At 57.6% G+C, this 115,343-nt stretch carries 112 protein-coding genes, 2 tRNA genes and 5 pseudogenes (2 of these 119 cut by a window edge); 68 read left to right on the top strand and 51 right to left on the bottom strand.

Translation table 11 applies throughout. The features are described from left to right. The 13 genes and pseudogenes from ORD17_RS11855 to ORD17_RS11785 all read left to right on the top strand — a co-directional run. Positions 1–774 carry the 3' portion of an efflux transporter outer membrane subunit gene (locus tag ORD17_RS11855; protein ID WP_374693373.1) on the top strand. The gene continues 690 nt to the left of window position 1, outside the view, so 774 of the gene's 1,464 nt are visible here — the last part of the coding sequence; its start codon lies beyond the left edge, outside the window; it ends in the stop codon at positions 772–774. After that, the gene (locus ORD17_RS11850; protein WP_308388703.1) at positions 767–2,950 is read left to right on the top strand and encodes an FUSC family protein; all 2,184 of its coding nucleotides are present in this window, start codon (positions 767–769) and stop codon (positions 2,948–2,950) included. Before ORD17_RS11855 ends, ORD17_RS11850 begins: the two co-directional genes overlap by 8 nt. Next, positions 2,940–3,140: a DUF1656 domain-containing protein gene (locus ORD17_RS11845; protein ID WP_308388702.1), complete on the top strand. Its 201-nt coding sequence runs from the start codon at positions 2,940–2,942 to the stop codon at positions 3,138–3,140. Before ORD17_RS11850 ends, ORD17_RS11845 begins: the two co-directional genes overlap by 11 nt. Beyond that, a complete protein-coding gene (locus ORD17_RS11840; RefSeq protein WP_308388701.1) occupies positions 3,137–4,006 on the top strand; it encodes an HlyD family secretion protein in 870 nt (289 codons plus the stop codon). Before ORD17_RS11845 ends, ORD17_RS11840 begins: the two co-directional genes overlap by 4 nt. Positions 4,007–4,059: 53 nt before the next feature. After that, positions 4,060–4,755: a ribonuclease III gene (rnc, locus tag ORD17_RS11835; protein WP_308388700.1), complete on the top strand. Its 696-nt coding sequence runs from the start codon at positions 4,060–4,062 to the stop codon at positions 4,753–4,755. After that, positions 4,745–5,653 carry a GTPase Era gene (gene era, locus ORD17_RS11830; RefSeq protein WP_308388699.1) on the top strand — a complete coding sequence of 303 codons (909 nt, stop codon included), beginning with the start codon at positions 4,745–4,747 and terminating at the stop codon, positions 5,651–5,653. Before rnc ends, era begins: the two co-directional genes overlap by 11 nt. Continuing rightward, the gene (gene recO, locus ORD17_RS11825) at positions 5,643–6,377 is read left to right on the top strand and encodes a DNA repair protein RecO (protein WP_308388698.1); all 735 of its coding nucleotides are present in this window, start codon (positions 5,643–5,645) and stop codon (positions 6,375–6,377) included. The genes era and recO overlap by 11 nt, the downstream gene beginning before the upstream one ends. Beyond that, entirely contained in the window at positions 6,374–7,099 is a 726-nt protein-coding gene (gene pdxJ, locus ORD17_RS11820) for a pyridoxine 5'-phosphate synthase (RefSeq protein ID WP_308388697.1), read from the top strand. Before recO ends, pdxJ begins: the two co-directional genes overlap by 4 nt. Continuing rightward, positions 7,096–7,509 carry a holo-ACP synthase gene (acpS, locus tag ORD17_RS11815; protein ID WP_308388696.1) on the top strand — a complete coding sequence of 138 codons (414 nt, stop codon included), beginning with the start codon at positions 7,096–7,098 and terminating at the stop codon, positions 7,507–7,509. The genes pdxJ and acpS overlap by 4 nt, the downstream gene beginning before the upstream one ends. Then, positions 7,500–8,821, top strand: a pseudogene (locus ORD17_RS11800) (UDP-glucose/GDP-mannose dehydrogenase family protein). Before acpS ends, ORD17_RS11800 begins: the two are co-directional and overlap by 10 nt. Beyond that, a complete protein-coding gene (gene rfaE1, locus ORD17_RS11795) occupies positions 8,802–9,764 on the top strand; it encodes a D-glycero-beta-D-manno-heptose-7-phosphate kinase (protein ID WP_308388694.1) in 963 nt (320 codons plus the stop codon). Before ORD17_RS11800 ends, rfaE1 begins: the two are co-directional and overlap by 20 nt. Before the next feature lie 177 nt (positions 9,765–9,941). Then, on the top strand, positions 9,942–10,529 hold the full coding sequence (locus ORD17_RS11790; RefSeq protein WP_308388693.1) for an ATP-binding protein: 588 nt from the start codon (positions 9,942–9,944) through the stop codon (positions 10,527–10,529). Further along, positions 10,526–11,383, top strand: coding sequence for an Hsp33 family molecular chaperone HslO (locus ORD17_RS11785; protein WP_308388692.1), 858 nt, complete (start codon positions 10,526–10,528; stop codon positions 11,381–11,383). Before ORD17_RS11790 ends, ORD17_RS11785 begins: the two co-directional genes overlap by 4 nt. A gap of 3 nt (positions 11,384–11,386) precedes the next feature. Here ORD17_RS11785 and ORD17_RS11780 read toward each other — a convergent pair whose 3' ends face one another. After that, on the bottom strand, positions 11,387–12,112 hold the full coding sequence (locus tag ORD17_RS11780; RefSeq protein WP_308388691.1) for a DUF2249 domain-containing protein: 726 nt from the start codon (positions 12,110–12,112) through the stop codon (positions 11,387–11,389). A 74-nt stretch (positions 12,113–12,186) separates the two neighbouring features. Then, positions 12,187–13,500, bottom strand: coding sequence for a TolC family outer membrane protein (locus tag ORD17_RS11775; RefSeq protein ID WP_308388690.1), 1,314 nt, complete (start codon positions 13,498–13,500; stop codon positions 12,187–12,189). 113 nt (positions 13,501–13,613) lie between these two features. On the opposite strand from ORD17_RS11775, the gene pabB reads away from it, so the two are divergent. Together pabB and ORD17_RS11765 are read left to right on the top strand one after the other, a co-directional pair. Next, on the top strand, positions 13,614–15,044 hold the full coding sequence (gene pabB, locus ORD17_RS11770) for an aminodeoxychorismate synthase component I (protein WP_308388689.1): 1,431 nt from the start codon (positions 13,614–13,616) through the stop codon (positions 15,042–15,044). Positions 15,045–15,062: 18 nt separating this feature from the next. Beyond that, entirely contained in the window at positions 15,063–16,061 is a 999-nt protein-coding gene (locus ORD17_RS11765; RefSeq protein ID WP_308388688.1) for a lysylphosphatidylglycerol synthase transmembrane domain-containing protein, read from the top strand. A gap of 74 nt (positions 16,062–16,135) precedes the next feature. On the opposite strand, the pseudogene ORD17_RS11760 reads toward ORD17_RS11765, so the two are convergent. Further along, positions 16,136–17,440, bottom strand: a pseudogene (locus ORD17_RS11760) (glutamate decarboxylase); the annotation flags it as partial. Positions 17,441–17,576: 136 nt separating this feature from the next. Here ORD17_RS11760 and ORD17_RS11755 point away from each other — a divergent pair. The 4 genes from ORD17_RS11755 to ORD17_RS11740 are packed head-to-tail and all read left to right on the top strand — an operon-like array spanning position 17,577 to position 20,495. Further along, positions 17,577–17,957 carry a hypothetical protein gene (locus ORD17_RS11755; protein WP_308388687.1) on the top strand — a complete coding sequence of 127 codons (381 nt, stop codon included), beginning with the start codon at positions 17,577–17,579 and terminating at the stop codon, positions 17,955–17,957. A gap of 10 nt (positions 17,958–17,967) precedes the next feature. Then, a complete protein-coding gene (locus ORD17_RS11750) occupies positions 17,968–18,936 on the top strand; it encodes a heavy metal-binding domain-containing protein (protein WP_308390098.1) in 969 nt (322 codons plus the stop codon). Further along, a complete protein-coding gene (locus tag ORD17_RS11745) occupies positions 18,933–19,751 on the top strand; it encodes a heavy metal-binding domain-containing protein (RefSeq protein WP_308388686.1) in 819 nt (272 codons plus the stop codon). Before ORD17_RS11750 ends, ORD17_RS11745 begins: the two co-directional genes overlap by 4 nt. An 18-nt stretch (positions 19,752–19,769) precedes the next feature. Then, positions 19,770–20,495 (top strand): PspA/IM30 family protein, encoded by a 726-nt coding sequence (locus tag ORD17_RS11740; RefSeq protein ID WP_308388685.1) that lies wholly within the window; start codon positions 19,770–19,772, stop codon positions 20,493–20,495. Here ORD17_RS11740 and ORD17_RS11735 read toward each other — a convergent pair. From ORD17_RS11735 to ORD17_RS11685, 11 genes are all read right to left on the bottom strand, one after another. Then, positions 20,446–21,234, bottom strand: coding sequence for a putative DNA-binding domain-containing protein (locus tag ORD17_RS11735; RefSeq protein ID WP_308388684.1), 789 nt, complete (start codon positions 21,232–21,234; stop codon positions 20,446–20,448). The two genes, ORD17_RS11740 and ORD17_RS11735, sit on opposite strands and share 50 nt — an antisense overlap. Further along, positions 21,191–21,985: a DUF692 domain-containing protein gene (locus ORD17_RS11730; RefSeq protein WP_308388683.1), complete on the bottom strand. Its 795-nt coding sequence runs from the start codon at positions 21,983–21,985 to the stop codon at positions 21,191–21,193. Before ORD17_RS11730 ends, ORD17_RS11735 begins: the two co-directional genes overlap by 44 nt. 29 nt (positions 21,986–22,014) lie before the next feature. Further along, complete coding sequence (locus ORD17_RS11725) at positions 22,015–22,308, bottom strand: hypothetical protein (RefSeq protein WP_308388682.1); 294 nt, start codon at positions 22,306–22,308, stop codon at positions 22,015–22,017. Between the two features lie 186 nt (positions 22,309–22,494). Then, a complete protein-coding gene (locus tag ORD17_RS11720; RefSeq protein ID WP_308388681.1) occupies positions 22,495–23,847 on the bottom strand; it encodes a sigma 54-interacting transcriptional regulator in 1,353 nt (450 codons plus the stop codon). Positions 23,848–23,849: 2 nt separating this feature from the next. Next, positions 23,850–24,374, bottom strand: coding sequence for a DUF948 domain-containing protein (locus tag ORD17_RS11715; protein ID WP_308388680.1), 525 nt, complete (start codon positions 24,372–24,374; stop codon positions 23,850–23,852). Beyond that, complete coding sequence (locus ORD17_RS11710; protein WP_308388679.1) at positions 24,374–24,952, bottom strand: hypothetical protein; 579 nt, start codon at positions 24,950–24,952, stop codon at positions 24,374–24,376. Before ORD17_RS11710 ends, ORD17_RS11715 begins: the two co-directional genes overlap by 1 nt. Next, positions 24,949–25,554: a hypothetical protein gene (locus ORD17_RS11705; protein WP_308388678.1), complete on the bottom strand. Its 606-nt coding sequence runs from the start codon at positions 25,552–25,554 to the stop codon at positions 24,949–24,951. The genes ORD17_RS11710 and ORD17_RS11705 overlap by 4 nt, the downstream gene beginning before the upstream one ends. A gap of 27 nt (positions 25,555–25,581) precedes the next feature. Beyond that, positions 25,582–26,040, bottom strand: coding sequence for a hypothetical protein (locus ORD17_RS11700; protein WP_308388677.1), 459 nt, complete (start codon positions 26,038–26,040; stop codon positions 25,582–25,584). A gap of 17 nt (positions 26,041–26,057) precedes the next feature. Continuing rightward, the gene (locus ORD17_RS11695; RefSeq protein WP_308388676.1) at positions 26,058–26,462 is read right to left on the bottom strand and encodes a hypothetical protein; all 405 of its coding nucleotides are present in this window, start codon (positions 26,460–26,462) and stop codon (positions 26,058–26,060) included. Between the two features lie 1,078 nt (positions 26,463–27,540). Further along, positions 27,541–31,047: an efflux RND transporter permease subunit gene (locus ORD17_RS11690; RefSeq protein ID WP_308388675.1), complete on the bottom strand. Its 3,507-nt coding sequence runs from the start codon at positions 31,045–31,047 to the stop codon at positions 27,541–27,543. Next, positions 31,044–32,189, bottom strand: a complete 1,146-nt coding sequence (locus ORD17_RS11685; RefSeq protein WP_308388674.1) for an efflux RND transporter periplasmic adaptor subunit — start codon at positions 32,187–32,189, stop codon at positions 31,044–31,046. Before ORD17_RS11685 ends, ORD17_RS11690 begins: the two co-directional genes overlap by 4 nt. A 516-nt stretch (positions 32,190–32,705) precedes the next feature. Here ORD17_RS11685 and ORD17_RS11680 point away from each other — a divergent pair. Both ORD17_RS11680 and ORD17_RS11675 read left to right on the top strand, forming a co-directional pair. Beyond that, entirely contained in the window at positions 32,706–33,233 is a 528-nt protein-coding gene (locus ORD17_RS11680; RefSeq protein WP_308388673.1) for a hypothetical protein, read from the top strand. Positions 33,234–33,300: 67 nt separating this feature from the next. Then, the gene (locus ORD17_RS11675) at positions 33,301–34,164 is read left to right on the top strand and encodes a hypothetical protein (protein WP_308388672.1); all 864 of its coding nucleotides are present in this window, start codon (positions 33,301–33,303) and stop codon (positions 34,162–34,164) included. Between the two features lie 57 nt (positions 34,165–34,221). On the opposite strand, the gene ORD17_RS11670 is transcribed toward ORD17_RS11675, so the two are convergent. Then, a complete protein-coding gene (locus ORD17_RS11670; RefSeq protein WP_308388671.1) occupies positions 34,222–34,617 on the bottom strand; it encodes an SCP-2 sterol transfer family protein in 396 nt (131 codons plus the stop codon). Positions 34,618–34,890: 273 nt separating this feature from the next. On the opposite strand from ORD17_RS11670, the gene ORD17_RS11665 reads away from it, so the two are divergent. Further along, positions 34,891–37,629 carry an EAL domain-containing protein gene (locus tag ORD17_RS11665; RefSeq protein WP_308388670.1) on the top strand — a complete coding sequence of 913 codons (2,739 nt, stop codon included), beginning with the start codon at positions 34,891–34,893 and terminating at the stop codon, positions 37,627–37,629. A 20-nt stretch (positions 37,630–37,649) separates the two neighbouring features. On the opposite strand, the gene ORD17_RS11660 is transcribed toward ORD17_RS11665, so the two are convergent. From ORD17_RS11660 to ORD17_RS11640, 5 genes are all read right to left on the bottom strand, one after another. Next, positions 37,650–40,742, bottom strand: a complete 3,093-nt coding sequence (locus tag ORD17_RS11660; protein ID WP_308388669.1) for an efflux RND transporter permease subunit — start codon at positions 40,740–40,742, stop codon at positions 37,650–37,652. Continuing rightward, positions 40,739–41,827 (bottom strand): efflux RND transporter periplasmic adaptor subunit, encoded by a 1,089-nt coding sequence (locus ORD17_RS11655; RefSeq protein WP_308388668.1) that lies wholly within the window; start codon positions 41,825–41,827, stop codon positions 40,739–40,741. The genes ORD17_RS11660 and ORD17_RS11655 overlap by 4 nt, the downstream gene beginning before the upstream one ends. Positions 41,828–41,829: 2 nt before the next feature. Then, a complete protein-coding gene (locus ORD17_RS11650) occupies positions 41,830–43,317 on the bottom strand; it encodes a TolC family protein (RefSeq protein WP_308388667.1) in 1,488 nt (495 codons plus the stop codon). 57 nt (positions 43,318–43,374) lie between these two features. Then, a complete protein-coding gene (locus tag ORD17_RS11645) occupies positions 43,375–44,562 on the bottom strand; it encodes a pyridoxal phosphate-dependent aminotransferase (RefSeq protein WP_308388666.1) in 1,188 nt (395 codons plus the stop codon). A 69-nt stretch (positions 44,563–44,631) separates the two neighbouring features. Then, positions 44,632–45,189 (bottom strand): LON peptidase substrate-binding domain-containing protein, encoded by a 558-nt coding sequence (locus ORD17_RS11640; RefSeq protein ID WP_308388665.1) that lies wholly within the window; start codon positions 45,187–45,189, stop codon positions 44,632–44,634. Between the two features lie 22 nt (positions 45,190–45,211). On the opposite strand from ORD17_RS11640, the gene hemW reads away from it, so the two are divergent. Beyond that, positions 45,212–46,408: a radical SAM family heme chaperone HemW gene (gene hemW / locus ORD17_RS11635; protein ID WP_308388664.1), complete on the top strand. Its 1,197-nt coding sequence runs from the start codon at positions 45,212–45,214 to the stop codon at positions 46,406–46,408. Here hemW and ORD17_RS11630 read toward each other — a convergent pair. Next, on the bottom strand, positions 46,378–46,689 hold the full coding sequence (locus tag ORD17_RS11630) for a ferritin-like domain-containing protein (protein ID WP_308388663.1): 312 nt from the start codon (positions 46,687–46,689) through the stop codon (positions 46,378–46,380). The two genes, hemW and ORD17_RS11630, sit on opposite strands and share 31 nt — an antisense overlap. Positions 46,690–46,745: 56 nt before the next feature. Between ORD17_RS11630 and ORD17_RS11625 the strand changes: the two genes are divergently transcribed. Next, positions 46,746–47,501, top strand: coding sequence for a pseudouridine synthase (locus tag ORD17_RS11625; RefSeq protein WP_308388662.1), 756 nt, complete (start codon positions 46,746–46,748; stop codon positions 47,499–47,501). Between the two features lie 24 nt (positions 47,502–47,525). Continuing rightward, positions 47,526–47,602: transfer RNA gene (locus tag ORD17_RS11620), tRNA-Arg, on the top strand. A gap of 67 nt (positions 47,603–47,669) precedes the next feature. On the opposite strand, the gene ORD17_RS11615 is transcribed toward ORD17_RS11620, so the two are convergent. Then, complete coding sequence (locus ORD17_RS11615; protein ID WP_308388661.1) at positions 47,670–48,329, bottom strand: transposase; 660 nt, start codon at positions 48,327–48,329, stop codon at positions 47,670–47,672. Between the two features lie 143 nt (positions 48,330–48,472). On the opposite strand from ORD17_RS11615, the gene tnpB reads away from it, so the two are divergent. Further along, positions 48,473–49,099 (top strand): IS66 family insertion sequence element accessory protein TnpB, encoded by a 627-nt coding sequence (tnpB, locus tag ORD17_RS11610; RefSeq protein WP_308388660.1) that lies wholly within the window; start codon positions 48,473–48,475, stop codon positions 49,097–49,099. 442 nt (positions 49,100–49,541) lie between these two features. Here the strand turns inward: tnpB and ORD17_RS11605 are convergent, their stop codons facing one another. The 10 genes from ORD17_RS11605 to ORD17_RS11565 form a co-directional block, all read right to left on the bottom strand. Further along, positions 49,542–53,102 carry a PilC/PilY family type IV pilus protein gene (locus ORD17_RS11605; RefSeq protein WP_308388659.1) on the bottom strand — a complete coding sequence of 1,187 codons (3,561 nt, stop codon included), beginning with the start codon at positions 53,100–53,102 and terminating at the stop codon, positions 49,542–49,544. A 602-nt stretch (positions 53,103–53,704) separates the two neighbouring features. Continuing rightward, positions 53,705–54,010, bottom strand: a complete 306-nt coding sequence (locus ORD17_RS13515) for a hypothetical protein (RefSeq protein WP_374693411.1) — start codon at positions 54,008–54,010, stop codon at positions 53,705–53,707. Continuing rightward, positions 53,914–54,813 (bottom strand): prepilin-type N-terminal cleavage/methylation domain-containing protein, encoded by a 900-nt coding sequence (locus ORD17_RS11600; RefSeq protein WP_308388658.1) that lies wholly within the window; start codon positions 54,811–54,813, stop codon positions 53,914–53,916. The genes ORD17_RS13515 and ORD17_RS11600 overlap by 97 nt, the downstream gene beginning before the upstream one ends. Further along, on the bottom strand, positions 54,782–55,435 hold the full coding sequence (locus ORD17_RS11595) for a prepilin-type N-terminal cleavage/methylation domain-containing protein (protein WP_308388657.1): 654 nt from the start codon (positions 55,433–55,435) through the stop codon (positions 54,782–54,784). The genes ORD17_RS11600 and ORD17_RS11595 overlap by 32 nt, the downstream gene beginning before the upstream one ends. An 11-nt stretch (positions 55,436–55,446) precedes the next feature. Next, the gene (locus tag ORD17_RS11590) at positions 55,447–56,160 is read right to left on the bottom strand and encodes a type II secretion system F family protein (RefSeq protein ID WP_308388656.1); all 714 of its coding nucleotides are present in this window, start codon (positions 56,158–56,160) and stop codon (positions 55,447–55,449) included. After that, positions 56,136–56,420: a hypothetical protein gene (locus tag ORD17_RS11585; RefSeq protein WP_308388655.1), complete on the bottom strand. Its 285-nt coding sequence runs from the start codon at positions 56,418–56,420 to the stop codon at positions 56,136–56,138. Before ORD17_RS11585 ends, ORD17_RS11590 begins: the two co-directional genes overlap by 25 nt. Positions 56,421–56,521: 101 nt before the next feature. Continuing rightward, positions 56,522–58,039: a diguanylate cyclase gene (locus ORD17_RS11580; RefSeq protein WP_308388654.1), complete on the bottom strand. Its 1,518-nt coding sequence runs from the start codon at positions 58,037–58,039 to the stop codon at positions 56,522–56,524. 18 nt (positions 58,040–58,057) lie between these two features. Continuing rightward, a complete protein-coding gene (locus ORD17_RS11575; protein WP_308388653.1) occupies positions 58,058–58,240 on the bottom strand; it encodes a hypothetical protein in 183 nt (60 codons plus the stop codon). 27 nt (positions 58,241–58,267) lie between these two features. After that, positions 58,268–59,032 carry a prepilin-type N-terminal cleavage/methylation domain-containing protein gene (locus ORD17_RS11570; protein WP_308388652.1) on the bottom strand — a complete coding sequence of 255 codons (765 nt, stop codon included), beginning with the start codon at positions 59,030–59,032 and terminating at the stop codon, positions 58,268–58,270. 406 nt (positions 59,033–59,438) lie between these two features. Next, positions 59,439–60,023: a prepilin-type N-terminal cleavage/methylation domain-containing protein gene (locus ORD17_RS11565; RefSeq protein WP_308388651.1), complete on the bottom strand. Its 585-nt coding sequence runs from the start codon at positions 60,021–60,023 to the stop codon at positions 59,439–59,441. A gap of 346 nt (positions 60,024–60,369) precedes the next feature. Here ORD17_RS11565 and ORD17_RS11560 point away from each other — a divergent pair, with 346 nt between their 5' ends. The 4 genes from ORD17_RS11560 to ORD17_RS11545 all read left to right on the top strand — a co-directional run bounded on the left by ORD17_RS11560 (position 60,370) and on the right by ORD17_RS11545 (position 64,721). After that, positions 60,370–60,843 carry a helix-turn-helix domain-containing protein gene (locus tag ORD17_RS11560; RefSeq protein WP_308388650.1) on the top strand — a complete coding sequence of 158 codons (474 nt, stop codon included), beginning with the start codon at positions 60,370–60,372 and terminating at the stop codon, positions 60,841–60,843. Positions 60,844–60,978: 135 nt separating this feature from the next. Beyond that, a complete protein-coding gene (locus ORD17_RS11555; RefSeq protein ID WP_308388649.1) occupies positions 60,979–61,653 on the top strand; it encodes a protein rep in 675 nt (224 codons plus the stop codon). A gap of 943 nt (positions 61,654–62,596) precedes the next feature. Next, the gene (locus ORD17_RS11550) at positions 62,597–63,550 is read left to right on the top strand and encodes a hypothetical protein (RefSeq protein WP_308388648.1); all 954 of its coding nucleotides are present in this window, start codon (positions 62,597–62,599) and stop codon (positions 63,548–63,550) included. A gap of 256 nt (positions 63,551–63,806) precedes the next feature. Beyond that, a complete protein-coding gene (locus ORD17_RS11545) occupies positions 63,807–64,721 on the top strand; it encodes a hypothetical protein (protein WP_308388647.1) in 915 nt (304 codons plus the stop codon). 331 nt (positions 64,722–65,052) lie between these two features. Here the strand turns inward: ORD17_RS11545 and ORD17_RS11540 are convergent, their stop codons facing one another. The 9 genes from ORD17_RS11540 to ORD17_RS11500 form a co-directional block, all read right to left on the bottom strand. Further along, a complete protein-coding gene (locus ORD17_RS11540) occupies positions 65,053–66,870 on the bottom strand; it encodes a DUF927 domain-containing protein (protein WP_308388646.1) in 1,818 nt (605 codons plus the stop codon). Continuing rightward, a complete protein-coding gene (locus ORD17_RS11535; protein ID WP_308388645.1) occupies positions 66,867–67,418 on the bottom strand; it encodes a hypothetical protein in 552 nt (183 codons plus the stop codon). Before ORD17_RS11535 ends, ORD17_RS11540 begins: the two co-directional genes overlap by 4 nt. 495 nt (positions 67,419–67,913) lie before the next feature. Then, on the bottom strand, positions 67,914–68,171 hold the full coding sequence (locus tag ORD17_RS11530; RefSeq protein ID WP_308388644.1) for a helix-turn-helix domain-containing protein: 258 nt from the start codon (positions 68,169–68,171) through the stop codon (positions 67,914–67,916). 77 nt (positions 68,172–68,248) lie between these two features. Beyond that, positions 68,249–68,965 carry a hypothetical protein gene (locus ORD17_RS11525; protein WP_308388643.1) on the bottom strand — a complete coding sequence of 239 codons (717 nt, stop codon included), beginning with the start codon at positions 68,963–68,965 and terminating at the stop codon, positions 68,249–68,251. 103 nt (positions 68,966–69,068) lie between these two features. Then, the gene (locus tag ORD17_RS11520; protein ID WP_308388642.1) at positions 69,069–69,371 is read right to left on the bottom strand and encodes a DUF2442 domain-containing protein; all 303 of its coding nucleotides are present in this window, start codon (positions 69,369–69,371) and stop codon (positions 69,069–69,071) included. Next, positions 69,368–69,655, bottom strand: coding sequence for a DUF2442 domain-containing protein (locus ORD17_RS11515; RefSeq protein WP_308388641.1), 288 nt, complete (start codon positions 69,653–69,655; stop codon positions 69,368–69,370). The genes ORD17_RS11520 and ORD17_RS11515 overlap by 4 nt, the downstream gene beginning before the upstream one ends. After that, entirely contained in the window at positions 69,628–69,816 is a 189-nt protein-coding gene (locus ORD17_RS11510) for a DUF2283 domain-containing protein (RefSeq protein WP_308388640.1), read from the bottom strand. Before ORD17_RS11510 ends, ORD17_RS11515 begins: the two co-directional genes overlap by 28 nt. After that, a complete protein-coding gene (locus tag ORD17_RS11505) occupies positions 69,813–70,067 on the bottom strand; it encodes a DUF4258 domain-containing protein (RefSeq protein WP_308388639.1) in 255 nt (84 codons plus the stop codon). Before ORD17_RS11505 ends, ORD17_RS11510 begins: the two co-directional genes overlap by 4 nt. Further along, a complete protein-coding gene (locus ORD17_RS11500; protein ID WP_308388638.1) occupies positions 70,060–71,268 on the bottom strand; it encodes a tyrosine-type recombinase/integrase in 1,209 nt (402 codons plus the stop codon). Before ORD17_RS11500 ends, ORD17_RS11505 begins: the two co-directional genes overlap by 8 nt. A 495-nt stretch (positions 71,269–71,763) precedes the next feature. Between ORD17_RS11500 and ORD17_RS11495 the strand changes: the two genes are divergently transcribed. Further along, positions 71,764–71,931, top strand: a complete 168-nt coding sequence (locus tag ORD17_RS11495) for a hypothetical protein (protein ID WP_308388637.1) — start codon at positions 71,764–71,766, stop codon at positions 71,929–71,931. A gap of 103 nt (positions 71,932–72,034) precedes the next feature. Here ORD17_RS11495 and ORD17_RS11490 read toward each other — a convergent pair whose 3' ends face one another. The 5 genes and pseudogenes from ORD17_RS11490 to ORD17_RS11470 all read right to left on the bottom strand — a co-directional run. Further along, a complete protein-coding gene (locus ORD17_RS11490) occupies positions 72,035–72,469 on the bottom strand; it encodes a Fur family transcriptional regulator (protein ID WP_308388636.1) in 435 nt (144 codons plus the stop codon). Between the two features lie 54 nt (positions 72,470–72,523). Then, a complete protein-coding gene (gene thiO / locus ORD17_RS11485; RefSeq protein ID WP_308388635.1) occupies positions 72,524–73,624 on the bottom strand; it encodes a glycine oxidase ThiO in 1,101 nt (366 codons plus the stop codon). Between the two features lie 7 nt (positions 73,625–73,631). Next, entirely contained in the window at positions 73,632–76,547 is a 2,916-nt protein-coding gene (locus ORD17_RS11480) for a translocation/assembly module TamB domain-containing protein (protein WP_308388634.1), read from the bottom strand. A gap of 644 nt (positions 76,548–77,191) precedes the next feature. After that, a complete protein-coding gene (locus ORD17_RS11475) occupies positions 77,192–77,617 on the bottom strand; it encodes a BamA/TamA family outer membrane protein (protein ID WP_308388633.1) in 426 nt (141 codons plus the stop codon). Between the two features lie 608 nt (positions 77,618–78,225). Beyond that, positions 78,226–78,819, bottom strand: a pseudogene (locus ORD17_RS11470) (POTRA domain-containing protein); the annotation flags it as partial. A 319-nt stretch (positions 78,820–79,138) separates the two neighbouring features. Between ORD17_RS11470 and ORD17_RS11465 the strand changes: the two are divergent. From ORD17_RS11465 to ORD17_RS11430, 8 genes are all read left to right on the top strand, one after another. Next, positions 79,139–79,213: transfer RNA gene (locus ORD17_RS11465), tRNA-Val, on the top strand. A 608-nt stretch (positions 79,214–79,821) separates the two neighbouring features. Continuing rightward, positions 79,822–80,148: a thioredoxin TrxA gene (gene trxA / locus ORD17_RS11460; RefSeq protein ID WP_308388632.1), complete on the top strand. Its 327-nt coding sequence runs from the start codon at positions 79,822–79,824 to the stop codon at positions 80,146–80,148. Positions 80,149–80,234: 86 nt separating this feature from the next. Then, positions 80,235–81,515 (top strand): transcription termination factor Rho, encoded by a 1,281-nt coding sequence (rho, locus tag ORD17_RS11455; RefSeq protein ID WP_308390097.1) that lies wholly within the window; start codon positions 80,235–80,237, stop codon positions 81,513–81,515. Positions 81,516–81,583: 68 nt separating this feature from the next. Further along, positions 81,584–81,784: a 50S ribosomal protein L31 gene (rpmE, locus tag ORD17_RS11450; protein ID WP_308388631.1), complete on the top strand. Its 201-nt coding sequence runs from the start codon at positions 81,584–81,586 to the stop codon at positions 81,782–81,784. Between the two features lie 9 nt (positions 81,785–81,793). Beyond that, on the top strand, positions 81,794–83,017 hold the full coding sequence (locus ORD17_RS11445) for a malic enzyme-like NAD(P)-binding protein (RefSeq protein ID WP_308388630.1): 1,224 nt from the start codon (positions 81,794–81,796) through the stop codon (positions 83,015–83,017). A 4-nt stretch (positions 83,018–83,021) separates the two neighbouring features. Next, positions 83,022–84,080, top strand: a complete 1,059-nt coding sequence (locus ORD17_RS11440) for an AI-2E family transporter (protein ID WP_308388629.1) — start codon at positions 83,022–83,024, stop codon at positions 84,078–84,080. Positions 84,081–84,188: 108 nt separating this feature from the next. Beyond that, complete coding sequence (ilvD, locus tag ORD17_RS11435) at positions 84,189–85,865, top strand: dihydroxy-acid dehydratase (protein WP_308388628.1); 1,677 nt, start codon at positions 84,189–84,191, stop codon at positions 85,863–85,865. A 1-nt stretch (position 85,866) separates the two neighbouring features. Continuing rightward, the gene (locus tag ORD17_RS11430; RefSeq protein ID WP_308388627.1) at positions 85,867–86,793 is read left to right on the top strand and encodes an NYN domain-containing protein; all 927 of its coding nucleotides are present in this window, start codon (positions 85,867–85,869) and stop codon (positions 86,791–86,793) included. A 51-nt stretch (positions 86,794–86,844) separates the two neighbouring features. Here the strand turns inward: ORD17_RS11430 and argA are convergent, their stop codons facing one another. The 4 genes from argA to ORD17_RS11410 are packed head-to-tail and all read right to left on the bottom strand — an operon-like array spanning position 86,845 to position 89,377. Further along, a complete protein-coding gene (gene argA, locus ORD17_RS11425; RefSeq protein ID WP_308388626.1) occupies positions 86,845–88,158 on the bottom strand; it encodes an amino-acid N-acetyltransferase in 1,314 nt (437 codons plus the stop codon). Between the two features lie 10 nt (positions 88,159–88,168). Continuing rightward, positions 88,169–88,480, bottom strand: coding sequence for a BolA family protein (locus ORD17_RS11420; RefSeq protein WP_308388625.1), 312 nt, complete (start codon positions 88,478–88,480; stop codon positions 88,169–88,171). Next, positions 88,480–88,776, bottom strand: coding sequence for a YciI family protein (locus ORD17_RS11415; protein WP_308388624.1), 297 nt, complete (start codon positions 88,774–88,776; stop codon positions 88,480–88,482). The genes ORD17_RS11420 and ORD17_RS11415 overlap by 1 nt, the downstream gene beginning before the upstream one ends. 43 nt (positions 88,777–88,819) lie before the next feature. Continuing rightward, a complete protein-coding gene (locus tag ORD17_RS11410; RefSeq protein ID WP_308388623.1) occupies positions 88,820–89,377 on the bottom strand; it encodes a septation protein A in 558 nt (185 codons plus the stop codon). Positions 89,378–89,440: 63 nt separating this feature from the next. Here ORD17_RS11410 and ORD17_RS11405 point away from each other — a divergent pair, with 63 nt between their 5' ends. Continuing rightward, on the top strand, positions 89,441–90,307 hold the full coding sequence (locus ORD17_RS11405; protein ID WP_308388622.1) for an ATP-binding protein: 867 nt from the start codon (positions 89,441–89,443) through the stop codon (positions 90,305–90,307). Between the two features lie 3 nt (positions 90,308–90,310). On the opposite strand, the gene ORD17_RS11400 is transcribed toward ORD17_RS11405, so the two are convergent. Beyond that, positions 90,311–91,102: an inositol monophosphatase family protein gene (locus tag ORD17_RS11400; RefSeq protein ID WP_308388621.1), complete on the bottom strand. Its 792-nt coding sequence runs from the start codon at positions 91,100–91,102 to the stop codon at positions 90,311–90,313. Between the two features lie 25 nt (positions 91,103–91,127). Here ORD17_RS11400 and ORD17_RS11395 point away from each other — a divergent pair, with 25 nt between their 5' ends. The 28 genes and pseudogenes from ORD17_RS11395 to ORD17_RS13510 all read left to right on the top strand — a co-directional run. Beyond that, on the top strand, positions 91,128–91,910 hold the full coding sequence (locus ORD17_RS11395) for an RNA methyltransferase (RefSeq protein WP_308388620.1): 783 nt from the start codon (positions 91,128–91,130) through the stop codon (positions 91,908–91,910). Then, entirely contained in the window at positions 91,910–92,650 is a 741-nt protein-coding gene (cysE, locus tag ORD17_RS11390; RefSeq protein WP_308388619.1) for a serine O-acetyltransferase, read from the top strand. The genes ORD17_RS11395 and cysE overlap by 1 nt, the downstream gene beginning before the upstream one ends. Positions 92,651–92,702: 52 nt before the next feature. Next, positions 92,703–93,200: an Rrf2 family transcriptional regulator gene (locus tag ORD17_RS11385; RefSeq protein WP_308388618.1), complete on the top strand. Its 498-nt coding sequence runs from the start codon at positions 92,703–92,705 to the stop codon at positions 93,198–93,200. Positions 93,201–93,202: 2 nt separating this feature from the next. Continuing rightward, positions 93,203–94,456 (top strand): IscS subfamily cysteine desulfurase, encoded by a 1,254-nt coding sequence (locus ORD17_RS11380; protein ID WP_308390096.1) that lies wholly within the window; start codon positions 93,203–93,205, stop codon positions 94,454–94,456. A 24-nt stretch (positions 94,457–94,480) separates the two neighbouring features. Beyond that, complete coding sequence (iscU, locus tag ORD17_RS11375; RefSeq protein ID WP_308388617.1) at positions 94,481–94,882, top strand: Fe-S cluster assembly scaffold IscU; 402 nt, start codon at positions 94,481–94,483, stop codon at positions 94,880–94,882. Positions 94,883–94,891: 9 nt separating this feature from the next. Further along, complete coding sequence (iscA, locus tag ORD17_RS11370) at positions 94,892–95,215, top strand: iron-sulfur cluster assembly protein IscA (protein ID WP_308388616.1); 324 nt, start codon at positions 94,892–94,894, stop codon at positions 95,213–95,215. A gap of 1 nt (position 95,216) precedes the next feature. Further along, entirely contained in the window at positions 95,217–95,828 is a 612-nt protein-coding gene (gene hscB, locus ORD17_RS11365; protein WP_308388615.1) for a Fe-S protein assembly co-chaperone HscB, read from the top strand. 25 nt (positions 95,829–95,853) lie between these two features. After that, the gene (gene hscA / locus ORD17_RS11360; RefSeq protein ID WP_308388614.1) at positions 95,854–97,725 is read left to right on the top strand and encodes a Fe-S protein assembly chaperone HscA; all 1,872 of its coding nucleotides are present in this window, start codon (positions 95,854–95,856) and stop codon (positions 97,723–97,725) included. Then, positions 97,722–98,060, top strand: a complete 339-nt coding sequence (gene fdx, locus ORD17_RS11355) for an ISC system 2Fe-2S type ferredoxin (protein ID WP_308388613.1) — start codon at positions 97,722–97,724, stop codon at positions 98,058–98,060. The genes hscA and fdx overlap by 4 nt, the downstream gene beginning before the upstream one ends. Beyond that, positions 98,060–98,254, top strand: a complete 195-nt coding sequence (iscX, locus tag ORD17_RS11350) for a Fe-S cluster assembly protein IscX (RefSeq protein WP_308388612.1) — start codon at positions 98,060–98,062, stop codon at positions 98,252–98,254. The genes fdx and iscX overlap by 1 nt, the downstream gene beginning before the upstream one ends. 9 nt (positions 98,255–98,263) lie before the next feature. After that, positions 98,264–99,328: a tRNA 2-thiouridine(34) synthase MnmA gene (mnmA, locus tag ORD17_RS11345; RefSeq protein WP_308388611.1), complete on the top strand. Its 1,065-nt coding sequence runs from the start codon at positions 98,264–98,266 to the stop codon at positions 99,326–99,328. Between the two features lie 22 nt (positions 99,329–99,350). After that, positions 99,351–100,094, top strand: coding sequence for a phosphate regulon transcriptional regulator PhoB (gene phoB / locus ORD17_RS11340; RefSeq protein WP_308388610.1), 744 nt, complete (start codon positions 99,351–99,353; stop codon positions 100,092–100,094). Beyond that, positions 100,091–101,443: a phosphate regulon sensor histidine kinase PhoR gene (gene phoR / locus ORD17_RS11335; protein WP_308388609.1), complete on the top strand. Its 1,353-nt coding sequence runs from the start codon at positions 100,091–100,093 to the stop codon at positions 101,441–101,443. The genes phoB and phoR overlap by 4 nt, the downstream gene beginning before the upstream one ends. A gap of 45 nt (positions 101,444–101,488) precedes the next feature. Further along, positions 101,489–102,250 carry a phosphate ABC transporter ATP-binding protein PstB gene (pstB, locus tag ORD17_RS11330; protein ID WP_308388608.1) on the top strand — a complete coding sequence of 254 codons (762 nt, stop codon included), beginning with the start codon at positions 101,489–101,491 and terminating at the stop codon, positions 102,248–102,250. 11 nt (positions 102,251–102,261) lie between these two features. Further along, positions 102,262–102,975 (top strand): phosphate signaling complex protein PhoU, encoded by a 714-nt coding sequence (gene phoU / locus ORD17_RS11325; protein ID WP_308388607.1) that lies wholly within the window; start codon positions 102,262–102,264, stop codon positions 102,973–102,975. A 5-nt stretch (positions 102,976–102,980) separates the two neighbouring features. Then, complete coding sequence (locus tag ORD17_RS11320) at positions 102,981–104,489, top strand: Ppx/GppA phosphatase family protein (RefSeq protein WP_308388606.1); 1,509 nt, start codon at positions 102,981–102,983, stop codon at positions 104,487–104,489. A gap of 15 nt (positions 104,490–104,504) precedes the next feature. Further along, a complete protein-coding gene (locus ORD17_RS11315) occupies positions 104,505–105,119 on the top strand; it encodes a DedA family protein (protein ID WP_308388605.1) in 615 nt (204 codons plus the stop codon). A 195-nt stretch (positions 105,120–105,314) separates the two neighbouring features. Further along, entirely contained in the window at positions 105,315–106,070 is a 756-nt protein-coding gene (rpsB, locus tag ORD17_RS11310; protein ID WP_308388604.1) for a 30S ribosomal protein S2, read from the top strand. A gap of 31 nt (positions 106,071–106,101) precedes the next feature. Continuing rightward, positions 106,102–106,971 (top strand): translation elongation factor Ts, encoded by an 870-nt coding sequence (tsf, locus tag ORD17_RS11305; RefSeq protein ID WP_308388603.1) that lies wholly within the window; start codon positions 106,102–106,104, stop codon positions 106,969–106,971. Then, positions 106,971–107,699: a UMP kinase gene (gene pyrH / locus ORD17_RS11300; RefSeq protein WP_308388602.1), complete on the top strand. Its 729-nt coding sequence runs from the start codon at positions 106,971–106,973 to the stop codon at positions 107,697–107,699. Before tsf ends, pyrH begins: the two co-directional genes overlap by 1 nt. Continuing rightward, the gene (gene frr, locus ORD17_RS11295; protein ID WP_308388601.1) at positions 107,696–108,256 is read left to right on the top strand and encodes a ribosome recycling factor; all 561 of its coding nucleotides are present in this window, start codon (positions 107,696–107,698) and stop codon (positions 108,254–108,256) included. Before pyrH ends, frr begins: the two co-directional genes overlap by 4 nt. A 3-nt stretch (positions 108,257–108,259) precedes the next feature. Further along, positions 108,260–109,024 carry a polyprenyl diphosphate synthase gene (gene uppS / locus ORD17_RS11290; protein WP_308388600.1) on the top strand — a complete coding sequence of 255 codons (765 nt, stop codon included), beginning with the start codon at positions 108,260–108,262 and terminating at the stop codon, positions 109,022–109,024. Then, positions 109,009–109,809 carry a phosphatidate cytidylyltransferase gene (locus ORD17_RS11285; RefSeq protein WP_308388599.1) on the top strand — a complete coding sequence of 267 codons (801 nt, stop codon included), beginning with the start codon at positions 109,009–109,011 and terminating at the stop codon, positions 109,807–109,809. Before uppS ends, ORD17_RS11285 begins: the two co-directional genes overlap by 16 nt. After that, positions 109,806–110,968: pseudogene (gene ispC / locus ORD17_RS11280) on the top strand (1-deoxy-D-xylulose-5-phosphate reductoisomerase). Before ORD17_RS11285 ends, ispC begins: the two are co-directional and overlap by 4 nt. Positions 110,969–110,981: 13 nt before the next feature. Continuing rightward, positions 110,982–112,340, top strand: coding sequence for an RIP metalloprotease RseP (gene rseP / locus ORD17_RS11275; protein ID WP_308388598.1), 1,359 nt, complete (start codon positions 110,982–110,984; stop codon positions 112,338–112,340). A gap of 5 nt (positions 112,341–112,345) precedes the next feature. Then, on the top strand, positions 112,346–114,688 hold the full coding sequence (gene bamA / locus ORD17_RS11270) for an outer membrane protein assembly factor BamA (protein ID WP_308390095.1): 2,343 nt from the start codon (positions 112,346–112,348) through the stop codon (positions 114,686–114,688). After that, positions 114,688–115,221: an OmpH family outer membrane protein gene (locus ORD17_RS11265; RefSeq protein WP_308388597.1), complete on the top strand. Its 534-nt coding sequence runs from the start codon at positions 114,688–114,690 to the stop codon at positions 115,219–115,221. The genes bamA and ORD17_RS11265 overlap by 1 nt, the downstream gene beginning before the upstream one ends. Next, a pseudogene (locus ORD17_RS13510) lies at positions 115,218–115,343 on the top strand (LpxD N-terminal domain-containing protein) (its annotated part continues 288 nt past the right edge of the window); the annotation flags it as partial. The gene ORD17_RS11265 and the pseudogene ORD17_RS13510, both read left to right, overlap by 4 nt.

The following is a 115,343-nucleotide window of genomic DNA, read 5'->3' as shown; positions in this document are numbered from 1 at the left end:
CGGCTTTCGCGTCTACAACGAGAGATTGAAGCCGAAGGGGCACAGCGCGAGCAGAACCGCGAGGCCCTCGCCATACTCTGTGGGCAGGGAACTCGTCTGCCGACAGCGCTGCGGGATCCTGACCCACAGTCATTGATCCAGCCGCATTGGCGAAGTCCGACGCAGGTGCCGGCAGCGTGGGTGGGAGCGCGGCCGGATGTTGTGGCACAACGGAATGCGATCGAGGCCGCTGCAGCGGCCATTCAAGTGGCGCGCGATGCCTACTACCCCAACATCAATCTCGTCGCCTTTGCCGGGGGGCTGGCCGCCGCTGGTGGCTTGTTCACCTTTTTGCACCCTGGTTCCTTGCAGGCCGGAATCGGGCCAGCAATCAGCCTGCCGATTTTTTCGGGCGGACGCCTGCGCGGCAATTTTGACGCCAGCAAGGCAAACTACGATCTTACTCTGGCGCAGTATCGCAAGACCCTACTACAGGCCTTGCAACAGGTGGCCGGTGATTTGACGACTCTGCAGGCCGCGGCGCAGGAACGTGCCAGCCTGCAACACCGGGAAGCCATTCTGGAACATAGCGCACGATTGCAACAGCAGCGCTACCAGGCGGGGCTGAGCAATGCACTGCCAGCGCTGGAGGCACAGATCCCCCTGATTGAAAACCGACTGGAGCGTTTGCGCTTGGATACCCATGCCGAACAGACTCTCGTCGGTCTCTACGCTGCTTTGGGAGGGCGGGTGGTAATGCAGACTTGGCCTGGGACGTCGGCTGGCCATGGCTAGTTCTCTTGCTGCCCAGTACCGGTTCTGGCGAGATTTTTACCGCCAAGACCTGCAAAATTGGCTGTTTTTGGGCAAGACGGCACTGGCGGCTCTGCTAGCTCTGTGGCTAGCCTATCGCTTTCAGCTCGATTCACCGAGTACGGTGGTCATCACCGTTTTTATCGTCATGCAATCCCGCAATGGGATGGTGCTTGCCAAGAGTTTCTATCGCGCTATCGGGACCATCATCGGCAGTATCGTTGCACTGCTTCTAGTGGCGCTGTTCCCGGATGCGGGTATCGGTTTCCTCGCCGGCATGGCCCTGTGGATCGGCTTTTGTACGGCGGGCGCGCGCTATTTCCGCAATTTTCAGGCCTATGCCTTTGTACTCGCCGGCTACACCGCGGCCTTGGTCGGGATACCTGCCGCCCTCGACCCGGGGCACGCGGTGGAGATTGGCATTGCCCGTCTCAGCGATGTCATGTTGGGTATCCTGGTGGCATCGTCGGTGAGTGCAGTAGTCTTTCCCCAATCTTTGGGTGAGCTTTTGCAAAGCACTGCCCAAAGCAGATTGGAACATTTTCTCGGTAATTCCTTGCGGGTACTCAATGGGGGCGTCCCGCGCGCAGACTGGATTGTCCTCCACCTCGCTGCCATTCAGGAAACTCTGCAACTCGACAATTACCGCTCGGGTTCCTTCTTCGAGAGCGCGGCAGGACGCCGTCACAATGAGCGGGTCGGCGAGATGATTGCCGACATGATGTTCGCTTCAGGTACCCTCCATCTACTCAACAGTCATATCCGGCGTCTACGCCGCCCCGCTTTAACCCCGGTGCAGGAGGCCAGCCAAGAGCTGTTGGAGCAATTGCGCAGTAAACTGGAAGAGCTGCGACAGACCATTCAGGCTGGCAACAGTGCCCAGGCCCGCATTCACCTGCAAAGCGTGCAGGACAAAGTCATAGAACAGCTAACGGCACTGCGCGAGAGGCTGCACCCGCGCCTCGATGCCGCGCAGGCCTTGGCACTGGATAGTCTCATTCTACTGCTGACCCGCTATTTGGCGGAGTTTCGGCGTTATCTCGACAGTTATCATCGGTTGCTGCATCCACAGGAGCAGATGGCGCCGCTGCCGTTGCCAATGACCATCGATGAGGTGCGCGATAGGCGATGGCGGGCCTCCTTTAGTCGTCCGCCGACCGAGATCATACAACCTCTCAGTGGAGCGCTGCGCAGTATCTTGGTGGTCGCCATCGTTTCCTGTTTTTGGCTGTGGACGGCGTGGCCGTCGGGGCCATCGGCGTTGATCATCGCGGTGGTGCTGGTCGCACTTTTTTCCACCTTTCCCAATCCGGTAGCCTCAGCGCGGCAAATGGGGTTCGGGATTGTTCTTGCCTTTCTGGCGGCTCTGCTGTTTTCTCTGGAATTTCTGCCTCGTCTCCAGGGATTTCTCATGCTTGCGCTGGCGCTATTCCCATTTTTTCTGCTTTCACCGTGGCTGCTGACGTATGGTCGCTGGGCGGGTACCGCCGCCGGTTTTGGCATTTTCTTCCCACAATTGGCGGTCCCAGATAATCCTCATTCATTTTCCTACCTCAACATGCTCAATTCGGGCTTTGCCGAGCTGATAGCGGTGTTCCTAGTGGGCATCGCCTTCTTTCTGATCTTCCCGCCGGGAAATCACTGGGAACGTCGCCGTCTGCTCGAGCGCTTTCGGGCTCTGGTACGTGCCGTGGCGAAGGCACCTCTGGGCAATCTGCGGAATCGCTATGCCGCGGAAAGTCGGGAATATCTGCGTCTGCTCGCTGCTGCCTTGACACCCCAAGAACAGGGCGACGCCCAGGTGCTGCGCGAGGCCATGCGCCTGGACGAACTGGCAGAAGGTATCTTGCAGCTACGGATTTTGTTGCATGCGCGTAATGAAGATACAGAGGGGAATCCCTTGCAAATTTATGCGCGGGACTATGTGGAACTTCTTCTGCAAAGCATTCAGGAGCGGCGCTCTGGGGCCATGAGCGGGGAAGATCGACGGCGACTGCGCGCCACACTGGATGCGGTACAGCATCTTCCCGAGGAGAGGCTTGACCCTGCACTGCATCCGATCTTGCCTCCGGACGCGCTGTTTCGCGTCTATGTGCACGTGATCGCCAGCGTCTCCCGACGCCTTTCCCAGGCGCTAGAGCTGCAAGATGCCGGTTGAGATCACTGTTTTTGGCGCGGTTGTTCCCACCCTTCTGCCAATTTTTGCCGTTTCGGTCGTTTTCTATCTGATCGCCGATAAACTGACGAGTCGTTGGAATCTCGATCGCTGGGTTTGGCACCCGGCACTGTTCCGCCTTGCGCTATTTGTTTGTGTCTTTTCTCTTTTGGGCCTGGGAGTATATGGATGATGCGTCGCCTGTTGCGTGTCTTGGTGACCGTGGTGGTGCTGCTTCTAGCGGGATGGCTGGGTTGGCGCCTCTGGCACGCCTACATGGACGGTCCGTGGACCCGAGATGCCGTCGTGCAGGCGCAGATCGTGGAAGTCAATGCCGATGTCAGCGGCCGCGTGGTGGATCTTGCAGTTGCAGATAATGCGCCGGTTCGGGCCGGACAAGTTCTGTTTCGCATCGATCCGCGGCGCTACCAGCTTGCCTTGGCCAACGCGCGCGCAGCATTGGCGGAAGCCAGCGCCCAACTCGCTCTGCGCAAGGAACAGGCGGCGCGACGTGCCGACCTGCCGGCGGATGTCGTATCCGCAGAGGCGCGCGCCGATGCCCTGCTTGCGGTGCGTACCGCGCAGGCACAATTGGCGGCCGCCCGTGCGCGTCTGCACTTGGCCGAATATGACCTGTCGCGGACGACGGTGCGGGCGCCGGTAGCGGGAACCATTACCCATCTCCGTTTGCGGGTTGGAGACTATGCACAGACCGGCAAGCCGTTGCTCGCGCTGGTGGAGTCTGACGATTACTGGGTGGATGCCTATATGGAGCAGACCCGTCTGACTGGGGTCCATGTCGGCGACAAGGCAAGGGTCACCCTATTGGGGGCGCGACATAGTCTGCCAGGGGTAGTGGAGGGTATCGCGCCCGCCATCACCGATCGCGAAAGTCACACCGGCGAGCGTCTAGAGGCAGATGTGCGGGCGAGTTTCAATTGGGTGCGGCTGCCGGCGCGTATCCCAGTACGGATCCGCTTGCTCCAAAAGCCGCGGGATTTGCCGCTGACGGCAGGGATGATCTGTTCGGTCGTGGTGGAGAAAAGGCAGTCCACATGACGATATTGGATTCCCATCTCCCGCTTTTCTGAAGCTGCAGGTATACTTGGCACATGAATACGCTAGACCGACTGCAAGACCATATTGCCTATCGCTTCCAGAACCTCGCTCTATTGCGTCAGGCGCTAACGCATCGTAGTGCCGCCGCCACACACAACGAGCGGCTGGAGTTTTTGGGCGATGCCGCGCTCAATTTTATCGTTGCAGCGCGGCTCTACGAGCGTTTTGCCAAGGTGAGTGAGGGCGATCTCTCGCGCATGCGGGCGCGTCTGGTGCGGGAGGAAACCCTGGCGCAGATAGCGGAAACCATCAGTGTCGCTGATGTCCTGATTCTCGGGGCAGGAGAGATGCGTAGTGGTGGTGCGCGTCGCGCCTCCATTCGTGCCGACGCGGTAGAGGCCATCATTGGTGCTGCCTATCTGGATGGCGGTTTTGGCGCCGCGGAAGCCATTGTCGATCATCTCATCGTGCCCCTGATTACCGATGCGCTGGGAGCAGAGGAATTGCGTGATCCCAAGACGCGCCTGCAGGAACTGTTGCAGGGCAAGGGGCGGGCCTTACCCTTCTATGAACTGGTGGAAGAAAAAGGGCAGGCGCACGAGCGTCGTTTCGTCGCCCGCTGCACTGTCGAAGGGATGCCTTCCACGGAAGCCGAGGACAGCAGTCGGCGCAAGGCCGAACAGCAGGCGGCGCAGCTGATGCTAGAACAGCTGCAGAGCCGGTTTCATGAGCAGCGTCATGCCGTCTGAGGACCTCTCCATAGCGCATCGCTGTGGCAGCGTCGCGCTGATTGGCCGGCCGAACGTCGGCAAGTCCACCTTACTCAATCATTTGGTCGGCCAGAAAATCAGTATCACCGCCCCGCGCCCGCAGACTACCCGGGATCAGATCTTGGGCATCTACACCCGGCCCAACGGGCAGATTCTGTTCCTCGACACCCCCGGTGTGCATCAAGGATACCGCAGTCTCAATCGGCATATTCTGCGCGCCACCCGCTCGGCTCTGGATGCTGCGAACCTCGGAGTTCTGGTGGTCGAGGCGCCGCTGTGGACGGCGGGCGACGCCGAGGCCTTGCGCTGGCTGCAGCAACGGGATCTGCCGCTGGTTTTGGTTGCCAACAAGGTCGACCGGGTGCCGCAGAAGGAACGTCTGCTGCCTTATCTACAGGAGCTCAGCCGGCATGCGCGCTTTGCCCAGATCCTGCCGATGAGTGCGCGCCGGCCGGATGACGTCGAACGTTTGGCAGGGGTCATTCTTCCTCTCCTGCCGGAGGGGCCAGCCCAATATGACGAAGATGAGGTGACGGATCGGCAGATGCGTTTCCTGGCCGCCGAGGCGGTACGCGAACAGATTTTTCGCCAGCTCAGTGCTGAACTCCCTTACGAGACTGCGGTCGCCATCGAAAAATATGCGGTCAGCCCGCAGGGTAAGCACGAAATCGAGGCGACCATCTACTGTCGGCGGCCAGGGCAAAAGGCGATTCTGCTGGGGGAAAAGGGACAGCGCCTCAAACACATTGGCACGCGGGCGCGGGAAAGCATCGAGCAGCAGACCGGGGCGCGGGTGCGGCTGGGGCTATGGGTGAAGGAACGCGAAGACTGGGACCGGCAGCCGGGTATCCTGCGCGAAATGGGATATGGAGCGTAACCAGGGAGAGCGGGCCTGGGTACTGCATTCTCACCCGTTTGGCGATGGCAGTCTGGTACTCGAACTGTTTACGGAACACCATGGACGCCTGGGGGTTTTGGCGCGGGGTAAGCGGCGCCGTGGCCGCCTGGAAGCCGGGCGCCCCTATTGGGTGCGTTGGGCTGGCCAAGGTGAACTTCCGGTTCTCCAGAGCGCAGAAGAGCTCCCGGGCCGGCTCGTGCAGCACCCGGTGCCGGCGCTGCTGCTGTTCTATCTCAACGAGCTTCTCCTGCGCCTGACCGGGCGAGCGGATCCGCAGGACGAACTATTTGTCGAATATTCCCAGATCTTAGAAGCGCTCGCCGCCAGGCCGGAGGATTTTTGGCTGCTGCGACGTTTTGAACGGCGTTTGCTGGTAACCCTTGGCTGGGCCGCAGACGTCATACATTGCGCCCAATGCGGCGCTCTCCTAAAAGAAGCAAACGCCTACGCTCGGGCCGGAGAGGGGGTGTTCTGTGCCCGGCATGCCCCTGCCTTGGCGCAGCCCGTTTCCGCGGCGGCGTTGACCTGGCTAGGGGGGGATCTGCAGTTGCCACCGGAGCGCAGCGCGTGGGGTGAATTACGCAGCTATTTGGCCATGGAACTCGATCAGCTCCTCGGTGGGCGAACACTGGAGAGTCGGCGCCTTCTTGCGGCATACTTGCGGCGCAGGCGCAGCAGCAGGGGAGGCGCAGAAAGCAGATGATAGCTTTGGGTGTGAATATCGATCATGTCGCGACACTGCGGCAGGCACGTGGAACCCGCTATCCCGACCCCCTGGAAGCGGCTTTTGTTGCGGAACGCGCCGGTGCCGATGCCATTACCGCGCATTTGCGGGAGGATCGCCGCCATATCCAGGAACGTGATGTCGAGCTCTTGCAACAAACCCTACGCACGCGTCTGAATCTCGAAATGGCGGTCAATGAGGATGTGCTTGCGATTGCTGAGCGCCTGCGACCCAGTGATTGCTGTCTGGTGCCCGAGCGGCGCGCCGAGCTGACTACGGAAGGGGGGCTCGATGTCGCTGGCCAACGGGCGCGGGTGCAAGCAGCCTGCGAGCGTCTGGCAGGGGCGGGAGTACGGGTGTCGCTGTTCATCGACCCTGATCCGCGACAGATCGAGGCGGCGGCGGCCACCGGTGCGCCGGTTATCGAGCTGCACACGGGAAGCTATGCCAACGCCAAAGAGCGCACTGAGGTTCGGCAACAATTGGATCTTCTCCGCGAGGCAGGGCGTTTGGCCCAGAGTTGCGGCTTGCAGGTCAATGCCGGACATGGGCTCGATTACACGAATGTCCAAGCGGTCGCGGCGATTCCTGAAATTGCCGAACTCAATATCGGCCATGCCATCGTCGCGCATGCGATTTTTCATGGTCTCGATAGCGCCGTACGGGAAATGAAACGCTTGATGCGGCAGGCGCGTTCTTGATCGTGGGTCTGGGTACCGACCTGGTTTCCGTCCAGCGCATGAGTGGGCTTTTGCAGCGCTGGGGCGACAAGCTGCTGCAGCGGGTCTTGGGTGCGCAGGAATACGGGGAATTTCCCCTGGCTCAGGGTGCCGCCTTCCTCGCCCGCCGTTTTGCCGCCAAAGAGGCGACCCTGAAGGCGTTGGGCACTGGCCTGCGCTATGGCATCTCTTGGGGAGAGATCCAGGTGGGTCACGATCCGCTCGGACGCCCGCAGCTGATCTTGTGTGGCGCGGCGCAGCGACAGCTGGCGCGCTGTGCGCGGCAGCCGCGGCTGTGGTTGAGTCTGACGGATGAACATCGATATGCCATGGCCACCGTCGTGATCGAAGAACTGGCGCAGGAAGGGATGGGGTCGGAAGGATGCGGATAACGGTAGTGGGGACGGGGTATGTGGGGCTGGTCACCGGCGCCTGCCTGGCGCAGGTGGGGAATCAGGTGCTCTGCATCGATATCGATGCCGAAAAGGTGGCGCGTTTACAGGCTGGTGAAATCCCCATCCATGAGCCGGACCTGCCGGAGATCGTCCGCAGCGGTATCGATGGTGGACGATTGCATTTCAGTACCGACATTGCCGAGGGTGTGGCCCACGGCGAATTTCTCTTCATTGCCGTGGGTACCCCCCGGACGAGGACGGTTCTGCGGATTTACGCTACGTGCTGCAGGTGGCATCCGATATCGGCAGACATCTCGACGAGCCGCGTATCATCATCAACAAATCGACGGTCCCGGTGGGAACGGCGCAAAAGGTGCGGGCCACGATCCAGGCAGAACTGGCTGCCCGCGGGGTGCATGTCGCCTTTTCCGTGGTCTCCAATCCGGAATTTCTCAAGGAGGGTGCGGCGGTCAGCGATTTCATGAAGCCGGATCGCATCATCGTCGGTACTGACGACGAAACCGTGGCGCAGCGCATGCGTGATCTGTACGCGCCCTTCAACCGCAATCACGACCGGGTTCTGGTCATGGACATTCCCTCGGCCGAGCTGACCAAATACGCCGCCAACGTCCTCTTGGCGACCAAGATTTCCTTCATGAACGAGTTGGCCGGCTTGGCGGAGCGCCTGGGTGCAGATATCGAGCACGTACGTATCGGCATTGGCTCGGACCCCCGCATTGGCTTCGATTTCATCTATCCTGGTTGTGGCTATGGCGGTTCCTGTTTTCCCAAGGATGTGCGGGCGCTGGAGCATACCGCCCGGGAGCTGGGCTATGACGCCCCCCTGATCCGCGCCGTGGAAAGCGTCAACAACGCGCAAAAGCAGGTGTTGGAGCGCAAGCTCATGGCCGAGTTTGGCGCGGATCTGCAGGGTAGACGCATCGCCATTTGGGGCCTCGCCTTCAAGCCGAATACCGACGACATGCGCGAGGCGCCAAGTCGCACCCTGATCGACGCGCTCCGGCGACGGGGGGCGAGCATTCGTGCATACGACCCGGTAGCCATGGTAGAAGCAAAGCGGATCTATGCCCAGATGCCGGAGATCTCCTTTTGCGACGAACCCTACGCGGCCTGCGATGGCGCCGATGCCCTGATGATTTGTACCGAATGGCAGATCTTCCGCAGCCCGGATTTTGCGGAGTTGAAGCGCCGCCTGCGCCATCCCTTGATCATCGATGGTCGTAACCTCTACGATCCCCGTTTACCCAAAGCTGCAGGACTGCAATACCGTGCCATCGGCCGACCCTGATTCCTTGGACCAATTGCGCCGGGCCCACGTTGCCGTGCTCGGCGACGTGATGCTCGACCGCTACTGGTTTGGCCGGGTCGAGCGTATCTCGCCCGAGGCGCCGGTGCCCGTCGTGCAGGTTGGGCGCGAAGAAGAAAGACCCGGAGGCGCTGCCAATGTAGCCCTGAATATCGCTGCCCTGGGTGCGCGCTGTCGTCTGCGGGCGGCGGTTGGCCGGGACGCCGCAGCGGACAGTCTCGCCACTTTGCTGCGTCGGGCGGGGGTAGATACCCATTTTGTGGCGCTCGAAGGCCTTCCCACCACGGTCAAGTTGCGGGTGATTGGACACCAGCAGCAGTTGCTCCGTCTCGATTTTGAGGAGCGCCCTGATGAGCAGCGTTTACAGGGCCTGTTGCTCGGCGACGAAGATTTTTTTTCCGGGATGGCAGCCTTGCTGTTGTCGGATTATGGCAAAGGCGCGGTGCAGAACCCGCAGGCCTGGATTCGGCTGGCGCGCGAACGCCAGATTCCCGTTCTCGTCGATCCCAAGGGGCGCGATTTTGCCCGCTATGCCGGGGCGACGCTCTTGACGCCCAATAAAAGTGAATTCCAGACTGTCGCAGGCAGCTGGAAGACGGAAGAGGAATTTCGCGCACTGGGTCGGCACTGGCGCGAGGCGTGGCAACTGACGGCCTTGTTGGTGACCCGTGGAGAGGAGGGAATGACCCTTTTTCTTGCCGATGGGATACATCATCACCCGGCCCAGGCGCGCGAGGTGTTCGACGTGACCGGCGCCGGAGATACGGTGATTGCCACCATTGCCACGGCGGTGGCGGCCGGCTGGCCTCTGGACCGGGCAGTGGAGCTGGGCAATCGGGCTGCCGGCATTGTGGTCGGCAAACTTGGGGCGGCAACCGTATCCGCGGCGGAGCTCGCCTCCAGTCTGGAGTCGGTGCATGGCTGAATTGGCAAGCGTAGCTGGCGAAGAGACGCAGGAGCACCGCTTGCCGGTGCCCCGCCTCTTGGCGCGGCGCATGGGCAAGGCCATCCAGGATTTCCGTATGATCCGACCGGGAGATCGCGTACTGCTTGCGCTCTCGGGGGCAAGGACTCCCTCAGCCTGCTGGCGCTGCTCGCCGAAATGCAACGGTACAGCCCACTATCCTTCGCACTGGGAGTGGCAACCGTCGATCCCCAGAGTCCGGACTTTGATCCCGAACCACTCGGCGCCCATGTCCATGCACTTGGACTACCGTGGTTCTGGGAGCGGCAGGATATCTTTGCTCGTGCCCAGAAACACCTGGGGCGGCCATCGTATTGCAGCTTCTGTGCGCGAATGCGGCGGGGGGTCCTCTATGCCTGTGCACGCCGCGAAGGCTACAACGTCATCGCCCTTGGGCAGCACCTCGACGATTTTGCGGAAAGTTTTTTCATGTCGATGTTTTATAATGGGGAACTCCGTACCATGAAGGCCCATTACGCGGTACGCGAAGGAGACCTGCGCGTCATCCGTCCACTGGTCTACTGTCGCGAGCGACAGACTCGCGCCTATGCCGAAGCTGAGGGCTTGCCGATCATCATCGAGAACTGCCCAGCCTGCTTTCGCCATCCCACCGAGCGTCAGCGTATGAAGGAGTTACTGGCCGCTCAGGAGGAGCGGGATCCGCGTCTGTTCAAACAGCTATTGCGCGCCTTGGCGCCATTGATGGCGCGAGAGATGCCGGCATGAGCAGCGATTCCGGGGATTTTTTGCAGAGTTTTTACTGGGAGAGCCTGCCGCTGCGCGGCGCCCGCTGCCGCGTGGACGGTATCTTTGCACGCGTAATTCAGGGTCTGGAGGGACCGGCAGAGCTCCGCCAGTTGCTCGGCGAAATTCTCGTTGGTCTGGCTCTGATCTCCAGCACCCAGAAACATTTCGAGCGATTGATTCTCCAGGCCCAGAGCCAGGGCAACCTGCAACTCCTCGTGGCGGAGATGATCTCCGGCGGTGGCATGCGCGCCTATGCCCGTTGGCGTGGGACAGACGAAAATCTCGACCTAGCGGCGCTGCCAGAGGCTTTGCTCGCCCTCACCGTGGATATGGGTATGGACCGCGATCGCTATCAAGGGCTGATCCAGTTGCGTGATACGCTGACACAATCCCTGCAGGCCTATTTTGCCGAGTCAGTGCAGGCCCCAGCGTATTTCCGTCTGCTGGTGGACGCCGCCAGTGGCATCGCCGGAGGCTATTTTCTGCAACGTCTGCCAGGCGTTCTTACGGCGGAGGAATGGGATGTCGCCACCGGTTTTTTTGCGGTAGGCTCGGATCAATCGCTGTTGCTTGCCCGTCCGGAGCAGTTCCTCCCGGAAATCTTCCCCACTGTGGGCGTGCGCCTGCGCAAAGCGCAAGCGCTGCGCTTTCAATGCAGTTGCTCGCAGGAGCGGGTAGAGCACATGCTCGTCGCCCTGGGCGAGAAAGAAGTGGAAGAGACTCTGGCGGTAGAAGGCAGGGTGCAGGTCACCTGCGAGTACTGTCAAAAGGTCTACCTACTCAATTCCACCGACGTCGCGGCACTCTTTGCGAGGGGCAAATCGCTGCACTGAATCTCAGTCGGGAAAACGCTCCTTGACCGCGGCGTCGTCGGCGCCGGCCAACAGCGCCTTGGTCTGCAGCAAGAATTCCTCTGCCCGCAGCTTGTCCTGATTGTTGGCTGCTTGCCAAATCGGGAACAGGGTATTCTCCTCGCGGTTCTCATGCTTGGCGAGAGATCCGGAGAGCACCGCGCAGATAGCCGGCAACATGCCATAGTCCATTTCCCGGAAGGTTTCATCCACGATCCGGGACTGCTGAATGATGCTGTCGTGCTCAAACAGCATGTCCGCCAATGGCCCCTTTTTCTCGCCACCACCGAGTACGGGCCCGAGAATGTAGTTCTCCATATGCACGTGACGGCGCAGGCCAATCCAATAATCCTGAAAAATGCTCTCTGCCTCGTCTACCCGGTTCGCATTGGCAGCGGCGAGAACATCGGCAAATTGCCGGTCGAGACGGTAGTGATCCCAGGTGAGGAGGTCGACGACATCCTTCGCCTCGGCTTCTTTGCGCGGCCGTATTTCGGCGCTCCATTCGGGATCGGCACTCGCGACCGACCAAGAAATCGCGTCACGCAACTGGAAGGCCGTGGCGCGCAGCAGGGCATGGGGATCGCGATCGATCTGCACCGATATTTTCTGTCCGAGCCCCAGGCGCTGGGCCGCGCTGAACAGCAAAGGACCAGCCTTGGCATCGGGAAGCCCGCGCAGATCCAGCGACAGGTTGCTCAGTTCCGCCATCGTCATCTCCTCATTCGTCATCTGCACTGCAGGCGAACACTATACGCCGAACGAGCAGGTCGCGCAGCCCGCCATTACGGTTGCAGGAGAGCGTTGATCGAGGTGAGATCACCGATGTTCAACTGCCCTGCGGCGGCCTTGAGGGCCACGCGCGCGGTGACCTGACGGTAGAGAGCGACGTTATACTGTTGTTCCGCACGAATATAGTCGGTAGCGGTTTGCAGGAGATCGATGATGGAACGGGTGCCAACCTCGTAGCCTTTGCGGGTGCCTTCCAGCGATACCTTGGCCGACTGCGCCGATTCCTTCGCTGCCTGCAGTTGCGCGACGCTGTTTTGGAGATCGAGAAAGGCACTCTCGACATCCAGTTTTACGGCATCACGCACGCTCCCCAGATGATCGCTCGATGCCATGCTCTGCGCCTCGGCCTTCTGTACCTGGCTGGAGATTTGCCCACCCTCGAAGAGGGGCATGGATAGGTTCAAGCTCACTCCAGCCTGATTCTCGGTAAAGCCAGGGAAGGGATTGCCATGCACATGCTGCGCGATACCTTGCAAGTCCAGCTTTGGCCAGCGCGCACGCCGTTGTACCTCTACCGCATCCTGGGCGCTCTGTGTTTGCGCCTCGGCTTGCAGGATCTGTGGCGAGGATTTCATGGCAGTTGCCACCCAGTCCTGCATATTGTCTGGTTGCGGTCCAAGCGCTTGGAACTCATGGAGCGGCGCCAATGGGCCGAGCGGCTGATGCGTCAAGCGCTCCAGCCGCTGGCGCGCGATCTGCGTGGCATTTTCCGCCTGAATCAGGTCGGCCTTGGCGGCGTCCAGTCGCGCCCGCGCTTCGCGTACCGAGATGATGTCACCAGTGCCGATCTGCAGCTGCGCTTGCGTTTGTTTATAGATGCTCTCGAGCAACTTGGTTTGCTTACCTGCGATGGCCTGCTGCGCCTGCGCCTCGAGCACCGCAAAGTACGCCTTGGCGACCCGCAACGCCAGATCCTGCTCGGTGTAGGCAAGGCCCGCAGCGGCTGCTTGGATTTGACTTCCAGCCTCCTTCATGGCGGAAAGGGCCGCGCCATTGAATACCGCTTGGGTCAGGCTGACGCTGTAGCTGTTGGAAAGATAGGCCTTGCTGATGTTCAGGCCGGCAAAACCAGAGAAACTACCAGAGTTGAAGCCGACACTCGCACCCAGCCCCAAGTGGGGCAGGTAAGCTGAGCGCGCAAGGGGTTTGTTTTGCTCGGCCGCCTGCAGGTTCGCGCGGGCCTCAGCCAGACGCGGGTCCGATTGCACCGCCTGCTGATAAACGCTAAGCAGATCCTCCGCGAAGATCGCGGGACTTGCGAGCAACAGGGCAAAACCAAGAGGTACCGCGCGACGCAAAGCGGACATGGACAAGTAGCTCCATCAAAGTCTGCCATAAGTGTACTGACCGTCCGGTCAGTTTACAAGATCCAACGAGAGCCACCGGCCTGTGCCGCCAACGAGCCAGTGGACAGGAGAGCTTGAGGCAGGGAGACTTCCGCTACGGCAAGTACGCGACTGGGGTTGGAATGCGGCTTTGGGAAATCGAGTATTGGGAGGATAGCGCAGACCTTTTTGCTCGCTGCGCGACGGAGGTGGGCGCGGCTTTTCTGGACAGCGGTACCGCTTCTGGACCGCAACGGCGGCAGGATCTCTTGCTGCGGCAGCCGCAGGCTTGGATTTGGGAGGATGCTGGCGGCGTCTGGCGGCAAGATCGAGGCAGTGAAGCACGGCGTCAGACGGGTACGCTTTTCTCTACCCTTCGTCCATTGTTGGAAAAGCAGCCAGTTGGTTCAGGGAGCTGGAGCAGGCTGACCGTGCCGCTGCTGTGTGGATTTTTGGCCTACGACTGGGCGGCCGGCGGGAACGGGAGTCGAGATAACAAAGAAGACGATCAGCCTGTGGCGGTGTTCGCACTCTATGACCAGATCTTGCTTCAGGATCATCAGCAGCGCCGCGCATGGATCATTGCCAGCTCAGCCGCCGATGATGCCTGGACCACCGTACTGCAGCGTCCGCTTCCTGATTTTCCGCCATTTCAACTCTCTCCCGCCGGTATTCGTCCGCACTGGAGCTACGCAGACTATGCCGCGGCCTACGCGCGCACGCAGGAATACATCCTCGCCGGTGACTGTTACCAAATCAATTTGGCGCAGGGCTTTTCCGCTGGCTGGCAAGGTGATCCCTGGCCCCTGTACCAGCGTTTGCGGAGAGTAAGCCGCGCGCCTTTTTCGGCATTTTTTCGCCATCCGTGGGGCACGTTGCTCAGTGTTTCGCCCGAGCGCCTGCTTCGCCTCGCGGGGGGGCGCTTGCAGGCGCGACCCATCAAGGGTACGCGTCGGCGCCATCCGGACCCGCGCCGGGATCGGGAAAGCGCCGCGGAACTCATGGCCAGCCGCAAAGACCGCGCAGAGAATCTGATGATTGTCGATCTGTTGCGTAATGACCTGGGCAAGGTGGCGGCGTCGGGCTCGGTGCAGGTACCCGAGCTATTCTCCTTGGAGTCTTATGATCAAGTACATCATCTGGTCAGCAGTATCGAAGCCGATTTGGCCCCAGGCCTCGACGCCTGGGATGCTCTGGCGGCGGCCTTTCCTGGGGGTTCGATTACCGGAGCACCCAAACACCGAGCGATGGAAATCATTGCCGAGCTGGAGGCCGGACCGCGAGGCATCTACTGCGGGTGTTTTGGCTATGTGACAGCGGGCGGAGAGATGGACTGGAATATTCTCATTCGCAGTCTCGAACTGAATAGCGAGGGAGAATTACGTTTTTTCGGCGGTGGCGCCATCGTCGCCGACTCCGACTGCGCGGCGGAGTATGCCGAAAGCCTCGACAAGGTGGCGATGATTCGCGAGACGCTGGAGGCGTTTTTGCCGCAGGGCGCCACCTGCGCTACAGTGGCGCGCTGATTTGGGAGCGCTTTGCCAATGCCCGTTCAACCGCAGTCTCGTCCGGTGAGAGCAGAAAAACACCGCAAGAGGATCCCCTGGAGTCTGCTGCTGCAGATCGTCGTCACCATCTCGATCTTTATCTGGCTCTTTCACAAGACCGACTGGACGGCTCTGACGCAACGCTTCTTGCAAATTCGCCTTCCCTGGTTTTTGCTGGCCGTGCTCGCCTATGCGGTAAATCTTTCCGTGTCTTCCCTGCGTTGGGCGGTCATTCTGCGCGCGGCCAAAAAGCGCGCTCCGGTGCTTTGGTTGCTGCGCCTGAACTGGGTAGGGGCATATTTCAATCAGGTGCTGCCCGGCTCGGTATCCGGGGACGTATTGCGCGCCTGGTATACCCGCACGCAGGCGGGTTCTGCCACCCTGGCCTTGGCCGTGGTATTTGCCGATCGCTTCATTGGTATGGGGGCATTGGTTGGCATTGCCCTGTTGGGCTATCTGCTGGGCGGTCACGTCCTGCGTCTGTTGCCCGGAATGGGTGAGACTGTCGCGATCCTGAGCGCCGGCTACGCCGGGATCATTACCCTGATCCTGAGTCCGGGGCTCGATTTTCTTGAACACCGTGTCGGTAAAATGGGGCGCAAACTGCACGATATCCGAGAAGGAATGGGAATGCTGTTGCGCAATCCCAGCGCCTTGCTTTCTACCTTTTTGCTGTCGGTTTTCGTACAACTTTGCTCCATTTTCATGTTCTGGGCCCTGGCCCATTCCTTGGGGGAGCGCCCCGACGCCGCGGCATTCTGGGTCGTCTGGCCGGTGGTCAGCCTGTTTTTGGCGTTGCCAATATCCCTCGCCGGTTGGGGGCTACGGGAGGGTCTGTTGGTGCTCTACATGGGGGCACTGCAGATGGGCCATGACCAGGCCCTCGCTCTGTCCCTGCTGGCCGGTACGACGGTCTTGCTGACCAGTCTGCCCGGTGCCTGGCTGTGGCTCGGCATTGGTCGCCACCCGCTGGCAAAGGTGGAACCGCTCCCTTGATAACGGTCAGTGGTGAAAGGACTCCTTGCCGGGTCCCTGGGGATGACTGGGGGGTCCTTTTCCAACGCTTCGATGGCCCCGCGCAGATCGCGCAAGAGAATTTCACCCATGTCGCGAGAGAATCCCTCACGCAAAACGACGCGCAAAACCGCGAGCTTTTCAGCGTCCTTGGGCAGGGTGTAGGCGGGCACTTGCCAGCCCCGCATTTTCAAGCGATCGGAAACGTCGTACACCGAATACCGTTGGCCATCGCGCAAGCGAAAGGCAAAGACCGGGATATTTTCGCCCGTACTCAACAGAGAAAAAGGGCCGATTTTGGCGATTTCGCCACTGAGCCATAGCGCAATGTCCTGCAGGTTCTTCATGATTCGGGTGTATCCCGCGCGCCCCAGACGCAGAAAATTATAATATTGACCGACGACCTGGTTGCCAGGCCGGGAAAAATTCAGGGTGAAGGTAGGCATGTCGCCGCCCAGGTAATTGACATGAAAAATCAGATCCTCAGGCAAATAGGCCTTGCCGCGCCAAAGCGCCCAGCCGATGCCGGGATATACCAGCCCGTATTTATGCCCGGAGACATTGATGGATGCGACATTGGGCAAACGAAAATCCCATTCCAGATCAGGATGCAGAAACGGGGCAACGAATCCGCCGCTGGCAGCGTCGACGTGCAGAGGCACCTGTAGTCCGCGTTTTTGGTTCGCCTTGACCATGGCATCGTGAATGGCGCGTATGGGCTCAAATTCGCCCGTAAACGTAGTGCCGAGAATGGCGACTGCGCCGATGGTGTTTTCGTCCATGCGCGCGGTGACTTCCTCTGCGCTGATAACGTAGCGATCCTCGTGGATGGGAATGTAGCGTGGTTCTACCTCCCAATAGCGGCAGAATTTTTCCCACACGACCTGCACGTTGCTGCCCAGGATCAGATTGGGACGGGAGCTGTCCTTCCCCTGCTCGTGGCGCCACTCGCGCCAACGCCATTTCATCGCCATGCCCGCCAGCATCACTGCCTCGCTGGAGCCGATCGCCGAAACGCCGATGGGCTCCTCCTTGTCTTTGGCGTGGAAAAGATGGGCGATGATCTGAACGCAGCGGCGCTCGATTTCCGCAGTTTGCGGGTATTCGTCCTTGTCGATCATATTTTTATCGAAGGATTCCGCCATCAGGGTGCGCGCCTCTGGATCCATCCAGGTAGTGACGAAGGTCGCCAGATTCAGGCGGGCGTTACCGTCCATCAGCAGTTCGTCGTGAATGAGCTGATAGGCGACCTGTGGTTCCAGATCACCCTCGGGCAGGTACTCCTTCGGGATGGGGGCGTCCATGCGACGCGCGCCATAGGTAGGGGTCAAAAAGGAATCTTTCGCTTTGCTTTTTGTCACTTGCTACTCCTGCTTTTGGCTGGACTCGCCATAAGTCTAGTAGAGGTATCTATTGCAGGAGCGCAGAAAGCTATAAAACGAACTACAATCTATTGGTGTGGTCTGTATAGATGACGCAGTTTTGCGAGGAGATGCTGTGGATATCAGTTTTGACGACAGCGCGGCTTGGATACGCCGCTCCCAGACGGATATGAAGGCATTTCTGGAGGCGCTGGCCGAACGGTTGGAGCAGGGCATGCCGGGTTTTGTCGAGGTGGATCGTAAAAAAGACGGCCTTTTCTCTTCTCATCAGCATCTAGAACACTTGGTGGTGCATGCGGGCGAGTTCGACTACCACCTGAATGTGAACGGCACTCATGTGGAAACCTTGCGCGCCCGGGTGGTGCGCAATGTAGTGCTGAAACGCGAGATCCTCTCATTGGGAGACTGGCTGAAGTCGCTGCTGCAGGACACGGCAGCGATCTCCGCGGAAATGCAGGCGGCGAGCCAGACCCTGCATGACTTTTTACTGCAGTAGCGAGGTGACTATGTCGCTGTGGGACAAGATTCAGAAGGGAATCCAGGAAGTTACCGAGGACCTGGAAAAGACGGTTGCCAACGTCGCGAGCCAGGTGAGCGCGGTCAACGTCGCCCCCAGTGCGGCGGCGCAGCAGCGGGCGGCGGAATGGCAGATGGCCTTGCAGCAACGACGTCTGCCCAGTTTTGTGCAGGAGCGTTTGCGCAATACCGCAGCCGGACAACGTCCGTGGATACAAAGTGGCCCGGTTGCCGCGCTGCTGATGGAACGTAGTCACGGCATCCATCCGCTCGGCATGGTGGGAGGCAATTGTTGGTATCACTTCGGTTTTTCCTGGACCCAAGGGCATTATGAAGGGTGGCACCAGGCTATCGATCGCCTGCGCCTGGAGGCGGTGGCGATGGGTGCCAACGCTGTCCTCAACGTCGATATGCGCGTGCGTCACGGCGATGGCGAGGATATGGATTACGCCCTGATGGGCACCGCAGTGCGTATCCAGGATCTGCCTCCGGCCTGGGAGCCGGCCGTGGCGACGGTGTCGTCGCTGGAGTTCGTGCGTTTGCTGGAAGAGGGGGTGGTGCCAGTGGGTATTGCCATTGGTGCCGAGTATGACTGGTACCAGCCCTGGGGTGGGACGGTGCTCGATCAAGCCAGCCAGGCGGCGCCCTTTGCCACGCGCTACTGGAATATGGAGATCCCGGATCTCTCGAGCTTTCAGGAAAACGTCCGCCGTCGCGCGCTCTATAACCTGCGCGAAGACGGCCGCAAGCTGGGGGCGGGGGTCCTCGCCCATACTCAGTATTCCCAGTTGTTCCGCGTCAATAACGAACAAGGGGAGGGCTTCCTCTGCCGGCACATCGCCATTGGCACCGCCGTCAGCTACGAGCCTTCCCGCGCACCGCAACACGAATTGCTCCCCACGGTTTCTCTGGGAGGGCCGTTGCATTCTTTCCGCCCCCATCGCAAGGATCTCCTATGACTGAAGAAGTGATTGCTCCCCACGCCGTAGAACGTCTCAAGGGCCTCCGCTCCCAAGGGAGTCACGAAGGCATTTTCACCTCCGACCTCTCCGTGAACGAATTTGTCATGGTGCGTAAAGCGGAATTCGAGCCCCTGGGGCTGGTGGTCGGCTCGTGCATCTATCACATGGGCATCCAGTATGGCAGCTGGAATCAAAACATGGAGATGGACGTTCTTTCGCAGGCGATGTATCAGGCCCGTGAGTTGGCCATGAGCCGCATGGAACAGGAGGCCATCATCCTGCAGGCGGATGGCGTGGTTGGTGTGCGCCTGGAAGTAAAGCGCATGGACTGGGACCAGGACATTCTGGAATTCATGGCCATCGGTACGGCCATTGCGCACCGTTCGGGTGCACCGGGATTCAAGGGAGTCGGCGGCAAGCCTTTCACCAGTGATCTCTCCGGCCAGGACTTTTGGATGTTGCTGGAGGCAGGGTATCGCCCCATGGAAATGGTAATGGGTTCCTGTGTCTACCATGTAGCCCACCAGGGTGTGCTGCGCAGCATGGGGAATATCGGCCGCAATACCGAGCTGGAGCAGTTTACCCAGGCCATGTACGACGCCCGCGAATTGGCCATGGAGCGGATGCAGCAGGAGGCAGCCGATGCCCAGGCGGATGGCATCACCGGCGTCCAGTTGCATGAGGGGAGTCATAACTGGAAGCCGCACGTGATCGAGTTTTTTGCTGTGGGTACGGCGGTGAAGGCGATGGATGATGCAGACCACCGGGTAGATGCCCTGCGTCCGCAGCTGGTCTTGCCCGTCAACGATTAAATTTGCAGGAGAACGAGCATGTCATTATTCAAGCACGCATCGGAAATTGTGCAGGCGCGCATCAATCATTTTCTGGACAATGCCGAGGATCCTTCGGAGACTTTGGACCTTTCCTACGAAAAGATGATGAGCAATCTGCAGGATACCAAACGCCATCTGGCCGATGTCGCCACCGAAAAACTGAGTTTGGAGCATCAGATGGCCGATGCCAAAAAAGCGGCGGACCAGGCCGAGGCCGATGCCCGCACGGCGCTGCAGGCCAACCGGGAAGACCTCGCCAAGGCGGAGCTCGCCCAAAAGCAGGCCGCCTTGGCCAAGCTGCAGTCGCTGCAGGAGGCGCATGACAAGATTGCGGCACAAGTCGACAAACTTACGGAGTTCGAGACCAAGCTGCAGGACCGGATCGAGTCCTTTCGTACCCAGAAGGAAGTGATGAAGGGCGAGTTGGCGGCCTCCCAGGCCGAGATCCAAGCCGAGAATTCGCTGTCTGGACTGGGCAAGGGCATGAACGACGCCGGCGAGGCGATGCAGCGCGTGCAGGATCGTCTGGGGCAATCGCAGAGCAAGGCCGAGGCGATGGAAGCGCTGATGGATTCGGGCGCCATCGATGATCCCCTCGATCATCGCAGCAAGACCGACAAAGAGATGGCGCAACTGCGCGAGCAAAGTGGCGTCGATGACGATCTTGCGCGGCTCAAGGCGGAGATGGCGAAATCTCAGCCAGCGAAGGGTTCAGGTTCGTAACGTAGATGATCCCGGCGGCAGCCCAGGTACCCAAGAGTTCTCGCGACCAGCCCAAGGGACATTCGTCTGTAGGAAAGGCCAGGGCATGGGCCTCGGTCAGGGTATGGGGGGACTCCAGCAACGCCGCTGCCAGACGCGCCTCCTGCAGCTCCAGTTCGCGGCTGAAAACACGGTCTTGGCGATCCCGGTAGATCAGCAGATAGCAGTCGCGCCTGGCCGGCGCTTGAGCCACCTCGGTGTTCTGGTGCACGGCGAAGGGGTAATGTTGCAGACTGGCGCTGGGGGCGAGTTGCATCCATCCTTCGGCAAGGTTGCTCTCCCCGGATTCTGCCGAATTCTCGATGATGGCCAGGTGCAGAGTGAGCCACTCCCAGTGCAGCAACGCGGGCAAATATTGCGGTAGTTCAAGGTAGTCTTCGAGGTGCCCGAGCACAAATTCGCAGAAGGCGCCGGGTACGGCATGAAAGCTGGGGCTGGGGCAGTCGCCGTGGGCTAGAAAATCGTCGAGCAGCGTTTCCCACGCCTCGCTGGTAAGATGGCGCCGTGTCTGGGGAAAGGCATCTTCGAGATTGGCGGCAAAGCTCGCGCGAACCATCTCGCGATACAATGCAAAAATTTCCGGCGACCATCCTGCTGGCAGAGGACCATGCGATCGGCGCACGCAACTAGCCACGTCGCGCAGGCGCTCCGCGTAGCTAGGCTGCGTCGGCGATGCCATGGCGTAGTCGTTGTAGTTCATCGAGAAGGGTTTCCAGGGGCGGGATGTCATTGTCCCATTCCAGGAGAGTAGGGCGCGCACCGAAACGCTGCCACGCCTCGCGCAGCAGTGCGGTGACTTCGGGACTTACGCCGCTGTCGTGGGTATCGATCAGCCATCCTGCCGGATGGATATAAAAGCCCGCGACGTGGTAGTAGCGGATGCGCTCTGCGGGTAAAGCAGCCAGGAAATCGCTGGCGGAGTAGTGGTGGTTCTGGCTGTTGACGAAAAGATTGTTGAGGTCGAGTAGGAGTTCACAGCCGCTCTCTTGCAGCACCGCCAGCAAAAATTCGAGCTCACTGCGGTCTGATTCCGGAAAGTCGCCATAGAAGGCGGTATTTTCCAGTACCAGGGGTTGCCCAAGAAAGTCTTGCACCCGCTGAATCCTTTCGACGGTCCAACGCAGGCTCTGCTCGTGGAAGGGAATGGGGAGCAGGTCGTGGAGGTAGCCCTGGGCGTCCTGACAATACGCCAAGTGCTCGCTGTAAACGACTGCGCCATGCGCACGCAGAAAGTCACGCAGGCGCAAAAGGAATTCTCGGTTGATGGGCTCGGGCCCGGCAATCGACAAAGAAAGCCCGTGACAAAAGAGCGGCTTATGCTTGAGTACCTGCTGCAAATCCCTAGCTGCCGGACCGGAAAAATCCAGCCAGTTTTCCGGCGCAATCTCCACGAAGTCTACGGGTAGGGACGTGCAACGCTGCGCGAACTCCGACAGGAACTCCCGTCTCAATCCGAGCCCCCAAGCCATTGCCGAGAAGTCTATTTGCCTGCCTCCGCCATCTTCTTCATGTACGTCTTGCCACACTTGCCGTCATGGGCGCGAATTTGCGCCTTGCTGGTGCAATGGGATTCCGCCATCTTACCCATGCTCCGTGAGCAGTTACCTTCCCCCATCATGCGGGAGCAGTTACCTTCGCCCATCTTCGTGCCATTTTGCGACATCTGTGCTTGCCCATTCATGGGCGGGGTCGTACTGGCGTCAGCCACTAGGGGCAGGCTGCCGAGACTCAGGGCAAAGAGCGAGGCCAAGCCCAATTTTGCGGATGTATTCATGGTGATTCCTCCGAATCGATTTGGAGTTCCGGTAACAGGAAGTCTCAAAGTCATAAGTATACCACAGTTCTGCTTGTGCTTTGTCCAAACATGCATGTCATCCTGGAAAATGGATATTCTTTCTCTGGATTGACGTAATACAGGTGCGGGGTATCCGCAGTTTCTCAGCAAGCGAGTCATGCGGCGCTAGACCTCGCTGACGTTGCTGAGTCCCAGTCGGGTCATGCGCCGCCACAGCGTGACCCGGTCGATACCGAGTTCGCGGGCTACCGCGCTGCGGTTGTTGCCGTGTTTTTGCAGAAGATTGGCGAGCAGATCCCGTTCATCTTCGCCGCTTTGGTCGCCATCTCCCGACGTGGGCGAGCGTTTCTGTACCCGCTCGACGAAATCCTGCGGTAGATCCGCCAGCTCCAGCTCTTCTCCATTGGCACAGATGCTGGCGTATTCCATAATGTTGCGTAGTTCCCGCACATTGCCGGGCCAGGGGTAATCCAGCAGTAGATGCTTGACCTCCGAGCCAATCTTGCGCGCCTCCCGACCGCCGAACTTGGCCAAGAAGTAATTCGCCAGATGGACGATATCGGAACGCCGCTCGCGCAAAGGAGGTACATTCACAGGGATGACATTGAGGCGGTAGAACAGATCGGCGCGAAAGTCGCCCCGCTCAACCGCATCCTTCAGACCCTGGTTGGTGGCCGCCACTACCCGCACATCGACCTTGCGCGTCTTCATTGAGCCGATCGGCTCAAAGGCCTGTTCCTCCAACACCTTTAGCAACTTAGCCTGATGCGGTTTAGATAATTCGCTGATTTCGTCCAGGAACAGGGTTCCACCATCGGCGGCGGCAAAACGTCCGATACGATCACCAACGGCGCCGGTATAGGCACCCTTTACCGCACCAAAGAATTCTGCCTCCCAGAGGTTCTCCGGAATGGCAGCACAGTTCACCTCTACCAATGGTTTGTGTGCACGCTGGCTGGTGTCGTGCAGCAGACGCGCGAGCATGCCCTTGCCGGTACCGGACTCGCCCTGAATCAGGACGCTCGCGTCGCTGGGAGCTACCTGCTCGATCAGTTCGATCGCCCGCAGCATCTGCGGATCCTTACTGTGAATTCCGGCACGTGCCTCTCCGGACAGGTTGCGTTCTGCCTGCCGCAGGGTAGTCACATCTTCGATGAAAAAGACCCGATATTTTTTGTCGCGATGCCGTACCATGCGGGTACGGATGGCGAGGATCCGGGTTTCGTTGTCAACGGTAACGACGCGATCCCAACTGATGCAGTTTTCCGTTGGCCGACTCACCGCATCGTCATGACCCGCGGAGATTGCCGCGCGCACAATTTCCTTTTGCAACTGCAAGTTGGGGATGTCGCGCAGTTGCGTGACCGATTGGATGCCGAGAAAACGGTCAGCCACGGGATTGTGATACAGGAGTTTACCTTGTGGGTCGGCAACCATCATGCCAAAGGTCATGCCCTCCAGGATTTGCGGCATGACGGTACAAACAATTTCCAGTGCTTTGTCATCGAGGTCGGCCATGATCACCTTTCCTGTATCGGGCCGGGACGGCTCATCCCATATCCGTAGGAACCGACCTGACCATAGGGGTCTGGGTAGGGAGCTTGCAGCGGTCCATACGGGGCAGCATAGTCCGCTTGCGGCGGCAATGGCAAAGGATGATCAGGTCCGGAATAGGGGCTGTGCTGATTTGCCCAAGGCACCAAGCCAGCAAAAAACGAGAAGGGAGGAGAGACGTTCTTGTTCAGACTCCAGAAATCCGCCTGCATTTGGCCGGTAGCTTGCGCCATGTAATCGGTCGATGCCGTCATCTGCCGCATGTTTTGTGCCATGCTATCCATATTGCGCTGCACATTGGGGCTCAGGGCCTGCACCTGTTTGGTCATCTCTCGCAGATCTCGACTCATGGCCACCGCCAGATAAAACTCGTATGCCGCCAACACCAGAAAAGCCGTTAGCGCTGCAAAAACGATCATGCGTAACTGACGGTCAGACAGCCCAGCCAAGTTGTGGTGCTCTGGTGCGGGTGTTTGGGGTTCCTGCGCCATCAATGAGTCTCCTTGTGTGGGGATGCACTCGCTAAAAGCTTTGCCGCGAGCGGGGGATCAAGACGCTGCAGCGTGGGAAGCAATGCACCTGCTTCCAGAGGGCGACCAGCGGCCATCAACGCGCGAGCAGCATGGTAGTAATTCTGCGCGGCCGCGCGCGGATAGCCAATTTGTAGGTAGATATTCCCCAGTTCGCCATACCAGCGTGCTTGCGGGTGTTCCTTGATCAGCTCCTGGTAGCTTGCAATGGCAGCGGCAATGTCTCCATGCCAATAGGCGGCGCGAGCCTGTTCCACCAGCTTTTCCACCGCAGCCCTCTGCGCTCGAGGAGACGCCTTGGCCATAGCCATCTTCGTCGATGTCTCCGTTTTCTTCGCTGGCTCGGATTGTTTTACTGACTGGGCTAGATGGTCCGTCGAAGAGGTCTTTGTGGCTGCTTTGCTCGTGTTCGGCTTTGTCGGCTCCGCAGCCATTGCCGTGCCAGCGAAGAGGGTAATCGCGACACTCAGCAGCAAGGGAAGGCGAGTCAGGTGATTGGTAGGCATCGCGCGGGTTAGATGAATTCGTGAAGAGGTCATCGGGCAAGCTCCTCCTGCAGATGTGCGGCCGCCTCCGGATCAAGGCGCATGAGGATGGGAATGAGTGCAGCTGCCTCTCGGTAGTTTCCCTGAAGGAGCAACAGACGCCCGGCATGGGCGTAGGCCGTAGCCGCGGCAATGCGCTGGCCGGAGTGCCAGAGCACGTTGCCGAGCTCACCATACAGTGCTGCATGCCCAGGATTGGCGTTGATAAGCGCGCGGTAGTCGCCAATGGCAACGGGGTACTCTCCCAACCAAAACGCTTGTCGCGCGGCCATGAGCAGGGACAGTTGTCGCTCATTGAGCTGCGCCTGGGAGCGAGTAGGTGGTGAGACAGCCTCGGGGGCAGCCGATTGGCTCGGCGTTGGCGGCGGTATCGCCAGGGTCATAGGTACGGGATGCTGTGCCGGCGCCACCGTTGCCGGCGAACTTGGACGGGGCTGTTTCTGACCCTGGAAATCCTGCCAGTGTCTGAGGAAAAATGTTCGCACGGTCCGCCAGTCCTTCTGCCAGGTGTCCGGATGCTGGATGGTAACGATTCCGAACAAGACAATGACCACTAGGATCACGAGAAAAATCAAACGCGCAATGAAAGCTCGCATATCAGCGCTCCTCCCCTCTGGCTGTTTTCATGGCTGAAAGGGCCCGGGAGGGGGTGGCACCTCGCTCGGAAACGACGTGACTGACGCCGGGGAGTTCTGCCACGCTTGCTCGTTTGGATAGCCGTAGTAGGCGTCACTGGGTGGATAGGCGGCTGGCTGCTGCGCATAGGCAGCTGGCGGGTAGACTCCTCCCTGATAGCTCGCACCACCGTAATAGCCCTGATAGGGGCCGTTGTAGGCCCCATAGTCGCCAGTACTGAAACGCATGGGTCCGCCGTATGGTCGCTGGATTCGCAAGCTGCCCATACTCCATGGGCCCATACTTCCAGTGAATGGGCCGCCAAAGCCGGCAAAGGGGCCGGCGCTATCGTCCCACGGAGCCCAGCCTTCCCAGGGTCCCCAGGCAAATGCAGAACTGCTGACCAGGCACAGTGCCGCGGCGATGGTGAGGCGAGCAATCGCCTGATTTGCTTTTTTATTGGCCATTTGCATTGCTCCTCTGCTCACCACCAACCCATGGGTGACATTGGTCCCCACGGCGACATAGGGCTACCCCAGGCCGACCAGGGGCTCCCACCCCACGGAGAACCACCCCACGGGCTACCCCAACTGGACCAGGGTGTGCCACCTCCACCCCAGTCAGACCATGGCATACCACCACCCCAGGGTATTCCGCCCGATCCAGCCCAAGGGCTGCCATAGCTCCCCCAGGGCATGCCTCGGAAATTCATGGGTCCGCCATGGGGAAAGCGCATGCTGAAACTCCCCATACTCCAGGGGCCGAAACTTCCGCTGCCCGGTCCGCCATATCCGCTCCAAGGACCGGCGTAACTGTTCCATGGCGAGCGGTAAGCACTTCCACCCCAGGGGTTCCAGCCCGACCAGGAATTGCCCCCCGACCAGGGCATGCCACCCCCCACCAAGGTCCCCATGCCAGAGCGCTCAATGGCAGGGCCAGAGTCACAGCACTAGCGATTGCTACGACCAGCTTTGTCTTTCTCATGACGATTCACCTCTTGAAATTCGGTATGGCTGTTGCCCATTGCATCGCTGCAAGATCATCTGGGTCCCCAGGGGCCCCTCGCCCAGGCTGGTGGGCCGTAGGGTCGCGGACCTTCCCACTGCGGTGGCGGGGGATAAGGTGCTGGAGCCATGGGACCATAACCAGGAGCCATGTCCGCGGGGTAGGGGGCGGGACCGTTCATTTCTGGTATCGGCGGATAGGGTCCACGCGGTGGAGGACCGTAAGCCTCTGGCGGCGGTCCGTAAGGCTGTGGGCCTCCCCAGCGCGGTGGCGGGGGATAGGGTGATGGGGCGATGGGACCATAACCGGGAGGCATGCCCGCCGGGTAGGGGACGGGACCGTTCATTTCTGGTATCGGCGGATAGGGTCCACGCGGTGGAGGTCCGTAAGCCTCTGGCGGCGGTCTGTAAGGCTGTGGGCCTCCCCAGTGCGGCGGCGGGGGATAGGGCGCTGCCGATGCATATCCACGGCCCATGGGTCCGCCTTGCCGTCCATAAGTGAGCCTCGTCCCGGGGGATAGGGGTTGTATCCCGAAGCCGCCGGGTAGGCAGGTGCCTGCCCCATCCAAGGGCTGCTACTTGCGCCTTCACTCAACTCGCGGGGTGAGACGGGATAAGGGCCGGGGGGCGGTGGGACATACGCTACTGATTGTGCTCGAAGTGGCATCTGCACAGGCGCATAGCCATTGTCAGGCTGGCCCATCCCGGTTGCCGAACTCGGCCCCTCTCTCCATACCGACGGGCCTTCCCGTTGCGTCGCCGGTGTAGAGGACCAGGGAATCATACCCGGGTAACCCGTACCGTTCGATGCAATCCCATTTCCAGAATCGCTCCAGCCTTGGGTAAAGGCGGGCATGGCTAGCGCGCTGGCACTGGCAAGACAAGTGACGGCAGCGACCAGCGAGAGGGCGCGCAAGCGGCAGGATGAATGTTTGTGGATCATGCTTATTCTCCTCAGGATGATTACTTGCCAGATCGGCGCGTGAAAAAATGACGCCAGGACGCCAAAAACCAAATGAAATCGTTCCAAAAGCTGTGCAACAGTAGAGAGATGAACGTGATCAGGGACGTCAACGAAGATGTTTTTCGCAGGCGCTGCTGCGGGGTGGGTGGCACATCCTCCCTGCGTGTCAGTGGCAACTCGCTGGCGTTGACCACGATCCAGTTCCTTCGGCTCATGGGAAAGGGTGCTTGGTGACCATGACTGCCATCGCCCAAATCAACGCTGGCGGGGCAGAAGGCACGGCGTCCGCTGACGCAGCCCATGGGAATGACCAGCAGGGTGAGGATGGTGGATACCATCACACCAAAGAGCAGAGAAATTCCCATACCACGGAAGATGGGCGAGGTGATGATTTCTGCCGAACCCAACATCAGCGCCAAGGCGGTGATGACGATCGGCCGGGTGCGCGTTGCGCAGGCCTCGATTAGGGCATCGAGAACGGGATAGCCGTCAGCCACTTTCCTCTGCGAGTAGTCCACCAGCAGGATCGAGTTGCGGACGATGATGCCCGCCAGAGCAATGAAGCCAATCATCGAGGTAGCGGTAAAACTGGCGCCGAAGAGCCAGTGCCCAGGCAGAATCCCAATCAGAGTCAGCGGAATGGGCACCATGATGATCGCGGGAATGACGAAATTCCCGAATTCCCAGACCACCAACATGTAGATCAACACCAGGGCGACCATGAATGCAGCACCCATGTCGCGGAAGGTCACGTAGGTCACGGTCCATGCCCCGCCCCACTTGATGCTCGCGGTATCACCACTGGGTTGGCTGATCCAATCGATACCCAGGGCTTTGCCCGTTGGTGCCAGATAGTGACTGAGCGCGGCTTCCACCTCCAACATGCCATACAGTGGTGCGTTCAGGCGGCCCTGCGTATCCCCCATCACATATTGTACGGGGCGCAGATCCTGCTGGTAGATGGGTGCTTGTGCAGGGACGCGCGCAAAGTTCCCCACACTATAGAGGGGCACTGAGCCATAATAGGGTGAAGGGACAGGCAGGCTCGCCAGATTCTGCACGTTGCTGCGCAGGGCCAGGGGGGCTTGCAGGCGCATGGGTACCGCGAGGTCCTGGCCAAACGGGTGAAAATCCCCCAGGGAATACCCACCCATGACCATCGCCAGGGTCTGATTCACGGTCGCGTTGCTGATTCCCGCCATGCCAGCCCGGGTGCTATCTACCTGGAAGGCGAGCAGATCGTGCGGCGCCATCAGGGTGCTGTTGACGTCGGTCAGGTTCTTGCTGTGTTCAAAGACCGCAACCAGATGCCGGGCAACGGCATCCCGCACCTCGCTGGAAGGTCCGTAGACCTCTGCCACCACCGGGGCGAGCACCGGCGGTCCGGGCGGGGTTTGTACGACCTGAATGCGTGCCCCCCAACTCGCAGCGATTGCCTTGATCCGCTCGCGTGCTACGGTAGCCAGGTGAGCGCTGGAGGCAGAGCGTTGGTCGCTATTCACCAACTGCACGTGGATCATCGCTTGCCAAGGCTGATGGCGCAGATAGTAATGGCGGACCATCCCATTAAAATCATAGGGCTCTGGGGCGCCGACGTAGCTTTGCAGCGCGCGGACATCCTTCATGTCTTGCAAGCGCTCCTGAATGGCATAGGTAGCATTGGCGGTTTCCGCCAGGGCCGTGCCGGCAGGCATGTTGACCACCACGTTGAAGGCATCCGAATTGCCGTGCGGGAGCATGGTAAACGGCACCCACTCCAGCAAAAACAACGCAAGACTGCCAATGAAGGCCAGGATGATGCCGCCCAAAAAGAGGCGTCCATAGAGCTTTCGGCGCACCAAGGGAATTAAGGTTTGGGCGAAGAACCTGCGTAACCATGCTGCCTGCTTGGACTCGCGGTGATGCATCTTCTCCAGCACCCGCAAACTCGGCTTGAAGCGCAGAATCAGCCATGGCCCCAGGGCAAAGGCAATGAAGAGGGAGGACAACATTGCCACCGACCCCAATACCGGGATGGGAGCCATGTATGGGCCCATCATGCCCCCCACAAAGCCCATGGGCAGCAGGGCCGCAATCACCGTGAAGGTAGCCAGCGTGGTCGGGTTGCCCACCTCGCGCACGGCATCGATCAGGGTGTCGGTTGCGGTGCTGTTCTCCAGCAACCAGCGGCGGTAGACATTTTCGACAACGACGATGGAGTCATCGACCAGGATACCAATGGAGAAAATGAGTCCGAACAGACTGACGCGATTGATAGTGATGCCGACGATCCAGGCGGCAAAGACCGTAATCAGCAGGATCAGTGGGATGGTGATGACCACAACGGCCGCCGCCCGCCAGCCGAGAGTGAGGAAAATTAGCAGCGTTACCGCGGCAGTGGCAACAAAGAGCTTGAAGAGCAGAGAGTTGACCTTGGCATTGGCCACCTTGCCATCGTCGCGGGTGATGCTGAGGTGGACATCAGTGGGAATGACCGTGCCTTCCAGAGAATGCGCCTTGGCGATCAAGGCCTGGGCTACGGAAACCGCATTGCTGCCCGCCGTTTTTGCGAGAGCGATAGTGACCGCTGGCGCATTCTGCACGGCCGGGCCATGGCTACCGGCGCCTGTCGTGTAGGAGACCAGACTATGTGGAGTGGACGGTCCGTAGCGCACGGAAGCCACTTGCGCCAGATACACCGGCGCGCCCTGAAAGACCCCGACCACCAAATTCTCGACTTGCTGCGGGCTGCGCAAAAAGCCGCCACTGAGAATCGCTAACTGACTGTTGTTGCCTTCCGCACTCCCGCTCTGTAATTCCTGGTTGGCAGATTCCACGACCTTGGCGACGGCCTGTGGGGTTAGCCCAAAGGCGGCCAGACGAGTCGGCTGCACGTCGATATTCAGGGCATCGGTTGCGCCGTGGATGATGAAACTCTCGCCGGTGTTCGGGACTTCTTTCAATCGCTTGAGAACGCTTGCGGCAATCTCGTTCAAAGTGCCAGGACCCACGCTTTGCGACCAGACGGTAAAGGTCATGAAGGGCACGCTGTTGATGCCTTTGGCGCGAACCAGCGGCCTGCCCGCCCCCGGAGGGATGCGATTCATGTTGGCTGCGAGCTTGTTATAGACCGCAACCAACGACGGAGCCATGTGCTCACCGACGACAAAGCGCACAGTGACCATCGCCTCGCCTTCGTTGGACACCGAGTAGACGTGACGCACTCCCGGCAGCTCGCTCATCAACTGTTGCAGGGGATCCGTCACCATGCGCGCAACTTCCGCTGGCGAATGGCCGGGATAGGGCACAAAGATGTCCACCATGGGCACGGAAATCTGTGGATTAGCCGCCCGCGGGGTCGAAATCAGACCAAGTACACCGGCGGCCAAGAGGACGATAAGCAAAAGAGGGGCCAGCGGCGAGTTGACAAAAATTCGCGCAATGTTGCCCGCCAGACCCAGGCTTTTTTCCTCAGGCTTGCTCGGCTCCTCACGGGCGCCATTGCCATTACAGTTGGCGCTGCTCATGCATTGGCTCCCGGCGTGCCGTTCTCTGCCGTCTGCAGGTGGTATCCGGAACCGACGCCGGCAGGGGGATCATTGACGATCACGTCCCCTGGACGCAACCCTGACAGTACCTGCACCTGATCATTGGCGAGCGGTTCCCCCAGACGCAGCACCCGCAATTGTGTCATCCCATCCTGATCGACCAGCACCGACGGCAGACTGTGTCCGGGAAGCAGGGCAGTACGTGGGATTGCCACCCCCAAGCTAGTGGACTGCGCAGCCGGCAGGCGAACCGTTACATAGTCGCCAGCGCGGATGCCGGAGTTGGCCGGTAGCCCCAGCTTCACTGCCAAGGTGTGGGTCTGTGCATTGGCTTCGGGGGCGATCTGGATGATTTGCGCGCGCACAACACCGGCGTCATTGGGCGCACGCACCTGAAGGATATCTCCCAGCTGCAGTCCGTTACTCATGCTGGTAGGTACTTCGACGAGGATCTGTGCGGGACCCGCTCCGCCCAGGACCAACAAGGATTGCCCTGGCTGCACTACATCGCCGGGATTCACGTCTTTTTGCAAGATCACGCCGTAGAAAGGGGAAACCCCGTAGGCATCCCGAATTTCGGCATCGATCTCGCGAATGTGCCAAGCGGCAGACTGCAGGGTGGTCTGCGCCTGCATCGCTGCGGCGCGCCGGTTGTCCAGGGTGGCGAGATAGTTGGCCCAGGGGTTTTGCTGGTTCCCCATCATCGCCGCCATACCCTGACCGAACCACGCGAAGGGATTCCAAGGGTTGCTTCCGCCACCGTAGTTATAGAGTTGTACTTGGTACTGCGAATAGCCATTACCCAGGGCGATCTGCGCTGCCTGATAGGCGGCTTCGGCCTGCGCCCGCTGCGCACGCAACGCTTGGGTGCCCAGGCCAACGACCACCTCGCCGGAGCGCACTGGGGTACCGGCCGGCCCCGCCACGTATTCGATCCGCCCGCCCGTCTGGGCACGCAACACCACCACCTGACCGGGAATCGCGCGGGCGCCGAGTAAGGGCCCCAAAGAGGGAGCGGCATGCACCTTGACCAAGCTGGGTTCAGCGAAGGCAAACCCCGGGGCTACGCTCAACGCGAGACAGGGGAGTAGGCGCCAAAGAGAAGAAGTTCGGGCAGTCATGGTTGAGACATTCCTCGAAATAGGCATTTTTCACCGAAAAAGCATATTCCATGCCACTTCGTAACAAATTGTTTTATAATAAAGTATTATTTCTGGAGCTCTGATAGTGTTGCGACCCAGATCGGACAAAAAAGCAAAAACAAAGGACTAGACCGTTGCAGTGGCGCTGTTGCGTTGCGGTGGCGTCTGCATCACCTCTTTAACTCGCTGATTAGTGTCCTGATGATCACTGTGAGGCACATTTTCGTGGCTTTTAGCGTAAGTGCTGCAACGCTTGCAACAATCGAGAAATTCGTAACGTATTGAAAAAATTAGATTACTATTTTTCTTGTTGCACATATGTTGTGTAGCAGCGTTGTCAGACTAGTATAAATATCAATGAGTTACATGATGGCATGGAATCTGCTGTAAAGCAGCTAGGCGATCTCCTACATGGATTGCCAGGTTCCGTCAGGACTCCCGTCGTACAGGTAATCCGCACGGAGTGAAATTACAGTGTGTGTAAGGAGTGCGTCGATGAAAACGTTGATTCAGAAGAAAACTTGGATCGTGGGATCAGTAGTAGCGGCTGGCGTGTCAGCATTGTTAGTCGCAGCGCCTGCCTTTGCGTGGGGCCCGTGGGGAGGATTTCCGTGGGGTGATGGCTACAGCAACCCGTTCTGGGGAAACAGCGGACCATTCAGCGGCTATGGTGGCCCCTTCACCGGAAATAGTGGCCCGTGGGACATGGGCTCGATGAGCTTCAACGCGCCCCATGGTGGACCCATGAACTTTGACAGTGGCCGCTACGGCGGCTACGGACAAGGCTACAATGGCTATTATGGCGGGGCCTATGGAAATGGATACGACGAAGGCTATGGCTACAACAACTATCCACCGGCCTATCCCCAGTACCAGCCGCGTTCCCCCTACCCAGCCTATGGCGGCGGGTACCCGGCGCCGCAGTACCCGCAACAGGCCCAGAACTATGCGCCACCTGCAGGTCCCTACGGCTACGGACCCGCTTACAACCCCTACGATGGCTATGGTTACGGGTATCGGTAAAGCGATCGCACGCCATATCGGCGGACGGTATGGCGGACTTTTGGTGCAATGAATAGTGGAGATACCTATGACGAAGAAAGATGATGAGCTCGTTGCGGAAACGCCTGCTGAGCCCTCTTCCAACGCAGTAGATGCGGAGGTTTCCGCTCCGGCTAGCGGAGAGGACTCCGCGTCGGTGATCCAGGCGGAAACCGAAAGTGCTTCCGGCACGACGCCGCCGCAGATGAAAACAGATACCGGGACGACGGCGCCCAACATTACAGGCTCGGGTACCAGCACACCCAAGCTCGGAGCCGGGGCGGCCGGAACGACTCCGCCTGGAACTCCGCCTGGCAGCGGAAGCAGCTACCCGCCCCTACCGCCGCGGCAACCCAGGAAAAGCGTCGCCAGGCTGGTCTTTTCCTGGCCGGCATTGGTTTTTCTGTTGGTGATCATTATCATCATCCTGTTTATCTGGGGAATTACAGCCAACCAGGCCAATATGCCAGAAAAGAAGTCCGTAGAGCGGCCGTCGCAGAAAACCCTGCAAGTCGCTCCCATCGCTGCCCCGGGGATGGCGACCGCGGAGCCAGCGCCGAAATTGAGTGCGGATCAACAACAAGAGTTGATGTCGGCGCGGGCAGCTTACTGGCACCATGACATTCCCGCAGCCATCAGTCAATATGAAGATTTGATCAAAAAGGTGCCAGACGCAGCCTTCGCCTACGGCGAATTGGGCAATGTGTATTACATGAATGGCCAACGGGAGAAAGCCGCAGAAAACTTTGAACGTGCGGCTCTGCTGCTGATCCAGCAGGGTCATGACCAACGGGCTGCCAGTCTCATTCCTGTCCTGGGTGCCCTCGATCCGGCAATGGCGCAAAAGGTACAAGTAGCCCTATCGCACAGTCCACAGGATGACGGCTATGGCGCGGACCTTCCTGTGCAGTAACGAATATTTGCATGGCTAAGGCGGGGGCAGAGCATGCTCTGCCCTTTTTTCTCTTCGCTAGACGCGTCCCATGACAGAAAAGCTTTTTACAAAAGGTCCGGCCATGCGGGGATCTTTTAACATGCTCTTGTAATCACCTATCTTGAACTTGATTTTACCTGTGGTAAAAGCCATACCCAGTCCCGTCATGCCAGGAGGGCTGGAAATCCACTTCATCCATTGATCTACACTGGCACGGATATCCCAGTTTACCGCCTGCCCCTGATAGGCACCGGCCGCCACTGCCTGTCCTTGCGTTACCTGCAGTAATCCGCGCGGTCCTTCCTCTTCAACAAAGCCGTAGGCAATGTTCGATGCAAAATCAATTTGTGCGAGGGCACCCGCCAGATCCGGCTCCTTGTTCCACTCTGCCGCAAATCTTTCCATCCACTCCGGGGAAAATAATTCTGCCATACTCTGTCTCTCCTGTGTTGCTAATGTTGAGGCCGAATGGTCTCGTCAGGCTTGGAAGCAGGATTGATGCCATGGTGAGAGCTCCAATATGGATTGAACAAACAATTGGTTATGATTTTCTTTGCGCGAAGAACTGTTGCGCCTCCGTTCTTCTGCAACGGTCCGGGAAGCAGCGCAACATGAGTGGGAGCCGCGGTTTTGGCCCAGAACTTTGGACTTTCCCCGATATATTCGTTATAACGGTCGCAGTATAGATCAAGCAAAGATGTTTCTATGCAAAACGCCGAGACCCCGTCAATGCAATGGAGCAAGGCCAAGCGCTCGGCCGAAAGTTATACCGACAGATGGTTACGCGCGGCGTGGCTGCTCGTGGCTCTGCTCATCTTCTTTGCTTGGCTGATTCTTGCAGTCATCACCTGGGATGTTGTCAATGCAGAACAGGGGAGGGTGTTACAGGAAAACGCCTTTTCTTTGGCACGAACATCCAAGTTGCAATTGTCTGAAATCGAAACCAGTCTCTCCCTCGTCGCGATGCAGATCGCCAATGCAACGAGCCCCACTACCCGGCTCTTGCAGCCACTCATTCATCTGGCGCCGATCCAATCTGTCGGCCTGTTCTCCGCAAAGCATGGCCTGGTTGCTGGAGAAAACCCGGCTTTCTTGCGTCAGTTATGGGACTCGGCGACTTCGTCGCATTCCCGCTCCTGGACACATGCGCAGATTGCGGCCCTGCAGCGTTGTCTTCATGATAACGCATTCTGTGTCGGTCCGTTGTTACCGGACCCTTCGGTCGCGGGCGCGTCTTCTCGCTGGGGGTTCCCGGTTATTCAGCCCGTTAACGGGCGCTCCGGGCCGGCCTCGTTTTTGCTCGCCTGGATCCCCGTCAACGCGGGTTTGTTCCCTGCCTGGTCGGGCCTCCACCTGTTGCATCGGGGTGATTCGTTTTTGTTGCGGTCCGATGGCATGTTGTTGAGCCGGTATCCGTACTCCCCGCAGGTGGATTACGCCGGAGTGCAAAGCGGAACCGTCGTAAAGCATTGGCTCTTGGGGAGCAGTGGCTTCGCCAAGACGTTCTCTGGCTATAGTTCCGCGGCGCGCGGATGGCGCATGTGCGCAGCCCAACCGATTGCTGAATACCATCTCCTCGCTGGTCAGTGTGTTGGGCAATCGATTCTTGCAACCAGCTGGTGGAGATCGATGCGTTGGCCGACGGCAGGTGCCCTGCTGCTACTGTTCCTGAGTTTCTTTTTCTACCGTTACCTAGCGCGGACGAATCGCTCCCGGGAGCTGGAGCGTCGGACAGCCGAGAAGGAGATTTGGGAGGCCAAGGAGCATGCGGAAGTTACCCTGCGCTCGATCGGTGATGGTGTCATCAGCACGGATTGTAATGGGTTGATAACCAACATGAACCCGATCGCCGAGTCGCTGACCGGCTGGACCCTGGCAGAGGCGCGTGGCAAACCGATCACCCAAGTATTCTCCATTGTCAGCGAGGCCGATGGTCGCCCAGTCGCCAATCCTGCGGAGAGGGCGCTGATCGAGGGCAGAATCGTGGGACTGGCGAACCATACGATTTTGATTGATCGACAGGGCCAACGCCGAAGCATCGAAGACTCAGCAGCGCCCATTCGGGATCGTTCCGACAAGGTGTTGGGGACAGTGCTCGTATTCCACGACGTCAGCGAGAAACATGAGCTTCTTACCCGCTTGTCCTATCAGGCTACCCATGATCTGCTCACCGGGCTTCCCAATCGAGCGTTGTTTCAGGAGCACCTGGAGCAGGCGATGCGCAAGGCCAAACGTAGCGAATCATTGCTGATCATCGCGTTTCTGGACTTGGACGACTTCAAGCTCATAAACGACCGCCTGGGTCACGCTGCCGGCGATTGTCTACTGACCCACGTTGCCCAACGTTTGCGCGCAGAACTCCGCGACGGCGACATCCTATGTCGCTTCGGGGGGGATGAATTCGCGTTTTTTGTCAGTGAGGTAAGAAATATCGGCCAAGCCGAACAAATTGCTCGCCGAATATTGAAGATGATCACTCTTCCCGTGGAACTCGCCACTGAGCAACGCACCGTGCATGCCAGTCTGGGTTTGACAATTTTTCCATTGGATTATGCCGAGAGTAGCGTGGAATTGATGCGTCACGCGGATCTGGCCCTCTATGCCAGTAAGGATCGAGGTGGCAATACGCTATCGATGTTCACCAAAGACATGGAAGACCAGCAGGGGCGGCAGATCGAAAGCTTGCGGATCATGGAAACGGCCCTGCTTGAAGGACATTTGCAACTACACTTCCAACCTATCGTCCATCAAATGGATGGATTGCTGGGTGCTGAGGTTCTGTTGCGTTTACGGCACCCGGCGCGCGGCTTGCTTGGACCACAGGAATTCAGCGAGGCACTTGATCACCCGCAGTTGGCTGCGCGAGTTGGACGTTTCGTTCTTCATCGGACACTGGAGCAACTGCAACAGTGGCTCGAGCGCAGCTTCCGACCAAAAATCTCCATCAATGTCAGTGCGCAATACCTGCTCGATCCCAAATTTTTGGAGGATCTGGAAGTGGCTTTGGGCGAATATGGTACCGAGTTACGTCATAATCTTGTGCTGGAAATTACGGAAACGGCGCCGATGCTGCATTTTGAACGTGCTCGCCAGGTATTGAGCAGGTGTCAGGAGTTGGGTTGCGCCCTGGCCCTAGATGATTTTGGGACAGGAAATGCTTCTTTGAGTTATCTGCAGCAGCTTCCCGTCAGCTCCTTGAAAATTGATCAAAGTTTTATTCGGGACATCTTGGAGGATCCGAAAGATTTCGCAATCGTTTCAGGAATCACCTATGTTGGGGAACTGCTCAATCTGTCGGTGGTTGCCGAGGGAGTGGAAACGAAAGAGCAACTCAGGGCACTACAACAGCTCAACTGCTCTGTCTACCAGGGGTATTTGTTTTCTCGGCCAATGCCTGCCGAACAGTTCGAAAACTGGAACGTTCCCGCCGATCTTCTGCGTTAGTGTCGTCAAACGTCATCTACTCACTCCGCCTGCCTCGCCCTGCCTTTCCCCCAGCGATCAAACCACAAATAAAATGCCGGGGTAATATAGAGGGTGAGAAATTGCGAAAAGATCAGGCCACCTGCCACTGCTACCCCCAGAGGCACGCGGCTATCCGCACCCGCCCCAAAGCCAACGGCGATCGGCAAAACCCCGAGAATGGCGGCGAAGGTGGTCATCATGATGGGTCGATAGCGAATGCGGCAGGCATCGACGATTGCTTCCTGCGCCGATGCCCCTTCGCGCCTGCGACTGACGGCAAAATCCACCAGAATGATACCGTTTTTTTTCACCAGGCCTAGTAACATGATGATGCCAATAAAACTGTACAAATCCAGGGGAAGGTCAAAAATCCACAACGAAAATAGCGCCCCGAACGCTGCGAACGGAAGAGCGGTGAGAATGGTTAGCGGATGTAGGAAATGCTCATAGAGAATCGCAAGTACGACGTAAATCAGTAAGATCGTGGCCAATAGCAGGAAAGGCAAACTCCGGAACGCGGACTGAAACTGCCGAGCATTGCCGCCAAATTCGCCGACGATTCCTGCCGGTAGCACCGCCTGCGCCGTTTTTTCGATACTCGGAATCACGCTTCCCAACGTAGCACCGGACGCCAGATTGAAGGAGATCGTCGTCGATGGCTGCCCATTGTGCTGCATCAGATTTTCCGGTGCCGCGCTGTAGCGAAATCCTGCGACGGCCGACAACGGCACCAGACTGTCCCCACTCCCGGGTACGCTAAGCGTGGATAAGGCATTGATGTCCTTTTGATATTGGGGCTGGAGCTCCACGATCACCTCATATTGATCGCTTGCGCCGTAGATGGTCCCCACTTCCCGTCCGCCGAAGGCCAGCCCCAATGTCTTCTCGATGGCTTCCGGAGTAACTCCTAGTGCCGTGGCACGTGCACGATGGATTTGGATGCTGATCTGTGGACTATCGTTTTGCAGACTGCTGTTGACATTGCGAAGCTGGGGAAGTTGCCGCAGGGCTGCGGTCATCTTGCGAGTAGCGGCATGCAGCTCCGCCCAGCTTCCGCCCACCAGCTCATAGACCACACTCCCGTTACCACTGGCGGTCCCGGAATGGGCGCTCTGCGGGCCTTGATAAACAATCTGCACGTTATGGAAGGGTTTGCTCGCCTGGTCGAGTTGGCGAATGATAGCCGGTGTTTGCGGTGCGAAGCCGTTCTTGATATGGATGAACATATGTCCGGTACTCCGATTGCCAAAGCCGCCGGGACCTTGCCCCACCGAAGAGACCACCGACTGGATTTTATCGTCTGCCTTCACCATTCGCGCGATTTGTCCCTGCTCCGCTACGATCTCAGCAAAGGTCATATTGGAGGGGTACTCAATGTTAGCGTTGATGAAGCCGGAGTTCTGCGAGGGAAGAAACGCCTTGTGGACCAGCGTAGCCAAACCGAGACTCCCGAGCAGAAAAAGAAACGCCAGGAACAGCATCCAGTTTCGGTGCCGCAGCGCGAGTTCCAGACTGCCGACATAGGCATCGCGACTGCGCTTGAAGAGGCGTTGAAACCAGCCGTTTTCCGGTAAGTGATCGGGGTCGTGCGGCCCCACCAGCGCATGCGTATGGCTGGGCCTGAGGTACTGACTGCAGAGCATGGGAGTAACGGTCAACGCGACGGCGCCGGAAATGAGGATCACCATGGAGATGCTGATGCCAAAATCGGCAAACAGATGTCCGACAAAGCCGCCTAGGAAGATCAGCGGTAGAAAGATGATTGCCAAGGAGATCGTCATGGACAGTACGGTGAAACTGATTTCTCGGCTACCGCGTAGGGCCGCGGTAATTCCGGTCTCACCGCGGTCGATGTGCCGATTGATGTTTTCCAGCATGACCACGGCATCATCCACAACAAAACCCACCGCCAGGGTGAGTGCCAGAAGAGTCAAGGTATTCAGACTGAAGCCCAGCAGCCGCATCCCCAGAAAGCTGCCCAGCAGCGAGAGGGGGATGGCCACCGCTCCAATCAGGGTCGCCGAAGGACGACGCAGAAAGAGCCACATGACGCCGGCGACCAGTAGGGAGGCGATCAGTAGGGTGATCAAGACCTCCTGAATCGCGGCCCGCACATAATCGGCCAGATCAAACACCGGCTTCAATTTTACCCCACCCGGCATCTGCGCCTGTAACTTGGGCAGTAGGGCGCGGATCTTATCGGATATGGCCACGGTATTGCCACCGGGCTGCCGCACCACGGCGAGGACGATGCCCGGTGTTTTATCGATCCAGGTCTCCTGCTGATTGTCTTCGGTACTATTCTCTGCTTTGCCTACGGCGTCCAACGGAACGGCCTGACCGCCTGCATAGGCGAGGACGAGATGGTTGAAGGCAGCGGCATCGTGCAGTTGGCCATGCACACGGGTGGCGAATGCCTGTGGACCGCTATCCAGGGTTCCGCCGGGCAGATTGACATTGGCGTTGCCGATGGCCGCCTGTACCGCCTGCAGACTGAGGCCGCGGGCGGAAAGGGCGTAAGGATTGAGATAGATGCGCACGGCATAGGTCTGGGCGCCATAGATCTGCACGTTGGAGACCCCCGCGACCCCTGAAAGCGCCGTTGCCACCTTGGTCTGAGCGTATTTATCCAGGGTATACAGAGGCATGTTCGATGCCGACATCCCCAGATAAAAGACCGGCTGGGCGGCAGGGTTCATCTGCCGGACCGCAGGTGGCTGCGGCATTGCGGGTGGAAGCAGATGCTGCGCCTGTGCGACGGCGTTGGATACCTCCTGGGTGGCGCCCAGTGCCGAGGTGCTCAGGTTGAATTGCAGGGTAATCTGGACCACCCCATTTTCACTCACCGCGCTCATGGAATTGATGCCGGGAATGCTGGCAAACTGCCGCTCCAGTGGTGTCGCGACAGCGCTGGCCATGGTCCTGGGACTGGCGCCCGGTAGTTGTGCGGTTACCATGACCATTGGGAAACTGACATTCGGCAGTAGCGCCGTCGGCAATTGCAGGTAGGCCACTAGGCCGAGAAGGGCAACCGCCACCGCCAGCACGGTCGTAGCGACGGGGCGGCGAATGAAGGGGGCGGAAAGATTCATTGCGCGCTCAGAGCCGTGACCGTCATACCGGGGTGGAGACGCGCAGGCGCACCAACAACGATCTGCTCTCCGATCAGGTGTTTCGCGTGGACCGCTACCCGATTTTCATCCTGGCCCAAAAATTCCACCGGCTGCATTTGTGCCTTACCATCCACGATATGGTAGACATAAGGCCCGGAGATACCTTGTTGCAGAGCAGTCGCCGGGATGACGGCGACGTCGTGCAGGATCCTGGCAATATATTCCACCTGTACATATTCCCCCGGCCAGAGAGTCTGGTCTTGGTTGGGCACCATTGCCTGTGCCGTAACCGTTGCCGAGGCAGTGTTGACGGTGTCGTCGATCGCCCTCAACACACCAGTGGCCAGGATTTTTTGGTGGTTTTCGTCCCAGATTTGCACCTTTCCGCTTCCCGTCGCCAGAGATCGTCGCAGGTCGCCAAGGTATTTCTCCGGAAGGCTGAATTGGACGTACATGGGCTGCGTTCGCTCAATGGTGAGGAGTTGCGTGCTGTTCGCAGTCACAAGGTTGCCCGACCGGATCTGCAACAGTCCTGCCACACCGCCGATCGGCGCAGTGATCTGCGTATGACGCAGATTGATTTCTGCCGCCCGCAAAGCCGCGCGATCGGCGGCAATACTGGCGGCTGCACTTTGCGCCTGCGACTGCGCCTGCTCGAAGGTCTGTCGGGTTACATAGTCCTTTTTCAGTAATGGTTGATATGCCTCCACCTGCTCGCGCTCATACCGTTCCTGCGCCTTCTCGCCCTGCAAGTTGGCTTCGTCCTGGGCTACCTGCGCCGCCGCTGTCGAGGGATCAATGACAAATAATAATTGCCCTTTCTGCACCTGTTCGCCCGAGTGGATGGCAACCTTCTGCAGGATTCCGCTCACCTGCGGCACGATGGTGACCGCATGCGAGGCCTGGGCCTGCCCCAGGGTTTGCACCTTGAGCGGCAAGTCACCGCGCTGCACCACCGTGCTGCTTACGACAATCGGCGGCGGATGATGTTTCGCCTGGTGGCCGCAGCCAGCCAAGGCAAGCCCGACAATCGCCAAAAGCAGGAATCTAATTCTCATGTCCATGGTCATTCCTTGGGGCCTGCACCCAGGGCTGGAAGTCCCGCCTCGTTGCGCGGAAGGCCGATCATCCCCAGGGCGTTGACCAGATTGGCCAGTTGCGTGTAGGCGGTGGTGATGTCTTGCACGCGGGTCTGCTCGGCGCTAGTGAGCGTCGCCTGGGCGCTGAGCAAATTCAGCATGGTCGCCAATCCGACGCGATACTGGGCGCGAATGGCGGCGAGCGATGCCCTGGCGCTTTCTACCGCAATCTGTGAGGCACGCGCGGCAGAGCGGGCGCCCATCACCGTCTGATAATCCTGCGCCACGGTCAGGGCGATGCTCTGCGCTTCCTGGTTCAGACTCGCTCGCGCACTGCGCTCCTGTCGTTGCGCTTCCTGAATGGCATAACTCTGTTGAAAGCCGGTAAAGAGCGGTACCTTGAGGGTAAAACCAAGTGCCCAGTTTTCCGAGGGCTGCAGATTATTCTGGAAGCGTTTTCCCGCGCTCATCGAAAACGCCAAACTAGGCAAACCTTGCGCCTCGTCTTCGCGCAACGTGGCGCGTGCGGCGAGAATCCGCGCGGCGGCCTCCTGCACCAGCGGATTATTGCGTACGGCCAGATGCACCAGCGCGGCCATCCTGGGCGTGATATCTGGAGGCAGGTGATGCAGATTCAGTGGCGCCACTGGAATGGGATTGTACGGTGGCAGGCCACAACTTTCCGCCAGGGCTGCCTGATCGGAGCGCAGTGTCGCCTGGGCGGAAAGCAACTGTGCAACGGCTTGGGCCAGGGCAGATTTCGCCTGCAGGACATCGGCAATGGTCGCCATTCCCGAGCGTTGCTTGAGGCGCGCGGCATCCAGATTGGCGCGATCTTCCCGCACCGTTTGCCGATAGGATTGCACCAGGGCCTTTTGACCAATGACCTGGTAGTAATTCTGCGTTACCGTTAGCGCCACCTGGTTCAGGGCCTGATTATTCTGGAATCCCGAGAGATACAATTGCGCCAGGGCGTTGTCGCGCTGCGCGGCACGCAGGCCAAATTCGTACAAGACCCAGGTCAGGCTGAGACTCTCGGAACTACTATTCAGGACTGGAATGCGAAAACCCGCGGTAGTGTTGCTCTGTGACCGGACGGCATTGGCCGAAAGAGAAAGGCTGGGCAGGAAAGCCGCATCGGCGACGCCTATCCCTGCCGCCGATGCGCGCAAATTTTCCCAGGCGACCCGCGTTTGCGGATTATGTGCTAGGGCGTAGGCGGTAAGGGCCGCAAGGCTCTGCGGCTTTCTGAAGGGTTTTGCCTCTGGCAACGTCGCTCGCGGCAGGTTATTCGGGGCGCCCGTCCAGGTCTTGCCAAGGGGCACGATATATCCTTGGGTAGCGAATGGATCCTGCCAGAGCAGATCAAGAGGGGCGGCGAGGGCAGTCGCAGGGCCGCCGACGGCCACGATCGAACAGACGATCTGCAGGACGCAAAACCGCCGGGAAATTGTCTTGCGGGGGTTGTTCGTCACCGACTGGATACCTTGTGCGATGCGTCTGGCCAAGGTACCACGTGAGGACCGAGGCGTCTATGCAGGCGCGGTAATATACGCGCCGATGCGGTCGAGGGCCAGGCGAAGATTTTCGTCACTGGTGGCAAAGGAAAGCCGCAGATGACCAGGGCAACCGAAGGCACTGCCGGGAACCACAGCAACCCCAGCCTCCAAAAGCTGCTCGGCTAACTGCAGATCGGATTCGATGCCTCTGGTCTGCATCACGCCCTGCACATTGGGAAAGCTGTAAAATGTCCCTGCGGATGGCAAAACGGTAACGCCGGGAAAGCTACGCAGGCGATCATAGACATACTGATGGCGCCGCGCGAAGGCTTGGAGCATGGGAGTGAGCAGGCTATCTCCACTCTCCAGGGCAGATTGGGCCGCCGCCTGCGCAATGGAACACGGATTGGAGGTGCTCTGCGACTGCACGGTTTCCATGGCGGCGATGAGCGCCGATGGTCCGGCACAATAGCCAATTCGCCATCCGGTCATGGCGTAGGCCTTGGAAACGCCGTTCAGGATGATGCAACGCGGCAGCAGGTCCGGGCAGGCATTGGCAATGTTCACAAACGGCGCAGCACCGAAGAGGATCTTTTCGTACATGTCGTCGCTGGCGATGAGAATCCCTGGATGGGCCCGCAGAATCTCGCCCAAGGCGGCAAGTTCTTCCCGGCTATATGCCATCCCCGAGGGATTGGATGGACTGTTGAGCACCAACAGACGCGTACGCGGGGTGATTGCTGCGGCTAGTTGCTCGGCCGAGATCTTGAAATGCACGCTAATGTCCGTTTCCAGGATCACCGGACGCGCCTCGGCCAGCAGGACCATGTCGGGATACGACACCCAATAGGGTGCCGGGATGATGACCTCATCCCCGGGGTTGAGCAGCGCCTGACAAAGATTGAAAAAACTTTGCTTGCCGCCGACGGAGACCAGGATCTGACTGGCACTGAATTGCAGCCCATTGTCGCGGGCGAATTTGGCGGCGACTGCCGCCTTCAGCTCGGGGGTGCCACCCACCGCAGTATACTTGGTGAAGCCGCGATCCAGAGCTAGCTTGGCGGCATCTTTGATGGGTTCCGGCGTGTCGAAGTCCGGCTCACCAGCGCCCAGACTGACAATGTCTTTCCCTTGTCGTTTCAGCTCTGCGGCGCGGGCGGTAACCGCCAGGGTAGGGGAGGGTCGAACCGACGAAACGCGGCTGGAAAGGCGAATATCCACTGCACAGTCCTCAAGGAAAGCGTAGAAAGGGGCCAAATTGTAAGCTGTGGCTGCGGAAAAGCAACCACATCATCGGCCGACCTGCTTGTGCAAAATGCTGGCGATTCGCCGCAGGCGCTCGAGGGGATCCTGCAGCAGCAGCAGTTGCTGTTTTTCCGCTGCCCGGACCGGTAGCGCCTGAGCGAGAATCATGCCCGCGCGACTGGCATCCAGATTCTGCGCCGCCGGGTCTTCGGTGATCTGCTGCAGGATGGGCCTCAGCCAGTCATGCTCAAAGGCGAGGGGAAGAATGGGCTCCTCCGGCCAGAGGTGAATGCGCCCAATCGTGATATCGTTGGCGTGCTCCCACTCTTGCACGGTGAAGCGCTGCATGCCCTCGATTTCCAGAAGCAAAAGACCATCTTCACTGTTCCAGTCGATGATCCTTGCCAAGGTGCCTACCGGCACTGGCGCCGACTCTGTCTCGGCCAGGCAGATGCCAAAGGGTTTGCCGCTGCGCATGGCGCGACTGACCATGTCCAGATAGCGCGGCTCGAAGATCCGCAGACCCATTTGGGCATTGGGAAAAAGAACCGAACTGAGTAAAAATAGGTCAACCCACTCCTGCGCATCTTGCTGCGCCGTCATCGTTCGCCCCTGTGAAGCCGCCATGCCTGAACTTAGTGTAGCTCCCCTTTCCTTGTATGTGCATCTTCCCTGGTGCAAGGCCAAATGCCCATACTGTGACTTCAATTCCTACGCCGCGGCAGAGTTTCCGGCCGAGCGCTATGTCGACTCCCTGATCGTCGATCTGGAGCGCGAACTCCCCCGCGTTTGGGGGCGCCAAGTGCACAGTATCTTTTTCGGCGGTGGCACACCAAGCCTCTTTTCTCCTGCGGCTCTCGATCGCTTGTTGAGCGCCATTCGCGCCCGACTTCGTTTGCTGCCGCAGGCGGAAATCAGTCTGGAAGCCAATCCCGGCGCCGTCGATGCGGCTGCATTCACAGGATTTCGTGATGCCGGAATCAATCGCCTATCGCTGGGGGTACAATCGTTCGCTGACCGTTTTCTGCAAACCCTGGGCCGGATACACGACGCCCGTGCCGCGCACATGGCCATCGAGGCATTGCAGAAAGCTGGCTTCGAAAACTGGAATCTGGATCTGATTTTTGCTCTGCCTGCGCAAGACCTTGCCGCCGCGCGGCGAGATCTGCGCACCGCGCTTGCCTATCAGCCGCCCCATTTGTCCCTGTACCAACTGACTCTGGAACCGGGCACCCCATTTGCCGCGCAAATTCCCGCGCGCTTGCCCGATGCCGATTCTGCCGCCGACATGGAGGAAACGCTACGCAGTGAATTGGCCGCTGCCGGTCTGCAGCGCTACGAAGTATCGGCGCATGCACGCTCTGGCCGGCAGTGTTGGCACAATCGAAATTACTGGTTATATGGTGATTATCTGGGCATTGGCGCAGGCGCACACGAAAAGATCACGGTTCCAGGGCAGGGCATCTGGCGCAGTCGCAAAGCGCCGCGTCCGGAGAGTTATATGGCTGCGGCGCTGCATGGTGAAGGGCAATTGGCCGAGGAACATTGGGTGCCAACGCAAGAGAGACCCTTCGAGTTTTTTCTCAACGCCCTGCGTTTGCTGGAGGGCTTTGACGAAGAGATCTTCGAGGAGCGAACGGGAATCAGCTTCCTGTTGGTAGAGGCGCGTCTGCGCCAGGCCCTACGTGATGGTTTGTTGGCGCGGGATGGGCGCCACTGGCGCCCCACCCCTCTGGGAATAAACTGGCTCAATCAACTCTGTCGACAGTTTCTCCCCGAGACGCGCACAATTCAGTCGTGGCCCATTGCCTCGGCCTCATGACCGGTAATGGATCCTTCGGTGAATAGATATTCGCGCAGCTCCTTGTCCAGCCTCGGGAGCTTGCGCCGGAGCCATTCCAGAACCATGGCCGCATGTTCGATTTCTTCGTCGCGATTGTGCGCCAGCACGGCTTTCAAGGCTTCATCTTGGCAGGCGTCTACCCGCTGCTGGTACCAATCAACGGCCTCGAACTCTTCCATCAAGGAGCTGATGGCGCGGTGGATATCCAGAGTATTGCTGCTTAGTTTGTCCAAAGGTTCGTGCAAGGTTTCGTGGGCCATGGACGGTCTCCGTAGGGTGTCTGTGAATGTCTCATTATCATAGACGACCGCAGGATATGGCGAAAGCCGCGCGCTTTGGTTTGGCGAGAATCCTTTCCAAACGTGGTATCTGCTCCCGCACCGTTGCAGCGCAATGGATCCGAGCCGGTCGGGTGAGCGTAGCCGGAGAGATCATTCTTGATCCGGAGCAGGGCTTTCCTCTGCAGCAGGCCGCGATTGCCGTCGATGGAGGCTTGGTGGCTGTACCCGAGCGCCGCGTCATCATGCTCCACAAACCGCGAGGCTATCTGGTAACCCGCAGCGACACACGGGGACGTCGGACGGTCTATGAGCTGCTTCCCGGCGATTGCTGGCTGGCGCCGGTGGGCCGTCTAGACCAAGCCAGCAGCGGGCTATTACTGTTCGCGAATGATCCGAGCTGGGCGCAGACCCTGCTCGATCCGGAAAGTCATCTGTGTAAATGTTACCATGTGCAGATCCAGCCGCCTCTGGAGGCGGAGCAGATTGCCGCCCTCACAGCAGGTCCGCGGATCGAAGGGGTGCAGTACCAGCCCATGCAAGTCCGCGAAATCCGCTGTGGAGGGAAGACCCAGTGGCTCGAATTCCAGCTGATAGAGGGGCGTAACCGGCAAATTCGTCGTTTGCTGGCTAGCCAGGACCGCAAGGTACTACGTTTGCTGCGGATTGCCATTGGCACTCTGACGCTTGGCTCCCTGCGTCCGGGCGAGTGGCGAGAGCTCACCCCCGAAGAGATTCCAGAGACGAGCACCAACGGTCCTGGACGCATGCGATGGATTGACTCGCACCAGTAGGATCGGTATTCTTCGTCCCTCGCAGCGCTCGTAGCTCAGCCGGATAGAGCAACTGACTACGAATCAGTAGGTCGGGAGTTCGAATCTCTCCGAGCGCGCCAAATGAAACAGGCACTTAGAGTGATTTTCTAGGTGCCTAAATTTTTCCGGGCTAACCCAAGGCTAACCTTAAGGGGCTCGTTGGGGGTATGCGATCAAAGCTGGTGGTACGGATGCGCGGTTCAACTCCTGAAATACCTCTTCTTGGCTTTTGACTATGCTCGTTTCCATAACCACTGCGTATTCCGGCGATCGAGGGCGCTGATTCCGCTGATCGTGGGCACCCCCGAAAAGGGTACATTCTGGCCGACATGATTTAAGGCACGGGTGATCACGATCAGTCAATTGATGACGTATGTGACCCACCCAAGGTGCGGGACGGTGCATGCGACAAAAGCGAGCGATGAGCCGGGCATCGGCCTTGTCCATTTTGGCTCGGGATAGCTCGGCCTTCCCGAACGCATGAATCTGTGCCGGATTGACCACGCTGACCAACAGCTGTTGCTGCGCTAGGAACGTAAGTCCCCCGGTATTCGACGTTCTTCCCAGTCGTTGGCACTGCTTCCAGAATCCAGCTTTAGGCTTTGGATTTTTGGGAGGAGCAGATAGGTTGGCAACAGCAGCGGCAAGTTTTTTTGGGAGCGCCAAATCGCCGAATGGGGACAGAGCGGACAGTCGGTGTCGAAATGGTGTGCTGAACGGGGCTTGAACCGGGGCCGGTTTTATCTGTGGCGGCGCCGGTTGGGATCTGTTATGGAGAACGGCCCCTCCAACCCGCTGAGCTTTCACCCCCTTCCCCAGGCACGGCTAACAGAATTTTCCGCACCGTCGCAGGAACTCGAGATCAGGATTGGTAGTGCTCGGGTGGTGGTTTCTCGTGACCCGGATCCATCGACCCTTCGTTGCGTGCTCCAGGTATTGGGAGAAGGCTGGTGTGGGTAGGGCCAGAGCGGACGGTCTTCGTCATCCAAGAGCCCGTCGACATGCGCAAGTCCATTGATGGGCTGGCCGCTCTGGTGCTGGAGAGCTGGGGAAATGCGCCGTTGCGTACGGCGGTCTTTGTGGGATTCAACAAAGGCCGGGATAAAGTCCGTCTGCTCTGGTGGGACCGCCAGGTGTGCCCCGGCGCCAAGGATTACGGCGTTGCCAAGTCTAGGAAGATACCGCCCAAGTATGAGGGTCAGTTGCAGCACTCCCTTGCCGTTTCCCGCTCGGATTTGCTGGTGTACGCCAGTTACCGCCCAGAAGTGGATCCGAAGCCCATTCTGATCGAGGTCAAACCAGCTCCTGTCTATCAGGATCGTCTCTTTCGCATGGAAGAAGCATTCTGGAAAGCGGTTCAGGAGCGCGACTGGAGCCTCTTTGATTCGGTAGCTACTGGATCGCTCCCAGAAGGGTTTGCGGAGATTGCTGCAGAATACCGAGAGGTAGCGCAACTCTTGTCCGAAGTATCAGACCGAGAAAACCTTGAAAAAGGTACTCTTGTCTACTTTGGTTGGCGAGGGCTCACTCGCTGCTTGCGGAGTGGAAGTCACCCGATCCAAAGTTCGTGGCTCTAGCGACTTTGCCAAAGCGGTCAAGGAACTAGGCATCGAGGCTGATTCGTTGGAGTGCTTCCGTAAGCCTGAATCTATACGCGAGATCGTCAAGATTCTTAATAACTGACTAACCCCAACCTCAAGTCTCCGGACCTGGGGTTTTTCTAGGTCATATCAGCTAGTTGCAAAACGGGTTCGGACCATGATTCTGCATGTGTCAACGTGCCCGTCCTATGCAATATCTAGTTCACACCCAATCCTAGAGCATGGTCGCTAAAAAACAGGCTGTAATGCGTAATGGCGAAAAACAAGAACGTCAGAGACCATGCACGCCGGTCCCATTCACCCGCGTGCACTTAACACAGAGGATCGATCTGCTAAGGTTACAGCATCCGCTAAAAATACACCTATTACCTACGCGTAGGTTACAAGGATCGTTTAAAATCAAGCAATAATCCTCAAATTATGGTGCGATAATACTGCGCCATCCAATCGGCGAAACAGGAGGGGAAGGAAGGACAAAGGATGAGATGGCTCCATTTCCCAAGGGGACCAACAAATGATTGCCAACCTGTGTCGGTGTGTTTGCATAAACATCACCTAAGGACACGCCAGAAACGTACTGAGAATTGGCGGTCAATGGTTGCGTGAGGTTGTTATTCAGAAAGAACTGAGGCTGACTAAAAGTTGTACCTTCGATATAGTTGATAATCATTAGATAACTGGTGCCTGTGCCACCACAAGTATCGCTAGATGGAGCGTACATAGTGAATATTAGCCTATTCAAATTGATTTCCATATTTGATATAGACCGCAGTCCAACGGGTAAATTACCGTTCGCGCTATCCGTAAGGTTCATGTACCACCCTTTTTGCATGGCCCAGTTTATAAGGCCGTTGCCGCTCGATGGCGGCAACTCAACGACCACGTGCTCACCGTTGTTGCTTGTAACTCCCGTAATGGCACGTTGCTGCAACTGCGATAGTGTTACTATCTTACCATTTCCAGAAGATAATATCCCGTATATTGATTGCACAGAAGTATTTGAGAGATCGGATGTCTGAAGCAATTGCCCGGTCCCGAATAGAACAAAATTTCCGGCAGGCGCACCAGCAGGAGCAGTAGTAACCAGTGGTTGCGTGGTGATCGGCTGCGGAACCGTACAAGTAGACGCCCCTCCTGGACAATTTGTCGAACTGGTTGTTGTTGCATGAAATAACACGGACACAGTAGGTGGTGTATTAGGTGACGGAACAGACGGAGGATTGAGTAGCTGACTGAGATTAATGTCCCAGAGATTTCCCTGCAGGTCTCCAACATAGGCCGTACCCGCCAGGAAACCATTTCCGGATGATGCGAGAGCTGGGGTGGAAAGACCATCCGGAAAATTTGTGCTGCAATATGTAGAATTGTAATTTACGGCTGCGCAGAGATTGACCGATTTAATAAGCCGCCCAGTTCCCGCATTTACAATAAATAAATAGGGCCACCCAGCTGGACTATTGTAACCAGATCCAAAAATAGCAACCCATGTTGGTACCCCTTTAACATCAACTTCAGAGAGTTGCGGCTGACTATACGTGAGTCCCAAGTCCGGGTTTTTGAACTGCCACAGAACATCTGATGAATTAAACCCCGTGGGGTTAGTTACATTCAAAGCGTAAATTGCATCTCCGCCATCATTCAATCCGCCGACCAATACGCTTTCCCAAGAGTTGGAACTCGTCTCAATATCCGCCTCAGACGGCGTGCCATCCACGTAAAAGCGATGAGTATAATTTAACTGCGGGAGCTTCCAGAGATCGTTATACACCCCTTCCGGAACATAGGCAAAAACAGGCGCGCCTGTGGTCGCGTTAAAAGCGTACAAGAGCCCGCCATTAGACCCAACATAGACCACAGGCGTGCGCGAAGCATTCTGCTGTGCAAAACTTTGGTAGCTGGGCGTTAACAATCCTTGGTCAGGAGATCCAACATATACTGGGCTGCTATCGACAATATCTCCCAGCAATGCCTCCGGAGAACGAAAAATACCTCCACTGGTGTTTCCAGTAAGCATCCAAGCCATGATTGCCTGCCCATAAGTAGCTGAGCTTCCGCCAAATGTCGCTTGCTGGCTACCGCTGAGGCTAGACCAACCTTGTTCCAACTCCGATTGCTGTGAGGTAGAGAGACTGCTCCAAATAAAAGGCTCTCCACAACCGTTATTGCCACATGCAGGATTCCAAGTAAACACCTTATTGCTCAAGCTGGTGGCAGTAAGTGTTCCATTACCGTGGGTACCTACCGCCTCCCACTGGATTGTAGGTGAGGAGGGAGACGTGTAGACACTGCTCAATGTTTCCGCCAGCAGGTTGCCAGTCCAAAACTTGGTGTTGAAACTTGCTTGGTATACCAGATTCGCCGCCGTATTGCTGGATGCGTTTAAGGCGACGCCGGTCGTGCTCAGTTGTTGTTCAACCTTTTTCAGGATAACGCTAATGTCAGAAGAAACCGCGGCCGGACTTGTTGCTGGAAAATATTGGGCAGTACCACCAGCTAACGCCATGGCTTGCAGCGTATCTGCAGCCACAGGATTGAGCTTTGGATCAACGCCCGCGCCCACACCAATGATATAGGTTTTTATACCATTATCTGCCAATTCCTGCAGAGCGGATATGGTATCCGTGAGTGCGCGGTCATTGGTAGAGTTGACTGTACCATTCGAATTAAATGTCGCATATTCGGTATAACCCGATGCCGCAGCACTTCCCAACGGCGGCCACAAGGCTCCACTGTTGGATACCGTCGGTAGCCCATCTGTAATAAAAATAATGTACGTCGGGGCGGAACATCCATTACTGCTTGGCAACGTAGTGCCAGTAAGGTAGTTCAATGCACTTTGTAGTGTTTCCGACATCGGCGCATTAACCGCATCAGCCTTGATTTCTGAAGAACTAGGATTGTTTGTTTCCGGTGCAAGATTTGTTTTAAACTCATTAAGCTGCGATGTAGTTGAGGCAGCTATAGGGATGACAAGATTGCCTGCATTAGATATATTGTTATAATATCCAAAACCTCTTTCCGAATACCAGACCTCTGGTGAATATGGTACATAACCGGCATTGGTAGGACCGGTGCTAAACTGTCCATTATTTGGAACGCTGTTATAATAATTTTCGTTTATGCTACCGCTATTATAGTGTTGCAGGTTGTAATTCGTATACGGGTTTCCTGGATTTGGACCTCCGTAGGTGATGAAGTTCGAATTCAATCCACCTCCGGCGTACAAGACGTCATTAATATTCGGCTCATCACTCGTATCTTGGATGTAGAGATATTCGTCACCGAACGAACCAGACACCCCGTTAGACGCGAAGAAGTTATGAATTTGTTGGCAGGAGTAGGTATTCTGCGTATTACTATAATAACATGGATTTGGTACGGCATGTAATTGGACCGTTGTTCCTTGCGGTGTGATCTGCGGTGGAGCGGAAGCAGATTGACCGAAGGAAAAACCATCGGGACCACTCATGTAATATACCCAAGTTGTGTTGATGCTTGGCGTACCTTTTACCTTATAGTCCATCAGTCCAAAATTCATCAAGCCATTCCATTGGTTATAAGATTGCAGAATGGCCTCTTTTGCTACATTAAGGCGGCTCGCGGAATTATCGGTGCAGGTATTGTTAGTGCATACAGTGTACGGTGTGGTTCCTGAAGTAGCATTGGTGACAGGCGCGGTAAACCCGGCTGGAACAGAATAATCTGCCGGACTGCTCGAGTTGGCATTAATTACAGAAGGAGAGAAACCATTGGAGGTAGCTGTCCCAGATCCTGTCATAATTGCCCCAGATAGATCTCCATCCATAGACTGAGAATTATCTAGAATGAAAAGAATATTGGGTTTTCCATAATGAGTGGCCAAAAGCGGCGTTGGAGATATAGAGAGTAGCGGAGGAAGAGTACCTGCGTCGCTGTCCTGCAATAAACCAAAGAATATGGTTCCGCCAACGAGGAGAGAAACTATCGCTCTACTATTCATTCTATAATCCTTATCGAGACTGCGGAATACGATATAAGGTCTGTGTCACTACGGACAGCCCATCTTGGGGATTAGTTGGGTCATTGGTCGTCAACGCTGTTACTCGATAGTAATAGCAGCGACATAGGTTCGTTGGTGCCTTACTACTCGTGCAACCCGGTACTGTACATAGTCCATTCCCATAGTATTCCATAACCCATTTCACGGTAGCGCCTGGTAAGCTGGATGCAAGTGGACCAACGACGTTATTTGGTACTGTATTCGCCGTAGACCAAATGTTTCCGGTATCTGCCACCTGCGCACTAGTCAAGGGTGTGGCACAGCCTATGGCGCCATTGGTGCATGCATCATTATAAAAAAATGCTGGTTTGGTTGTGGGGATTCCGGGAGGAAATGAGATGTTTGCATTTCCCCATTGAATAGCGGCCTGAACGGCCAGCGATCCCAATTGGGTTGCAGTTTGGTGTTCTGCCTGGGTATAGGTTAGGCGTTCTGTCTGGCCGCCCAGCTCTAAGGCCGCGTATCCCAGAATTGCGAGCACCATGAGAATGATAATGGCGAACAACAGAGACTGTCCGGATTGATTGTGTCGTTTCATATGGTTAATGCCAGATCATGTTCATGACGGGTACTGTGGTGGTCATCACTGTAAATTGGGCGTTATGAGAGCCTGCTGGCGGATAAAAATAGACTGCTGGCAGCGATTCTCCCGTTATGCTCTGTGAGGCTGGTACAGCTGGTATAAGTTGCAGCTTTGTTGGCGCATCTTGTTGCGGTGTTTGTACGTGACTTTGCGCAACCACTGCGACCATTACCGTGCGGATATCGTTCGCGTAGTTAGGGTCATAATAACCGTAACTTTGCACAGATTGTCCTCCGTTGGTGTTGTATCCAAAAAGAACTTGCAGATCGTCGATACCCGTGGCAAATAGACTTGCAGCGCCACCACCTGTAGAAAGGGTAAGGGAACCGGGAGTTGCTCCGCTGGGGGGGTGACCGAGTATGTCAATTGCGTGATATTGGAAGCGCCAGTATCGTATACCTGCGCAGCATCCATATCCGCAGTCGTCAACGTTGGAATCAATGTCGCAAACCCGCCGGAAGGATTGTTCTGGTTTTCTCCATGATCAAAGGTTACTACACAAGCGCCAGCGTTGCTGCTAGGAGTCTGTGTGGCATATACCATTGCACATTCCCCACCGGAGAATGCCGCCACCAGTCCATCTCCTTTCTGGATGGGGGTTTGACACCCCGTGGTTGCTCCGGGCGCCGAATTGATATGGAAGTTCGACGCGCTTGGGCTTGGACTATCGACCATCATTCCCACAGGGACTCCGGCAAAATCGGAAGTTCCTAAATAAACCGTTAGCGATACTGGTGGCGGATTGGTTTGGGTTGGGGTGCCATTTGGGGTAACAGATATCGGGTTCAGTGGCGTCGCATTTCCGTTATAGGTCACGATCTGTGTACACCCTGGTATGGAGGCAAACCCATACCCAGCGTTGGCGATATCGTTTGCTACTACTTCCAACGCATGGCGGTCAGTATTGATGACGTCTGCTGTACCTTGGTTCTCAAGAAACCCCCACTCATTTTGCATAAAGAACGTAAAAAGTATGACTGAGACAATTGCAGAAATTACAATTGCCACCAACAGTTCGGTCAAGGTTAAGCCAGCCTCAGGGCTGGACAATATATGTGCTGGCCGCATAACTCTCCTTTCCTGTCTTGCCTGTCCAGGTGACGGTTACCGTAGCAACGCATGGTGGTTGCTCACACGTGTCGCCCTGTGGATTCAGCACGGAAATTTTCCCCACACCACCAGGTAAGATGGATTGCACATTCGTCGCCCAGTTCTGCACGGCCCAGGAAGCTGCACCACTTTGTGGCCAGGAATTTGGGTTAGCCGTATCGACGTTCGCATAGGAACTGAGCTGAGAGGTACCTCCACCCCAGGCGTTCGCGAGCATGGAGTTCGCAAGGAATGCCGCATTCGCATTGACGGCTGCATTCCCTAAGGCCAATGCGGAACTGACTTGCAAATAGGCAACACCTAGCAGCCCGACCAGCAAAACGACCATTGCCACTAGGATTTCAATCAAACTAAATCCCGCTTCTGCTGAAACTTGTGTCGACAATGATTGTTCTGGAGTTCCTGCGCTGGCCTGCAAATCATCCCATTTTGGTGCATAAATCTTGGCAAGGCCACAAACAAAACATCGCAATCTGTCTGATTGTTCCCCTAGGTTAAACGAGGACGGTAAGCGTGCATTCCACATGTACCGAAAGGGCGCGCGCACGTCAGTGAATGAACGCTTTACACGAACAGCCATCTGTTACCCCCCTATGAGTCACCACGGCACCCATCCTGAAGTTCGGCATGTACATGGCCACCACCAGGGCCGGCAACGATGCCCAGAATGACCATGATGATGGGCTCAACGAGCATGGTCGTACGGTTAATTGCCTCGTTGACCTCATTTTCGTAGGAGTCCGCTACCTTACCCGACATCACCTCGATAGCGCCAGTTTCTTCACCTATGGCGAACATCTGCGTCGCCATTAGCGGAAACACGGCGTCCTCCCTGAGCTTGTCGCTGCGCCGATAGGCATGGTGAAAGAGAAACACGGCAGCGATGGGTGCTCCCACGACGACGTACCAATGCTCTTTCATCCAGTCGGAAATCTTGATGACGACTTGCGTCAAGAGCTGCAGCGTCGCACCAAAACTACTGGACAAATGGGCAAAGGCCGGGATCACGAAGATCATGACGGTAAGGATGGCTGCCGGGTAGAACATGGCCGACGTGACCTTTTTGGTCAGGGCCAGTCTCTTTTTGCGATAGTCCGCCAGACGCAGCGGGATGGTGCTGAGAATACCGCCCTGCTCGCCTGCCGACACCAGAGAAACAAACAGGCGATCGAAATACTTTGGGTAGTGTGCGAAGGACTGGGGGAGGGATTCTCCCTCGTTCAAATGGCGCAGGGTGCCCTTGAGCAGCTTGCGCATGCTCAGCTGGGAGGTGGCCGAAATCAACAAGTCAAATCGCTGCACCATGGGCACCCAGCGATGATCATGGTCGAGAGCTGCCGCATCATGACCGGTGCGCTCACCGTCAAGAAGCGGCTTCGCGCCTTTTTGATGACGGTGGGCGTGAGCTTCACACGGAGCAGGTTGGCTTTGACCACGTTGGCCGAGGAAGCGGTCATCTCGCCTTTTTGCCGGGCCTTAGCGTCGAGCCCCTTCGCTTCCCAGAGGAAGTTGATGAACCTTACTTCCTTGGCAAGCGTCTTACTCTTGGTAACTGATGTCGCCATCGCAGACTCCTGTATAATCCTCCCAGGTAATTAGGACAGATCCTCAATTTTACATGCCCAAGCCGGAGGCAACGCTGATCGGCCACCCTTTCGAGTTTTCGTCAGGAAGCCCCAGCGGCCGGTGTAAAGACACTTTCGTAGTACACCCAATAGGTGCTGCGTTTGTTCCGCAGTGCTTTAGCTCTGTAGAGCGCTTGGTCAGCAAAGCGCAGCAATTTTCCCGCGTCGAACATGCCATCCTCTGGATACCGAGTAATTCCCATGCTAAGTTGCACTGTAACTTCTTGTCCGTTTGGCAGAGAAATGGGTGAATGGACCAGAATTTCGAGTTTTTCCAGGACCAGTTCCAGACCCTCTCGACTTTGATGCCCCTCCAGCAGAATCACAAACTCATCACCACCCAAACGCGCCACATAATCGGTGCGCCGCAGGCCCTCGCGCAGCCTGCGGGCCACCACTTGCAGCACAAGATCGCCCGCGTCATGGCCGTAGCCGTCATTGATGGGCTTGAAAGAATCTAAGTCAATGAAACATACCGCGAGGTTCGATCTGTTGCGTTGGGCTCGCGCTAAGGCCTGTTCCATTTCTTCTTCTAGCGCCTGGCGATTCGCCAGCCCGGTCAGGCGGTCGTGGCGGGCCTCGTACTCCAGTTGCCCCAGGAGCGAATGCTCGCGGCTCACGTCGCGCAAAATGCCCAGAAAATGGGTCAACTCCTCGGCGGCGTTGCGAACCGGGACGATACTCACCTGATTCCAGAACGTCTGACCATTCCGCTGGTAATTCAGCAGCTTGCCAGACCAGGCAACGCCATCGCGCAAGGCCATGTCGAGGCTCGCCAGATCCGCCAGACTGGTCTCCGGGCCTAGCAGGATCTTCAGCCCCTTGTGGCAGATCTCTTCTTCCTTGTAGCCCGTCATCAAGGTGAAGCTCTGATTGACATAGAGCACCCGCCGGCGCGTGTCGGTGAGCACCACGCTGTCCAGGGCGGCGCGCAGGCCCGAGCCGAGAATGAGCTGCAACTGCTGTTTGGCGAGGTCTTCGAGGACATCGCCCAGCAACTGTGCCGTGGATTCGAGGAGCATCTGGCTGTCGCTGGGCCAGTCGCTTTGCCGCTCCCGCGCCAGCAGCAGCAGGGCCCAGATGCGCCGACGCCGCAACACCGGCAGGATGGCCGAGGCGCGCAGCCCGCGCCGCGCCGCCTGTGCATTCCACTCCGCCAAGGCCGCGGCAGAGGGGCGCTCCTCCGAGTACCAGGCGCGCCCCTCGCGCCAAGCCCTCCCCAGTGGACCCTGGGTATCGGTGATGGCGGCACTCGGTGTACAGCAGATATCACTGACGAAAGCGCGGGGACCACTCAGGGCCACCGGCTGGAGCATCGACTGTGGGCCGGGGCGCAGCAATGCCGCCAGGTCCGCCACGCCCTGTTGCACGGTGATCTCACAAAAGCGCTGCAGAACCTGCCGTTCCTCCGCCGCCGGCACCAATACCGCCGACAAGGCCCCGCGCCAGGCGAGCAACTGCTGCTGCTCGCGCACCGTCTGGTCGGCTTGCGGCGGGCGCCCCAGGCGCTGCCAGAAGCTGCGGCCAGGGGAACTCCGGGGGGCGTCGTCGCTACTCACGGCGGCACTGCGGCCCGACTAGCTCGCCAGCCGCGGGGCGATGCGCCGCTCGCGCTGCATCTCGTACAGGGCAATGAGCTCGCTGCGCACCACATTCAGCTCCAGGTCGAGGCTGGCGATGGGGGCGCCGCGCTCGGCGCGACGGTCAAGCAGGCGATGGCGGCGAGATTGCAGTTGCTGGATGCGTTCCTGAACGTTCATCTTTCACTCTCCTGGTTGCGTATACGGCTAGGGGGTAATCCCGCCGTTTTGGTTAATGACGACGCCAGAACCGGTAGCGGCGCTGGGGAAACCAGCGGCACTGCAGGCGCGGGCGATGTATGTTCCTAGATCACCGGAGCAGTCTTTGGTGACAACCGATACGTTGGTCTCGGCGGGGCTGCTGGCGGTGATCACTGCAGAGCTGATAACCACCTGCCCGCAGATGGTACCCGGGCCTCCGGTCACGAAGGCGGGCGTTCCCTGGCCATAAACTGGGTCAGCAACGTCGTCCGTGGCTTGACCATTGAGGGTCTTGTAGAGGGTCGTCTGTACGCCATTCAGGGATGCAGCGTAAGCATTGGACACCTCGTCTACGGCGATCTTGAAATCAGTGGCTACGGCCTGTGCCTTTGCAGTTTGTAGGTATTGGAAATAAGCGGAGATCGCCAAGGCAGCCAGAATAGCGATGATCGCGATAACGATCGTAAGATCAATGAGCGTGAATCCATTTTGGACAAAGTCACTTTTCAATTTTTCCGCCCATCTATTTCTTAAAGACCATCGGGAAAAGAAGGAGATGTGAAAAGTCCTTGACGCCTGAACCACTTCTGAAGCAGTGTTAACACAGCGGATGCTGTTGCTGTCTTTAACGGAACCAAAAAGAGTCCATCCTGAAATCCTGCGCCTCCGACTCCAAAGAACCATCCAGTTTGCCAGTGAGACGCAGTCCCCGCGCCAAACAGGTCTGGGATCAAGGTAGAAAAGAAAGCCAGAGGATACACTAGAAGCCATGGGAACCGATCCCCCAAGAGAAAAACAAGTAAAGGCCAGAGAATGATACTTCCGGTAAAAACGTGTAAGCCAAGCACTCCCCACCGTTCCGAAGACATTCCGATCGTCCAAGCAAAGAGCAGAAACCCAAATATGAGTTTCTTGTCTTTGATTTTGTGAAAATACCGAACTAAAAATAGAATACTAATGATCATCGGAAGAACAGCACCTTCCAATGAACAAGGGCTATCAAGATATACAGAAAGAGGAAGAGCCAAAAACAATAACCACTTTGAATGTATCCATCTGAAAGTAAATGCACAAATATATAAGCATTTTGTCATACAATGTATACCGATGCTCAATCTTAGTCACGTTGCTAGAAAAGTATTACCGTTCCGAAAAACGGTAATACTTTCATGTAATATCAAAACTGTGGAGTAATCTGTCCGCCTGCGCTCACCGAAACTTTGCAAGTGCCAGTAAATGGGTAAGTGATGGGAGTTCCGGCAGCTATACACGCACCAGGAATAGCCTTTTGAATCGCAGCCGCCGCGTCAGTGGCAGCAGATGCATTTGTGCCCTTCGTTCCTTTTAGGTTAACCGTAACTGTGAAAGGCCCTGTATCTGTCGGTCCGATGGCGCCAGCCGTTGTTCCACCAACTACTACTGTGCCAAGCGTAGTGCCAGAAGTAGCATAGGCATAATCTGTCGCTGCGAGACCAGGAATCGGATTGGCAGCGTTATAGGCCAGCACGCCAGGCGTGGTTGCGGTGCCGACCAAGGTTGTTGTTTGTCCAGCTTGGGCGGCAGCAACTGCAGAGGTAACAGCAGTTACAGCGGAATGAAAGTTCGTCGCTACGTCAGTTCCTTGAGATGTCGCAATGTACTTCTCGTACTGCGGAATGGCGATGGCGGCCAGAATGCCAATGATGGCGATGACGATCATCAGCTCGATGAGGGTGAAACCGGCCTCGGCGGCCCGCTTCGCTTGCTGTACTTTCATGCTCATGGGGTACATCCTCCTGCAGAGAAGTGAATCTACACTCGCCCATTGCGAGTTAAGAATTTTATAGCAAGAACGATGCCAGATAACTAACTATCTGATTTTATTATTATCACATAGTGACTGTATAGTGATATTCTCGGCATGTCTCGAGGAAGTCGGTGGACATAATCACCCCCCCTGAAAATGTCTACCGAGAGTTCGGTAGACATAGCCACTGCCCCTGAAAATGTCCACCGAGAGTTCGGACGACATGCATCTTTGAACCTCCCCACGGAAAACCCCACTGTTTCTTGATGGACACGCTTCCGCCAAGCACTCATCATAGGCTTCGATATCCTCTGGAGGCTCTATGCAACTATCCACTGCGACCGTAAGTATGCTTACTGGAAAATCGACAAAAACGATCTATCGATGGGTCGATGACGGCCAAATGAAGGCAGCTACCCAGGATGAAGGAGGCTGGACGGGGGGAAAAATTGGCGGGAAATTGCTCTTCTCCTTGTCTGATATTGCCCCGTTCATGACAATCCCAGTTACCACAGAGCTGGAAAATGCATTGAATGCTGCCGAAAAAGGTATGGCTGAAGGGTTCAATGAAGTTGGCCTCATCTTCTTCGAGAACAAAGTCTATGACATCGCATTTGTTTGGTTCAATATGGCGGCAAAGAAGGGGCACCTGGATGCCATGGACTGGCTATCAACCTGTTACATTGAGGGGTTTGGCACGGAGGCTGACCTTGCGAGAGGCATAGAGTGGCTTGGGAAAGCTGCGGCTGGTGGGCACTCCATAGCAGCGGCAAAGATCAAAGCACTAAACCAGTAAGAATGGCTTCTTGGTTTCTCGAATGGATGTTGCGGGAATTCTAACTCATGCGACACCTTGCACCCCGCCGGAGTCCTTGGTAGAAGTCATGGGGGTCTTTCATTGCAGGCAGAAAGGTCCGCGCAAGTGGCATTGATGGATATCTACCCGAAGTGCCACTGGATATTTCTCGTGCTCACCGTCCGCGACTGCGCTATCTCCGACTTGCGCGACACCATCACGGCCATGAACCGGGGATGGCACCGTCTGCTTAATCGGAAAGACTGGCCTGCCTATGGCTGGATACGGGCTGTAGAGGTGACGCGCGGCGAGGATGGCAGCGCCCATCCGCATTTTCACTGCTTGCTAATGGTGCCGCCGTCCTACTTTGGTAAGGGCTATGTCCCGACCAGCGAGTGGGTGCGGCGCTGGCGGGAATCGATGCGCCTCGACTACGACCCGGTCTGCGACATCCAGGTTATCAAACCAAAGATCAAGGATGCGGCGGCAGTGGCGGATGGCTCCGCAGCGGACCTAAGGGCCGCGCTACGCCATGCTATCGCCGAGACTGCGAAGTACCTGGTCAAGGCATCCAATCTGCTTGCAGGCGGCCCGGAGTGGCTCGCGCAGTACATCGAACAGGTCCACGGGACCAAGATCATCACCAGCGGAGGAGCGCTGCGCGGCATCCTCGCCAAGATGGAGAAGGAGGGTGGCGACCTCGTGCATGTGGATGGTGACAAGGAAGAGGGCGACAGTGGCGAGGCATGGCTGGCGTTCTACTGGCACCGGCCCAGGAGGATGTATGCTCGGAAGATACGGCGCAGCTGAGGCTTCCTTGCCTAGCAATGCAAGGCGCGCTTGGTTCTTTTTCTACGCCGTCAAGACGCTGACAGAGACCAGTTTCCGCCGGCCACGCCGTCGATGGGATTGTGCCCATTCCCGCCCGCTAACAGCGCTATAGGCATTCCTGCAGGCACCCCGACGAATCTCCCAGCTCAGGGTGCTGGTGTTACGCCCCATCGTCCCAGCCATGCCGCTGGTCGTATGCCCTTCGTTCAGCTCTCGCTGTAAGCAAGTTTCGTTCTTCAGGGCACAACTGATTGCATTTGCTTCTCATCCTATCTACCGCCCATTAGCAGGCTGAAAAACCGGGCAATAAAACTGACAATGCTTCGGTTTTCTCAAGAATGACTGCCTGAGCGCGCCTCTGGGCGGCTTTTCAGCGGTTTTTTTGGTCATATTAATCGAATTACCGAATTCTGTGCGCAGTGCTCCCATCACGGCACCCCTAGTCGCGCCATGCGCACCAGATTGTAGGCAGTGGAAAGCAGAGTGAAGTGTAGACCCACACGATCCAGTCCACGGAAGAGCCAGGAACTGGACCATATGATCCGTGGTGCGGCCATTGTGTGGGGTGCAAGAGTAATGGTATCAGCGTCGCTCTCGTAAGTGGCGGCATCCACAGACATTGGTTAGGCGCTCAGCGCCAACTACCACAAGATCCAAAATATCGAAGTACAACGTGGGCAAATCTGTTGAGAAGTGGGGAACAACGGGGAACAACGGGGAACAACGGGGAACAACGGGGAACAACGGGGAACAACGGGGAACAACGGGGAACAACGGGGAACAGCGGGCCAATGTGGGGAAATGCGGGGAACTATGGGCAAACGCGGGCTAGTATGGGGAGAAGTGTTTTTCTCTGGGTAGTTACGGGTGAATACGGGGAGAAATGGGGAATTATGGGCAAATCTGTTTTTTCGAGGATTGCATGACGGATCAGAAGCAACCATCGCGGACCAGGAAACGCACTTATCTTCCTCATAACCCCTTGGCCCCATTGGCAATCTGGATACCCAAGGCGCAATTGCTTGCCGAGCATCTGCAAGACCTGCGGGACCGTCGCGATGCCCTGTTGGCTTGGACCCCGCCGAGAGGGTGGTCTATCCGGCAGACGCATTGCCGTAGCCGCTGCCCGGCTTGTCCACACGCATCTTTTTCCTATCGCGGTCTTCAGGGTCAGGGCCGTCTCCTCTCTTTGGCGGTGGCAGAACTCTCCTTCAAGTACCGAAAGGCACGACAGATCATAGAGATACAGAAAAAACTAGACCATTATTCCGATCTCTCTATGCGCCAGGTTGCGGTCCTCTCAAGGGACATGCCTGACTCTCCGCGCCCGGAGGGCATTTTTACCCCCATCCCTTACCACCTGTTCGCCTGGAAAGTGATTGAGAACAATCGGCTAGTCCTTGCTTTGCAAAGAGAAACCAGGGACTGGAACACAGAAAACAACCGCGCGCATCATGACAAGGTGGCCAGGCAGGGAGCCTTGGGGTTCCGAATCGACCATCAACAGTCGGGCGCCTTTGTGCCACGCTGGGCTATCTGGGTCCGTGGGCGAATGGGCCAATGGATCGGCGCGAAACGGGCAACTCCCACGTTTGGCAAGGACTACAAGGATCCGACCAGGGTGGTCCATATCCCTGTCCGAATGACAGTCAAAGTGTGCGCCCTGACGGGCAATGGCAAGCACAAACGATACTACCAACAGCAGGAAAAGGCGCGTTCGGAACTCGTCAAAAAAATCGGCGCATTGTCCAAAACGCACCGATCTCTCGTGCAATTGCGCCGCAGCCTACTCTCTGATCAAGATGCCATGAGCCGCAGGGGCTTATTAAGAAACCAAGTGCAGCCATCTGGAGACGACAGTGAGGGTGACGCTTAACCGATTGTTATACAAAGAAAAGCCTCATACAGGGTCGCAAGAGCCACCGGGGATTATTGTGAAATCGTTTTTTGCCGCCGCCGCTTATTTGATCATAAGAAATTCAGCCTTTCCCTGGCCCAACTCCTCAAGACACCTACCCAGCCATCTCCTGCGCTGGCACCAAGCCGTCCTTACCATTGGATGCCAGCAAAACCGCTGCATTAACCGCCATCGCATAATTCCCCAATTGCCAGCAGCCAGCAGGAACCATCGCATGTCGCACCCCGCACCAGATCAGGAAGAACATTCAGCCGCCACCGCGCCCCAGTCAGCCCCGCTCTGCGCCGGCATCAACTTGGGCTATGGTCACATCAAGCTCTCCACCCCGGCCTCCACTTTCCTCGCCGCCTCTGCCTTCGCGCCAGCCAACCGGCTCTATGATGGCATCGGGCGCCAGCGGGACACCCACAAGGTCACCGTAGACGGCACCGTGTACGAGGTGGGTTCTGATGTCATCACCCTGGCTCGCGCCAAGGAGGGCATGCTGTTCACATCCAGTGATCCAATGCTTTGGTCGTGCCCCTTGCTTCGCTGTAAAGGAAGTCATTTCTACCTACCGGAGGTAACTATGCTTGCAAAATCGAATACTGATCTCAACATTTGCGCACAACTTCTGGCCCTCCAAGTTCTGTCGAACGGCGGAAACCAGACGACAATTAACCCTAGATTGTACGCAAAAATAATTTCTCGCGGCCTCAAAATAATCAGCGAAGCCAAGACCGACCTTGTTTCCAATCTACTTTCGAAGTTAGCAAAATCATTTGCAAGCGATAATGATTTATCAAATTTTCTTGCCGCGGATATCGATGAAGAGCTTACACCAAATGCAATCATCAAGTCTGCAACCAGACTTTTGCTGTGCAAATATGTTTCTGAGGCTCTTGCCATTGACAACAATTTTTTAACCAGTCTAAAGAAAAATATTTACCAACACTCAGTTATTTTTATTGATATGGCTCACTCTCTATCAAATGAGTATGAAAATCTAGCCTGCAATGATGACAAATCAAGCAGCGGAGTGGAAACTGAATTATTAGCGGAAGAGGAAGCAGCAATAAAAATTATGACAAGACTTTTGCCTGTGCAGGTTTGTCCAATATTTTCCGAAGAACCCAAGTCCGTACACTAAGGAATCTCTAAACTGGCGCTAAAAAAGTCGGCATGATTTTGAGCAAACTTGTTGCACAGGAGCGATTCTGCAACAAATATCTTCATTTTTCTTCTCAGGAGCAAAAAAGGTGTCCAGCAACCTTTGAATCGGTCGCAACTCTGCTGTTTAGGGCGGAGTACGCCGGTAACCGGCAGCAGAGCCCTGTTGTTTTGTGTGGGAACCGGGGGAACCAGGAGAACCGGCATGATTTGCCGAGGTTTTTCTGGTTCCCTGAGCCAGGGGACCTGAGGGAACCGGAGGAAACACTCAGGAAACTTTGGGTATTGCAGCTATTAACTTCGCCAGTGTCCTAGCCATGTGCCACCTCCCCGACGCGAATGGCGTATAGACTCACGGGCCGCCCCTCAACCCTCATCTTCTTGGATCGCTTGCCGGGATCGTGCTCGGCTATCCATCCTGCCGATTCCAAGGCATCCAGTGCCCGGCTTAGGTCGTGCCCAGCTACCGCCTCGCGCAGTCCTGCCCCGGTGAAGTAAAAGATGTTGTCGGTCACCCACCCGGCACGATCACGAATTGGTGGATGGTCGTCGGCCAGTAGGGACTGGAACCTAGAACCGCCATGCCGATCTATGAAGTCGACAATCGCCTGTAGCACCTGCCGGTCCTCCGTGCGGCCGGTGGTCTGTAAGCTGCCCCAGAGCCGGAAGGCCAATGCTGCTGCCGCTATCCCTTCTCCATCGCTGATGGGAAACAGTCCCCATTGCCGGGCAAGCTCTCCGGCGATCGCACAGAGGGCCAGAGCTCCGGCTGCTCGCTGGTGCAGGCCATCAACATGATGGAAGTCGGTAGTCGTGAGGAGGGCGGATAGCTGGCTGGGTAGGTCTAGGGTCTCGCGCTCCGTGACCAGTCGGTCGAGGAACCTTTGACCTGCAACGCCGTAGGTTTTGGCCGTTGCCGTTTTCAAGTGGTCAGCCAGGGCCGCGCCAGTAGGAAAACTGTGGAGTTCATCGAAAAGCCCATGCTGGCGCTTGACCGGGATGTCGAGGAGCCGGACCAACTGCCCCGCTTTCGGTGCCCGGCCTCGGTCCTCGGCCATGTGCGCTGCAAGGGTACGTTCGCCGGATGACAGGAGCATAACTCGCCATCTCGCTGTTCTCCGCGCCAGCCCCACCCGATTCGCCCGCGCCTTGCCGGTGCCGTTGCCCACGGTGTAGATGATGCTGCCCACGTCTCGAGGATCGGCTTGGCTGATCTCGTCGAGGATTAGACAGGTGTCATTCACCTCGCCTGCCGCGCCCTCCAGCCCGTTGGCAGTCGCTCGCCATGTGCGTGTGAAGTCCGGTGCCCCCCATACTGAGGCCGCTACCTGCAGAGCAGTCGACTTGCCGGTCGAGGAATCTCCAACGAGGTGGATACCGCCGCCTTGCCTGCCGGTGGGGTGCAGTAACGGCCCGGCCAGCGCCGCGCTTGCTGCCAGGATCAAGAGCGGGTTCCCGGCAAGGTATCGCCCGACCTGCTCGCGCCATTCCGCCACTGTACCTTTCGTGCTGAAGTGGTCGGCAGCGCCCTCGTTCTGGAAAACCAGCTTATCATTGCCGACGATCCGCGCGGGAAGAACGAAGCTGCTCGCGGTCCACCCCACCGATGAGACGGCGGTCAATTTCTCTTTTGGGTACTCGGCTAAAAGCCACCGACCAAAGAGCGCCCGGCAGTTCGGGTCCAGACGCCAGCCTCGATCCAGCAGTTCCCCGCGTAGGTCGGAACCGTCGCCCTTCAATAAGTGCATCGGCATCGCCCACACCCGCCACTTGCCCGACGACGCCTTGAACCGCAGCAGCAGACCATGGTTGCCGCCGTCCTCACCGAAGGTCTGCGCCTCGGCATAGATCGGGGTGCAAATCCATGTATCTGTGAGTATCGGCGGGTCACCATCCTTGATTCCGTGGTACCAAAGGCCTGGGCGGATGTAGGGTGGCTCCGGCTCATCGTGGGTTATAAAGCACGGGCGGTCGGAGGCAGGTATGGGCTTGCTCTTGGACTTTCGATTGCCTGAGTTCCCCGAGGCTCGCCCATCTGGAGAACCGAAAACACTCTTATCTTTCAATGTGGTTCCCTGAGTTCCCCCGGTTCCCTCATCGAAAATGATTTCTTGGACAACTTCGCTCATAGCTTGCCCTCCCGAAGTGCCCGAACCGCTGCCTCGCGGTCGCCTTGGAATCGGTAGGCAACAGCAATGTCCCACGCGTCATGCGGGTGGCCATCGTTCAGCGGATCGCCCTCGTGGAATGACCAAGCCTTGCGCCCTTCGGCCAAAATGGTGACGCCTGGGACGCCAGACTTGCTGGTCGGTGCAATCCAACGTTTGTCCTTCTGCAGAAAGCCTGCGGCTGCAAGTTCAGTGGCGATATCTGTGCTCTCGTTGAATTGCTGGATCAGCGCTAGCACGTCGCCGCCTTCCCCGCGTCGCAGTAGGCGATTTGCTTGGGCCTGTCGGAGCTGCTGATGGCGGTGAGCTTCCTCCTGCTTGCGCTTGGCTTCCTGAGCATCCAGTACGTCGCCTATCAGCAAGCCCATGTCCACCGGCTCGGCATCCAGAAAGCTGAAAGCCTTGTATTCGGCTTTGCGGTTCGGGTGTATCGCTGGCGCGTACATGAGCCTGCTCGGATTGGTGCAACTGTGATCCCAAACCTGCCCCAGCCCTAGCCGGGTCGCCATGATCCTGAGCGCGTCGGCTAGATAGGGTGGCGCGAATGGTTCCGATACCGGCAACACCAGCCGAAGCCGGGGGCTTCCAGCTTGTGGCTGTAGGTGGTCCAGATGACATGAGCGACGCCTGCGGTTGTCAGTCGATGGTGCAGGGCCTCCGGCTGCTCTGGGTGTAGGCTTCCGGGTTCATGCCCGGCTTCCAAGTCAAATGCCAACGCGGTGCAGGTAGTAACCGCCTTGTCGATGCGCCGTGGCTCACCAAATGTGGCGAAGATCAGCGCCAGGCCATCTTTGCTTTTACTGACACGCGGTTGCTGTAGCCAGCCTGCAAACTGGCTCCACCTTGCCTGCCGTGGCATCGGCCGAGTGTCCCGGCAATTACTAACGGAAGAGAAGTGTAATTCATCTCTGTCGCCCCTGGGCAGCGGCTTATCAATTCGGCTACTATTCTGCAGGTATGATGAGCTTGCCGCCTCTGGGCGGCTTTTTTTGGCCTGCATGGGATCAGCCCTCCCGCCTACGCTTGCCGATCCAGTCCACCAGGTCCCCGATACGGTACTTGGGCAGGCGTCCCACCTTCACGAATGGCAAGTTATAGCGGCCAGTAGCGCGCCAGTTTTGCAACGTGCTCGCTTTCACCCCGAGTACCTGGGCAGTTTGCTTGGGCACTAGCAGCGCAGGCAGGGAATCAGGCGAGAGATTGAGAGCGTGGGCAACTTCTGCCCGGATTTCGTTTCGGGTTTGCTCGTCAAGTTCCAACATACTTAGGTACCTCGTCGGTTAGTGAAGATGACGAGGGCTAGTTTGTAGTGGAGTTATTGCCGAAAGCGGAAAAAAGCCTATTTTCTGTTTTCCGTTTTGCGTTTCTGTATCGCCTCTGGGATATCCTTGATTGCATCCCTGATGGTGCGGTCAGATGCCGGTGTTCCCTGCAACTCTAATAGTGTCAAAATTTCAGTGGTTGCGCTCCTGCTTCTTGGGTCAATCCCTGCTTTTACACACAGCGCATTGATGACGGTCAGAAGTATGCGGCGGGTATTGATAGCTTGGGGAAGAACGCCAGACTGTATATCAGCTTGCGATATTCTCTCTTCTATATTTTTTATGTGATCTTTATGTACTAGAAAGTCAGTAACATACCCAACAATAGTGACCTCAGTCTCGTAAGGGTCGCGCTCCCCATCAGGTCCAGAAAGATATATATCAACATTCAACGAGAAACATATCTCTTTTAGCTCTTCTTTTTGTGTTGGAAGAAGAAATTCAGAAGCTGATCGGATGAAGCTAGGGCTAAAAGCTTCCCAACCAACCCATTGAATTTCAGGGGCAAGTTCTGGGTCATCGTAACCACATCTAGATAGCGCGTAAATCCCTGCCTCAACTTTATAGTCATACTCAAAAAACCGATGAGACCGTGGGACAAATGATACATACCCCTGTATCGTTCCGCTCCCGATTAATGCGGCTATATAGTCCGTGTCCACTTGCCACCGATTCGCCAGCGCCTTAACAGTGAACCACTCTGGCATCAACTCATAAGGTAATTGCACAGCCATGTCATGCGCCCCTATCTGCGCTCCCTTCGGAATAGGTGCCGCCACCAACCGGGAAGGGTGCCCGGTCCTTCGCCCCGTTGGGCTAGGTTACGGCGTAAACTGGTCAGGCTACTTGCTCACCTCGCGGCGCTGGCGCACATCTCAGCAGTCCCTCAGTGCTCAAATCCTCATCGATCCCCGGCCAATGGACACCGTATCCACCACCTGCAATCTCCCAGGCTGCGCGGGCCTCTGCGCTGGCGTGTGCCAGTCGCGGGTACCATTCCAGGGGAACGGATATGCTGCGCCCGTCCATTAGGCGTACGGTCAAGGTGTCCTCGGTAATCTGTACGTCTGCTACGCGCTCATCGGCGAATCCTGTACCACGCTCTAAGTGGTGCCGCGTGTTGTCTTCTCTGACTTTCACGCCACCGCCTCATGCTGTCGATCCAGCAATTCCCGCAGGCACTCGGGCGCTAAATCCGCCCCGTTCGACCAGGTCACCGTATGGAACAGGGCATGAACCTCTACGCGGTTGAACTGCTCATCATCGGCAAGGGGAGCAAATACCGGCCCGGTAAGCTCTCGCGACAGGTCTACTTCTCCCTCGTGTCCGTCGCTGAAACGGACATACAGACGATGACCAGGAAGGGCTTTTGCTTCGGAGATATGCAACATGTGGATCAGGCCGCATGCTGTGGTATCGGCCACGCTCCCGATGCTTTGGCGTCGAGAATGACAATCTCGACGATGCTGCCGTCCTCAGCGTAGGAAATGTGCAGGTTCCAGTCCTGGGATACTTCACGCGCTACCGGCTTGTCGGTGAAGTGCAGGACCAGGATATCGTCGTTGGCGTCGTAGTCGGATTTCATGGGGATACCTCCCAATGGTTCATGATAGTCTTAATGATGATGGCGTCGTCGAGCAATACCGCCACGCATAGCAGATTGTCCAGGCGCTCTGGGAACTCCCGATATATCCAGGCGCGGCGTTCGTCTTTGTGGCGCACCGTGCCGCCCTCGATGATCTCCAGCACCTCGGCGGCGGATACCTCGCGCTCCTGCATCCGTTGCCTTGCGTGATGGGTCAACACCACCGGGCGGCCAAATCGGCGGCTATGCACTGCGCTTCGCCTTCTTCATAGGCACGATCTCGGCGGCGTCCTTCACGCCAGCGGCGGCGAGGATTGCAGCCCCGCCCTTCTCCATTGCGTCGCGCACTGGGTCCAGCGCCAGCCGCGCATAAATTGCGGTCGTTGCCTGGGACTGATGCCCGAGGGCCTTGCCGATGACGGCCAAGGATGCACCGGCGTCAATCTGGAAACTCGCCAGGGATCGGCGCAGGTCGTGCAGGCGTAGGTCCTCGATCCCTGCCCTCTTGAGGAGTCGCGCCCATGCCGCCTTTGGCTCGACCAGGTGCCCGGTCTTGCCGGTACTTGGGAATACCCAGCCTTGCCCGCCGTTCGTCTCTCTGCGGCGTCGCAGGATGCCTAGAGCGCCAGCAGATAGCGGGACCTCGATGACAGCGCCAGCTTTGGCCTTGGCGCTTGGGATGCGCCAGAGAGCGCGATCCATGCTCACTTCATCCCAACGCATAGACAGCACGTTACTGCGGCGTCCACCGGTTAGCAGAGACAGCACAACATAGTCCCGGATATCCTCGTTCGGCTCTTCGCTCAGGGCCTCAAAGAATCGCGGTAGCTCTTCCGGGTGCAGGCGACGGTCACGACTCTCCTCGCTGAAGAGCTTGATGCCTGCCGCCGGGTTTACGATGGGTAGGTCAAGCTCCTTGATGCCAAAATTCAACACTGCACGGACTAGGGCCAGGACGCGGTTCGCTTGATAGATGCCTTTATCCCTACCGATCCTTTGGTGGAGGGTGCGAATATCCTGACGCTTGATGTCTGAAAGTTTCTTCTTCGCTATTCCTTGTAGGTGCAGGCGGTAGTTGCGCTCGTCGTTCCCGAGACTTCGCTTGCCCTTGGCAGTGCGGTCCTTCACCCACGCGGCGAACAGGTCAGAGAAGGCCATCTCTGCTTTCTTGACGCGCTTCTGCTCTGCCGGGTTCACCCCCCGGGCTATGTCGTTGATGATCTCGGCGGCACGTTTCCGGGCATTCTCGATGGTGACGGCTTCGGCGTCTCCAATGCGTACCCACTCCACCCGGCCATCTACCTTCTTAACGCAGTAGAAAGCCTTGGCTCCCGTCTGGGTGATACGGATGCACAGCCCCGGTTGCTTGGTATCGTGGACGGTGGTGCGCTTGCCAGGCACTGGCTCCAGTCTTGCGATTGTGTCCTTCGTGAAGTTGATCTTCGTTGCCATGTTGCCCCCTGACCTACTGATTACCCGTCATCTGCTCGAGCAAAAATCGTAGCGTATTGATCAAAAACATTTTTCCTGGTTAGCCCGGAAAACCTTCTCGCCTTCTCACCCCACGTGTTCTGGGCTAACCTTGGGCTAACCTTTTTGCGGTATTTAGGGTGATTTCTGGTTAGGTAGTATCTTGCTATGTTACTGTTCCGTCAAGGTTCGGTGAGTTTCGCAAAGTGCCATAAAGCCTATACCTTAAGACTACGAATCAGTAGGTCGGGAGTTCGAATCTCTCCGAGCGCGCCAAATGAAACAGGCACTTAGGCAACCGCTTGAGTGCCTTTCTTTTCTGCGTATTGCCTTGAGGTCAGAGGAAAAGCGGGGGGTTATGGTGGTGATCCAGGCCCTAGCAAAAATTGGCTCGGGCGGCGCAGGAGGAGATAGGAGAACGGAACGTCAGGAATTGTTTTTGGAATTTCCAGAATTGACGGATAAATGGTAGTTCTCTTGGAAAATTCACCACACTTCGAGAAGCTAATCAACGAATGCAAGTCGATTACCCTGGAGATTGAACACATCGAGCTTAATGACATTGCTTCCGGCAGCATCACTTTAGAAGAGCTGAAGAAAAAGCGGCTGGCAATCTGGGACCAAGTATCGCAGATGGGCAGGTAGAGAGTGGCAAGGTCTTCGCTCTTTCAGCAGATTCCTGGGCCGCGCTCAGGAATCTGTTACCGTAAATGCACGAACAACACAGCCACCTAAGAATGCATCCGACTCACTGCTGCAGACGTGACGTTTCTGAATCCGGTTTGCGCTTGCGTACGCGCAATACGATGTCGACTTCCTCCAGCTCGGTGTCCTCCGGTAGCTGAGGTTGTTGCGCAAGACGCAGTTGCTGGGCGGGGATATCCATAAGATCGCCGGTGTCAACGTAGTAGAAATGATGGTGCGGGGCTACGTTGGAGTCGTAGAAAACCTTTCCGGGCTCCACTATGACCTCTCGAACCAGCCCATGTTGCGCAAACAGACCCAGGGTATTGTAGACCGTTGCTTTGGATACGACGGCATAATCCGCGTTCACGCGCTGCATGATCTCTTCGGCAGAGAGGTGGGCGTGTTCAGCAAACAGGATATAACCGATCTCCACCCGCTGACTGGTTGGATTCACCCCCGCGTCACGTAGGGTTTCCAACACTTCCTGTTTGTTCATAGGTCCCCTGCTCATGTCTTTACCCCGATAAAAATCTTTACTCGTTCCAATATATTACTCTTTGACTGTGAAGGGAAGGGCATAGGGTGCCAGGTCGAGACGCGGAGCTCTATCGAGGACGAGGTCGGCCAATAACTCAGCAGTAATCGGCGCAGTGGTCAGTCCGTAGCGAAAATGCCCGCTCGCGATGAACATGCCGTCCTGCCCCGGAACCTTGCTGATGAACGGAATATTGTCCGGGCTCCCGGGACGCAAGCCGGCCCACTGGCGGGTAACCGGATAGGATCGGCTGGCGGGAAACACGCGATGCGCAAATGCCAAAAGCTCGTGGGTTGCCTCGGGGGTGCATGACTTATCAAAGCCGACCTCCTCATTGGTGCTGCCCACCAAGAGCTGACCATCGCGACGCTGGACCAGATAATGCCCGCCCTGCAAAACAATCTGCGGCAAGGCATTTTCCTGACCCTGCAGTAGCAGCATTTGGCCGCGTACTGGTCTGACGGGTAGCGAGATGCCCAGTTCAGCGAGCACTTTACCGGTCCAAGAACCGGCGCTGATGATGATCCGCTCGGACCGGAACTGCAGATTATCAGCCGTTACCACCCAATGCGCGCCAGTTTTCCGAATCTCAGTGACTTCGGCATGGTCCCGAGTGTGTACTCCTACTGCCATTACATAGCGGATGAGTCCCGAAAGTAGGCGTGGATTCCGTATTTGTGCCACTTCCGGGCAGAACAGTGCAGCATCCGCGCGCAGCATTGGCGCCAACTGCTGCATCTGCGTCGCCGTGTGCCACTGCCAATCTCGTCCCCAGGCCGCACCCCACGCTAGCACATCGCTGGGCAGAGGGGCTTCCTTACTATCGAGAATCCACATTCCCGACATTTGCCACTCTGGATCAATGCCGGAGGCATCTTTAATTTCATTGGCGAATTCCTGATAACGACGCATGCCCTCGTCTGCCAGCCGGAGAAGGGGCGTGCGATAACGCCATGCGTGTAAGGGGCTCAGGATGCCGCCGCCTGCCCAGGAGGCTTCGGCACCAAGGTTGCCGCGGTCCAGGACGGTTACTTTCCTGCCTGCCTGAGCCAAGCGCAAGGCAGCGCTGAGCCCGATGACGCCGGCGCCAATGATCAGGATGTCTGCAGGTCGCATGTTGGTGTCAGAAGTCGATCCGATAAAAGATATTTGCCCCATCCTGGGTGCCGCTTTCCGTTTGAATTTCGATATTGCGGGTAATTCGATATCGCAGACGGGCAACCGTACCATCACCTAGTACAGATTGGCCGACGCTGAAATATAAATTCGGGGTAATATAGTGTCCCAGGGTGACCATATCGGCTGCCAGTCCGCTGCCGGATCCACTGGAACTGACGCCAAAATCGAACCCAGTGCTGCTGAGACTATTACCGAATACGGCTGCACGCCCAGCAGAAAACAGTTGTCCAGCCGCAGCAGAGAGAACGGCGTCCTGACTTTGCAGCCCGGTACTCGGTGTCCCAAGTACCAGGTAAGACAGGATATCGTTTTGTGCCATGCTCGGTTTGGAGTATAAAGATACCACCGGATGACTGAGATTTCCGGTGACGCGAACACCTGCAACGATCGTCTCATTATTCACTGCAAAACTGTCACTGTTTTTGATGCGACGCACCGCAAGTACGTCGAGGCTCGCCGCCTGCGGCGGACCGTTGAAAAGAATTTTTCCTCTTTCAAAGGTGAGGGAATTGCCATAGATCTCGTATTTTCCATCGACCATTTGCAGATTGCCTTGCAGCAATGGCGTGGTGGAGGGAGGTACCATACGTAACTGTAGATCTCCGCGCAGATCCGCATGCAGACCGCCAATCAGCACACGGGCATTTTTCCCGAGCCCAATACGAACGTCTACAGCCAGATTGGATGGGGTGTTGCTCTGTTGGGCTCCATGGACGAATACGACATCACTGGAGGGCTTGGGTCCACCAAAATCGGTTCCCAAAATCCGCAACCGTGTCGTTTCCACTTTTCCGTTGATCGTCAATTTTCCTTGCCCGTGATGAATGTCGATGTCAGGATCAATAGCCGCTTGTACCTGCGGCAAATTGAGCGCAAGGAAGTTATTTCCGGTGATATGGATTTGATAGGGTAAATCCTTGGAGAACACGACCTCTCCGCTACCGTGCAGAGTGCCCGAGCCGGAGTGCACGGTGAGATTCTTTAAAAGCAAATGATCACCGCTACCGGTGAGCTGGGCGGCGATATCCTCAAGATGCAGTCCTGCCTCGGGAATATAACACCCCAGGCCAGAGGCGTTTGCCTGGCCTTGCCAGAGGGGTTTCCCCCACGTTCCCGCTGCACGCAGATTGATCGTGATATCCCCTTTCGGGTCGACATCGATATTCCCAGTCGGCAACTGCGAAAGAAGCAGACCTGGAACATGGCCCGTGACTGTAGCGTGTAACGGCTGCTGCGTGGGTGCTTTCCAGGGAAGTTGCAGCACGGCTGGGCTGTTTGCATCCAGTTGGAAGGTCCCCAACTGATCTGCCAAACGCAGATTGCTCTGAACGTGCAGCCCGTCTTTCTGCCAGTGCAGATTTCCAGAAAATTGCGTTATCGCAACGTGATGACTCGTATCTCCGGCCACCCAATGCAATACCGTGTCTCTCACGCCCCAGTCGGCGCGTATTTGGCATGTCCCAGCGCAACGACCCTGAATCTGTGCGTTCCAGCGACCACGAATGCCGCTATCCAGCGCTTTGTCCCAGAAATCGAGCGGCAGTGCCGTGGCTTCCGCATCGATATTCCCTTGGGACGATCCGATCGTATAGTTGCCGGCAACACGTATGCTGGCACCATTCGCTCCATCAATGCGCAACGTGGCGATGCTGATATTGCCTTGACTCCATTGCAGGACGGCCGGCTGAACCAAGGACCATCTCCCGAGTCTGGGATCTTGAAACCGTAATTCCGCCAGATCGAACTTCCAAGCGACAGCATGCTGCAACGTGCCTCCCAGATCCAAGCTACGCTGATCGTCCTGCAGCGAAAGTTGAACATTCGCCTCCTGCAGAGAGCCAGAGACGTTGCTGCGCATATTTACTTTCTGTCCGTTCAGCGTTATTCCAGTCGCCTGAAGCGCCGCCTGAAGCTTATCCCCTGCGCCCAGAGAGCCATCCAGATTTAGCCGTGCCAGCGCAACTTTTTGATATCGTAGTTGCTTTCCCTGAAGATGCAGTTCCCCCTGCCATTTCTGCTCACGTTGGGCGATCCAGCCATGGAGTTTGGTCATACCACTGGCTGTCGGCAATATGCCCGACCAATGGTCGACTTGTGCGTCAATGGTGAGCCGCTGCGCAAGACTACCCTCTGCTGCCAGCCGTAGCCCGGGGCCAGTCAAGACCGCCTGCTTCAGATCCCAGGTATTTCCCGAAAATTGCAGCTCTCCCGAGCCGTTCAGCGGCTCTTGGTAAATCTGGCTCGGCAAAAGATTCCAGCGGATATTCCCGGTCCAAACGGGCGAGGACGCCGCTGCACGCAGGGTGATGTCTGCAGAAAGGTGGCCCGGAACCCGCTTGAAAACCGCCTGCAGAGGAATCCTCCGGAGGGCCAGGGTGCCTTGCACGGACTCCGTGCTTCCGAAGCTAGCCTCTACCTTGGAACGCAGAAGCTGGCCGCCCAAAAGATTGCCCCTGAGTAGCAGTGTCATGGATTTCTGCAGTCCTGCAACATCGGCGTGTAATCTATTTTCGCCAGACTCCAAGGTCAGGCTACCCTGGTAGCGGGAATCCGTTCCCGACGCGTGCCAGTCGGCCTGGATGCCGCTTTTCCCCAGTGCTTCGGGCATCCCGACCCAGGCCATATCCGACAATTTTCCCTCCGTCGCATAGTCGCCGTGCAGCACTTTGGGCAGATGCACAGAAAACGCGATCTGCATCGGCCTGGCCAGCCTCGCGCTACGCAGCTGCGCATGCGTCAGCTCTATAGCGTACGGCGCTACCACCGCACTTCCCTGAAGCGTTCCACTGAAATTCCCTTGTTGCAAGGTGAGCGCGATCGGACCGCCATAGCCGCCCTGGGGTAGACCATGCCAGTCCACTTGTACACCGACGGAGGTAGGTTTCGCCCTCGCTGACTGCCAGTCAGCGACGAGCCTGACGTTTCGTTGGTCGATGTCGGCGCTGCCCGTAAGCTGCAACTTGCCGAAAGACCCTTGACCTAACAGGTTTTGTATATCTAAGCTGCCTCTGTTCCAGGCAATCCTTTCACATTCCGCCCGCCCCAAAGAAAACGTTTTCTTATCATTTTGGTAGATTCTGAGTTGATTAATTTGTACGGGAGAAATGGATAAACTAAAGATGTCCGCCCAGCCCGGCAATTTTGGCATTGCTAGTGTCAGGGCAGAGGTGCTCGGTTTGGCCGCAGGCAAACGAATGATTGCATCGGTGATGGCAACCGATGAGAATTTGATCTTTCCCCATAATAAGGCAGTGGGATAAAACTTCCAGGAAAAGTCTCGCGCATTAATATTTGTATTGCGCTTCACATACGACACATCTTGCAAACGCAGACCATGCGCTAGGCTCCCGTGAAGGCTCTGGTAATGCAGGCCAGGAATCATGGATAACATCCAGTTGGCCCCAGCGCTGGTCAGGAATATCCAGGTGAAAAGCACGAAAATAGTGACTATAGGCAATAATAACCCAGATAAAAATGCGCGAAACAAGACTGTCCGCCAACGCATCAGAAATTGAATCCTACCGAGAGTGCCACGCGGACGGCTGGGGCGCGTGGCGCGATGAGGGGGTGTGCAAGATCGAGAATTATGGGCCCCACGGGAGAATACCAACGCGTCCCGATTCCGATATCCTGCAAGACGTGAAACGAGGAAAAGCTATCGAAGGCGTTGCCAGCATCGTAAAACGCGCCAACTGCCCAGTCGTGGGTAATAAAGCGGTCGATATGAATCCCTGCTACCGCCAAGAGGCGACCACCAACCACGGCTCCCTGGGCGTCCGTCGGTCCTTGCGATTCGTAAGCATATCCGGGAAGGCTGTTTTGTCCACCGCCAAAAAAGCGCAGATCGGGTGGCAAATTGCGAATTGGTCCGTGCAGCCACAGCGCCCCCAGGTTTGCTCGCGCGCCGATCCCCCAGTCACGAGAAAGCATCTGATCCCATCCCCCCACACCCGCAAGCGCAGGAAATTGCTGGTGCTACCCCAGACTTTGCTCGCCCCTTCTGCGGTTGCCTGCACATAGAAGCCAGACACCGGTCGCAGGATATTGCGATAATTCTGCACACGATAGGTCACTGAGGGAAAAAGATAAAACGAACTATCACTAATCCCAGATACGGTATACGATGCCTGCTCCAGATTGAACATCGCCTGTATGGTGGCATTGACATTTTTCCTGGCGTTATCGGCAAGTGCCCAACGGCGACCGATAGCCGCGCTGAGCTCGTTGGCTGACCAGATCTGATAGGTTTCATTCTGAAAGGCAGTATTGGCAATATATTCCGAGCCGAGGGCAGAACCAATCGGCCAGGTATAGCTTGCACCAATGTTCCGTGACCGCTGTGCTGCCTGTACTGCAACATGCAAGTGCTGCGCACGTTGGAACATGTTGTAGTTATCGTAATCGAGCACGCCATTCAGGCCTATATTCGTACTGTAACCGACACCTGCTTTCAAATGTTGTTCTGGCAGACTGGCGAGCTTGACCGTCACTGGTACTGCGTTGTCGACAGGATGGGCAGTGTCTCCAATCACCTGTATATCCTCAAAGCGATTGGCATCGTGCAGGTTGTTCTCGGTAATGGACAGAGCGCTGGGCGAATACCAGTCGCCAGGCTTGAAAGTCAAGTAACGTTGGATAAACCAACGTGGATACCGCTCGGCACCCACAATGCGGACGGCACCCACGCGAAAACGTTCGCCACTATTGAGCCAAAGATAGATTTCGGCCCAATCATATTTCTTGTCGATGAGGATTTCATGACGCTGATAGTGAGCCCTGATGTACCCTCTCGACTCCAAAAATGAGAGGCTTTGATCCTTCCAGCTTTCGTAGCTGACCTGATCGAGAATGTTACCGTTGATGAGAGGAAAAGGTTTTATTCCTCGACGCAGGTTAGGGGTCTCATTGATCGCGCCAAGGATGCGCACATCTGTGTTTCTTACACGAATGGGTTGTCCAAGCACGACATCATACTGGACAACGGCATCTCCATTTTTCTGGGGCAGGATTTTGCTCTGCCAAGTGGCATGATAGTAGCCGTATGCCTGCAACGCGTCGCGCAAACGCAGATTGGAGGACAGAATGAGCTCATGCAGACGACTTTCTTTGCCGTCATAGGGAAGGCTTGGCATTGCATCCTTCAACTTCGCCGTGAGCTGCTCGGGTGCCCCCTTGATTTGAAAAGAAATCTGGTTGTTGGCATGGGCGACCGTCGCCAAGGCCGCGAACAACGGCACGAGAACCCATGCGACCCATATGCCGCGCCTTGGTTGCGTGCGCCTATGCGGAAGCTGCCTCACCCTCTCCCCATCTCCCTCCATCTGTGCCTTCGAGTGTAGCACAGGACTTGCCAAACTCTGTCACGCAGCCCACTCGATGGTCGGGTAGGGCGCTGCATACTGCTTGATTTCGCCCGTCGAATCCCCTATCATCGCCAGCTCTTAATGAGTTGGGCGGTTAGCTCAGCGGTAGAGCACTGCCTTCACACGGCAGGGGCCACAAGTTCGAACCTTGTACCGCCCACCAAAAAATCAGCAAGTTGGATTGTATCCTTCCGTTTATCCCCTTGCCTCGGTGTAATTTCGGCAAAGATTGATTCGGGAGCGCGCGCCTCGATGCGCGGACGCGCATGGCGTTCTGCCATTCGCCTGTTGGCATGTCTGAGGATGCGACTGATAGTCGGCGCATCCGCTCCCGAAGTCGGCAGCGTGGATGCGCAGGAATGCTGGAGATCGTGGAAGCATCGGCACCGGGGACCGGCTGGTCACGTCGAGACCGGACAGGAAAGCTGGTCTGATCCAGCCAATGTCAGGCCGGTATTGGTCTAGCATCCCCTCCATGCGCAGAGGGCAACCCCACCAGGGGGGCGCAAACCAAGGCCGCGCGCGGGATTTCGGACTATTTGACTCGTGCGCTGCAATCGCTATGATACCTACGTGTCTGTGTCACACTCGTTTTTCTGCGCGACAGGGAGCCAAGATAACGCCCTGTTCGATGTTTGGAGGATGTAGAAGTCTTGATCAAGCCGCACAAGCGGTATAGGCTCATCGAACATCAATACTGTGCAAGTCTCTTATCTCTGATCCCAAGGCATAATTCCTGATCTGTATTCCATGCAGAGGAGCTCTCTCCCAATGAGTGACGTAATTTCCCATGTATCTGATGAAACCTTCGACGCCGAAGTTTTGCAGTCCGACAAGCCTGTTTTGGTTGATTTTTGGGCGGAATGGTGCGGACCTTGCAAGATGATCGCCCCGGTTCTTGAGGACGTTGCCGGGGAATACTCCGATCGCATGAAAGTGGTCAAATTCAACATTGATGAGAATCCCGCCACTCCACCCCAATATGGTATTCGCGGCATTCCCACCCTGCTACTGTTCAAGGGCGGAAAACTCGAGGCCAGCAAAGTGGGCGCACTCAGCAAAGCGCAGCTCACCGCCTTCCTGGATAGTCAGCTTTGAATGCTCCAAGACCCCGCCGCAAGCCGCAACGCTCCCCAAAATCTTTTCCCAATGAAGACCTTCTCCTGGAAGAGGAAGAGTCTTTCATCCCAGCTCCTGGAGCTCCCTCGGTCAATCTCAGCGAACTGAAGCGAAAATCGGCCACCGAGCTGGCGCTCCTGTGCCAGGATCTAGGAATCGATGGCGCGGCAAGGCAAAAGAAACAAGAACTGATCTTCAATATCCTCAAGGCCCATGCGCGCAATGGCGATGCCATTTATGGCGATGGAGTGCTGGAAATCCTGCAGGATGGCTTTGGCTTTTTGCGGGCGGCATCGGGTTCGTACATGGCGGGTCCCGACGATATCTATGTCTCGCCTTCGCAGATCCGGCGTTTCAACCTGCAGACTGGAGACACGGTCTCCGGGCAGATTCGCCCGCCCAAGGAGGGGGAGCGCTACTTTGCCCTGCTCAAAGTGGAAAGCATCAACTTCGAGGGGCCGGAGGCAACCCGCAACAAGGTCAATTTTGATGATCTGACGCCATTGTTTCCAGAAGAAGCCCTGCGCCTTGAGTCGGACCATATGGTCTACGGTGAGCCGTCGGCACGCATCATCGATTTGATCTCTCCGATCGGCAAGGGTCAGCGCGGTCTCATCGTAGCGCCGCCCAAGACCGGTAAAACGGTCCTGCTACAGCAAATTGCTCATGCCATCACCAGCAACCATCCGGAATGCTACCTGATCGTACTTTTGATCGATGAGCGCCCGGAAGAGGTGACGGAGATGCAGCGATCCGTGAAGGGTGAGGTGGTGTCCTCGACCTTCGATGAACCCGCCACCCGCCATGTGCAGGTCGCAGAGATCGTCTTGGAAAAGGCTAAGCGTCTGGTGGAACACAAGCATGACGTGGTCATTCTGCTCGATTCCATTACCCGCTTGGCGCGCGCCTATAATACTGTAGTGCCATCTTCGGGTAAGGTGCTTACCGGTGGTGTGGATGCCAACGCCCTACAAAAGCCGAAGCGCTTTTTTGGTGCCGCGCGCAACATCGAAGAAGGCGGTAGCCTGACCATCATCGCCACCTCGCTGGTGGAGACGGGTTCGAAGATGGACGAAGTGATCTTCGAGGAGTTCAAGGGCACCGGCAATATGGAAGTACACTTGGATCGTCGCCTGGCCGAGAAACGCGTCTATCCGGCCATCAATCTGAACAAATCCGGTACTCGCCGCGAAGAACTGCTCATTCCGCAGGAGCTTCTCAACAAGATCTGGGTGCTGCGCAAGCTGCTGGCACCCATGGATCCCATGGAATCGATGGAGTTCCTGCTGGACAAGGTGCGAGCGACCAAGACCAACGCCGAGTTTTTCGATTCCATGAACCGCTGATCGGTGCTGGACCCCCAACGCGTCTCTGCTTATAATCCGCCACTTTCTGAAAAACCAGAGTGTTTACCATGAATCTCGAAATTCAGCCGAAATATGAGGAAGTCACCGTAACCTGCAGTTGCGGGAATACCTTCAAGACGCGCTCCACGGCCGCGCGCGACCTGCACATCGACCTGTGCTCTGAATGTCATCCATTCTACACCGGCAAGCAACGTGCCGTTGCTGCGGCGGGGCAGGTCGAGAAGTTTCGCAAGCGTTACGGTAAGTAAGCTTTCTCCATGGCCAGCGAGAGCCTGCGGGATCGCGCCCTGGCCTACCACGCCGCAGCGCCGGCGGGGAAGGTTAGCGTCGTCCCGTCCAAGCCCTGCGCCACGCAGGCAGATCTGACCTTGGCCTACACGCCTGGCGTTGCCGAGCCGGTACGCGAGATCGCTGCGGATGCGGAGAAGGCATACGACTACACGGCGAAGGGGAATTTGGTCGCGGTCATCAGCAATGGTACGGCAGTGCTTGGTCTGGGCAAAGTCGGCCCCCTCGCCGGCAAGCCGGTGATGGAAGGCAAGGCGGTGCTGTTCAAACGGTTTGCTGATATCGATGCCTTTGATATCGAGGTGGAAGCGCGCGATGCCGAACATCTAATCGACGTGATTGCCGCTATCGCTCCCGGTTTTGGTGGCATCAATCTGGAAGACATCGCGGCACCAGATTGCTTCCTCGTCGAGCGTGCCTTGCAAGAGCGCCTCGATATTCCGGTATTCCATGACGATCAGCACGGCACTGCGGTTATTGTGGCGGCGGCCTTGCGCAACGCCCTCGAACTCCAGAAAAAAGACCTCGCCAGAGCGAAAATCGCCATCGTCGGCGCCGGTGCGGCGGGCCTCGCCATTGCCAGCATCCTGAAAAAGCTGGGTGCCCAACACTGCTATCTGAGCGACGTGCATGGGGTGTTGCACCAGGGGCGGCAGGACTTGAGCGAGTGGCATCGGCCCCACGCTTCGGCACCCGACGGTTGGACACTGGAAGAGATGATCCGGGATGCGGATGTGCTCATCGGCGTCTCCGTGAAAGGTGCCATCCCTCTGGAGTTGCTTGCCAGCCTGGCCCCGCGCCCGGTGATTTTCGCCTTGGCGAACCCCGATCCCGAAGTAGACCCGTGGCGTGCACGCGAGCTACGTCCGGATGCCATCATCGCCACTGGGCGCTCGGACCTACCCAACCAAGTCAACAATGCTCTGGGTTTCCCGTTTCTCTTCCGGGGGGCTTTGGACGTGCGCGCCCGGGCAATCAATGCCGAGATGCTCGCCGCAGCGGTGGAGGCCCTGGCCTCCCTGGCACGCAGCGAGGTGCCGGAAGAGCTGTATGCGGCCTATGGACTACCCTTGAACAGTCTCCACTTCGGACCAGACTATATCATTCCCAAACCGCTTGATCCGCGCCTACGTAGCATTGTCGCCGGTGCGGTGGCGCAGGCGGCGCGGGATAGCGGCGTCGCGCGCAGGTAACCCTGTGCGCCTCGCGGATCTTGGGGTTCGCGATCTGCTGCGTATCGCATCCGTTGGGTTTTTGCTGGCAGTCTTTGCCTTCCTCGTGTGGCGGATCATGGCACCCTTCTTTGGCGTGCTCGCCTGGACCTCGATCATCGTCTATGTCACTTGGCCCTTGCGGCGCTGGCTGGGTCGACATTTACCGCCCTGGCCCACCGCCGTTCTGATGACGTTCTTTTTTTCGCTGGTGTTTCTGCTCCCGTTTCTCTTCCTCAGCTTTCATCTTTTTCATGAACTGCAGAGCCTGCTACGAAGCTGGAGCACGGCCGACGCCCACTGGCACCCCTTGGCACAGGTACAAAAGAGCCTCTGGTTTGCAAAGATCTGGGATGCCATTCCCCTCGCCTGGCGAGCCAGCCTTCACGCCGGCGCGTTGAGCCCGGATCTAAACGCCTGGGCAGCGCGGGTAGGGGTCTTCGCAGGAGGGCTCGGCAAAGCACTCGGTACCCTGGGGTTGATCTGGGTCAGCAGCCTGGTCTTCTACCGCCATGGTGAGGACTTTCTGCGCCAAGGCCGGGATGTCTTCGCCAGTCTTTTGGGTGCGCAGTTCCCGCAGTATCTACAGACGGTGGGCAACACCCTGCGCGCGGTGGTGTACGGCATCTTCGCCACTGCCATCGCCCAGGGCCTGCTGGCAGGTCTGGGATACTGGGTGAGTGGGATAGCGGCGCCGGTGCTGCTGACCTTTCTCACGATGGTCTTTTCCTTGATTCCCTTTGGCACACCACTAGTCTGGGGCGCGGCGAGCCTCTGGTTGCTCTGGCAGGGACATTACTACGCGGGTGTCGGGCTCTTTTTGTGGGGCGCTTTGGTGGTCAGCTGGGTAGATAATCTGATCCGGCCCTGGGTGATTTCCGCCGCCGTGCATCTACCCTTCCTGCTGGTGATGTTTGGGGTACTGGGGGGGATCATCGCCTTTGGCTTTTTGGGGATTTTTCTCGGGCCCGTGTTGCTGGCCGTGGTCCTGAATCTCTGGCAGCGCTACGTGCAGAGCTTGCGGACCGTGGCTTCCGGCTCCTGATCTATGCTTTCTTTTACCGGATCTGCCTTGGTCTTTCCTGCCTGGGGTTCTATACTGCTCCAATCAACACAGCAAGGCTCTACGGGGCCCTATTTTTCGAGGTGACCGATGCGATCCGATACAATCAAAAAGGGCTTTGAACGGGCCCCTCACCGCGCTTTGCTTAAAGCCTGTGGAGTTACCGATGCCGATATGAATAAACCCTTCATCGGCGTCGCCAATTCTTATATCGACATCATCCCGGGGCATGTACACCTGCAGGAATTTGGCAGGATCGTCAAGGAGGCGATCCGTGCCGCCGGGGGAATCCCTTTCGAGTTCAATACCATTGGCGTGGATGACGGCATCATCATGGGGCACGATGGAATGCGCTATTCGCTACCGAGTCGCGAACTGATCGCTGATTCCATTGAAACCGTGGTGCAGGCGCATCATCTCGACGGACTGGTCTGTATTCCCAATTGCGACAAGATCGTACCTGGTATGATCATGGGTGCGTTGCGCTGCGACATTCCCACGGTCTTCGTCTCCGGCGGACCGATGGAGGCCGGCAAGCTGGAGGATGGGACGCCCATCGATCTGGTAACGGCGTTTGAGGCGGTTGGACAATTCAAGCGAGGCCAAATTACCGAGCAGCGCCTGAAGGAGATCGAGGATAAGGCTTGCCCGACCTGTGGTTCCTGCTCGGGTATGTTTACCGCCAATAGCATGAATTGTCTGATGGAGGTGTTGGGTATCGCCTTGCCCGGTAATGGCACCGTTCTGGCGACGGCCAGCGAGCGACGCGATCTGGTGCGCGAGGCGGCGGCGCGGGTGATGGCCCTGGTGGCCGCCGGTGGGCCGACCATGCGGCAGTTGGTTGATTTCGAGGCCATCGACAATGCCTTCATTCTGGACATGGCCATGGGCGGCTCCACCAACACGGTGCTGCATACCCTCGCCATCGCCCGGGAGTCGGGTATCGATTACCCCCTGGCGCGGGTCAACGAATTGGCGCAGAAGGTGGCCTACTTGGCCAAAGTATCGCCGGCGCTTTCCAGTGTGCATATCGAAGACATTGGTCGCGCTGGCGGTATTCCGGCCATCCTGCACGAAGTACACAAACGTAATGCAGAGGTATTGCATCTCGACAAGCCCACGGTGAGCGGCAAGAGTCTGCGGGAGATTGTCGAGAGTGCCCAGGTGCGCGACAGCAAGATCATTCATCTGGCCACCGAGCCGATCTCGCCTACCGGGGGCTTGCGGGCGGTCTTCGGCAACCTGGCGCCGCAGGGCGGAATCGTCAAGATTGGCGCGGTGATCCCGGCAATGCGTAAATTTTCCGGGCCGGCAAAAATCTTCGAGAGCATGGAAACAGCGGCAGAAGGGATCCTGGCCGGCGAAGTGCAGCCAGGCCAAGTAGTGGTAATTCGCTATGAGGGACCGAAGGGTGGCCCCGGGATGCCGGAAATGCTTACGCCCACGGCCAATATCATGGGCATGGGTCTGGGAGAGAGTGTTGCGCTCATCACCGATGGCCGCTTCAGCGGCGCCACCCGGGGGGCCTGCATTGGCCATATCTCGCCGGAGGCTGCCGAGGGTGGCCCCATTGGCCTGCTACGGGATGGGGATATCATCGAACTCGACCTGGATGCCGGGAGCTTGCACGTGCAGCTCAGCGATGCCGAACTGGAAAAGCGCCGGGAAAGCTGGGTGCCGCTAGAAAAGCCCCTCAAGTCGCCGTGGTTGCGCCGCTATCGCAAGCTGGTGACCAATGCCGCCATGGGCGCCATCCTGGAGTCTTGATTTGACTGCAGCAGCTTTACGCGTCGGCGTGTATGTCGATGCCGAAAATGTGCGCTACAACGGCGGCTATGCCATGCGTTACGACGTGCTGCGCCGCTTCGCCGCGCGTGGCGATGGGCGCATGGCGGGGCAGCTCATCCGTCTCAACACCTATATGGCCGTCGATGGGCAGCGTGTCCGCGTGGATAGCGAATATCGCGATCGCATTCGCGCCTATCAGCAGGCAGTACGGGATCTGGGCTGGAAGATCATCGAAAAGCCGGTACGCTGGTTTACCGATGACGAAGGCAACGCAGTAGCCAAGGCCAATGCCGATCTGGATCTGGCCGTCGATGTCATGCTGCAGTCGGAACGTCTCGATCAGGTGTTGTTGGTAACCGGCGATGGTGATTTTCTGCAGGTGGTGCGTGCGCTGCAAAATCGCGGATGTCGGGTAGAAGTTCTCGGCTTTCGCAATGTTTCCCTAAACTTGCAACACGAGGCCGATGCCTTCTATTCCGGTTATCTCATTCCCGGCTTACTGCCGGCGCGGGGCGATGGTAAGGTGGCGTGGGGCGAGTTCGGCTCGCGGGTACGAGGTATCTGCAGTCGCTGGGAGGCGGAGCGGGGTTTTGGCTTCATTCGTTTTCAACGGGAGCTCAGCAGCCATCTCTGGGTGACGGATACCCGCCAGGAAGACTCGCCCTACAGTTCCGCTTTTGTGCATATTTCCGATCTGCCGCGCGAGCTGGATGTGGGCGATCTGCCCAGCCGCGACATCGTCCTGGAATTCGATTTGGAGCCCAGCGAAATGGAACGTGGCGGTTTTGTAGCCAAGCGCTGCTCGGTAGTGTATCGCTATGATGGCAAGTACAGCGCCGCCATGCCTTCGGACCCCGGGAGTTGGAAGTCCTACCGGCACCTGCAGGTAGCACCCCGTCGTCGGTAGATGCGCAGGCGGAGATGATCGTGGAGCAGGCGGAAGAGTAGTCCGTCTGCGTCACGCCTCGCGCAGCCGGCGCAGGAAGATCCCGCTGCGCCGCTGCCAGTTATAGAGTGCCTGCTTGGGTACCGGTAGTTCTTTGAGGTTGCCACGGCGAAAGGCGCGTTCCAAAAACCAGTGGCTGCTTTGCGTGCTGAGTACAAAGACTTCGCTCAAGCCCAGTTTTTTTGCTTCGGCAATCCCGTAATCGAGCAGCTGTTCGCCGCGGCCTTCTTCCCGGTATTGTTCATCCACCGCCAGGCAGGCGATCTCTGCCATCCCGTGTTCCGGGTAGGGATAGAGCGCCACGCAGCCGATGACCTTGCCGTCGCGTTCCATGACCGTGAAACGCTCTACTTCGCGCTCCAGGCGCTCACGTCCACGACGTACCAGAACACCACTGTCTTCCAGCGGACGGATCAGGGACATGATGCCGGGGATATCGGAGCGGCTTGCCGGGCGCAGGTGCTCGAAGGGATCGCGGGAGATCATGGTACCCAGGCCATCCCGGGTGAAGAGCTCACGCAGCAGGGCACCATCCTCTGTTCGCGGAATGATGTGGACGCGCTCGACACCCGCGCGGCAGACCTTCTCCGCACTCAACAGGTGCTCGCGGATGGCCTCTGGCAGTTCGCCCTGCAGCAAGGCGGGAATCTCCGAGAGCACAATCTGCCGTAACAACTCTCCCGAACCGTCGAGTACGCCGGGGAAATCGGCATAGAAGATCAGTTTTGCCGCCTTGAGATCGATTGCTGCGGCCACGGCAATGTCTTCTGCGCGGATGTTGAACAGAGTACCGGTGGGAGAAACACCGATGGGCGAGAGTAATACCACTTCGTCATCGGCGAGGTGGCGATTGATGGCCTCGACGGCAACACGCCGAACTTCGCCGGTGTGCTGATAATCGACCCCGCTGAGAATGCCGATGGGCTGGGCAATGATAAAATTGCCGCCGCTGATCTGCAGGCCGGCATGTGCCATGGGGGAATCGAGACGTCCCTCGGAAAGTATGGCCTCGACCTGCAGACGCACGCCGCCGACCGCCGGGATCAACCGCTCCATGATGGCTTCGGTGGTGATACGCCGCCCCTCGACGCGCTCCGAGCCCAGTCCGTCACGCTCCAGCGCCGCATCGATCTGTGGCCCCGCGCCATGCACCAGGACGACATTGATACCCAGACTGTTGAGCAGGGCAATGTCTTGGGCGATGTTCCAGAAATGTCCGTCGGCGAGGACATCTCCGCCGAAGTTGATGACGAAGGTCTGCCCGCGAAAGCGATGAATATAGGGTGAGGACTCGCGGAAATGGCGAACGAAACTGCTTTTTGCCATCGCCAAGGGTTCAGGAGTGCAGGGAAATCGTGCGTCGCGGTGACCGTTTCTGGGCACGCGCCTCGGCTTCCTCGGGCGTCAGGGTCTGCAGGGCAAAGGCGTGAATGCTTTCGCCAATACCATCGACGGCGGCGTAGACCAGACGATGCCGGGCGAGGGGGTTCAGGCCGTCGAATTTGTCACTGACGATGCGCAGCTCGTAGTGACCACCGTCACTGGTGGCACCGGCATGTCCGGCGTGCGCTTCGCTACGGTCGCGGATATCCAGCTCCTGCGGCTGCAGGGCGCTGCGTATGGCATTTTCGATTACTTCCTTGTTCATCAAAACACCGCCTTGTAGGGACGTACGCTCACGTCGGCATAGACGCCATGACTGAGATAGGGTTCCGCAGCGGCCCAGTGTTGGGCATCGCTGAGGGAATCGAAACGGGCGATGATCAGGCTACCGGTAAAGCCGGCCTCGCCGGGCTCCTCGCTATCGATGGCCGGGAATGGACCGGCGCTCAGCAGGCGTCCCTCGGATTGCAACTGATGCAGACGGGCAAGATGCTCGGTTCGCACTTGTTTGCGCAATGCCAGAGAATTGGGGTTATCGATGCCGATGATGCAGTAATACATACCTGTTCTCCCGTTAGAATGGCCCAGTCTAGCATAGTCCGGCTTACCGCGAATCCTTATCGTGCAAAGCATCGGGGGGGAGGGCGCGGCTGATGAGGATGGCCTGATAGATGACGAAGAGCACGGTGAGAAGCAAGAGGCCAAATAGCTTGAAATCCACCCAGATTGCCGTCGGGAAAGTGTAGGCAATGAGCAGATTGAGGCCAGCAAGGACGAGAAAAAAGAGGATCCAATAGCGGTTCAGTCGACGCCAAAAACGGTTCGGCAAGCTGACCGGGAGCTGGGCTCCCATCAGACGTTGTAGGAGCGGCGTCTCGTGCCAATGGGTCCAGAGCAGGGCAACGGCGAAGAAAAAATACAGAATGCTCGGCTTCCACTTGATGAAGGTGGCATTATGGAAATAGATCGTCAGACCGCCAAAGATCAGGATGAGCAGTGTCGAGATCCAGGTCATGCTTTCTATTCGACCCTGGCTCCGCCATTGCCAGAGCATGAGCAGTACCGAGGCGACGATGAGTACCTTGGTGGCAAAATAGATGCCGTGAATCTTGTAGGCGACGAAGAACAGGATCACCGGAAGAAAATCGATCAACAGTTTCATGAACGGACCAAAACGGGTAGGGTGAAGGCTGCCAGTGTAACGATCTGCGGGAGAGTTTGCCTAGTGGAACAGGAAGAGTGGTTGGAGCCGTTGCTGCGCGCCCTCGGGCAGCAGCAAAAGAGGGAGTTTCCGGACTTTGGGCGACATCTGGCCGCGCGTTGGCGTCGTCAGCGCTTGGCTGGACATCTGGAGGGCCTGGAGCGGCTGGACTTGCCATGTCTCGATAGCCTCCTGGGGATTGAGGACATCAAAAGGACCATCGAGACCAACACCCGCCAGTTTGTTGCCCGCCTGCCGGCCAATGATGCGCTGCTTTGGGGTGGTCGCGGCACCGGCAAATCCTCGTTGGTCAAGGCCTTGCTGCACGCCTATGCGGACCAGGGCCTGCGCCTAGTGGAGATCGACAGTCAGGCCATTCTGGATCTGCCGCAGATCCTCGCTGCCATCGCCGAAGCAGATCCGGATGAGAAGTACCGTTTCCTGCTCTTTTGTGATGATCTCTCCTTCGGCTCCGACGATCCCGCCTACCGTTCCCTGAAATCCCTGTTGGATGGCGGCGTCGAGGCGCGTCCGCGCAATGTTTTGCTCTACGCCACGAGCAACCGTCGCCACCTCTTGCCCAGGCATTTTTCCGACAACGAGGAGTATCATCGCCACGGCGAAGAGATCATCGCTGGGGAGACGGCGGAGGAAAAGATCAGCCTCTCAGAGCGCTTCGGCCTTTGGCTTGGCTTCTATCCCTTCGACCAAAACCAATACCTCGCCATTGTCCGCCAGCACCTGCGGTTGCTCAACAATGCCGACAGCGAAGACGAATGGCGCGAAGAGGCCCTGCGCTGGGCCCTGCAGCGTGGCTCGCGTAGCGGTCGGGTAGCACAGCATTTCGCCCGCCATTGGGTGGGCAGTCGTGGCCTGCAAGATCTGGCCTGAAATTTAAGCGGCGGGCAATTCTTTCTGGATCTGTTGCAGCAGCAGTGCGTGAATGCGCAGGTTGCCGCCGACGATGTTTCCAGACTCGAAAAAGTTCTGTTCGCCGTGAAAGTCAGTGGCCAAACCACCAGCTTCCTGAATCAGCAAGGTACCAGCGGCAATATCCCAGGGTTTCAGATGGAACTCCCAGAAGCCGTCGTAGCGACCGGCGGCAACATAGGCGAGGTCGAGAGCGGCCGATCCGGCGCGACGTAGACCCGCGGTCCGCTGCAGCAGATTTTTGAAAATGGAAAGATAGTGGTCGAGATAGCTGAAATCTCGGAAAGGGAATCCCGTGGCAATCAGACTGTCATCGAGTTCCTTGCGCTGGCTGACACGCAGGCGCCGGTCATTGAGGTGGGCGCCACCGCCACGACTGGCGGTAAACAGTTCATTGCGCAGGGGGTCATAGACCACGGCGTGTTCCATCCGGCCATGACGCCGCACGCCAATCGAGACAGCGAGACTCGGTACGGCATGAATGAAATTGGTAGTGCCGTCGAGGGGATCGATGATCCACTCGTATTCCTCGGCCTCGACACGCGTACCTTCCTCGGCGAGGATGCCATGCTCGGGATAGGCACGTTGAATGATCTCGACGATGGCGGCCTCGGCCCGTTGGTCGATTTCCGTCACAAAATCGTGCGGACCCTTGTTGGCGACGCGCACCTCGTTGACGCGGTCGATACTGCGGCTGATGATGTCGCCAGCCTTGCGGGCGGCGCGGATCGCGGTTACAAGAATGGGATGTTGCATGACAACCTTGGCTCGGGATTCAAATATGGACCAGTATAGAGAAAAGCATGGCACCCTGCACGGTGCAGCCGTGCTGCCGCAGATCCGTGTGGTACTGGTAGAGCCCAGCCACCCGGGTAATATTGGCTCAACGGCGCGGGCCATGAAGGTCATGGGACTCACCCACTTGGCGTTGGTGCGGCCCCGCCAGTTTCCCCACCCCGACGCCACGGCCCTGGCCTCGGGCGCCGAGGATGTTCTACTCGGTGCCCAAGTGCACGAGGACCTGCAGGATGCCATTGGCGACTGTCAGCGCGTCTACGGTACCACGGCACGCGATCGCCACATCCAGTGGCCGCAGCTCGACGCCCGGCAAGCGGCGGCGGCGATGGTGGCGCAAGCGGCGCAGGCGCCGGTGGCCCTACTCTTTGGCCGTGAGAGTAGCGGTCTGAGCAATGCCGAGCTGGATCTTTGCCAGACCCTGATCCAGATCCCCACTGGCGATCTCTACCACTCGCTCAATCTGGCGCAAGCAGTACAGATCATCGCCTATGAGCTGCAAATGGCCAGCCGGTCATCGTTTCTGCTATCCGACGGATTGCCTGAGCAGGAAGCCAGTGCCACCGATCGCGAAGGATTTTATGGCCAGTTGCAGACGGTGTTGCTGGCCTCTGGGTTTCTGCAGGCACCACGCGAAGAACACATGATGCGGCGCCTGCGACGCCTTTTCGATCGTGCCCATCCAAGCCGCAATGAAGTTGATATTCTGCGCGGTATCCTCACGGAAATCTCGCGCTGGGCAACGCGCACCGCACCCGAGGAGCATTGATGTCTCTGCGTGATGATCTCGACTCTATCTTCGCCCGCGATCCCGCAGCACGTAACCGCTTTGAACTGCTGCTCACCTACCCTGGGGTACATGCACTGCTGCTCTACCGCATGGCGCATTGGGCCTGGGATCATCGCTGGCGCCTGGTCGCGCGGATTTTGTCGAGTATCGCTCGTTGGGCGACTGGCATCGAGATTCACCCGGGCGCGCAGATCGGTGCCCGCTTCTTCATCGATCATGGCATGGGCGTGGTCATTGGTGAAACGGCAGAGATTGGCGATGACTGCACGCTCTATCACGGAGTCACCCTGGGAGGCACCTCGTGGCAGCCAGGCAAACGCCATCCTACCCTGGGTAGAGGTGTCATTGTTGGCGCCGGCGCCAAGGTGCTCGGCCCCATTCGGGTGGGCGACAACGCCCGTATCGGTTCCAATGCCGTGGTGGTGAAAGACGTACCGGAAGGAGCGACGGTGGTCGGCATCCCTGGTCGCGTTGTGAACAAGAGTGATGCCGACGGTCGTCACTTTGAGGCCTATGGTCTGACGGGGCAGATGCCCGATCCAGTGGCGCGGGCAGTGGAGTGCATGCTCGAACATATGCAGCACCAGGATAAAGAGCTGGCCGAGCTGCGCGCCCAGCTGGCAGCGTTGCGGCCTGAGGCAAACGATATTCAGATTGAAGAAAGCCCAGACTGTCCCTTGGAGACGCTAGGCGAGGGAACCCCTGCGCAGAATAGTTGACTAATTCAGTAGGGATAGTAGGATACCTTTCCAACCAGGAGGGATTACCGAGATGAAGTTGACGACCAAAGGTCGCTACGCAGTAACCGCCATGCTCGACCTTGCATTGCATGCCGAGGACGAGGTGGTGACCGTGGCCGACATTTCTCGGCGTCAGCAGATCTCTGTTGCCTACTTGGAGCAGCTTTTTGGGCGGTTACGCAAACAGGGGTTGGTCGAGAGTGTGCGCGGACCGGGCGGTGGCTATCGTCTGGGTGCGGGGGGCGCAGATGTGCCGGTGGACGAGATCATTCGCGCGGTGAACGAATCCATCAACACCACGCAGTGCGGCGGCGACCCGGTGCATTGTTGCAAAGGCGAAGGTCAGCAGTGTCTGACGCACGATCTCTGGGAAGCACTGGGGGAGCAGATCAGCCGTTTCCTGAGTGGCATCACCTTGGCGCAACTGGTTCGTGAACAACGCCAAAAGGCGCAGCAGCAAGGTTCTTTACCGATACGAATGACGGAGCGCGGGCGCGAGCAGCGTCCAGCCCATGGGGAAGTGAGGTGAATATGAGTGCAGTGCAGGCAGACGCGGTACGTGGCCAAGCGGTTCGAGAGCGTCCGATTTATCTGGATTACCAGGCAACGACTCCGGTCGATCCATTGGTCGTGGAAGCGATGTTGCCCTACCTGACCCAGAATTTTGGCAATCCTGCCAGCCGCTCCCATAGTTATGGCTGGTCTGCGGAGGAGGCGGTAGAGAAGGCGCGCGCCCAGGTGGCAGCGGCCATTCATGCCGACCCCAAGGAAATCGTGTGGACCTCTGGGGCTACCGAGGCCAGCAACCTGGCCATCAAAGGTGCGGCGCACTTCTACTCTGGCAAGGGCAAGCACCTAATCACCTTGCGTACGGAACACAAGGCCACCCTCGATACCTGCCGCCAGTTGGAACGCGAGGGCTTCGAGGTCACGTACCTTGACGTGCAGGAAAACGGCTTGGTCGATCTCGATGCCTTCCGTGCCGCCCTGCGGCCTGATACGGTGCTGGCTTCGGTGCTCTTCGTCAACAACGAGATCGGTGTCATCCAGCCGATGGAAGAGCTCGGCAAGATCCTGCGCGAGCACAAAGTTCTCTTTCACGTCGATGCGGTGCAGGCCCTGGGTAAGGTGCCGGTTGACGTCGAGGCCATCCAGGCCGACCTGATGAGCCTCTCTGGCCACAAGATTTATGGTCCCAAGGGTATTGGTGCCCTCTATGTGCGCCGCAAGCCGCGGGTGCGTATCGAGGCGCAGATTCATGGTGGCGGTCATGAACGCGGCATGCGTTCAGGCACCTTACCGACGCACCAGATCGTTGGCATGGGCGCGGCAGCGGAACTTGCTGTGCAGAGCATGGAAAGTGACGGCCGGCGCATTCGCCAGCTTCGTGACCGTCTGCTTGAGGGCATCTTGAGTCGGGTTGACGAAGTGTACATCAATGGCGATATGGAACATCGCGTGCCGCACAATCTCAATTTGAGTTTCGCCTTTGTCGAGGGGGAATCGTTGATCATGGCACTCAAGGGCATTGCGGTGTCGAGCGGCTCTGCCTGTACCTCGGCCAGTCTGGAGCCCTCCTATGTACTGCGCGCCTTGGGCAAGTCCGACGAGCTAGCGCATAGTTCCATCCGCTTCGGTATCGGCCGCTACACCACCGAAGAAGAGATTGACGAAACTATTGATCTGGTGGCAGCGAAGGTCGGCAAATTGCGGGAGCTTTCGCCTTTGTGGGAGATGCACCTGGAAGGCATCGACCTGAATTCCGTGCAGTGGGCGGCACATTGATTCGGAGAAAACGGGAGACAAATCATGGCATACAGCGAAAAGGTAATTGATCATTACGAAAATCCCCGCAATGTGGGCGGTTTTACCAAGGAAGAAGCGGGAGTGGGTACCGGTATGGTCGGCGCGCCGGCTTGCGGCGACGTCATGCGCCTGCAGATCAAGGTGAACGAGCAAGGCATCATTGAAGACGCCAAGTTCAAGACCTACGGTTGTGGCTCTGCCATTGCCTCCAGTTCCCTGGTCACCGAGTGGGTGAAGGGCAAGACGCTGGAGGAAGCGATGACCATCAAAAATAGCCAGATCGCCGAGGAGCTCGAGCTGCCACCGGTGAAAATCCACTGTTCCGTGTTGGCCGAGGATGCCATCAAGGCGGCGATCGAGGACTATCGCAAGAAGTCCGGCGCTGCCTCCGGCGAAACCCACTAAGGCAGAGCGATGGCACTTACGATGACGTCTGCCGCGGCGCGGCAGGTGCGCAAGAGCATTGAAAAGCGCGGCAAAGGACAGGGAATTCGCATCGGCGTGAAGACCAGTGGCTGTTCCGGCTTGTCCTACGTGATGGAATTTGTCGATCAGCCGCAGCCGGACGATATCGTCTGCGCGCAGGACGACGTCAAGATCTTCGTCGATCCCAAGAGCATGCTATATCTGGACGGCACTGAGCTGGATTTCACCCGTGAGGGCCTGAACGAGGGGTTCCGCTTCAACAACCCCAACGTCAAGGACACCTGCGGTTGCGGTGAGAGTTTTACGGTCTGACATGATCCGTTGCGCTGTCTGCCGGGCAGAGATGGAGTCGGGCTCAGCCATTTGCCCGCAATGTGGGGCGTTGCAGCCTTTCGATCCGTCTCTCTCCCTCTTTGCCGTCTTGGGCTTGGAGGAAGGCTTCGCCATCGACTCGGCAGCGTTGCGCTCCGCTTCACTCGAGCGTTTGCGTGCCTTGCATCCGGATCGTTTTGCGCGGGCCGATGGACGTACGCAAAGGCAATCGCTGGAGTGGACCACACGCATCAACGAGGCGCAGGCGATACTGGGCGACCCGCTGCGACGGGGCGATTACCTCTTCTCCCGCCATTTTGGGCACTCCGCTTTGGGGGAGGAGATGGGCAGTCTGCGCGACCCCGAACTCCTGATGCGCCAGATGGAGCGACGCGAGGCCTTGGAAGATGCCGCTGCCATCCGGGATCAGGCAGCCTTGGATCGGCTGCGTACCGCAGCCCAGGCCGAAGAGAAGCAAATCGAAGCAGAGCTTGCCGCGGCCTTTACCACACCCGAGGCCGGACGCATTGCCCCACTCCTGCAGGAGTGGCAGTATCTGCGCAAATTTCTCGCAGAAATCGATCAATACGAAGAGCAGTGGGATTTCGCCTGAAGCCCACTCGCGTTGAGGAGCTTACATGGCGTTGTTGCAAATAGCCGAACCAGGGCAGTCCACCGCCCCGCACGACCATCGTTTGGCGGTGGGTATCGATCTCGGAACCACGCATTCTCTGGTCGCTACGGTACGCTCTGCCCAGCCCGAGGTATTGCGCGATCTGCAGGGGCGATATCTATTGCCTTCGGTGGTGCAATATCGTGCCGACGGCTCGGTTCGTGTTGGCGAGGATGCCAGAGCCGAGGCCGCAGCCGATCCACACAATACGATCGCCTCGATAAAGCGCTTGATGGGTCGCGGCTCTGAGGAATTGCAGACCTTGGCTGGGTCCTTGCCTTATCAAGTAGTTGCTGGCGAAGGCATGGTTCGCCTGCAGACTGTGCAGGGGGAGAAGACCCCCGTTGAAGTTTCCGCCGAAATTCTGCGGGTTTTGCGCCAGCGTGCGGAAGAGAGCCTGGGCGGCGCGCTGACCGGGGCGGTGATTACCGTTCCCGCCTATTTTGACGATGCCCAGCGTCAGGCTACCAAGGATGCGGCCCGTCTGGCGGGGATCAACGTCTTGCGCCTGCTGGCGGAGCCCACCGCAGCAGCAGTGGCCTATGGTCTCGACAAGGGCGCAGAGGGTCTCTTCGCCATCTATGACCTGGGCGGCGGTACCTTTGATCTCTCTTTGTTGCGTTTGCAAAGAGGGGTTTTTGAGGTATTGGCGACCGCTGGCGATGCTGCCTTGGGCGGTGACGACATGGATCGTCTCATTGCCGAACGGATTCTCGCGCACTTCGCTGAGCAAGGAGACAGCAGTCCTGCCTGGCAGCGACAGGTGTTGCTCGCTGCGCGTGCGATCAAGGAGCGCCTGAGCAGTTTGGAGGAATCCAGTGTCGATCTGGTTCTGCCGAGCGGTAAATCCACCCAGTGGCATTTGCGGCGGGAGTCTTTGGAAAGCTGGATCGAACCGGTCATTCGTCGTACGTTTGCACCCAGCCGTCGCGCTCTGCGCGATGCCAATATTCGCCCGGAAGAGATCGATGGGGTCGTGCTCGTGGGTGGTGCCACCCGCGTGCCCCTGTTGCGCCGCATGGTCGCTGAACTTTTCGGTCGGGAACCGCTCTGTGATATCGATCCCGACCAGGTCGTCGCCCTGGGCGCCGCCATCCAGGCCGACGCCCTGGTCGGTAACCAGCGCGATGATCTGCTCCTCATGGATGTGCTGCCCCTTTCCCTGGGGCTGGAGACCATGGGGGGCCTGGTGGAAAAGATCATCCCCCGCAATACCCCGATCCCGGTCGCCAAGGCGCAGGAATTCACCACTTTCAAGGACGGACAGACTGCCATGAGTATCCACGTCCTGCAGGGCGAACGGGACAAAGTGGAGGACAATCGCTCCCTTGCCCGTTTCAGTCTGCGCGGTATCCCGCCGATGGTCGCTGGTGCGGCGCGGATACGGGTCACTTTTCAGGTGGACGCGGATGGCTTGCTTGCGGTAAGCGCGGAAGAGGCCAGTACCGGCGTACGCGCGGAAGTGCAGGTCAAACCTTCCTATGGTCTGGACGATGAGGCGATTACCCGCATGTTGCGGGAGGCCATCGCCCACGGCAAAGAAGATGTGGAGCAACGACGCTTGGCCGAAGCCCGGGTCGAGGGTGAAAGAGTTCGCGAGGCGCTTGACGCGGCCCTGGCCCAAGACGGCGGTCTGTTGCAGCCCGAGGAGCGCGCCCACATCGATGCAGCACGTACCGAATTGCTGCATGCGTTGGGCGGCGACTCCGCCGCGAGCATCGAGCGCGCCGCCGAGGCGGTCGAGAAGGCCGCCGAGACACTCGTCGAGCGGCGCATGAATCAGGCCGTGCGCAAGGCGATGGCGGGCCATTCCATCGACGAGTGGAGCAAGAAATGACGAAGATCCAATTTTTACCCCATGCCGAGATCTGCCCGGAAGGTCGGGAGATCGAAGCCGAGCCCGGCGAAAGCATCATCGAGGCGGCTCTGCGCAATGATCTGCATATCGAGCATGCCTGCGAAATGTCCTGTGCCTGCACCACCTGCCATGTGATTGTGCGTGAGGGCTTTGACAGTCTGGAGCCGGCCGAGGAAAAGGAAGAGGATCTGCTCGATCGTGCCTGGGGGCTGGAGCCCTGTTCGCGTCTGAGTTGTCAAGCCAGAGTGGCAGACACCGATCTGGTTATCGAGATTCCCAAATACACCATCAACCTCGAAAAGGAGCGTCACTGATGCGCTGGACCGATACGCAAGAAATTGCCATCTCACTGGACGAGGAGCACCCGGATGTCGATGTGCAGCATCTGCGCTTTACCGATCTGCACCGCTGGGTCGTGGAACTGCCGGAGTTTGAAGACGATCCGGAGGCATCCAACGAGCGCATCCTGGAGGCCATCCAGATGGCCTGGCTGGCCGAGCGCGACTGAGGACGGCTCGTGTCACGGGTGGTGGTCGCCCTATCCGGCGGGGTCGATTCCGCCGTCGCCGCTGCTTTGTTGCAGGAGGCCGGCCACGATCTGATCGGCGTAACCATGCGCCTGTGGCCGAAAAGTCGCTGCTGTGATGAGAAAGACATCGAAGACGCGGCCGAACTTTGTACGCTGCTCGGTATCCCGTATCAGGTGCTCGACTATCGCGAGCGCTTTCGCAGGGAAATCGTGGATCCTTTCATTGCTGCCTATCAAGAAGGCCGTACGCCCAATCCCTGCACTCGCTGTAATCAGGTCCTGAAATTTTCCGCTCTCTGGCAGGAAGCGCAGGTGCTCGGCGCAGACTCTCTGGCAACCGGTCACTACGTGCGTCGAAGCGGCTCCGCGCCGGCACAACTCTGGCGCGGCGTCGATGAACGCAAGGATCAATCCTATTTTCTCTATGCGATTGAGCGGGAATTGCTACCGCGCCTCCTTTTTCCTCTCGGCGCCTTGCGCAAGGAGGAAGTGCGCGCTATCGCCAAGGCGCGTGGCCTGCCGGTGGCGGGCAAGCAGGAGTCCCAGGATGTCTGTTTCATTGCCGGAGACTATCGCAGTTTCCTGCGTGAACAGGGGGTGTCCGGACGCCCGGGGAATATCGTCAATCTTTACGGCGAAACCGTAGGCACCCACGACGGTGTCATCAACTTTACCGTTGGTCAACGGCGCGGAATCGGTGGCGGTAGTGCGATGCCTTTGTACGTCCTCGCGGTAGATGCCAAGCGGGATCAGGTACGTGTAGGGCCGGCAGAATACTTGTATCAAGATCAGTTGCGTATCCATGATTGCAATTGGCTTGGTGAGCTCTCCCCTGGCCGGGAAGAGCGCGTCACCGTCAAACTGCGGTACGCAGCGCCACCCGTCTCTGCGACCCTGCGCTTGGGGCAGGGCGGAGAAGCCAGCTTGCATCTCGACACGGCACAGCGCGCTATCACTCCCGGACAGGCGGCGGTCTGTTACCAGAAGGAGTGCCTGTTGGGTGGGGGCATCATTTCCGAGTTTGGCATTCCTGCCGGCTCTGCGGCAGAATGATCGCTTCCACGGGAGCGTAGGCATGGCTGAGGAAAGCAACGAGCAGCAAATCTTTCGGGTTCTCGTCGTCGAAGATGAAGAAGGCATCCAGCAGCTTCTCCGTCTGACTTTGCAGAAGCATGGCTTTGCCGTGTCCTGCGCCGCGAGCGTCGAGGCCGCAGAACCGCTGCTGCATGACGCGCCTCCCCATGTGATCATCCTCGACTGGATGCTTCCCGGGGAAAGTGGCATCGCCTGGTGTCGCAACCTCCGGCGGCGGGATAAGCTGCAAGGTGTCCCCATCATTTTGCTCACTGCCCGCGGCGAAGAGGGCGATCGTGTGCATGGCCTGGAGTCTGGCGCCGACGACTATCTTGCCAAACCTTTCTCGCCGCGGGAGCTGGTCGCGCGAGTGCAGGCCCTGTTGCGCCGCAGCTACGGTGGTCTGAGCCCCAATCGGGTACAGATCGGTGAGCTCAGTATCGACGTTAAGGCACACCGCGTTACCCTGAACGGCTATTTGGTACCCATGGGGCCCACGGAGTTTCGTTTGCTGCGGCTCTTTGTCACCAATCCCGACCGGGTGTATAGCCGTGATGCCCTGCTCGATATCATCTGGGGAAGACAGAGTTATATCGAGGAACGTACCGTGGACGTGCACATCCGTCGTCTGCGCCGCTGTCTTGAGAAGGTCCACTACGCCCACATTATCGAAACGGTACGCGGGGAAGGTTATCGTTGCAACCCTCAGCCACAAAGCCCGGAACTCGCTAGCGAGACGCCATGAACCATCTGCGCGCCTGGGTTCCAGCCCTGCTACCACTGGCGATACTCTTGGCGTGGAACCTCCTTGGCGCTCCTAGCAGCTCCCTGATCTCCTTTTTCTGGGCGGCCGTGATCTTTTACGCGCTCTGGGTGGGCTGGCACCGGCAGGAGGCATTGCGTTTTCGCGTCTGGTTTCGTGAGAAGACGACGCGGATTCCGCCGGTAAGCAGTGGCATCTGGGAAGAAACCTTTGCAGAGGGTTATCATTGGCGACGACATCAGGAAATCCGCCAACAGCAGCTCAATCGCCAGATCATGCAACTGCGCGACGCCTTGCAAACCTTGCCCGACGCGCTGCTCCTGATGGATGAAGACGGACGCCTGTTGTGGATGAATCCTGCAGCGGTCGAGCTGTTTCATCTGCATTGGCCGGACGATCTGGGCAAGCCACTATCTTTCTGGCTACGCCTGCCCCATATGCAGGAATTTCTCAAGGGGGCCGGCCCTGGGAATCTTGCCGTGCAGTTTCCGCATCGGCCAGATGCGATTTTCGAGGCGTTGCGCTATCCCCTGGGAGATGCGGGAACCTTAGTGCTGTTTCGCGACATCTCCCGCCTGCGTCAGCTGGAACAGGTGCGCCAGGATTTCGTCGCGAATGTATCTCATGAGTTGCGTAGCCCGTTGACGGTGATTCAGGGTTTCCTCGAAAACCTTCTCGATGGACCTCTGGGGCAGGACGAAGAAGCGGGTCCGCAGCTGCGTCTGATGGAGGAGCAGGGCAAGAGGATGCAATCTTTGGTGGAGGACTTACTCTCTCTGGCGCGAGTCGAAAGCGCCACCCCCGATCCTCAGCGCTGCGAAACGGTTTTTGTGGCGCAGATGGTGGAGCGTACACGTGAAAGTCTGATGACGTCGATTGTCGAAAAAAGCCTCTCCGTGCACCTGGAACTGGATTTTGGCCTGGCGGTTTTTGCCGAGCCCCTCGATATTCACAGCGTTGTGCAGAATCTTCTCGAGAATGCCGTCAAGTACAGTCCGCGCGGACGGGATATCTATGTGCGGTGGTCTATGGAGGAGGGGCGTCTAGCGCTTCGCGTACGCGACACTGGCGATGGCATTCCGCGCGAACACCTGCAGCGGGTCACGGAACGTTTTTACCGGGTCGACAAAGGTCGCTCCCGCCGGGTAGGAGGCACGGGCTTGGGGCTGTCGATCGTTCGTCACACAGCCGAACGCTACGCCGGCAGCCTGCAAGTGCGCAGCGAAGTGGGCAAAGGTTCTGAATTTGCCGTTTTTTTTCCGGTTGACCTGGCCCGGTATGGGAACTCCTGGCAAGAGGAAGCGACAGAAGATGTCATTAAAGTGTCATAAAGCTCAGGTATACTGCGTGCCAAGTATGGCTTCGGGAGTCTCCTTGTGACAGAAAATGCGAAAATTTCCGTACGCAATCTGGATTTTTACTACGGCGATAACAAGTCTTTGAAGGGAATCAACCTGGAGCTGCCCAGCAATCGGGTAACTGCCTTCATCGGCCCGTCAGGCTGTGGCAAGTCCACCCTGCTGCGGGTCTTCAACCGCATGTACTCGCTTTATCCGGGGCAACGGGCGACGGGTCAGGTCTTGCTCGATGGCGAGGACATTCTGGCGCCAAACTACAATATCAACCTGCTGCGCGCCCGCGTGGGTATGGTTTTTCAGAAGCCGACGCCTTTCCCGATGTCGATTTACGACAACATCTCCTTTGGCATCAAGCTCTACGAGAAGCTTCGCAAAGTAGAACTTGACGAGCGGGTAGAACAGGCCCTACGCCAGGCCGCCCTATGGGATGAAGTAAAAGACAATCTCAAGAAAAGCGGCTTGAGCCTCTCGGGTGGCCAGCAGCAACGCCTGTGTATCGCCCGCGCCGTGGCAGTCCGTCCGGAGGTCATCCTGCTCGACGAACCCACTTCGGCCCTGGATCCCATTGCGACGCTCAAGATCGAGGAGCTAGTGGCCGAACTGCGCGAGCATTTTACCCTGCTCATCGTCACTCACAATATGCAACAGGCGGCCCGTGTCTCTGACTTTACCGCTTTCATGTATCTCGGCGAGATGGTGGAGTTTGGGCCGACCCAGCAATTGTTTACCAATCCACAGAAGAAGCAGACGGAAGACTATATTACCGGTCGTTATGGTTAAGGAGTGTCATCATGATGAATGCCGATCCCCATGTTTCCCAACGCTTCGATGACGAGCTTCACGCAGTACATGAGCTTGTGCACCGCATGGCTGGCGTCGTGGAGGAGCAGGTGCGTAATGCTCTTACTGCACTGCTTCAACAGAACGAGACACTGGCCGACGAGGTCATCGGTCGAGACAGTGTCGTCAACGAGTATGAGCTGCGTATCGAAGAAGAGTGCATCAACATCCTGGTCCGGCGTCAGCCAGCGGCTGGTGACCTACGTCTGGTGATGACCCTGATCAAGTCCATTGCGGACCTTGAGCGCGTAGGCGACAAAGCGGTAAAAATCGCTAGCATGGCGCTGTCAATGCAACGCAGCAGCAACAACATCAATAGTCGGTTTCTGCGCGACATCAAAATCATGGGTGATCACGCCCTGGAGATGCTTCGTCGCGCCATGGACGCCTTGGCCAATGGGGATGCAGATGCCGCCTTGGAGATCGCCAAGGGTGACGAGGAGCTCAATCAGGAATATCGTGCCGCGTTGCGCCGCCTAATCACTTACATGATGGAAGATCCGCGCACCATTACCCCCGCCATTGATGCACTGTTCGTGGCAAAGGCCCTGGAACGGGTGGGTGACCACGCCCGCAATCTTTGTGAATACGTGATCTACCTTGTCAAAGGTGTCAACGTCCGTCATATTCCCTTGGAGGAAGTTCGCCAGCAGCTCCAGGATTGAATCTTATGTCCAGTGACGACAGTCTGCCGCAGCAAAATCTTCTCGCCGCCGTCGACCTGGGGTCCAATTCCTTTCATATGGTCATCGCCGAAGAGGTGGGTGGAGACCTTCGCCTACTTGATCGGCTGCGAGAGGGCGTGCGTCTGGCCGAGGGTTTGCGTCCAGACGGCGGACTGCGGCCCGAGGTCGCGGATCGTGCCATCGACTGTCTGCAACGCTTTGGCCAGCGGCTACGTTCCGTGCCCCGGGACCGCATTCGCGTCATTGGGACCAATACTCTACGGATGTTGCGCGACGCCAAGGACTTTCTTGCCAGAATCGAAACGGCCCTGGGCGTCCCTGCGGAGATCGTTGCCGGGCGGGAAGAGGCGCGCCTCATTTATCTAGGGGTGGCGCACAGCCTGGCGCTAGCCCCGGAGGAGCGGCGTCTGGTTGTCGATATTGGCGGCGGCAGCACGGAAATTGTTGCGGGGCGAGGCTTCAGCCCCGGTATCCGAGAAAGCCTGCATTTTGGTTGCGTGCGTTCGACGCAGGAATATTTCCCGGACGAGAAAATCAGCCGCGATGCCTACGCCGCTCTGCAGCGGCGCGTACGTCTGGCCCTTGAGCCGGTGCTCGGAGAGTATCGCCGCTTTGGCTGGGATCAGGCGGTTGGTTCTTCCGGTACGATCAAGGCAATCGCCCGCATTCTGCAGGAGAACGGCCGTGGTCCACGAATCTCGGCAGTGGGCTTGCGTTGGCTGCAAGAGGAGCTGCTCTCCCTGGGAAGTTTTCGCGCCCTTTCCCGACTGGCAGGCTTGAAGGGCGATCGGGTGCCAGTTTTTCCGGGCGGCCTCGCCATTCTGTCGGCAATTTTCGACTCTTTTCAGTTGCAGGAAATGCGCTTTTCCGAGGGTGCTCTACGAGAAGGCGCGATCTACGATCTGCTCGGCCGGATCCATCACGAGGATAGCCGGGAGCTCAGCGTGCACGGGCTGCAGGAGCGCTTTCATAGTCAGCGCGAACGGAATGCCGAGGTACTGGAATGGGCCGAGCGTATCCTTGCCGCCACGAGCAGGGACTGGGAACTCAGCCACCTTCACCAGGGATGGTTGCGCTGGGCGATCTTGACCCACGACATTGGCCTGGATATCGCCCATTCGGGCTTTCACAAACATGGGGAATATATCTGGCGCAACGGTGACATCGCTGGATTTTCCCAGCGCGAGCAAAACCTGATTGCCACTCTGGTCCGCCTGCAGCGCAAAAAGCTACCCAGTGGCGTCCAACTGCAGAGTTTTGGTATCGCGACAGAAGATCTTCCAGCGCTGCAAAGGCTCGCGATCATTCTGCGCCTTGCCATTCTGCTCCAGCGCGGTGCGAGTGAACTCGCAAAGCAGCCGGAAGTGATGGTCATGGGAAAGACCCTGCAGCTGCAATTTGCGGAAGACTGGCAACGGCAGGCGCCGCTGTTGCGCGCCGAGCTCGAAAACGAACGAGATCTTTTGGCTCCTGAATTCCAACTTCTTTTTTGATTTTCTCTATCCTACTTGGAACTCCTCAACTGGCTTTTTGCCCATCTTGGCTATGCTCCCGTAACCCTGGCGGATGTGAGCGAATTTCTGCGTCGCTATGGCTACGGAATTCTGTTTTTGGGAACCTTATTCGAAGGCGAAGCCGTGGTAGTGATCGCCGGCGCTCTGGCCCACGCCGGTATTCTGTCCTGGCCGGGAGTGGTGCTTGCCGCCTGGGCTGGCAGCACCCTGAACGATCAGATTCTGTACCTGCTGGGCTATCGCTACGGAGAGCGTCTCATTTCCTGGCTGCCGAGACTTTTGCGTCGCCATATCGTCCGCGCCGAGGGCCTGATTCGTCGCTTTGGTGACGGGATCACTCTGTTGTTTCGTTTCATCTACGGTACTCGAACCATCACTCCCATTCTTCTCGGCGTACATCGGTACCATCCGCGCCGTTACCTGTGGATGAATCCAATCGCGGCGGCGCTTTGGGCAATTCTCATCAGCGCCGCCGGCTATCTCCTGGCCGCCTCGTTGCCACTCATCCTGCGTGAGTTACGCTATGTTCAGATCGGGTTTCTGGTTCTGCTCGCGATCATTGTTGTCTACTTTGTCTGGCGCCAGAAAAGAGGACGCTCGGACAAATGAAGCTGCGGGCAGCAGGGCGAGTACCAATGTGGAGGAGCCAGAGAAGATTGCCGCACGGCGGCTTTTTTGTTATAACGCGCCGCAGGTCCGTAGAGGGCCAATCCACACACCGATCCGCACCTGCTGCCGGGTGTCCTGCGGGATGGCAGACAGGGGGTTGGTGGCGGTTATCAACCCAAATTTCAGGAGTCTTTCATGACCAGTCCTACCGTAAGCATGCGTGCCCTGCTCGAAGCAGGAGTTCATTTTGGGCATCAGTCCCGTTATTGGCACCCTAAAATGGCGCCCTACATCTTTGGTGAGCGCAACCGCATCCACATCATCAATCTCGAGCATACCCTGCCGATGCTGCGCACCGCTCTGAGCTTTCTCGAGCAGTTGTCGCGCAAGCATGGACGGGTTCTCTTCGTGGGTACCAAGCGCCAGGCTCGTGACGTGATCGCCGAAGAGGCGAAGCGTTGTGGCGCCTTTTACGTCAACCAGCGCTGGCTGGGGGGTACCTTGACCAACTTCAAGACCATTCGCCAGTCCTTGCGGCGAATGGAAGAGCTTGAGCAGATGCGCAGTGATGGCACCATCGAAAAGCTCACCAAAAAAGAGGCCCTCGACCTGCAGCGTGAACTGGAAAAGCTGGAGCGCAGCCTAGGTGGTATCAAGGAGATGACGGGAGTGCCGGACGCAATCTTTGTCATCGATGTCGGCCACGAGAACATTGCCGTTGCCGAAGCCAAGAAGCTGGGAGTTCCGGTGATCGGCGTAGTGGACAGCAACTGTAATCCCGACCTGATCGACTATCCCATCCCCGGCAACGATGATGCCGGTCGTGCCATCCGTCTGTATGCCAGTCTGGCCGCAGATGCCATCCTGGCCGGACGCCAGGGGATCGAGAGCGATTTGCTCGACGAATTTGTCGAAGTCGATGAAGACATCATCGAAATTGATGCCGACTGATCTTTTTCTTTGCAGAATTGAGGGGTAGGAGATGGCCATTACGGCACAGCAAGTCAAGGAACTGCGGGAGCGCACCGGTGCGGGCATGATGGAATGTAAGACCGTACTGAGCGAAGCCGATGGAAATATGGATGCCGCCATCGATCTGCTGCGCAAGCGCGGTTTGGCCAAGGCCGACAAGAAGGCAGGTCGGGTTGCGGCGGAGGGCGTGGTTACCGTGGCGAGTAGCGCCGATCAACGCAAGGCGGTTATTGTCGAACTGAACTGTGAGACGGATTTCGTCGCCAAAAATGATGACTTTATCGCCTTCGCCCAGCGCTGCGCCGACGTCGCAATGACCCAAGCGGCGACCTTGGAAGATCTGGCTGCCGGCGAGATCGAGGAAAGCCGCAAGAGTCTGGTGAGTAAGCTCGGTGAAAACATCGCATTGCGTCGCTTGCAGCATTTGCAGGTTGACGCCGGCCGCGTGGCGCACTACCTGCACGGTAGCCGGATCGGCGTGCTGATCGCCATCGAAGGAGATGCCTCGGCGGAGCTCGGACGTGATCTCGCCATGCATGTGGCAGCGTCACGTCCCGAGGTGGTCAAGCCAGAGGACGTATCGGCCGAGCGGGTTGCGAAGGAAAAGGAAATTCTCATTGCCCAGGCGGCGGACTCAGGTAAGCCGCGGGAGATCATCGAGAAGATGATTGCCGGGCGGATGAGCAAATTCCTCAACGAGATTGCTTTGACGGGTCAACCCTTTGTCAAGAATCCCGATCAGACGGTTGGCGATCTGCTCAAGGAGGCCGGCAATGCCAAGGTGCTCGAATTCGTCCGCTTCGAGGTCGGCGAAGGCATTGAGAAGGCGCCCACGGCTGACTTTGCCAGCGAGGTCATGGCCCAGGTCCGGGGTAGCTGATGGAGGCCCCGCTGCGATACCAAAGGATCCTACTCAAGCTGAGTGGCGAGGCTCTAATGGGCGACGGCCAGTATGGCGTCGATCGTGCGGTAGTGCAGCGGATGGCTGCCGAAATCAAAGAGGTGGCTGACGCCGGCGTGCAAGTGGCAGTGGTCATTGGCGGTGGTAATATCTTCCGCGGCATGGCAAAGGCCGCCGAAGGCATGGATCGGGCTACGGCGGATTACATGGGTATGCTTGCCACGGTCATGAATGGCCTGGCCGTGCAGGACGCTCTCGAGCATCTGGGTCTGCCAACGCGGGTGCAATCGGCCCTGCATATCGAACAGGTAGCGGAGCCCTATATCCGCCGACGCGCCATCCGCCATCTAGAAAAAGGTAGGGTGGTCATTTTTGCTGCTGGCACCGGCAATCCCTTCTTCACTACCGACACCGCTGCCAGTCTGCGTGCGGTGGAAATCAATGCGGAGCTGGTACTCAAGGGCACCAAGGTGGATGGCATCTACACCGATGATCCGGTCAGTAACCCCGATGCCATGCGTTATCGCGAACTGAGCTTTGATCAGGTTCTGGAGCAGGGCTTACAGGTGATGGACGCAACGGCAATTACCTTGTGTCGCGATAATGATATGCCCATAGTGGTCTTTTCCATGAACAAGGCCGGTGCCTTGTTGCGCGTTTTGCAGGGCGAGGAAGAGGGCACCACGGTACGGAGTGCGGTATCATGAGTATTGCAGAAACGAAAAAGGACGCGGAAACGCGGATGAAAAAGAGCGTCGAGTCGCTCAAGACGGAGCTCTCGCGGCTGCGCACTGGGCGCGCCAACGCAGCGCTTCTCGATGCTGTTGAGGTGGATTACTACGGCAGTCCGACGCCCTTGTCGCAGGTGTCTTCGGTAAGCGTTGCAGACGCTCGTTCCCTAGTGGTGACGCCCTGGGAAAAGAATTTGATTCCCAAGATCGATAAGGCGATTCGTGATGCCGGCCTGGGACTCAACCCGGTGGCGGGTTCGGACAATGTGCGGGTGCCGCTGCCGCCGCTTTCCGAGGAGCGGCGCAAGGAAATGGCCAAGATCGTGCGGGCAGAGGGCGAGGGCGCGCGCGTCGCCATTCGCAACATCCGCCGGGATGCCATTGCCCAGATCAAGAATCTTCTCAAAGACAAACTGATTTCTGAAGATGAAGAGCGGCGGGCAGAGGAAGAGTTCCAGAAGCTGACCGACCGCTTCATCGATGAGGTCGAGGGCGTGATCGAGGCAAAAGAATCAGACCTGATGGAGGTCTGAGTCTTGCTCCCGAGCCACGCCGAGGAACTGTCCAGGCAACGGCCACAGCATATTGCCATCATCATGGATGGCAATGGTCGCTGGGCCTACCGTCGACACCTTCCGCGCGTTGCCGGACACCGTCGTGGCGCCGAAGTCGTGCGCGAGATGGTACAACGCTGTGTTGATGCGCAGATCGCGCACCTTACTCTTTTTGCCTTCAGCACGGAAAACTGGCGGCGTCCGCCACTCGAAGTGCGTCTGCTAATGAACCTGTTTCGCTTGATGTTGCGGCGGGAGGTGAAGAAACTGCATGAGAATGACGTGCGTCTGCGCATCATCGGTGACCAGAGTTATCTGGCTGCGGATCTACAGGCCCTGATTCGGGACGCGGAGAATCTTACCGCAGAAAATCGCCGTTTGACCCTGAATCTTGCAGTAAATTACGGTGGCCGCTGGGACATCACCCGGGCAAGTAAACGCGCAGCAGCCAAATGTCTACGGGCTGGGCGGAGCGTCGACTCCCTCAGTGAAGAAGACATCGCCGCCGAACTTTGCCTGGCAGACAGTCCCGAGCCAGATTTGCTCATTCGCACCGGAGGCGAAGAACGTATCAGCAATTTCCTCGTCTGGCAGCTGGCTTACACCGAATTCTATTTTACCGAGACGCTGTGGCCGGACTTTGACAGCAATGCCCTGGATCTTGCGCTCAAATCTTTTGCCCAACGTCAACGGCGTTTTGGCCGCACCGGCGATCAAGTTCAGGAAGATGCTTGCGCCAGCGACTGATCACCGCATTTGCCCTGCTCGCATTCTTTGTTCCGTTGCTACTGTACGGAAACCGTTGGTTGTTCCTCCTCGTTCTGACCCTCTTTCTCGGACTTGCCGCCCGGGAGTGGGCGTACCTTACCGACCTACGCAGACCCGCGCTTTCGGCCTTGCTCGTTGCCATTGTCTTGCTCGCGGCCGGGTCATTCTGGCCGATGACCGGTCTCTGGCCTGCCCTCGTGGCGGTGCCGGGAGTTGCCTTCTGGCTCTTGGCGCTAGCCTTGCTGGCAAGGGTGATGCGGCGTGGGGTCTTCGCGTCCCGCTGGTTGCGATGGGCTGCCCTGCCAGTGCTTCTGCCGGCGTTCTGGCTGGCTGTGTATTTGCAGGCTCGGCATCCCATTCTGTTGCTCTGGGGCCTTGCCATCGTCATCATGACCGATGTGCTGGCGATGCTTGCCGGAAAGCGCTTGGGTAAAACGCGTCTCGTCCCTCGGCTCAGCCCGGGCAAGACCTGGGCCGGACTCTGGGGCGGCTTGCTCGGCGGAGCGCTTGTGGGCACACTGGGAGCGGGATGGCTATGGTCGTGGCAGCCACTGGCATTATTGTCAGGGACCGGGGTGGGGCTCGTGGTGGCCGCATTTGCTGTCTTGGGAGACCTTTTTGAAAGCCTGCTCAAGCGCGCTGCCGGAAAAAAGGATAGCGGTCAGCTCTTGCCTGGCCATGGAGGCATCCTCGATCGCATCGATGCGATGACGGCCGGGCTGCCAGTATTTGTCAGCCTACTGATTTACTGGGGGAAAGTATGACTCGCGGAATTTGTATCCTCGGCGCAACCGGTTCCATTGGCAAGAGCACCCTCGACGTGGTGGCCCGGCACCCAGAGCGTTTTCGCGTATTGGTGCTCACCGCCAACCGGCGGGTCGAGGAAATGGCAGCGCTCTGTCGTCAATATCGCCCAAAACTGGCTGTTATGCGCGATGCCGCTGCCGCTCGTCAGCTACGGGACATTCTGGCTGACCAACCTGGTATCGAAGTAACCGGCGGGGACGAGGCCCTGCTGGCGGCCGTTACCTATCCCGGCGTCGACGAGGTCATGGCGGCAATCGTGGGTGCCGCCGGTTTGCTACCCACCCTTGCGGCGGTACGCGCCAACAAGAAGATCTACCTCGCCAACAAAGAATGCTTGGTCATGGCGGGGGAACTGTTCATGGCGGAAGTCCGCCGTCATCAGGTTACGCTACTTCCCATCGACAGTGAGCACAACGCCATTTTCCAGTGCTTTGGGACGAACGTGGGGTTCGTCGCATCCTTCTCACCGCCTCCGGTGGCCCGTTTCGACAAACACCCTTGGCCGATCTGCAACGCGTCACGCCAGATCAGGCCTGCGCCCACCCCAACTGGGTGATGGGGCGCAAAATATCGGTAGACTCGGCGACCATGATGAACAAGGGTCTGGAGGTCATCGAGGCACGCTGGCTCTTTGATCTGCAGGTGGACCGGATCAGCGTACTTATTCATCCGCAAAGCATTATTCATTCCATGGTCGAATACCTGGATGGCTCGGTTCTGGCGCAATTGGGAAACCCGGATATGCGCACGCCGATTGCCCATGCCTTGGCCTATCCAGAGCGTATCGCGAGTGGTGTCTCCTCGCTGGATCTGGCGCGCGGACCAGCACTGCAGTTCGAGGAACCTGATCTGCAGCGCTTCCCCTGCTTGGCTCTCGCTTTTCAGGCCATTGCCGGGGGATCAGCCGCGACAGCGGTGCTCAATGCCGCAAATGAGATCGCCGTGCAGGCCTTTCTCGATGGCGAGCTTTCCTTCCCCGGGATTGCGCGGGTCGTCGCAGCGACCTTGGAAGCCTATCAACCGGCCACGCCCACGGATCTCGAAGCCGTAATGGCCATCGATGCGGAGGCACGGGTGCAGGCACGGCAAGCCATTCCTCTGGCGGGTGCGGCCTGAGGCGGAATCGCTCTTGGGTATTCTGACCACCCTGCTGGCCTTCATTATTGCCATCAGTATCCTGGTGACCTTTCACGAGGCCGGGCACTTCTTCGTTGCCCGCTCCCTCGGTGTGCGCATCTTGCGCTTTAGCGTTGGCTTTGGACCGGCGATCTGGCAGCGTAGCTTCGGCAAGGACGCTACGGAATTTCGTCTGGCTGCCATTCCTTTCGGCGGTTATGTGAAGATGCTCGAAGAAAACCCCGAGGAAACTCTGCCGCCGCAAGATCGGGGACGAGCCTTCAATACCCTCACTCCAGGAAAGCGAATGCTGATTGCCGTGGCGGGGCCAGGAGCCAATTTTTTGCTTGCCATTTTGCTGTATGCAGTGGTTGGTATGATGGGCATTCCGGGTATTGCGCCGATTATCGGCAGTGTCGATCCGCATGGTTTTGTCGCGCGATATAGCAGCCTGCAGATCGGTGATCGTATTGTCCAGGTCAACGGGGCGCAAGTCCATGATTGGCAAGATTTTCGTCAGCATCTGCTGAGCGCAGCGGTCGACCAGCAGCCAGCGCGAATCAATGTGCGGGATTCATCTGGGCGTGATCAGCAGATCGATCTGCCTCTACAAAAACTTCCGGCGGAGAGTGTGGGTTCCGGATTTCTCACCGAGGTTCTGGGGATAGGACCCTATTTGCCGCCAGTGGTAGGGTCGGTCATGCCCCACAGCCCGGCCGCTCGTCTCGGCCTGCGCGCGGGCGACAAAATCACTGCAGTGGCTGGGCACAAGACGTTCAGCTGGCAGGAAGTGGCACAACGAATCGAGGCGGAACCCGCCAAAGCAGTACGGATTGAATGGCAGGACCCAGAGGGACGAATGCATGGCGGCGAGGTCTCCTTACAGACGGTGCTGGCCCAGGGAAAAATGGAAGGGTATCTAGGCATCACCCTGGCACCTTTGCCGCAATCACTCATCGTTCAGCACCGTCGTAATCCGCTTTCCGCCATGGTCTACGGCGCAAGGCAGACCTGGACGGTCACCAGCCTGTCGCTGGAAATGATCTGGCGAATGATTCAGGGCACGGTATCGACGAGCAACATCAGTGGACCGATCGGAATTGCCGAGGTTGCCGGGCAGACCTTTGCGGCTGGCTTCACCCCGTATCTGAGTTTCCTTGCCTTGCTGAGCGTCAGTCTCGGGGTCATCAACCTGTTTCCTCTGCCTATCTTTGACGGTGGGCATATCGTCTTTGCCGTTGTCGAACTCCTGCGAGGTCGCCCCGTGCCTCCGGAATGGATGCAAAAAGCGCAGATGATCGGTATAGTGCTGATCCTGATGCTTCTATTCCTCGCCCTGTACAACGACACAGTGAGAATGTTGAAACCGTGAAGAAAATGCGCCTTTCACCCCGAACCACCCGGGCTCTGACCCTGTCAGCAGCGGTATTCTGTGCCTCCGCCCTTGCCCCCGCTTGGGCCTTTACCCCGTTTACCGTGCACAATATCGAGATTCAAGGATTACAACATATTACGCCAGGGACGGTGTATAACTATCTGCCGATCCACATCGGCGAATCGGTTGATGACACGCTGGCGCAAAAGGCGGTGCAGGATCTCTACTCCACCGGCTTTTTTCGGGATGTGAGCATCGCGCGTTCCGGCGATGATCTGATCGTCGTGGTAAAGGAGCGTCCCATCATCGCCAGTATTGAGACCAAGGGGATCAAGGCCTTTTCCAAAGACGAGGTGCAGTCCACCTTGAAAGGAATCGGGCTGGAAGTACGCCATATCTTCAATCAGGCAACGCTGGATCAGGTGGTACAAGGACTGCAGCAACAGTATGAGGGGATGGGGTACTATGACGCGAAAATCACGCCGCACGTAGAAACCCTGCCACGCAACCGCGTGGCGATCCAGATTGATGTCGAGCAGGGGCAGCAGGCGACGATCAAGCAGGTCAATATCATTGGTAACCATGCCTTCAGCGAAAATCGTCTGCGCGGCCTCTTCTCCATCGGCGCGCCAGATGCGTTTTCCTTTTTCAGCAAGAACGATCGATACTCCCAAGAAAAGTTTTCCAAGAGCTTGGAAAAACTGAACAATTTCTATCTCGATCATGGCTATCTCAATTTTGCCATCGAGTCAACGCAGGTGCAGATCACCCCAAATCGTCGCTTCGTCTATCTTACGGTCAATGTTCACGAAGGCGATGTTTACCATATCAGCAAGGTGGAGTTGACGGGTGATCTCATCCTGCCGCGGAACAAGCTGGAAAAGCTCATAGAAATTCATCCTGGCGAGCGCTTTTCCAAGGCAAAGATTTTGGACACCAACAAAGCGATTGCGGATGAACTGGGCAATTATGGTTACGCCTTTGCCAATACCACACCGGTGCCCACGGTCGACCCCAAAACCCATGAGGTGGCGCTGAATTTCCAGGTAGATCCCGGGCATCGGGTCTATATCCGGCGCATCGACATCAGTAACAACAATCGCAGCATGGATTATGTGGTGCGGCGACAGTTCCGGCAGATGGAAGGCTCGCTTTACAATCGCAGCCTGATCGATCGCTCGAAATTACGCTTGGAGCAAACCGGTTTTTATCAGACCGTCACCACCAAGACGGTGCCGGTACCGGGGCATCCGGATCAGCTGGATCTGGATGTTGCCGTGGACGAACGGCCAACGGGTTCGTTCAGTGTGGGTGTGGGCTATTCCAACGCCCAGGGATTTCTCTTCAACGGTTCTATCACCCAGAAAAACTTCATGGGTACCGGTAATGCTCTGTCCTTTTCGGCTAACGTTGGCGGTCTCGGCAGTGCGTTCAATCTGTCGTATACCAATCCATATTTCACACCGGATGGCATCAGTTTAGGCTTTAACATCTTCCGTAACGATACCAACCTTTCCACCTTGGCAGTCGCTCCTTACCAAGAAGTGGATCTGGGCGGCGCCGTCACCCTGGGAATACCGGTGTTGGAGTACGTGTACGACTATATGTCTTTGGGCTTTACGCATACCAACATTACGCTGGATACCAGCAATCCGATCCCTTTGTATCAGAACTATATCGACAATTATGGAAATACGACGAATTCTGTTACCCTGGGCAATGAATTGGTGTACAATACCACCAATTCGCCGATTTTTCCCACCAAAGGTTTGTACACCAGCCTTGACCTGAAGGCGGCGGTACCGCCAGGGAATCTGCGCTGGTACAAGGCTGAAGTGAGGGCCAATTATTATCACCCGTTCACTTCCTGGCTGAGTGGCGGCTTAGGGATGCGCTACGGCTTCATCAACAGCTTTTCGGGCAAGCCCGTGCCCTTCTTCAACAACTTTTATCTCGGCGGTCCGCTGACGCTTCCAGGGTATCAGACCTATGCCGTGGGTCCGCAGATCGATGGCTATCCGGTGGGCGGTACTCGCGAGCTTCTCCTCGATGCCAACCTATATTTTCCGTTGCCGGGCCTGGAGGACAACAAGAATTTTCGCCTGAACGCCTTCGTCGCGAGTGGTTGGGTGTATGGCGTCAATTCGGTGGATGGTAGTACCACGAACTACGCCTATTCCAACAACTACTTCCCAAATTTTGGCGAGATGCGCACCACAGCGGGCATCGGCCTACTCTGGATCAGTCCGCTCGGTCCGTTGCGTCTGTCCGTAGCGATTCCTTTGGACAAGAAGCCGGGCGATCTCACCCAGCCTTTGCAGTTTACTGTGGGTAACGCCTTCTGATGTTCCGTCAGTGGGGGCTAAGCGTCTGTATCGTCTTGGGCTGCGGTATGCTTGCCGCGCCCTGGGCGCTGGCGGACGCGCCAAAAATCGGTTTCGTCGATCTCGACAAGGCATTGCGTGAGTTGCCGGAGGCGCAGGTCGGGGCCAAGGTTCTCAATTCTCTGATTGCCGAGAAGGAAAAGGCCATCGAGCAAAAACAACAACAGATTGTTGCTGCGCAGAAGAGTCTGGAGGAAGATTTTCCAAAGCTCAATAATGCGGAGCGGCAGAAACGCGAGGCGCAATTGCAGGGGATGGTCCTTGAGTTGCAGAAACTCCGCCAGTCAGCCCAGGACCAGGTAAATCTGCAACGCAATCAAATCCTCGAAAATATTCAGGCACGACTGGTTCGCGTAGTTTCGGAGATCGGGAAAAAAGGTCATTACACGCTCATTTTGAATGACAAATCTGTGCTCTACGTCAGCGGCGCAATCGATCTGACGCAACAAGTGGTCGCCGCCATGGAAAAACCAAAATCCGGAGGACAAAAATGAGTGCTCCGGCACCGGTAGTCTACACCCTGCAAGAGCTGGCCGCGGCCCTTGGCTTGCCTTATCGTGGAAATGCAGAGCTCAGGTTTCGCGCTATAGCGCCCTTATCATCCGCTCAGGGAGAT

Origin of the sequence: Acidithiobacillus sp. AMEEHan (assembly GCF_030996345.1) — a bacterium.
GTDB lineage: Bacteria > Pseudomonadota > Gammaproteobacteria > Acidithiobacillales > Acidithiobacillaceae > Igneacidithiobacillus.
The sequence above is the reverse complement of the archived record's forward strand: the minus strand, read 5'-3'. Positions and strand labels throughout refer to the sequence as shown.

Coding starts and splice junctions, on each gene's coding strand:
- ORD17_RS11765 (WP_308388688.1), top strand. CDS start 15,063: ATGCCCGTTCAACCGCAGTCTCGTCCGGTGAGAGCAGAAAAACACCGC.
- bamA (WP_308390095.1), top strand. CDS start 112,346: ATGCGCCTTTCACCCCGAACCACCCGGGCTCTGACCCTGTCAGCAGCG.
- ORD17_RS11695 (WP_308388676.1), bottom strand. CDS start 26,462: ATGCCCTGGTCGGGGGGCAATTCCTGGTCGGGCTGGAACCCCTGGGGT.
- ORD17_RS11530 (WP_308388644.1), bottom strand. CDS start 68,171: ATGTTGGAACTTGACGAGCAAACCCGAAACGAAATCCGGGCAGAAGTT.
- ORD17_RS11840 (WP_308388701.1), top strand. CDS start 3,137: ATGATGCGTCGCCTGTTGCGTGTCTTGGTGACCGTGGTGGTGCTGCTT.
- ORD17_RS11555 (WP_308388649.1), top strand. CDS start 60,979: ATGGATATCTACCCGAAGTGCCACTGGATATTTCTCGTGCTCACCGTC.
- ORD17_RS11385 (WP_308388618.1), top strand. CDS start 92,703: ATGAAGTTGACGACCAAAGGTCGCTACGCAGTAACCGCCATGCTCGAC.
- ORD17_RS11550 (WP_308388648.1), top strand. CDS start 62,597: ATGACGGATCAGAAGCAACCATCGCGGACCAGGAAACGCACTTATCTT.
- phoU (WP_308388607.1), top strand. CDS start 102,262: ATGATGAATGCCGATCCCCATGTTTCCCAACGCTTCGATGACGAGCTT.
- argA (WP_308388626.1), bottom strand. CDS start 88,158: ATGGCAAAAAGCAGTTTCGTTCGCCATTTCCGCGAGTCCTCACCCTAT.
- ORD17_RS11590 (WP_308388656.1), bottom strand. CDS start 56,160: ATGGTGCAGCGATTTGACTTGTTGATTTCGGCCACCTCCCAGCTGAGC.
- ORD17_RS11720 (WP_308388681.1), bottom strand. CDS start 23,847: ATGGCCGACCTCGATGACAAAGCACTGGAAATTGTTTGTACCGTCATG.
- cysE (WP_308388619.1), top strand. CDS start 91,910: ATGTCTCTGCGTGATGATCTCGACTCTATCTTCGCCCGCGATCCCGCA.
- ORD17_RS11565 (WP_308388651.1), bottom strand. CDS start 60,023: ATGAGCATGAAAGTACAGCAAGCGAAGCGGGCCGCCGAGGCCGGTTTC.
- ORD17_RS11670 (WP_308388671.1), bottom strand. CDS start 34,617: ATGGCAGAATTATTTTCCCCGGAGTGGATGGAAAGATTTGCGGCAGAG.
- trxA (WP_308388632.1), top strand. CDS start 79,822: ATGAGTGACGTAATTTCCCATGTATCTGATGAAACCTTCGACGCCGAA.
- ORD17_RS11715 (WP_308388680.1), bottom strand. CDS start 24,374: ATGGCGCAGGAACCCCAAACACCCGCACCAGAGCACCACAACTTGGCT.
- ORD17_RS11625 (WP_308388662.1), top strand. CDS start 46,746: ATGGCGAAAGCCGCGCGCTTTGGTTTGGCGAGAATCCTTTCCAAACGT.
- hscB (WP_308388615.1), top strand. CDS start 95,217: ATGATCCGTTGCGCTGTCTGCCGGGCAGAGATGGAGTCGGGCTCAGCC.
- ORD17_RS11410 (WP_308388623.1), bottom strand. CDS start 89,377: ATGAAACTGTTGATCGATTTTCTTCCGGTGATCCTGTTCTTCGTCGCC.
- ORD17_RS11735 (WP_308388684.1), bottom strand. CDS start 21,234: ATGAACTACAACGACTACGCCATGGCATCGCCGACGCAGCCTAGCTAC.
- iscA (WP_308388616.1), top strand. CDS start 94,892: ATGGCACTTACGATGACGTCTGCCGCGGCGCGGCAGGTGCGCAAGAGC.
- ORD17_RS11445 (WP_308388630.1), top strand. CDS start 81,794: ATGGCCAGCGAGAGCCTGCGGGATCGCGCCCTGGCCTACCACGCCGCA.
- ORD17_RS11525 (WP_308388643.1), bottom strand. CDS start 68,965: ATGGCTGTGCAATTACCTTATGAGTTGATGCCAGAGTGGTTCACTGTT.
- ORD17_RS11785 (WP_308388692.1), top strand. CDS start 10,526: ATGAGCAGCGATTCCGGGGATTTTTTGCAGAGTTTTTACTGGGAGAGC.
- ORD17_RS11500 (WP_308388638.1), bottom strand. CDS start 71,268: ATGGCAACGAAGATCAACTTCACGAAGGACACAATCGCAAGACTGGAG.
- ORD17_RS11560 (WP_308388650.1), top strand. CDS start 60,370: ATGCAACTATCCACTGCGACCGTAAGTATGCTTACTGGAAAATCGACA.
- thiO (WP_308388635.1), bottom strand. CDS start 73,624: ATGCGACCTGCAGACATCCTGATCATTGGCGCCGGCGTCATCGGGCTC.
- ORD17_RS11320 (WP_308388606.1), top strand. CDS start 102,981: ATGTCCAGTGACGACAGTCTGCCGCAGCAAAATCTTCTCGCCGCCGTC.
- ORD17_RS11575 (WP_308388653.1), bottom strand. CDS start 58,240: ATGAACGTTCAGGAACGCATCCAGCAACTGCAATCTCGCCGCCATCGC.
- ORD17_RS11655 (WP_308388668.1), bottom strand. CDS start 41,827: ATGGACATGAGAATTAGATTCCTGCTTTTGGCGATTGTCGGGCTTGCC.
- pyrH (WP_308388602.1), top strand. CDS start 106,971: ATGGAGGCCCCGCTGCGATACCAAAGGATCCTACTCAAGCTGAGTGGC.
- fdx (WP_308388613.1), top strand. CDS start 97,722: ATGACGAAGATCCAATTTTTACCCCATGCCGAGATCTGCCCGGAAGGT.
- hemW (WP_308388664.1), top strand. CDS start 45,212: ATGCCTGAACTTAGTGTAGCTCCCCTTTCCTTGTATGTGCATCTTCCC.
- iscU (WP_308388617.1), top strand. CDS start 94,481: ATGGCATACAGCGAAAAGGTAATTGATCATTACGAAAATCCCCGCAAT.
- ORD17_RS11510 (WP_308388640.1), bottom strand. CDS start 69,816: ATGAAATCCGACTACGACGCCAACGACGATATCCTGGTCCTGCACTTC.
- ORD17_RS11690 (WP_308388675.1), bottom strand. CDS start 31,047: ATGAGCAGCGCCAACTGTAATGGCAATGGCGCCCGTGAGGAGCCGAGC.
- ORD17_RS11640 (WP_308388665.1), bottom strand. CDS start 45,189: ATGACGGCGCAGCAAGATGCGCAGGAGTGGGTTGACCTATTTTTACTC.
- ORD17_RS11380 (WP_308390096.1), top strand. CDS start 93,203: ATGAGTGCAGTGCAGGCAGACGCGGTACGTGGCCAAGCGGTTCGAGAG.
- ORD17_RS11790 (WP_308388693.1), top strand. CDS start 9,942: ATGCAACGGTACAGCCCACTATCCTTCGCACTGGGAGTGGCAACCGTC.
- ORD17_RS11585 (WP_308388655.1), bottom strand. CDS start 56,420: ATGGCGACATCAGTTACCAAGAGTAAGACGCTTGCCAAGGAAGTAAGG.
- ORD17_RS11675 (WP_308388672.1), top strand. CDS start 33,301: ATGACGAAGAAAGATGATGAGCTCGTTGCGGAAACGCCTGCTGAGCCC.
- ORD17_RS11595 (WP_308388657.1), bottom strand. CDS start 55,435: ATGGCTGTTCGTGTAAAGCGTTCATTCACTGACGTGCGCGCGCCCTTT.
- ORD17_RS11570 (WP_308388652.1), bottom strand. CDS start 59,032: ATGGCTTCTAGTGTATCCTCTGGCTTTCTTTTCTACCTTGATCCCAGA.
- ORD17_RS11400 (WP_308388621.1), bottom strand. CDS start 91,102: ATGCAACATCCCATTCTTGTAACCGCGATCCGCGCCGCCCGCAAGGCT.
- ORD17_RS11630 (WP_308388663.1), bottom strand. CDS start 46,689: ATGGCCCACGAAACCTTGCACGAACCTTTGGACAAACTAAGCAGCAAT.
- hscA (WP_308388614.1), top strand. CDS start 95,854: ATGGCGTTGTTGCAAATAGCCGAACCAGGGCAGTCCACCGCCCCGCAC.
- ORD17_RS11710 (WP_308388679.1), bottom strand. CDS start 24,952: ATGACCTCTTCACGAATTCATCTAACCCGCGCGATGCCTACCAATCAC.
- ORD17_RS11660 (WP_308388669.1), bottom strand. CDS start 40,742: ATGAATCTTTCCGCCCCCTTCATTCGCCGCCCCGTCGCTACGACCGTG.
- ORD17_RS11545 (WP_308388647.1), top strand. CDS start 63,807: ATGTCGCACCCCGCACCAGATCAGGAAGAACATTCAGCCGCCACCGCG.
- phoR (WP_308388609.1), top strand. CDS start 100,091: ATGAACCATCTGCGCGCCTGGGTTCCAGCCCTGCTACCACTGGCGATA.
- ORD17_RS11475 (WP_308388633.1), bottom strand. CDS start 77,617: ATGCTTTCTCGTGACTGGGGGATCGGCGCGCGAGCAAACCTGGGGGCG.
- ORD17_RS11665 (WP_308388670.1), top strand. CDS start 34,891: ATGCAAAACGCCGAGACCCCGTCAATGCAATGGAGCAAGGCCAAGCGC.
- ORD17_RS11490 (WP_308388636.1), bottom strand. CDS start 72,469: ATGAACAAACAGGAAGTGTTGGAAACCCTACGTGACGCGGGGGTGAAT.
- ilvD (WP_308388628.1), top strand. CDS start 84,189: ATGCGATCCGATACAATCAAAAAGGGCTTTGAACGGGCCCCTCACCGC.
- ORD17_RS11680 (WP_308388673.1), top strand. CDS start 32,706: ATGAAAACGTTGATTCAGAAGAAAACTTGGATCGTGGGATCAGTAGTA.
- ORD17_RS11750 (WP_308390098.1), top strand. CDS start 17,968: ATGTCGCTGTGGGACAAGATTCAGAAGGGAATCCAGGAAGTTACCGAG.
- pdxJ (WP_308388697.1), top strand. CDS start 6,374: ATGATAGCTTTGGGTGTGAATATCGATCATGTCGCGACACTGCGGCAG.
- rpmE (WP_308388631.1), top strand. CDS start 81,584: ATGAATCTCGAAATTCAGCCGAAATATGAGGAAGTCACCGTAACCTGC.
- ORD17_RS11395 (WP_308388620.1), top strand. CDS start 91,128: ATGGACCAGTATAGAGAAAAGCATGGCACCCTGCACGGTGCAGCCGTG.
- era (WP_308388699.1), top strand. CDS start 4,745: ATGCCGTCTGAGGACCTCTCCATAGCGCATCGCTGTGGCAGCGTCGCG.
- ORD17_RS11540 (WP_308388646.1), bottom strand. CDS start 66,870: ATGAGCGAAGTTGTCCAAGAAATCATTTTCGATGAGGGAACCGGGGGA.
- ORD17_RS11265 (WP_308388597.1), top strand. CDS start 114,688: ATGTTCCGTCAGTGGGGGCTAAGCGTCTGTATCGTCTTGGGCTGCGGT.
- ORD17_RS11780 (WP_308388691.1), bottom strand. CDS start 12,112: ATGGCGGAACTGAGCAACCTGTCGCTGGATCTGCGCGGGCTTCCCGAT.
- ORD17_RS11775 (WP_308388690.1), bottom strand. CDS start 13,500: ATGTCCGCTTTGCGTCGCGCGGTACCTCTTGGTTTTGCCCTGTTGCTC.
- tsf (WP_308388603.1), top strand. CDS start 106,102: ATGGCCATTACGGCACAGCAAGTCAAGGAACTGCGGGAGCGCACCGGT.
- rnc (WP_308388700.1), top strand. CDS start 4,060: ATGAATACGCTAGACCGACTGCAAGACCATATTGCCTATCGCTTCCAG.
- ORD17_RS11535 (WP_308388645.1), bottom strand. CDS start 67,418: ATGGCGACCCGGCTAGGGCTGGGGCAGGTTTGGGATCACAGTTGCACC.
- ORD17_RS11725 (WP_308388682.1), bottom strand. CDS start 22,308: ATGAATACATCCGCAAAATTGGGCTTGGCCTCGCTCTTTGCCCTGAGT.
- ORD17_RS11705 (WP_308388678.1), bottom strand. CDS start 25,554: ATGCGAGCTTTCATTGCGCGTTTGATTTTTCTCGTGATCCTAGTGGTC.
- frr (WP_308388601.1), top strand. CDS start 107,696: ATGAGTATTGCAGAAACGAAAAAGGACGCGGAAACGCGGATGAAAAAG.
- ORD17_RS11845 (WP_308388702.1), top strand. CDS start 2,940: ATGCCGGTTGAGATCACTGTTTTTGGCGCGGTTGTTCCCACCCTTCTG.
- ORD17_RS11700 (WP_308388677.1), bottom strand. CDS start 26,040: ATGGCCAATAAAAAAGCAAATCAGGCGATTGCTCGCCTCACCATCGCC.
- ORD17_RS11605 (WP_308388659.1), bottom strand. CDS start 53,102: ATGAATAGTAGAGCGATAGTTTCTCTCCTCGTTGGCGGAACCATATTC.
- recO (WP_308388698.1), top strand. CDS start 5,643: ATGGAGCGTAACCAGGGAGAGCGGGCCTGGGTACTGCATTCTCACCCG.
- ORD17_RS11420 (WP_308388625.1), bottom strand. CDS start 88,480: ATGAACAAGGAAGTAATCGAAAATGCCATACGCAGCGCCCTGCAGCCG.
- ORD17_RS11745 (WP_308388686.1), top strand. CDS start 18,933: ATGACTGAAGAAGTGATTGCTCCCCACGCCGTAGAACGTCTCAAGGGC.
- ORD17_RS11685 (WP_308388674.1), bottom strand. CDS start 32,189: ATGACTGCCCGAACTTCTTCTCTTTGGCGCCTACTCCCCTGTCTCGCG.
- phoB (WP_308388610.1), top strand. CDS start 99,351: ATGGCTGAGGAAAGCAACGAGCAGCAAATCTTTCGGGTTCTCGTCGTC.
- rpsB (WP_308388604.1), top strand. CDS start 105,315: ATGACCAGTCCTACCGTAAGCATGCGTGCCCTGCTCGAAGCAGGAGTT.
- ORD17_RS11850 (WP_308388703.1), top strand. CDS start 767: ATGGCTAGTTCTCTTGCTGCCCAGTACCGGTTCTGGCGAGATTTTTAC.
- iscX (WP_308388612.1), top strand. CDS start 98,060: ATGCGCTGGACCGATACGCAAGAAATTGCCATCTCACTGGACGAGGAG.
- ORD17_RS11740 (WP_308388685.1), top strand. CDS start 19,770: ATGTCATTATTCAAGCACGCATCGGAAATTGTGCAGGCGCGCATCAAT.
- ORD17_RS11415 (WP_308388624.1), bottom strand. CDS start 88,776: ATGTATTACTGCATCATCGGCATCGATAACCCCAATTCTCTGGCATTG.
- ORD17_RS11600 (WP_308388658.1), bottom strand. CDS start 54,813: ATGCGGCCAGCACATATATTGTCCAGCCCTGAGGCTGGCTTAACCTTG.